The 110113-nt window shown below is 61.6% G+C and carries 111 protein-coding genes (2 of these 111 only partly in view); 56 read left to right on the forward strand and 55 right to left on the reverse strand.

Annotated elements, in window-relative coordinates:
• The 5 genes from moaB to ACTJJ6_RS06575 all read left to right on the forward strand — a co-directional run.
• Nucleotides 1–242: the final stretch of a molybdenum cofactor biosynthesis protein B gene (moaB, locus tag ACTJJ6_RS06555; protein ID WP_021503999.1), read on the forward strand. It extends 274 nt beyond the left edge of the window; only the last 242 of its 516 coding nucleotides appear in the window; the start codon falls outside the window, past its left edge; its stop codon occupies nucleotides 240–242.
• A gap of 3 nt (nucleotides 243–245) precedes the next feature.
• The gene (gene moaC, locus ACTJJ6_RS06560) at nucleotides 246–725 is read left to right on the forward strand and encodes a cyclic pyranopterin monophosphate synthase MoaC (RefSeq protein ID WP_048794855.1); all 480 of its coding nucleotides are present in this window, start codon (nucleotides 246–248) and stop codon (nucleotides 723–725) included.
• On the forward strand, nucleotides 722–967 hold the full coding sequence (moaD, locus tag ACTJJ6_RS06565) for a molybdopterin synthase sulfur carrier subunit (protein ID WP_049187156.1): 246 nt from the start codon (nucleotides 722–724) through the stop codon (nucleotides 965–967). The genes moaC and moaD overlap by 4 nt, the downstream gene beginning before the upstream one ends.
• A gap of 2 nt (nucleotides 968–969) precedes the next feature.
• Entirely contained in the window at nucleotides 970–1437 is a 468-nt protein-coding gene (gene moaE / locus ACTJJ6_RS06570; protein ID WP_049299450.1) for a molybdopterin synthase catalytic subunit MoaE, read from the forward strand.
• Nucleotides 1438–1567: 130 nt separating this feature from the next.
• A complete protein-coding gene (locus ACTJJ6_RS06575; RefSeq protein WP_004939761.1) occupies nucleotides 1568–2278 on the forward strand; it encodes a Bax inhibitor-1/YccA family protein in 711 nt (236 codons plus the stop codon).
• Between the two features lie 74 nt (nucleotides 2279–2352).
• Here ACTJJ6_RS06575 and ACTJJ6_RS06580 read toward each other — a convergent pair whose 3' ends face one another.
• The 5 genes from ACTJJ6_RS06580 to cecR are packed head-to-tail and all read right to left on the reverse strand — an operon-like array spanning nucleotide 2353 to nucleotide 8071.
• Entirely contained in the window at nucleotides 2353–3459 is a 1107-nt protein-coding gene (locus ACTJJ6_RS06580) for an ABC transporter permease (protein WP_033641042.1), read from the reverse strand.
• A 12-nt stretch (nucleotides 3460–3471) separates the two neighbouring features.
• The gene (locus ACTJJ6_RS06585; RefSeq protein ID WP_016928676.1) at nucleotides 3472–4626 is read right to left on the reverse strand and encodes an ABC transporter permease; all 1155 of its coding nucleotides are present in this window, start codon (nucleotides 4624–4626) and stop codon (nucleotides 3472–3474) included.
• Nucleotides 4623–6359, reverse strand: a complete 1737-nt coding sequence (locus tag ACTJJ6_RS06590; RefSeq protein WP_440801501.1) for an ATP-binding cassette domain-containing protein — start codon at nucleotides 6357–6359, stop codon at nucleotides 4623–4625. Before ACTJJ6_RS06590 ends, ACTJJ6_RS06585 begins: the two co-directional genes overlap by 4 nt.
• Nucleotides 6360–6367: 8 nt before the next feature.
• Nucleotides 6368–7354 (reverse strand): secretion protein HlyD, encoded by a 987-nt coding sequence (hlyD, locus tag ACTJJ6_RS06595; RefSeq protein ID WP_089184345.1) that lies wholly within the window; start codon nucleotides 7352–7354, stop codon nucleotides 6368–6370.
• Nucleotides 7355–7372: 18 nt separating this feature from the next.
• Complete coding sequence (gene cecR / locus ACTJJ6_RS06600; RefSeq protein ID WP_176063553.1) at nucleotides 7373–8071, reverse strand: transcriptional regulator CecR; 699 nt, start codon at nucleotides 8069–8071, stop codon at nucleotides 7373–7375.
• A 297-nt stretch (nucleotides 8072–8368) separates the two neighbouring features.
• On the opposite strand from cecR, the gene rhlE reads away from it, so the two are divergent.
• The 3 genes from rhlE (at nucleotide 8369) to dusC (ending at nucleotide 11838) form a co-directional block, all read left to right on the forward strand.
• Entirely contained in the window at nucleotides 8369–9748 is a 1380-nt protein-coding gene (gene rhlE, locus ACTJJ6_RS06605; protein WP_079449548.1) for an ATP-dependent RNA helicase RhlE, read from the forward strand.
• 113 nt (nucleotides 9749–9861) lie between these two features.
• Nucleotides 9862–10821 (forward strand): D-2-hydroxyacid dehydrogenase family protein, encoded by a 960-nt coding sequence (locus tag ACTJJ6_RS06610; RefSeq protein ID WP_420277063.1) that lies wholly within the window; start codon nucleotides 9862–9864, stop codon nucleotides 10819–10821.
• A gap of 84 nt (nucleotides 10822–10905) precedes the next feature.
• Nucleotides 10906–11838 (forward strand): tRNA dihydrouridine(16) synthase DusC, encoded by a 933-nt coding sequence (gene dusC / locus ACTJJ6_RS06615; protein ID WP_028127658.1) that lies wholly within the window; start codon nucleotides 10906–10908, stop codon nucleotides 11836–11838.
• A 41-nt stretch (nucleotides 11839–11879) separates the two neighbouring features.
• Here dusC and ACTJJ6_RS06620 read toward each other — a convergent pair whose 3' ends face one another.
• The 8 genes from ACTJJ6_RS06620 to ACTJJ6_RS06655 form a co-directional block, all read right to left on the reverse strand.
• Nucleotides 11880–12146 (reverse strand): hypothetical protein, encoded by a 267-nt coding sequence (locus ACTJJ6_RS06620; protein WP_004939738.1) that lies wholly within the window; start codon nucleotides 12144–12146, stop codon nucleotides 11880–11882.
• A gap of 247 nt (nucleotides 12147–12393) precedes the next feature.
• Complete coding sequence (gene fbpC / locus ACTJJ6_RS06625; protein ID WP_033641035.1) at nucleotides 12394–13440, reverse strand: ferric ABC transporter ATP-binding protein; 1047 nt, start codon at nucleotides 13438–13440, stop codon at nucleotides 12394–12396.
• An 11-nt stretch (nucleotides 13441–13451) separates the two neighbouring features.
• On the reverse strand, nucleotides 13452–15530 hold the full coding sequence (locus ACTJJ6_RS06630; protein ID WP_049299454.1) for an ABC transporter permease: 2079 nt from the start codon (nucleotides 15528–15530) through the stop codon (nucleotides 13452–13454).
• 67 nt (nucleotides 15531–15597) lie between these two features.
• Nucleotides 15598–16629 carry an ABC transporter substrate-binding protein gene (locus ACTJJ6_RS06635; RefSeq protein WP_440801508.1) on the reverse strand — a complete coding sequence of 344 codons (1032 nt, stop codon included), beginning with the start codon at nucleotides 16627–16629 and terminating at the stop codon, nucleotides 15598–15600.
• On the reverse strand, nucleotides 16626–17954 hold the full coding sequence (uhpC, locus tag ACTJJ6_RS06640) for an MFS transporter family glucose-6-phosphate receptor UhpC (protein WP_289527464.1): 1329 nt from the start codon (nucleotides 17952–17954) through the stop codon (nucleotides 16626–16628). Before uhpC ends, ACTJJ6_RS06635 begins: the two co-directional genes overlap by 4 nt.
• A gap of 60 nt (nucleotides 17955–18014) precedes the next feature.
• On the reverse strand, nucleotides 18015–19556 hold the full coding sequence (locus ACTJJ6_RS06645; RefSeq protein WP_016928665.1) for an MASE1 domain-containing sensor histidine kinase: 1542 nt from the start codon (nucleotides 19554–19556) through the stop codon (nucleotides 18015–18017).
• Entirely contained in the window at nucleotides 19556–20185 is a 630-nt protein-coding gene (locus ACTJJ6_RS06650) for a response regulator transcription factor (RefSeq protein ID WP_049299527.1), read from the reverse strand. The genes ACTJJ6_RS06645 and ACTJJ6_RS06650 overlap by 1 nt, the downstream gene beginning before the upstream one ends.
• A 372-nt stretch (nucleotides 20186–20557) precedes the next feature.
• A complete protein-coding gene (locus ACTJJ6_RS06655) occupies nucleotides 20558–21322 on the reverse strand; it encodes an arylamine N-acetyltransferase family protein (RefSeq protein WP_089195628.1) in 765 nt (254 codons plus the stop codon).
• Between the two features lie 151 nt (nucleotides 21323–21473).
• On the opposite strand from ACTJJ6_RS06655, the gene ACTJJ6_RS06660 reads away from it, so the two are divergent.
• Nucleotides 21474–22226 carry an SDR family NAD(P)-dependent oxidoreductase gene (locus tag ACTJJ6_RS06660; RefSeq protein ID WP_048794766.1) on the forward strand — a complete coding sequence of 251 codons (753 nt, stop codon included), beginning with the start codon at nucleotides 21474–21476 and terminating at the stop codon, nucleotides 22224–22226.
• Here ACTJJ6_RS06660 and ACTJJ6_RS06665 read toward each other — a convergent pair.
• On the reverse strand, nucleotides 22211–23107 hold the full coding sequence (locus ACTJJ6_RS06665; protein ID WP_049299457.1) for a LysR substrate-binding domain-containing protein: 897 nt from the start codon (nucleotides 23105–23107) through the stop codon (nucleotides 22211–22213). The two genes, ACTJJ6_RS06660 and ACTJJ6_RS06665, sit on opposite strands and share 16 nt — an antisense overlap.
• 117 nt (nucleotides 23108–23224) lie before the next feature.
• Here ACTJJ6_RS06665 and ACTJJ6_RS06670 point away from each other — a divergent pair, with 117 nt between their 5' ends.
• Nucleotides 23225–24004, forward strand: coding sequence for a HalD/BesD family halogenase (locus ACTJJ6_RS06670; protein ID WP_049299458.1), 780 nt, complete (start codon nucleotides 23225–23227; stop codon nucleotides 24002–24004).
• Nucleotides 24005–24041: 37 nt separating this feature from the next.
• Here ACTJJ6_RS06670 and ansP read toward each other — a convergent pair whose 3' ends face one another.
• Together ansP and ACTJJ6_RS06680 are read right to left on the reverse strand one after the other, a co-directional pair.
• Nucleotides 24042–25508, reverse strand: coding sequence for an L-asparagine permease (ansP, locus tag ACTJJ6_RS06675; RefSeq protein ID WP_028127655.1), 1467 nt, complete (start codon nucleotides 25506–25508; stop codon nucleotides 24042–24044).
• A gap of 432 nt (nucleotides 25509–25940) precedes the next feature.
• Complete coding sequence (locus ACTJJ6_RS06680) at nucleotides 25941–26378, reverse strand: PACE efflux transporter (protein WP_016928654.1); 438 nt, start codon at nucleotides 26376–26378, stop codon at nucleotides 25941–25943.
• Between the two features lie 112 nt (nucleotides 26379–26490).
• Here ACTJJ6_RS06680 and ACTJJ6_RS06685 point away from each other — a divergent pair, with 112 nt between their 5' ends.
• A complete protein-coding gene (locus ACTJJ6_RS06685) occupies nucleotides 26491–27384 on the forward strand; it encodes a LysR family transcriptional regulator (protein ID WP_016928653.1) in 894 nt (297 codons plus the stop codon).
• Between the two features lie 16 nt (nucleotides 27385–27400).
• On the opposite strand, the gene ACTJJ6_RS06690 is transcribed toward ACTJJ6_RS06685, so the two are convergent.
• The gene (locus ACTJJ6_RS06690; RefSeq protein ID WP_025301947.1) at nucleotides 27401–27964 is read right to left on the reverse strand and encodes a DedA family protein; all 564 of its coding nucleotides are present in this window, start codon (nucleotides 27962–27964) and stop codon (nucleotides 27401–27403) included.
• A 50-nt stretch (nucleotides 27965–28014) separates the two neighbouring features.
• Entirely contained in the window at nucleotides 28015–28692 is a 678-nt protein-coding gene (locus ACTJJ6_RS06695; protein WP_197758163.1) for a DJ-1/PfpI family protein, read from the reverse strand.
• Between the two features lie 91 nt (nucleotides 28693–28783).
• Here ACTJJ6_RS06695 and ACTJJ6_RS06700 point away from each other — a divergent pair, with 91 nt between their 5' ends.
• The 3 genes from ACTJJ6_RS06700 to pbpG all read left to right on the forward strand — a co-directional run bounded on the left by ACTJJ6_RS06700 (nucleotide 28784) and on the right by pbpG (nucleotide 31957).
• Complete coding sequence (locus tag ACTJJ6_RS06700; protein ID WP_016928650.1) at nucleotides 28784–29728, forward strand: GlxA family transcriptional regulator; 945 nt, start codon at nucleotides 28784–28786, stop codon at nucleotides 29726–29728.
• 44 nt (nucleotides 29729–29772) lie between these two features.
• A complete protein-coding gene (locus tag ACTJJ6_RS06705) occupies nucleotides 29773–30876 on the forward strand; it encodes an adenosylhomocysteinase (protein WP_440801515.1) in 1104 nt (367 codons plus the stop codon).
• 151 nt (nucleotides 30877–31027) lie between these two features.
• Nucleotides 31028–31957 carry a D-alanyl-D-alanine endopeptidase gene (gene pbpG / locus ACTJJ6_RS06710; protein WP_028127653.1) on the forward strand — a complete coding sequence of 310 codons (930 nt, stop codon included), beginning with the start codon at nucleotides 31028–31030 and terminating at the stop codon, nucleotides 31955–31957.
• A 34-nt stretch (nucleotides 31958–31991) separates the two neighbouring features.
• Here pbpG and ACTJJ6_RS06715 read toward each other — a convergent pair whose 3' ends face one another.
• Complete coding sequence (locus tag ACTJJ6_RS06715) at nucleotides 31992–32447, reverse strand: GNAT family N-acetyltransferase (RefSeq protein WP_016928647.1); 456 nt, start codon at nucleotides 32445–32447, stop codon at nucleotides 31992–31994.
• Between the two features lie 76 nt (nucleotides 32448–32523).
• On the opposite strand from ACTJJ6_RS06715, the gene ACTJJ6_RS06720 reads away from it, so the two are divergent.
• The 3 genes from ACTJJ6_RS06720 (at nucleotide 32524) to ACTJJ6_RS06730 (ending at nucleotide 35001) form a co-directional block, all read left to right on the forward strand.
• Complete coding sequence (locus tag ACTJJ6_RS06720; protein ID WP_115435718.1) at nucleotides 32524–32928, forward strand: VOC family protein; 405 nt, start codon at nucleotides 32524–32526, stop codon at nucleotides 32926–32928.
• A 120-nt stretch (nucleotides 32929–33048) separates the two neighbouring features.
• On the forward strand, nucleotides 33049–33978 hold the full coding sequence (locus tag ACTJJ6_RS06725; RefSeq protein ID WP_440801518.1) for an alpha/beta fold hydrolase: 930 nt from the start codon (nucleotides 33049–33051) through the stop codon (nucleotides 33976–33978).
• Nucleotides 33979–34080: 102 nt separating this feature from the next.
• Nucleotides 34081–35001 (forward strand): DUF808 domain-containing protein, encoded by a 921-nt coding sequence (locus ACTJJ6_RS06730; RefSeq protein ID WP_028127651.1) that lies wholly within the window; start codon nucleotides 34081–34083, stop codon nucleotides 34999–35001.
• Between the two features lie 229 nt (nucleotides 35002–35230).
• Here ACTJJ6_RS06730 and ACTJJ6_RS06735 read toward each other — a convergent pair whose 3' ends face one another.
• The 5 genes from ACTJJ6_RS06735 to ACTJJ6_RS06755 all read right to left on the reverse strand — a co-directional run bounded on the left by ACTJJ6_RS06735 (nucleotide 35231) and on the right by ACTJJ6_RS06755 (nucleotide 38814).
• Nucleotides 35231–35770: a GNAT family N-acetyltransferase gene (locus ACTJJ6_RS06735; RefSeq protein ID WP_048232997.1), complete on the reverse strand. Its 540-nt coding sequence runs from the start codon at nucleotides 35768–35770 to the stop codon at nucleotides 35231–35233.
• Between the two features lie 135 nt (nucleotides 35771–35905).
• A complete protein-coding gene (locus tag ACTJJ6_RS06740) occupies nucleotides 35906–36718 on the reverse strand; it encodes a MetQ/NlpA family lipoprotein (protein WP_079449537.1) in 813 nt (270 codons plus the stop codon).
• 130 nt (nucleotides 36719–36848) lie between these two features.
• Entirely contained in the window at nucleotides 36849–37700 is an 852-nt protein-coding gene (locus ACTJJ6_RS06745) for a DUF1460 domain-containing protein (protein WP_197783373.1), read from the reverse strand.
• A gap of 104 nt (nucleotides 37701–37804) precedes the next feature.
• On the reverse strand, nucleotides 37805–38347 hold the full coding sequence (locus ACTJJ6_RS06750; RefSeq protein WP_440801522.1) for a GNAT family N-acetyltransferase: 543 nt from the start codon (nucleotides 38345–38347) through the stop codon (nucleotides 37805–37807).
• Entirely contained in the window at nucleotides 38347–38814 is a 468-nt protein-coding gene (locus tag ACTJJ6_RS06755) for an acyltransferase (RefSeq protein ID WP_440801525.1), read from the reverse strand. The genes ACTJJ6_RS06750 and ACTJJ6_RS06755 overlap by 1 nt, the downstream gene beginning before the upstream one ends.
• A gap of 205 nt (nucleotides 38815–39019) precedes the next feature.
• On the opposite strand from ACTJJ6_RS06755, the gene ACTJJ6_RS06760 reads away from it, so the two are divergent.
• Nucleotides 39020–39610, forward strand: coding sequence for a Yip1 family protein (locus ACTJJ6_RS06760; protein WP_004939641.1), 591 nt, complete (start codon nucleotides 39020–39022; stop codon nucleotides 39608–39610).
• Between the two features lie 53 nt (nucleotides 39611–39663).
• Here the strand turns inward: ACTJJ6_RS06760 and ACTJJ6_RS06765 are convergent, their stop codons facing one another.
• Entirely contained in the window at nucleotides 39664–40515 is an 852-nt protein-coding gene (locus ACTJJ6_RS06765; RefSeq protein ID WP_049299468.1) for a DMT family transporter, read from the reverse strand.
• A 567-nt stretch (nucleotides 40516–41082) separates the two neighbouring features.
• Here ACTJJ6_RS06765 and ACTJJ6_RS06770 point away from each other — a divergent pair.
• From ACTJJ6_RS06770 to ACTJJ6_RS06780, 3 genes are read left to right on the forward strand one after another with little or no spacing between them, the layout of a single operon-like run.
• Nucleotides 41083–41799, forward strand: coding sequence for an ABC transporter ATP-binding protein (locus tag ACTJJ6_RS06770; protein WP_049299469.1), 717 nt, complete (start codon nucleotides 41083–41085; stop codon nucleotides 41797–41799).
• 16 nt (nucleotides 41800–41815) lie between these two features.
• Nucleotides 41816–42772, forward strand: a complete 957-nt coding sequence (locus ACTJJ6_RS06775; protein ID WP_049299470.1) for an ABC transporter substrate-binding protein — start codon at nucleotides 41816–41818, stop codon at nucleotides 42770–42772.
• On the forward strand, nucleotides 42769–43776 hold the full coding sequence (locus ACTJJ6_RS06780; protein WP_049299471.1) for a FecCD family ABC transporter permease: 1008 nt from the start codon (nucleotides 42769–42771) through the stop codon (nucleotides 43774–43776). Before ACTJJ6_RS06775 ends, ACTJJ6_RS06780 begins: the two co-directional genes overlap by 4 nt.
• Nucleotides 43777–43840: 64 nt before the next feature.
• On the opposite strand, the gene dld is transcribed toward ACTJJ6_RS06780, so the two are convergent.
• The 3 genes from dld to ACTJJ6_RS06795 all read right to left on the reverse strand — a co-directional run bounded on the left by dld (nucleotide 43841) and on the right by ACTJJ6_RS06795 (nucleotide 46668).
• The gene (gene dld, locus ACTJJ6_RS06785; RefSeq protein ID WP_440801531.1) at nucleotides 43841–45547 is read right to left on the reverse strand and encodes a D-lactate dehydrogenase; all 1707 of its coding nucleotides are present in this window, start codon (nucleotides 45545–45547) and stop codon (nucleotides 43841–43843) included.
• 126 nt (nucleotides 45548–45673) lie between these two features.
• A complete protein-coding gene (gene map, locus ACTJJ6_RS06790; RefSeq protein ID WP_049299472.1) occupies nucleotides 45674–46468 on the reverse strand; it encodes a type I methionyl aminopeptidase in 795 nt (264 codons plus the stop codon).
• Nucleotides 46465–46668: a ParD-like family protein gene (locus ACTJJ6_RS06795; protein WP_006324220.1), complete on the reverse strand. Its 204-nt coding sequence runs from the start codon at nucleotides 46666–46668 to the stop codon at nucleotides 46465–46467. Before ACTJJ6_RS06795 ends, map begins: the two co-directional genes overlap by 4 nt.
• A 168-nt stretch (nucleotides 46669–46836) precedes the next feature.
• Between ACTJJ6_RS06795 and ddlA the strand changes: the two genes are divergently transcribed.
• Nucleotides 46837–47940 carry a D-alanine--D-alanine ligase gene (ddlA, locus tag ACTJJ6_RS06800; RefSeq protein WP_015377061.1) on the forward strand — a complete coding sequence of 368 codons (1104 nt, stop codon included), beginning with the start codon at nucleotides 46837–46839 and terminating at the stop codon, nucleotides 47938–47940.
• A gap of 34 nt (nucleotides 47941–47974) precedes the next feature.
• Here the strand turns inward: ddlA and ACTJJ6_RS06805 are convergent, their stop codons facing one another.
• The gene (locus tag ACTJJ6_RS06805; RefSeq protein ID WP_079450936.1) at nucleotides 47975–48754 is read right to left on the reverse strand and encodes an ABC transporter substrate-binding protein; all 780 of its coding nucleotides are present in this window, start codon (nucleotides 48752–48754) and stop codon (nucleotides 47975–47977) included.
• Nucleotides 48755–48788: 34 nt separating this feature from the next.
• Complete coding sequence (locus tag ACTJJ6_RS06810; protein ID WP_440801534.1) at nucleotides 48789–49943, reverse strand: methionine aminotransferase; 1155 nt, start codon at nucleotides 49941–49943, stop codon at nucleotides 48789–48791.
• Nucleotides 49944–50061: 118 nt separating this feature from the next.
• On the opposite strand from ACTJJ6_RS06810, the gene ACTJJ6_RS06815 reads away from it, so the two are divergent.
• The 3 genes from ACTJJ6_RS06815 (at nucleotide 50062) to ACTJJ6_RS06825 (ending at nucleotide 54389) form a co-directional block, all read left to right on the forward strand.
• Nucleotides 50062–50982, forward strand: coding sequence for a LysR substrate-binding domain-containing protein (locus ACTJJ6_RS06815; RefSeq protein ID WP_440801536.1), 921 nt, complete (start codon nucleotides 50062–50064; stop codon nucleotides 50980–50982).
• A 112-nt stretch (nucleotides 50983–51094) separates the two neighbouring features.
• Nucleotides 51095–53392 (forward strand): beta-glucosidase BglX, encoded by a 2298-nt coding sequence (bglX, locus tag ACTJJ6_RS06820; RefSeq protein ID WP_049299476.1) that lies wholly within the window; start codon nucleotides 51095–51097, stop codon nucleotides 53390–53392.
• 73 nt (nucleotides 53393–53465) lie between these two features.
• Nucleotides 53466–54389: a DUF7916 family protein gene (locus ACTJJ6_RS06825; RefSeq protein WP_048795758.1), complete on the forward strand. Its 924-nt coding sequence runs from the start codon at nucleotides 53466–53468 to the stop codon at nucleotides 54387–54389.
• Here the strand turns inward: ACTJJ6_RS06825 and ACTJJ6_RS06830 are convergent.
• Entirely contained in the window at nucleotides 54386–55384 is a 999-nt protein-coding gene (locus ACTJJ6_RS06830; protein ID WP_440801538.1) for a methyltransferase, read from the reverse strand. The two genes, ACTJJ6_RS06825 and ACTJJ6_RS06830, sit on opposite strands and share 4 nt — an antisense overlap.
• 352 nt (nucleotides 55385–55736) lie before the next feature.
• Here ACTJJ6_RS06830 and ACTJJ6_RS06835 point away from each other — a divergent pair, with 352 nt between their 5' ends.
• The gene (locus tag ACTJJ6_RS06835) at nucleotides 55737–56129 is read left to right on the forward strand and encodes a hypothetical protein (protein WP_004939596.1); all 393 of its coding nucleotides are present in this window, start codon (nucleotides 55737–55739) and stop codon (nucleotides 56127–56129) included.
• A 73-nt stretch (nucleotides 56130–56202) separates the two neighbouring features.
• Here the strand turns inward: ACTJJ6_RS06835 and ACTJJ6_RS06840 are convergent, their stop codons facing one another.
• Nucleotides 56203–57003 (reverse strand): alpha/beta fold hydrolase, encoded by an 801-nt coding sequence (locus tag ACTJJ6_RS06840; RefSeq protein WP_206195445.1) that lies wholly within the window; start codon nucleotides 57001–57003, stop codon nucleotides 56203–56205.
• Nucleotides 57004–57240: 237 nt separating this feature from the next.
• Between ACTJJ6_RS06840 and ACTJJ6_RS06845 the strand changes: the two genes are divergently transcribed.
• The 5 genes from ACTJJ6_RS06845 to ACTJJ6_RS06865 all read left to right on the forward strand — a co-directional run bounded on the left by ACTJJ6_RS06845 (nucleotide 57241) and on the right by ACTJJ6_RS06865 (nucleotide 62732).
• Nucleotides 57241–57996, forward strand: coding sequence for a CDP-diacylglycerol diphosphatase (locus tag ACTJJ6_RS06845; protein WP_033633818.1), 756 nt, complete (start codon nucleotides 57241–57243; stop codon nucleotides 57994–57996).
• Nucleotides 57997–58164: 168 nt separating this feature from the next.
• Entirely contained in the window at nucleotides 58165–58689 is a 525-nt protein-coding gene (locus tag ACTJJ6_RS06850) for a MarR family winged helix-turn-helix transcriptional regulator (RefSeq protein WP_080350166.1), read from the forward strand.
• Complete coding sequence (locus ACTJJ6_RS06855; protein WP_240429731.1) at nucleotides 58686–60017, forward strand: c-type cytochrome; 1332 nt, start codon at nucleotides 58686–58688, stop codon at nucleotides 60015–60017. The genes ACTJJ6_RS06850 and ACTJJ6_RS06855 overlap by 4 nt, the downstream gene beginning before the upstream one ends.
• 16 nt (nucleotides 60018–60033) lie before the next feature.
• Nucleotides 60034–60486, forward strand: coding sequence for a (2Fe-2S)-binding protein (locus ACTJJ6_RS06860; protein ID WP_049299480.1), 453 nt, complete (start codon nucleotides 60034–60036; stop codon nucleotides 60484–60486).
• A 2-nt stretch (nucleotides 60487–60488) separates the two neighbouring features.
• The gene (locus tag ACTJJ6_RS06865; RefSeq protein WP_151254844.1) at nucleotides 60489–62732 is read left to right on the forward strand and encodes a xanthine dehydrogenase family protein molybdopterin-binding subunit; all 2244 of its coding nucleotides are present in this window, start codon (nucleotides 60489–60491) and stop codon (nucleotides 62730–62732) included.
• Between the two features lie 38 nt (nucleotides 62733–62770).
• Here ACTJJ6_RS06865 and ACTJJ6_RS06870 read toward each other — a convergent pair whose 3' ends face one another.
• The 7 genes from ACTJJ6_RS06870 to lsrK form a co-directional block, all read right to left on the reverse strand.
• The gene (locus ACTJJ6_RS06870) at nucleotides 62771–63073 is read right to left on the reverse strand and encodes a hypothetical protein (RefSeq protein ID WP_004939584.1); all 303 of its coding nucleotides are present in this window, start codon (nucleotides 63071–63073) and stop codon (nucleotides 62771–62773) included.
• Nucleotides 63070–63705, reverse strand: a complete 636-nt coding sequence (locus ACTJJ6_RS06875; RefSeq protein ID WP_015377071.1) for an AAA family ATPase — start codon at nucleotides 63703–63705, stop codon at nucleotides 63070–63072. Before ACTJJ6_RS06875 ends, ACTJJ6_RS06870 begins: the two co-directional genes overlap by 4 nt.
• Nucleotides 63706–63977: 272 nt before the next feature.
• A complete protein-coding gene (gene yajD, locus ACTJJ6_RS06880; RefSeq protein ID WP_004939576.1) occupies nucleotides 63978–64319 on the reverse strand; it encodes an HNH nuclease YajD in 342 nt (113 codons plus the stop codon).
• Nucleotides 64320–64373: 54 nt separating this feature from the next.
• Nucleotides 64374–64835, reverse strand: a complete 462-nt coding sequence (locus tag ACTJJ6_RS06885; protein WP_049299482.1) for a GNAT family N-acetyltransferase — start codon at nucleotides 64833–64835, stop codon at nucleotides 64374–64376.
• A gap of 54 nt (nucleotides 64836–64889) precedes the next feature.
• Complete coding sequence (locus ACTJJ6_RS06890; RefSeq protein ID WP_015377073.1) at nucleotides 64890–65783, reverse strand: LysR family transcriptional regulator; 894 nt, start codon at nucleotides 65781–65783, stop codon at nucleotides 64890–64892.
• Between the two features lie 59 nt (nucleotides 65784–65842).
• On the reverse strand, nucleotides 65843–67027 hold the full coding sequence (locus ACTJJ6_RS06895; RefSeq protein WP_033633813.1) for an MFS transporter: 1185 nt from the start codon (nucleotides 67025–67027) through the stop codon (nucleotides 65843–65845).
• 220 nt (nucleotides 67028–67247) lie between these two features.
• Nucleotides 67248–68813 carry an autoinducer-2 kinase gene (gene lsrK / locus ACTJJ6_RS06900; RefSeq protein ID WP_176063531.1) on the reverse strand — a complete coding sequence of 522 codons (1566 nt, stop codon included), beginning with the start codon at nucleotides 68811–68813 and terminating at the stop codon, nucleotides 67248–67250.
• A 193-nt stretch (nucleotides 68814–69006) separates the two neighbouring features.
• Here lsrK and lsrG point away from each other — a divergent pair, with 193 nt between their 5' ends.
• The 3 genes from lsrG to ACTJJ6_RS06915 all read left to right on the forward strand — a co-directional run bounded on the left by lsrG (nucleotide 69007) and on the right by ACTJJ6_RS06915 (nucleotide 70967).
• On the forward strand, nucleotides 69007–69300 hold the full coding sequence (lsrG, locus tag ACTJJ6_RS06905; protein WP_033640998.1) for a (4S)-4-hydroxy-5-phosphonooxypentane-2,3-dione isomerase: 294 nt from the start codon (nucleotides 69007–69009) through the stop codon (nucleotides 69298–69300).
• A gap of 87 nt (nucleotides 69301–69387) precedes the next feature.
• On the forward strand, nucleotides 69388–70293 hold the full coding sequence (locus tag ACTJJ6_RS06910; protein ID WP_004939557.1) for an O-acetylserine/cysteine exporter: 906 nt from the start codon (nucleotides 69388–69390) through the stop codon (nucleotides 70291–70293).
• An 83-nt stretch (nucleotides 70294–70376) separates the two neighbouring features.
• On the forward strand, nucleotides 70377–70967 hold the full coding sequence (locus ACTJJ6_RS06915; protein WP_176063529.1) for a LysE family translocator: 591 nt from the start codon (nucleotides 70377–70379) through the stop codon (nucleotides 70965–70967).
• Here the strand turns inward: ACTJJ6_RS06915 and ACTJJ6_RS06920 are convergent.
• The gene (locus ACTJJ6_RS06920; protein ID WP_176063527.1) at nucleotides 70943–71770 is read right to left on the reverse strand and encodes an AraC family transcriptional regulator; all 828 of its coding nucleotides are present in this window, start codon (nucleotides 71768–71770) and stop codon (nucleotides 70943–70945) included. The two genes, ACTJJ6_RS06915 and ACTJJ6_RS06920, sit on opposite strands and share 25 nt — an antisense overlap.
• Before the next feature lie 69 nt (nucleotides 71771–71839).
• Here ACTJJ6_RS06920 and ACTJJ6_RS06925 point away from each other — a divergent pair, with 69 nt between their 5' ends.
• A complete protein-coding gene (locus ACTJJ6_RS06925; protein WP_015377079.1) occupies nucleotides 71840–72058 on the forward strand; it encodes a DUF7661 family protein in 219 nt (72 codons plus the stop codon).
• Nucleotides 72059–72066: 8 nt separating this feature from the next.
• On the opposite strand, the gene ACTJJ6_RS06930 is transcribed toward ACTJJ6_RS06925, so the two are convergent.
• From ACTJJ6_RS06930 to ACTJJ6_RS06950, 5 genes are all read right to left on the reverse strand, one after another.
• Nucleotides 72067–72915, reverse strand: coding sequence for a PA4780 family RIO1-like protein kinase (locus ACTJJ6_RS06930; RefSeq protein ID WP_440801553.1), 849 nt, complete (start codon nucleotides 72913–72915; stop codon nucleotides 72067–72069).
• Between the two features lie 120 nt (nucleotides 72916–73035).
• On the reverse strand, nucleotides 73036–74526 hold the full coding sequence (gene amyA, locus ACTJJ6_RS06935) for an alpha-amylase (protein ID WP_440801555.1): 1491 nt from the start codon (nucleotides 74524–74526) through the stop codon (nucleotides 73036–73038).
• 112 nt (nucleotides 74527–74638) lie between these two features.
• Nucleotides 74639–75295: a DUF799 domain-containing protein gene (locus tag ACTJJ6_RS06940; RefSeq protein ID WP_016928607.1), complete on the reverse strand. Its 657-nt coding sequence runs from the start codon at nucleotides 75293–75295 to the stop codon at nucleotides 74639–74641.
• Nucleotides 75292–75648 carry a DUF4810 domain-containing protein gene (locus tag ACTJJ6_RS06945; protein WP_016928606.1) on the reverse strand — a complete coding sequence of 119 codons (357 nt, stop codon included), beginning with the start codon at nucleotides 75646–75648 and terminating at the stop codon, nucleotides 75292–75294. The genes ACTJJ6_RS06940 and ACTJJ6_RS06945 overlap by 4 nt, the downstream gene beginning before the upstream one ends.
• A 20-nt stretch (nucleotides 75649–75668) precedes the next feature.
• On the reverse strand, nucleotides 75669–76340 hold the full coding sequence (locus ACTJJ6_RS06950) for a CsgG/HfaB family protein (protein ID WP_440802055.1): 672 nt from the start codon (nucleotides 76338–76340) through the stop codon (nucleotides 75669–75671).
• A 481-nt stretch (nucleotides 76341–76821) separates the two neighbouring features.
• On the opposite strand from ACTJJ6_RS06950, the gene ACTJJ6_RS06955 reads away from it, so the two are divergent.
• Both ACTJJ6_RS06955 and ACTJJ6_RS06960 read left to right on the forward strand, forming a co-directional pair.
• Nucleotides 76822–77727: a bifunctional helix-turn-helix transcriptional regulator/GNAT family N-acetyltransferase gene (locus ACTJJ6_RS06955; RefSeq protein WP_016928604.1), complete on the forward strand. Its 906-nt coding sequence runs from the start codon at nucleotides 76822–76824 to the stop codon at nucleotides 77725–77727.
• Between the two features lie 84 nt (nucleotides 77728–77811).
• A complete protein-coding gene (locus tag ACTJJ6_RS06960) occupies nucleotides 77812–79110 on the forward strand; it encodes an SLC13 family permease (RefSeq protein WP_049299487.1) in 1299 nt (432 codons plus the stop codon).
• Here ACTJJ6_RS06960 and dapF read toward each other — a convergent pair.
• From dapF to bhsA (ACTJJ6_RS06975), 3 genes are all read right to left on the reverse strand, one after another.
• Nucleotides 79085–79960 (reverse strand): diaminopimelate epimerase, encoded by an 876-nt coding sequence (dapF, locus tag ACTJJ6_RS06965; RefSeq protein WP_016928602.1) that lies wholly within the window; start codon nucleotides 79958–79960, stop codon nucleotides 79085–79087. The two genes, ACTJJ6_RS06960 and dapF, sit on opposite strands and share 26 nt — an antisense overlap.
• A 113-nt stretch (nucleotides 79961–80073) precedes the next feature.
• The gene (gene bhsA, locus ACTJJ6_RS06970) at nucleotides 80074–80331 is read right to left on the reverse strand and encodes a multiple stress resistance protein BhsA (RefSeq protein WP_440801559.1); all 258 of its coding nucleotides are present in this window, start codon (nucleotides 80329–80331) and stop codon (nucleotides 80074–80076) included.
• 193 nt (nucleotides 80332–80524) lie between these two features.
• A complete protein-coding gene (gene bhsA / locus ACTJJ6_RS06975; protein ID WP_016928600.1) occupies nucleotides 80525–80782 on the reverse strand; it encodes a multiple stress resistance protein BhsA in 258 nt (85 codons plus the stop codon).
• Between the two features lie 176 nt (nucleotides 80783–80958).
• Between bhsA (ACTJJ6_RS06975) and ACTJJ6_RS06980 the strand changes: the two genes are divergently transcribed.
• The gene (locus ACTJJ6_RS06980) at nucleotides 80959–81603 is read left to right on the forward strand and encodes a TetR/AcrR family transcriptional regulator (protein WP_016928599.1); all 645 of its coding nucleotides are present in this window, start codon (nucleotides 80959–80961) and stop codon (nucleotides 81601–81603) included.
• 35 nt (nucleotides 81604–81638) lie between these two features.
• On the opposite strand, the gene ACTJJ6_RS06985 is transcribed toward ACTJJ6_RS06980, so the two are convergent.
• The 4 genes from ACTJJ6_RS06985 to ACTJJ6_RS07000 all read right to left on the reverse strand — a co-directional run bounded on the left by ACTJJ6_RS06985 (nucleotide 81639) and on the right by ACTJJ6_RS07000 (nucleotide 84843).
• Nucleotides 81639–82457, reverse strand: coding sequence for a MetQ/NlpA family ABC transporter substrate-binding protein (locus ACTJJ6_RS06985; protein ID WP_004939506.1), 819 nt, complete (start codon nucleotides 82455–82457; stop codon nucleotides 81639–81641).
• A gap of 19 nt (nucleotides 82458–82476) precedes the next feature.
• Complete coding sequence (locus ACTJJ6_RS06990) at nucleotides 82477–83145, reverse strand: methionine ABC transporter permease (RefSeq protein ID WP_004939505.1); 669 nt, start codon at nucleotides 83143–83145, stop codon at nucleotides 82477–82479.
• Nucleotides 83138–84163 (reverse strand): methionine ABC transporter ATP-binding protein, encoded by a 1026-nt coding sequence (locus tag ACTJJ6_RS06995; RefSeq protein WP_143778721.1) that lies wholly within the window; start codon nucleotides 84161–84163, stop codon nucleotides 83138–83140. The genes ACTJJ6_RS06990 and ACTJJ6_RS06995 overlap by 8 nt, the downstream gene beginning before the upstream one ends.
• A gap of 236 nt (nucleotides 84164–84399) precedes the next feature.
• Entirely contained in the window at nucleotides 84400–84843 is a 444-nt protein-coding gene (locus ACTJJ6_RS07000; protein WP_049299489.1) for an acetyltransferase, read from the reverse strand.
• A 242-nt stretch (nucleotides 84844–85085) separates the two neighbouring features.
• Between ACTJJ6_RS07000 and ACTJJ6_RS07005 the strand changes: the two genes are divergently transcribed.
• The 3 genes from ACTJJ6_RS07005 to ACTJJ6_RS07015 all read left to right on the forward strand — a co-directional run bounded on the left by ACTJJ6_RS07005 (nucleotide 85086) and on the right by ACTJJ6_RS07015 (nucleotide 87781).
• Nucleotides 85086–85958, forward strand: a complete 873-nt coding sequence (locus ACTJJ6_RS07005) for an oxygenase MpaB family protein (RefSeq protein ID WP_049299490.1) — start codon at nucleotides 85086–85088, stop codon at nucleotides 85956–85958.
• Between the two features lie 162 nt (nucleotides 85959–86120).
• A complete protein-coding gene (locus ACTJJ6_RS07010; RefSeq protein WP_016928594.1) occupies nucleotides 86121–87224 on the forward strand; it encodes a suppressor of fused domain protein in 1104 nt (367 codons plus the stop codon).
• Between the two features lie 29 nt (nucleotides 87225–87253).
• Nucleotides 87254–87781: a cysteine hydrolase family protein gene (locus ACTJJ6_RS07015; protein ID WP_049299491.1), complete on the forward strand. Its 528-nt coding sequence runs from the start codon at nucleotides 87254–87256 to the stop codon at nucleotides 87779–87781.
• Between the two features lie 32 nt (nucleotides 87782–87813).
• Here ACTJJ6_RS07015 and ACTJJ6_RS07020 read toward each other — a convergent pair whose 3' ends face one another.
• Complete coding sequence (locus ACTJJ6_RS07020; RefSeq protein ID WP_049299492.1) at nucleotides 87814–88689, reverse strand: NAD(P)-dependent oxidoreductase; 876 nt, start codon at nucleotides 88687–88689, stop codon at nucleotides 87814–87816.
• 290 nt (nucleotides 88690–88979) lie between these two features.
• Between ACTJJ6_RS07020 and trpS the strand changes: the two genes are divergently transcribed.
• The 15 genes from trpS (at nucleotide 88980) to urtE (ending at nucleotide 109732) form a co-directional block, all read left to right on the forward strand.
• Nucleotides 88980–89987 carry a tryptophan--tRNA ligase gene (trpS, locus tag ACTJJ6_RS07025; RefSeq protein WP_079450942.1) on the forward strand — a complete coding sequence of 336 codons (1008 nt, stop codon included), beginning with the start codon at nucleotides 88980–88982 and terminating at the stop codon, nucleotides 89985–89987.
• Nucleotides 89988–90106: 119 nt separating this feature from the next.
• Nucleotides 90107–90940, forward strand: coding sequence for a phosphonate ABC transporter ATP-binding protein (gene phnC / locus ACTJJ6_RS07030; RefSeq protein ID WP_004939485.1), 834 nt, complete (start codon nucleotides 90107–90109; stop codon nucleotides 90938–90940).
• Between the two features lie 41 nt (nucleotides 90941–90981).
• A complete protein-coding gene (phnD, locus tag ACTJJ6_RS07035) occupies nucleotides 90982–91914 on the forward strand; it encodes a phosphonate ABC transporter substrate-binding protein (RefSeq protein ID WP_004939482.1) in 933 nt (310 codons plus the stop codon).
• A 78-nt stretch (nucleotides 91915–91992) separates the two neighbouring features.
• Nucleotides 91993–92856 carry a phosphonate ABC transporter, permease protein PhnE gene (gene phnE, locus ACTJJ6_RS07040; RefSeq protein ID WP_016928590.1) on the forward strand — a complete coding sequence of 288 codons (864 nt, stop codon included), beginning with the start codon at nucleotides 91993–91995 and terminating at the stop codon, nucleotides 92854–92856.
• Nucleotides 92853–93752 (forward strand): phosphonate ABC transporter, permease protein PhnE, encoded by a 900-nt coding sequence (gene phnE / locus ACTJJ6_RS07045; RefSeq protein ID WP_033642327.1) that lies wholly within the window; start codon nucleotides 92853–92855, stop codon nucleotides 93750–93752. The genes phnE (ACTJJ6_RS07040) and phnE (ACTJJ6_RS07045) overlap by 4 nt, the downstream gene beginning before the upstream one ends.
• Before the next feature lie 229 nt (nucleotides 93753–93981).
• Nucleotides 93982–94446 carry a DUF1456 family protein gene (locus tag ACTJJ6_RS07050; RefSeq protein WP_004939471.1) on the forward strand — a complete coding sequence of 155 codons (465 nt, stop codon included), beginning with the start codon at nucleotides 93982–93984 and terminating at the stop codon, nucleotides 94444–94446.
• Between the two features lie 193 nt (nucleotides 94447–94639).
• The gene (locus ACTJJ6_RS07055; RefSeq protein WP_143778724.1) at nucleotides 94640–97771 is read left to right on the forward strand and encodes a right-handed parallel beta-helix repeat-containing protein; all 3132 of its coding nucleotides are present in this window, start codon (nucleotides 94640–94642) and stop codon (nucleotides 97769–97771) included.
• A 252-nt stretch (nucleotides 97772–98023) separates the two neighbouring features.
• Nucleotides 98024–99853 (forward strand): allophanate hydrolase, encoded by a 1830-nt coding sequence (gene atzF, locus ACTJJ6_RS07060; RefSeq protein ID WP_440801569.1) that lies wholly within the window; start codon nucleotides 98024–98026, stop codon nucleotides 99851–99853.
• A gap of 2 nt (nucleotides 99854–99855) precedes the next feature.
• Complete coding sequence (gene uca, locus ACTJJ6_RS07065; RefSeq protein WP_440801571.1) at nucleotides 99856–103476, forward strand: urea carboxylase; 3621 nt, start codon at nucleotides 99856–99858, stop codon at nucleotides 103474–103476.
• A gap of 14 nt (nucleotides 103477–103490) precedes the next feature.
• The gene (locus ACTJJ6_RS07070) at nucleotides 103491–104210 is read left to right on the forward strand and encodes a GntR family transcriptional regulator (RefSeq protein WP_028128266.1); all 720 of its coding nucleotides are present in this window, start codon (nucleotides 103491–103493) and stop codon (nucleotides 104208–104210) included.
• Nucleotides 104211–104236: 26 nt separating this feature from the next.
• A complete protein-coding gene (urtA, locus tag ACTJJ6_RS07075; RefSeq protein ID WP_033640971.1) occupies nucleotides 104237–105505 on the forward strand; it encodes an urea ABC transporter substrate-binding protein in 1269 nt (422 codons plus the stop codon).
• Nucleotides 105506–105561: 56 nt separating this feature from the next.
• Nucleotides 105562–107142, forward strand: a complete 1581-nt coding sequence (urtB, locus tag ACTJJ6_RS07080; protein ID WP_049299496.1) for an urea ABC transporter permease subunit UrtB — start codon at nucleotides 105562–105564, stop codon at nucleotides 107140–107142.
• The gene (urtC, locus tag ACTJJ6_RS07085; RefSeq protein WP_193842654.1) at nucleotides 107142–108218 is read left to right on the forward strand and encodes an urea ABC transporter permease subunit UrtC; all 1077 of its coding nucleotides are present in this window, start codon (nucleotides 107142–107144) and stop codon (nucleotides 108216–108218) included. Before urtB ends, urtC begins: the two co-directional genes overlap by 1 nt.
• Nucleotides 108215–109021, forward strand: a complete 807-nt coding sequence (gene urtD, locus ACTJJ6_RS07090) for an urea ABC transporter ATP-binding protein UrtD (RefSeq protein WP_019454685.1) — start codon at nucleotides 108215–108217, stop codon at nucleotides 109019–109021. Before urtC ends, urtD begins: the two co-directional genes overlap by 4 nt.
• Nucleotides 109022–109033: 12 nt before the next feature.
• Entirely contained in the window at nucleotides 109034–109732 is a 699-nt protein-coding gene (gene urtE, locus ACTJJ6_RS07095; protein WP_028127913.1) for an urea ABC transporter ATP-binding subunit UrtE, read from the forward strand.
• A 7-nt stretch (nucleotides 109733–109739) separates the two neighbouring features.
• On the opposite strand, the gene ACTJJ6_RS07100 is transcribed toward urtE, so the two are convergent.
• Complete coding sequence (locus tag ACTJJ6_RS07100; RefSeq protein WP_042783942.1) at nucleotides 109740–110039, reverse strand: type II toxin-antitoxin system RelE/ParE family toxin; 300 nt, start codon at nucleotides 110037–110039, stop codon at nucleotides 109740–109742.
• A protein-coding gene (locus tag ACTJJ6_RS07105) for a type II toxin-antitoxin system ParD family antitoxin (protein WP_049299497.1) crosses the window boundary here: on the reverse strand, nucleotides 110024–110113 show its final stretch. The gene runs 174 nt beyond the window's last position; only the last 90 of its 264 coding nucleotides appear in the window; the start codon falls outside the window, past its right edge; it ends in the stop codon at nucleotides 110024–110026. The genes ACTJJ6_RS07100 and ACTJJ6_RS07105 overlap by 16 nt, the downstream gene beginning before the upstream one ends.

The following is a 110113-nucleotide window of genomic DNA, read 5'->3' on the forward strand; positions in this document are numbered from 1 at the left end:
TGCCGCTGTTCGACAGAGAGGTGGAAGGGTTCGGCGAACTGTTCCGCATGGTGTCGTACGAAGAGATCGGCACCGCGACGATCCAGTCGCGCGCGCTGGCCGGCCTGGCCAACCGCACGGTGATTTTCGCCATGCCGGGCTCCACCCGCGCCTGCCGCACCGCCTGGGAGCGGATTATCGAAGAGCAGTTGGACGCGCGCCATCGCCCGTGCAACTTCCAGCCCCATTTGAAGAAGCCCTGAGTCATGACACAGCTAACCCACATTAACGCCGCCGGCGAAGCCCATATGGTTGACGTTTCCGCCAAGGCCGAAACGGTGCGCGAGGCGCGCGCCGAAGCCTTCGTCGAGATGCTGCCCGCCACGCTGGCGATGATCGTCGACGGCAGCCATCACAAGGGCGACGTGTTCGCCACGGCGCGCATCGCCGGCATTCAGGCGGCCAAACGCACCTGGGAACTGATCCCGCTGTGCCACCCGCTGATGTTGAGCAAAGTCGAAGTGCAGCTGGAGGCGCAGACGCAGCACAGCCGGGTGCGCATCGAAACCTGCTGCCGGCTGACCGGCAAAACCGGCGTCGAGATGGAGGCGCTGACCGCCGCCTCGGTGGCGGCATTGACCATCTATGACATGTGCAAAGCGGTACAGAAAGACATGGTGATCGGCCCGGTGCGCCTGCTGGCGAAAAGCGGCGGCAAATCCGGCGATTTTAAGGTGAACGCATGATCGATATTCTTTTCTTCGCGCAGGTGCGCGAACTGGTGGGCACCGGCACGCTGTCGATGCCGGCGGATTACCCGACCGTCGAGGCGCTGCGCCAGGCGCTGTGCGCGCGCGGCGATCGCTGGGCGCTGGCGCTGGAGTCCGGCAAGCTGTTGGCGGCGGTCAATCAGTCGCTGGTGGCGGCGGATCATCCGCTGCGCGCCGGCGATGAGGTGGCCTTCTTCCCGCCGGTCACCGGGGGGTAAGCATGGAAAACACCCGCATTCGCGTGGGCGAAGCGCCGTTCAACGTCGGCGACGAGTATCAGTGGCTGGCGCAGTGTGACGCCGACGGCGCGGTGGTGACCTTCACCGGCAAGGTGCGCAACCATAACCTCGGGGACGACGTCAGCGCGCTGACGCTGGAACACTACCCCGGCATGACCGAGAAGGCGCTGGCGGAGATCGTGGCCGAGGCGCGCAGCCGCTGGCCGCTGCAGCGCGTGACGGTGATCCACCGCGTCGGCGCGTTGTATCCCGGCGACGAGATCGTGTTCGTTGGCGTGACCGGCGCGCACCGCAGCATGGCGTTCGCCGCCAGCGAGTTCATCATGGACTACCTGAAGACCCGAGCGCCTTTCTGGAAGCGCGAAGCCACCGGCCAGGGCGATCGTTGGGTGGACGCCCGCGACAGCGATCGCGAGGCGGCGCAGCGCTGGCAAAAAGCGGCTAAATAGCGCGTCAACAGCGGAAACAAATCAAGACCTTTGCCGCTTTCGCGCGGCCTATTCTGTGGTACGCTTATAGCAGGCGAAGCCCCGTTCGCGGGGCTTCGGAATCTTGTTTACAACGCAAAAGGTAACCGTCATGGACCGATATCCACGCTCTAATGGTTCAATCGTCGAACGTGCCAACAGCGGCATTCAGGCCTACATGGCGCAGGTTTACGGCTGGATGACCTGCGGTCTGCTGCTGACGGCGTTCGTTTCCTGGTATGCGGCCAATACGCCCGCGATCCTCAACTTCATCTTCTCCAGCCAGATCACCTTCTTCGGTCTGATCATCGCCCAGTTGGCGCTGGTGTTCGTGATTTCCGGCATGGTCAACCGCCTGAGCGGCGCGGTGGCCACCTCGCTGTTCATGCTGTACTCGGCGCTGACCGGGCTGACGCTGTCGAGCATCTTCATCGCTTATACCTACAGCTCGATCGCCAGCACCTTCGTGGTCACCGCCGGCATGTTCGGCGCGATGAGCCTGTACGGCTACACCACCAAGCGCGATCTGAGCGGCTTCGGCAGCATGCTGTTCATGGCGCTGATCGGCATCGTGCTGGCCTCGTTGGTGAACATCTGGCTGAAAAGCACTGCGCTGATGTGGGCGATTACCTACATTGGGGTGGTGGTGTTCGTCGGTCTGACCGCGTACGACACGCAAAAACTCAAGGCGATGGGTGAGCAGCTGAACGCCGATGATAAAGACGGCTTCCGCAAGTACGCCATCGTCGGTGCGCTGACGCTGTATCTCGACTTCATCAACCTGTTCCTGATGTTGCTGCGTATCTTCGGCAACCGCCGCTAAATCCGTCGTCTTTCAAGCAGTCGCTTGAAATCCAAAGGACTTAACAGGCTCTGCATGTGACATGCAGAGCTTTTTTATGCGATTTTGCGGCGAAACAGCGCGTAGGCGGCGCTGCCGGTGGTGGCGGTGATCACCAGCAGCGGCCACAGGCTGCGCCAGATGATGCTGAAGCTGGCGTCTTTCAGGTAGATCTGCTTGGTGATGTCGGTGAAGTGGCGTATCGGGTTCACCCAGGTCAGATCCTGCAGCCACACCGGCATATTCTCCACCGGCGAGACGTAACCTGAGAGCAGGATCGCCGGCATCATGAACACGAACACGCCGATAAACGCCTGCTGCTGAGTGGCGCACAGCGACGAGATCAGCAGGCCGAAACCGACCAGCGACAGCCCGTAGATCAGCATGGTGGCATAGAACAGCAGCAGAGATCCGGCGAACGGGATCTGGTACAGGAAGATGCCGATCAACAGCACGATGCTGGACTGGAAACTGGCGACGATCAGCGCCGGCACCGCCTTGCCGATAAAGATCTGCCAGGTGGTGAGCGGTGAGACCAGCAGCTGTTCCAGCGTGCCCTGTTCGCGTTCGCGCGCCACCGACAGCGAGGTGACGATCAGCACGCCGATGGTGGTGATCATGGCGATCAGCGACGGCACCACGAACCATTTGTAGTCCAGATTCGGGTTATACCAGTTGCGCACCACCAGTTCGCTGTTGTTGGGTTTGGCACGGTTGCCGAGCAGCTCGTTCTGATATTCCTGCACGATCTGCTGCACGTAGTTGGCGGCGATCTGCGCGCTGTTGGAGTTGCGCCCGTCGAGCAGCAACTGCAGCGGCGCGGTATTGCCGGCGGCGATATCGCGCGAGAACTGTGCCGGGAAGCGGATCAGCAGCAGCGCCCGTTGGTTATCAATGGTGGTCTTTATCTCCTGCGGGTTGCGCAGCAGCAGCACATGGGAGAAAGCTTTAGCCTTGGCGAAGCGTTGGGTCAGCTCCACCGAAGCCTGGCCGCTGTCCTCGCTGTAGACCGCGATGGTGGCGTTGGTCACCTCCAGCGTCGCGGCGAACGGGAACAGCAGCACCTGCAGGATCACCGGCATGATCAGGATGGCGCGGGTTTGCGGATCGCGCAGCAGCGCCTGCATTTCCTTGATGATGAGCGTCAACAGACGGTGAAACATCGCTCTTTCTCCTTAATCCAGCCGACGCTGGGTTTTCCAGGCCGTCAGGCCGATGAACACCACGGCGGAAGCGATCAGGAACAGCAGATTGATCGCCAGCACGGTGCCGACGTTGCCCGCCAGGAACAGCGTTTGCAGCGTGCTGACGAAGTAACGCGCCGGAATGATGTAAGTCACCGCGCGCACGATCGCCGGCATGCTGTCGATCTGGAAAATGAAGCCGGACAGCATGATCGACGGCAGAAAGGCGGCGTTCAGCGCCACCATCGCCGCGTTGAACTGGTTGCGGGTGAGGGTGGAGATCAGCAGGCCCATGCCGAGGGTGCTGGCGAGGAACAGGCTGCTGATCAGCAGCAGGATCGGCAGCGAACCGCGATAGGGCACGCCGAGCACCCACACCGCCACCGCCATGCACAGCGCCATGGCGATCATGCCGAGGAAGTAATAAGGGATCAGTTTGGAGAGCAGCAGCTCGCTGCGCGTCACCTGGGTGGACAGCAGAGCCTCCATGGTGCCGCGCTCCCATTCGCGGGCGATCACCAGCGAGGTGAGAATGGCGCCGATCACCGTCATGATGATGGTGATGGCGCCGGGAATGATGTAGTGCCGGCTGATGGCCGCCGGGTTGAACCAGTAGCGCATCTGTACGTCAATCAGCGGTTTGTCGTTGTTCCCCCGATCGGCGGCGCGCTGCTGCTGCCAAATTTGCCATACGCCTTGGGCATAGCCCTGCACGAAGTTGGCGGTGTTCGGCTCGCTGCCGTCGGTGATCACCTGGATAGGGGCGCTGTCGTGCGGGCGCGCCATGCGCTGGTCGAAATCCACCGGGATCACCACCAGGCCGCGGATCGTGCCGGCCTGCATCTGCTGGATCAGCTGTTGGCGGTTGTCGCTGATGGTCGGTTCGATATAGGGCGAACCGGCGAAGGCGTGGGCCAGATCGCGCGCGTCTTCGCTCTGTTGCTCCATCAGAATGCCCAGATGCAACTTGCTGGAGTCCAGGTTGATGCCGTAGCCGAAGATGAAAAGCAGCATCAGCGGGATGACGAAGGCGATCAGGCCGCTGCTGGGATCGCGCAGTATCTGCCGCGTTTCCTTCAGGCACAGCGCGCGTAGCCGGCGCCAGGAGAAGCCGCTCTCGTCGATTGGGGTTCGGTTATCGCTCACCGCGTTTCCTCCTCGTCGTAGCCTTGCACCAACTCAATAAACGCCTGCTCCATCGAAGGGCTGGGATTGTCGTCGCGCGCCACCTGCTGTTTGAGATCGTCCGGCGTGCCGGCGGCGATGATCTTGCCGCGATACACCAGGCCGATGCGGTCGCAGTATTCCGCCTCGTCCATAAAGTGGGTGGTCACCATCACCGTCACGCCCTTGTCGACCATGCCGTTGATGTGCAGCCAGAACTCGCGCCGCGTCAGCGGATCGACGCCGGAAGTCGGTTCGTCGAGGAACAGAATATCCGGTTCGTGCATCAGCGCGCAGGCCAGCGCCAGGCGCTGTTTGAAGCCGAGCGGCAACGCGTCCGGCGTTTGATCGAGGATCGGCGCGAAGTTGAAGGCGCGCGACATCTCGTCGATTTTGTCGCGCTGCGCCTTGCCGCTCAGGCCGTAGACCCCGGAGAAGAATTTCAGGTTCTGCGCCACCGTCAGGTTGCCGTACAGCGAGAATTTTTGTGCCATGTAGCCGAGGCGTTGGCGCGCCTTGCCGGAACTGGTCTTCAGATCCATCCCCAGCACCAGCGCCTTGCCGCCGGACGGCACCAGCAGGCCGCACATCATTTTGAAGGTGGTGGACTTGCCGGCGCCGTTCGGGCCGAGCAGGCCGAAGATTTCGCCGCGCCGCACCTGAAAATCGACGTGATCGGTGGCGGCGAAATCGCCGAATTTCTTGGTCAACTGCACCGCTTCGATCACCGTTTCGCCACTTTCGACGTTGACGGTCGGCATGATCTCCGCCAGCGCCGAGCGATGGTTAGGGCCGCCGCCGAGCAGATCGATAAACGCATCCTCGAAGCGGGGATCCGCTTCGTTCAGTTCGGCGTCCGGCAGATCCAGCGCCTGAAGCAGCTGGCGGTGATCTTCGCCTTCTTTCAGGATCAGGCGCAGGTACTTGCCCTGGATCACGCCGTCGGTGACCGCCGACAGGCAGATCGCCCGCTGCAGCAACGATCGATGGCTGCCCGGCGGCGCGGCGATCAACACCGTGCGCCCGGCCATACGGCGAGTCAGATCCTGCGGCGCGCCGCTGAACAGCAGCTCGCCCTCGTTGAGCAGCAGCACTTCGCGGCACTGCTCGGCTTCGTCGAGATAAGAGGTGCTCCACAGGATCAACATGCCGTCGTTGGCCAGCTCGTGCACCATGCGCCACAGTTCGCGGCGCGAGATCGGATCGACGCCGACGCCCGGTTCATCCAGCAGCAGCACCTGGGGGGCGCCCACCAGCGTGCAGGCCAGTCCCAGTTTTTGCTTCATGCCGCCGGACAGCTTGCCCGCCAGGCGCTCAGTGAAGCGGGTCAGATCGGTGAATTTCAGCAGCCGTTCGAAGGTCTGGCGGCGAAGATCGCCGGTGACACCGCGCAGATCGGCGTACAGCGTCAGGTTCTCCATCACCGTCAGATCCTCATACAGCCCGAACTTCTGCGGCATGTAGCCGAGGATCGCGTGCAGTTGACGATCCTGGCCGATCGGATCCAGCCCGGCGACCCGCAGCTTGCCGCTGCTGGGCTGCAGCAGCCCGGCCAGCATGCGCAGCAGGGTGGTTTTGCCGGCGCCGTCCGGGCCGACCAGCCCGATCACCGCGCCGCTGCGCAGGGTGGTGGTCAGGCTGGCGACCGCCGGTTTCTCAAGCGACGGGAAGCGTTTTTCCAGCCCTTCCAGCTCGATGGTGTGCGCCTGTTCCATGGCCGGCCTCAGGGTTTGGCGAAGCGCAGGGTGACCGGCATGCCCTGGCGCAGCGCGTCGTCGGCGTCGGTGACGATCACCCGCAGGCGATACACCAGATCGGTGCGCAGATCCGGCGTTTCAACGCTTTTCGGCGTGAATTCCGCGGTCGGCGAGACAAAGCCGATCTTGCCGTGATAAGGCTTGCCGGGGCGGCCGTCGGTGTAAATTTCCAACTCGGTGCCGGGCACCGCCTGATTCAGGCTGGTCTCGTTGACGTAGGCGCGCACCCACACCGGCCGGGTCAGCGACAGGGTGAACACCGTGCCGCCGGCGCCGAGCATGGTGCCCGGCTCCACCGCGCGGGTCAGCACCGTGCCGGCGGAAGGGGAGATCAGCGTGGCGTCTTGCAGGTTCAACTGCGCCTGCGCCAACGCCGCTTCGCTTTGCGCCACGTCGGCCTTGGCCTGTTCAATTTCTTGCGGGCGATTGCCGCTGCGGTATTGCGACAGCTTGTCCTTCGCCGCCTGCAGATTGGCCTGCGCCTGATTGCGGGCGGTGCGCGCATCCTCCAGAGCGTCGGCGGAGGTGGCGTTTTTCGCCCACAGCCCCTGCTGGCGTTTCAGGAAGCTGTCGGCATAGGTGAAGGCGGACTGGCGCTGCGCCATTTCTGACTGCACCTGGGCTATCTCTTCGGTGCGATAGCCGGCCTGCAGCAGCGACAGTTTGGCGCGCGCGCTGCCGACGTTGGCTTCGGCCTGCTGCAGCGCGTTGCGGTAGGGGGCGTCGTCCAGCTTGCCGAGCAGCTGGCCTGGCTGAACGGCATCGCCTTCATCCACCGTCAGCGACGCCAGGCGGCCGTCGACGCGAAAGCCGAGGTTGACCGTGCGGATATCGACGTTGCCGTACAGCGTCAGCGGCTTATCCTGCTGCTGTTGGTAATGCCAGACCCCGTAAGCGGCGGCCGCGATCAGCAGAATTAACAACACGATCAAGGCACTGCGTTTTTTGTTCATAACACTCCCTGCCTGAATTTACGCGCCATGACGTTGGCGCAGCCCAGTAACCAGAATTTCAATATGTTCGCTCAGCACCGCCGCGATTTGCGCCGCTTCACTTTCACCAATCTCTTGCCAGCCGGCCTGACGGCGGATGGTTTCGCGCGCCACGCGGAACGACAGCACCTCGCCGATCAGCGCATGGGTATGCAATACGAGGCGGGGAGCGTGTTCGTCGATGCCGGTGGCGGCCGACAGCAGGCGGCACAGCCGCTCGTGCATCGGCGCGATTACCTGGCGGTGGATCAGCGGGTAGGCCTCGGTCGGGGCGAGCTGTTCGCGTGACATGATTTTGCTCAGGTTCAGCGTGTGCGGCTGGGTCATCAGCTCGCTGAAGGCCAGCAGGCCACGCTGCAGCAAGCGTAGCGCCGCGTCGGGTGAGCGTTGTTCGGGCGCTTCTTGCCCAAAGCGATCGACCTCTTCGGCCAACGGGGCGAACGCCTGCTGGATGAAATCGGCGAGCGATTGCGCCACGGCCAGATACAGCCCCTCTTTGGAGCTGAAGTAGTAGGTAATGGCGGCGATGTTCTGGCCGGCGCGCTGGGCGATATCGCGCGTGGTGGCGCCCTGCAGGCCGAATTCACCGAACAGTTCGGTCGCCGCGGCGAGCAGCTGCCTGCGCGTTTGCTCGCCGCGCGCCCGGCCGGCGGCCTGATGAGGGACGGAAGCTGGCATGGGTCACGCTCGAAGTTAATCAATCATATGATTAACTTTATGCCAGATTGTCTAAAACGCAACCGCTAACCACAATGAGTTATGTGATCGGCTTCAGACAATGCTGAATTTACGGCAGATTGTGCTCTAGGTGCGTAAAAGTGCTTTTTATTGCGCGACTTCTGTTACAATCGGCGCCTGGTGCACTGCAGTTTGTGCCAATCCCTCGTGGTCATGCTTAATGCCCCGTCTGATCATCCTCCCAGGAAACTGCACCGAACACCGTTAGGTTAGGGGGGATCTGGAGTTTTTCTCTTTATGTCATTTGAAACCCTCGGCTTAAGTGCTGAAATTGTGCGCGCTGTTGAAGAACAGGGCTATCGCGAACCGACGCCAATCCAGCGTCAGGCTATCCCTGTCGTGCTGGAAGGTCGTGACCTGATGGCCAGCGCCCAGACCGGCACCGGTAAAACCGCCGGTTTTACCCTGCCGCTGTTGCAGCTGCTGAGCAAGCATGACCATCCGGTCAAAGGCCGTCGCCCGGTGCGCGCGCTGATCCTGACGCCAACCCGTGAGCTGGCGGCGCAGATCGGCGAAAACGTCGAAGCCTACAGCAAACACCTGCGCCTGCGTTCGCTGGTGGTGTTTGGCGGCGTGAGCATCAACCCGCAGATGATGAAGCTGCGCGGCGGCGTCGATATCCTGGTGGCGACGCCGGGCCGTCTGCTGGATCTGGAACATCAGAACGCGGTTGACCTGTCCAAAATCGAAATTCTGGTGTTGGACGAAGCGGACCGCATGCTGGACATGGGCTTTATCCACGACATCCGCCGCGTGCTGGCCAAGCTGCCGGCCAAGCGCCAGAACCTGCTGTTCTCCGCGACCTTCTCCGACGACATCAAGGCGCTGGCCAACAAGCTGCTGCACAACCCGGCCTCGGTGGAAGTGGCGCGCCGCAACACTGCGTCCGAGCAGATCGAGCAGAGCGTGCACTTCGTCGACAAGAAGCGTAAGCGGGAACTGCTGTCGCAGATGATCGGCGAAGGCGACTGGAAACAGGTGCTGGTGTTTACCCGCACCAAGCACGGCGCCAACCACCTGGCGGAACAGTTGAACAAAGACGGCATCACCGCTGCGGCGATCCACGGCAACAAGAGCCAGGGCGCCCGTACCCGTGCGTTGGCCGATTTCAAAGATGGCCGCATCCGCGTGCTGGTGGCGACCGATATCGCGGCGCGCGGTCTGGATATCGACCAGCTGCCGCACGTGGTGAACTATGAGTTGCCTAACGTGCCGGAAGACTATGTGCACCGTATCGGCCGTACCGGCCGCGCGGAACGCACCGGTGAAGCTATCTCGCTGGTGTGCGTGGATGAACACAAGCTGCTGCGCGACATCGAGCGTCTGCTGAAGCGTGAAATTCCGCGCATTGCGCTGCCGGGCTACGAGCCGGATCCGACCATCAAGGCCGAGCCGATCATCAACGGCCGCCAGGGCGGCGGACGCGGCGCGCCGCGCGGCAACGGCGGTGGCCAGCGTTCCGGTAACGGCGGCGGTCAGCGCAGCGGTAACGCCAACGGCGGCCAGCGTGAAAACCGTGGCAACGGTAACGGCAACGCTCGCCCGCAGGGTGACGGCCAGCGCCGTTCCGGCGCGCCGTCTTCGCGCCGCCCGCGCAATCGCAAACCGGCTGAATAAGCCTGATTGCTCAAAGAGTAAGCCGCCGATACGGGCGGCTTTTTTTTTCCTGGCGGAACGCCATTTTCGTACTGGGCTGGACGGTGGCTACCCCTACATTCCAGGAGACGGAGATGAAATTGAAGTGCGCAATTCTCGATGATTACCAGCAGGTGGCGCTCAAGATGGCGGACTGGTCGGCGCTGGCCGATCGGGTGGAGGTGTCCGCCATCAGCGCGCACTTTACCGATGAAGCGGAACTGGCGGTGCATCTGCAGGAGTGCGACATTTTGGTCATCATGCGCGAGCGCACGCCGATGACCGCCTCGCTGCTGGCGCGGCTGCCGAAGCTGAAGCTGCTGATCACCTCCGGCATGCGCAACGCCGCTATCGATTTGGCCGCCGCCGCCGAGCGTGGCGTAGTCGTGTGCGGCACCCGCAGCGGGTCGGCGGCGCCGATGGAGTTGACCTGGGCGCTGCTGCTCGGGCTGGCGAAGCATATCGTACCGGAAAGCGTCGGGCTGCAAAACAATGGCCCGTGGCAGCTGGGCTTAGGCGTCACGCTGCAGGGGAAAACGCTGGGGCTGCTGGGGTTAGGCAAGATCGGCGGCCAGATGGCCCGGGTGGCGCAGGCGTTCGGCATGCGGGTGCTGGCCTGGAGCCAGAACCTGACGGCGGAACGGGCGGCGCAGGAGGGCGCTGAGCTGGCGTCATCCAAACGGGCGCTGTTTGAGCAGAGCGATTTTGTCTCCATTCACCTGGTGCTGAGCGACCGCAGCCGCGGGTTGGTGGGGCGTGATGAATTGGCGGCGATGAAGCCCACCGCTTACCTGATCAACACCTCGCGCGCGGGCATCGTCGATCGGGCGGCGTTGGTGGACATCCTGCAACAGCGGAAGATCGCCGGCGCCGGGCTGGACGTGTTCGAGACGGAGCCGCTGCCGGCCGACGATGTGTTTCGCCAACTGCCCAACGTGCTGGCGACGCCGCATGTGGGTTATGTGGCGGACGACAACTACCGCGCCTACTTCACCGAGGCGGTCGAGGACATTGCGGCGTTCCTTGCCGGCCAACCGATCCGCCGGCTGGGCTGACGGCATTTTTAATGCCCGCTGAGGCTTGTCTGGCGCGGGCATTCACCCGTATCATTGCGGGTCTTTTTTTAGCTGGGATTGGTCATGCGCGTATTATTGGCTCCGATGGAGGGCGTTCTCGATTCTTTGGTGCGTGAGTTACTCACCGAAGTGAACGACTACGATCTGTGCATCACCGAATTTTTGCGCGTGGTCGATCAGCTGCTGCCGGCCAAGTCGTTCTACCGGCTGTGCCCGGAGCTGCGTCACGCCAGCCGCACGCCGTCGGGCACGCTGGTGCGGGTACAGCTGCTGGGGCAGTATCCGCAGTGGCTGGCGGAAAACGCCGCGCGTGCGGTGGAATTGGGCTCTTACGGCGTCGATCTCAACTGCGGCTGCCCGTCCAAGCTGGTGAACGGCAGCGGTGGCGGGGCGACGCTGCTCAAAGATCCGGAATTGATCTACCAGGGCGCCAAGGCGATGCGCGCGGCGGTGCCGGCCCATCTGCCGGTCACGGTGAAGGTGCGTCTGGGCTGGGATTCCTCCAGCCGCAGCTTTGAAATCGCCGATGCGGTGCAGCAGGCCGGCGCCAGCGAGCTGACGGTGCACGGCCGCACCAAAGAGGACGGCTACAAGGCGGATCGCATCAATTGGGCGGCGATCGGCGAGATCCGTCAGCGGCTGAGCATCCCGGTGATCGCCAACGGCGAGATCTGGGATCACCAGAGCGCGCAGGATTGCCTGCAGGCGACCGGCTGCGACGCCGTCATGCTGGGGCGCGGCGCGCTCAACGTGCCGAACCTGAGCCGGGTGGTGAAGTATAACGAGCCGCGCATGCCCTGGCCGCAGGTGGTTGAGCTGCTGCAAAAATATGTCCATCTGGAAAAGCAGGGCGACACCGGCCTGTATCACGTGGCGCGCATCAAACAGTGGCTGGGTTATTTGCGTAAAGAATATGATGAAGCCACCGAACTGTTCAGCGAAATACGCGCGCTGACGACGTCTGGGGATATTGCGCGCGTCATCTGCCGCAGCTAAAAATAAACCCGCGCGCGGCGGGTTTATTTAAAATGGTATTATCAGGCGGCTTTGTCGAGACGGTTCAATTCTATCTCGATATCCTGAATGGTTTTTTCCAGTCCTTCCAGACAGGCGCCCTGTTTATTCAACAGGTCGTTAATGGCTTCGGCGAATGCCTTATTTTTGCATTCCCCCTGATCGAAGGCCAGCCAGTGTGCGGAGAGCGTCTCGGTATTCGCCTGCGCATAGTGGCGCATTTCCTTCAGCTGGGAAGCGACGTTGCGTAAATTATCCAGCTGCGCCTGTGCGTTTGCATTGTTGCTCATGAATTTCTCCTTGAGTTGGCCGTTAAATAATTTCGACTGCGGGATTAAGCTTACCCTATTTAAATAAAAATATCACCCTGAGTGAACTGGGTGGTTATTTTTTTAGTGGGTGTGGTTATGTTTATTTTTCGGCTGAACAAGGACTTGGGTGGAATTGTAAAAATAGATAAATACGGTGTTTTTGGCGATTATTTTCGGCCATCCCGTTCGGGATGGCCGTTATTCTAACGCTTAAGAGTGATGCTTATTATGCCGCATCCGCCAGCATAAACATGCCGTAGGGATGAATTTCCAGATAATACTGCTCGCCGACGTTCGGCTGCAGGCGGGTGGCGTTAACCTGCAGCAAAATCTGCTGTCCGTGCCATGCCACCGTCACCTCATACTGCGGCCCCATGTAGGCGACATGTTCGATCACGCAGCGCTGGCTTTCATCGCCATGCTCGCTCAGCGTGATCGCCTCCGGGCGCACGCCCACCGTGCCGGCGCCCTGGGCGGCAAAGTGCGCGGGGCGCGGCAGGCGATAGCCGCTGATATCGACATGTTCCGCGCTGAAACTGGCCGGGAACAGGTTGGCGTCCCCCATAAAGCTCGCCATAAAGCGCGAAGCGGGCTGCCGATAGAGATCCTGCGGCGAACCCATCTGCATGATATGCCCTTTGTTCATCACCAGCACGGTGTCTGAGACCGCAAAGGCCTCGCTCTGATCGTGGGTGACGTACAGCGACGTGATATCAAACTGCTTTTGCAGCTCGCGGATCTTTTCGCGCATGCTGCGGCGCAGGTTGGCGTCGAGATTGCTCAACGGCTCGTCGAACAGCAGCACTTTCGGCTTGAGGATCAGCGCGCGCGCCAGCGCCACGCGCTGCTGTTGGCCGCCGGAGATCTGATCGACATAGCGATCGTCGAACCCCGCCAGATCCACCATCGCCAGCGCTTCCTGCACGCGCGCTTTCACTTCGGCGCGCGGAATGCCGAGCATCTTCAGGCCATAGCCGACGTTCTCCCCCAGCGACATGTGCGGGAACAGGGCATAAGACTGGAATACCATGCAGATATCACGCTGCTGGATAGAACGATGGGTGACGTCTTCACCATCAATGAATATCTGCCCGTCGCTCGGTTTCTCCAGCCCGGCGACCAGGCGCAAAATGGTGGTCTTGCCGCAGCCGGAAGGGCCGAGCAGCGTCACCATTTGCCCCCGTGGGATGGTGAGCGTGATGTTATCGATTACCGTGTTGCTGCCGAACCGTTTGGAGACATTACGCAGTTCAACGAAATTTTTCTGGCTCATCATGGGCTCCATTACGCCTGGTTTTTGGCTTTTGAACGGGAGATGCGTGCCTCACCGATCAGCCAGTCAAAGAGGAAAATAATCGCCAGCATCACCACGATCAGAATTGAACCGTAGGCGATCGCCACGCCGTATTCGCCGTCTTCCACGCGGTTGAGGATGTAGGCGGTGGCCACGCGGGTATCGGGAGTGACCAGGAAGACGATGGCGCTGACGGTGGTGATGGCGCGCACGAAGCTGTAGATCAGCGCCGACAGGATCGCCGGGCGCAGCAGCGGCAGCAGAATGTGCGTGATGGTGCGCAGCGAGCCGGCGCGCAGGCTGAGCGAGGCTTCGTCCAGCGATTTGTCTATCTGGCCCAGCCCGGCGATCCCGGCGCGAATGCCCACCGGCACGTTGCGCATCACCATCGAGATAATCACGATGGCGGCCGTCCCGGTGAGGTACACCGGCGCGCTGTTGAAGGCGAGAATGTAAGAGACGCCCGCCACGGTGCCCGGCACCGCAAAGCACAGCATGGTGGTGAACTCGATGGTCTTTTTGCCCTTGAACTGCTGGCGCACCACGATCCAGGCGATCAGCAGACCGAACGCGGCGGTGATCGGCGCGGCGATCCCGGCGTACAGCAGCGTGTCGAGCAGCGAAGGCCACGCGCCGTCGCTCATGCCCTGGCCGAACAGCTTGATGAAGTTATCCAGCGTCAGCGTGTAATCCACCCCCCAGTTGACGGTGAAGCTGCCGTAGAAAATGCTGCCGTAGAGCAGGGCGTTAAAGGCGATCCACACCGCCAGCAGCGCGATCACGCTCCACACCAGCGTGACCGGCAGCGGCTGCACGTCGCCGCGGTAGGATTTGCCGGACACGGTGACGTAGGAACGCTTGCCGATCCACAGGTACTGGATGCAGAACACCAGCAGCGAGAACAGCAGCAGGAAGGCGCCGAGGGTGCTGGCGGCCTGATAGTCGAGCTGCGAGCCGGTGATGTAGAAATAGATTTGCGTCGCCAGCACGTCGAAGTTGCCGCCGAGCACCAGCGGGTTGCTGAAGTCGGCCAGCGATTGCACCACCACGATCAGAAACGCGTTGGCCAGCGCCGGTTTCAGCAGCGGCACGAACACGCCGTTAAAGGTTTGCCAACGGCTGGCGCGCAGGGTGTAGGAGGCCTCTTCCAGCGAAGGATGAATGGTCTTGATCGCGCCGTCGAGGATCATGAACGCCATCGGCGTGAACGCCAGCACCTGCGCCAGCCAGATGCCGGTAAAACCATACAGCCAGTTGGTGTTGGTCAGGCCGAACCAGGTCACCATCCACTCGGTGACGTAGCCGGAGCGCCCCATCATCAGCGTGACGCCCAGGCCGACGACGAACGGCGGCGTGACGATGGGCAGGATGGAGAAGATGCGGCCGATAATGGCGCTGCGTTTGGCGATGCGGGTGGTGTAAATCGCCAGCACCAGGCCGAAGAAGGTGCAGCCGGCGCCGACCGCGATCGACAGGGCGATGGAGTTGAGGATCACCTGAACGATATGCGCCTGCGACAGCACGTTCATAAAGGCCAGCGGCGCGAACGCGCCCGTCTGGTCGGTAAACATCGGAATGAAAATCGCGATGCTCGGCCAGACGATGAAGACGCCGATCAGCGCCACGATGGTGACCAGCGCGCCGATAACGAAACGGTCGCCGCCCAGCCATTCGAGGCGGGTCAGCGCCAGCGTCATGATGGCGCCCAGCGCGATCAATTGCACCAGGGTGGCGTAGCCTAAGCCGCGTCCCGCCACCGTGGCGCTGACGACGATAAAGGCCATGCACAGCAGCGCCCAGCCGGCGTCGAACGCGTGCCGCCGCCGCCGTTCACCGCCCGCCGCGGCGTAGGGGCGAAGCAGCAGCAGACTCGGCAACAGGCACCAAAGCCAGCTGATATTGCGGTGTGACCAGCCGTAGGCCGCGAGGATTTCATCGCCGGTGGACTCCAGCAGGCCGTAATCCAGGCTCCAGCTCGGCAGCAGGGCGAACGCCAGCCAGCCAAGCAAAACCCAAAGGAATATCGCATCTCGTTTTTTCACGAGATGGAGTGCATGTGTATGTGACATAAGTTTCCCGGATGTTCAGGCCGGGTAAGGCGTGAGGCTTACCCGGCAACAGGCGCAGAATGTGGGCTTATTTACCCATCTTGACTTCGCTGACCCATTTGTTGATCAGCGCCTTGCGGACCTCGGTCGAGCCGTACTTGTCCATGTCGTAGTTGATCAGCTTCAGGTCGTCGAGCTTCAGCGAGTTCGGCGAGGTGTCGGCGGTGGTATTGGTCAGGATCTGATAGGACTTGCCTTTCTTCCACGCCAGCTCCTGCGCCTCTTTCGACAACACCCAATCCACGAACAGCTTGGCGTTGTCGAGGTTGCGCGCGCCTTTGAGGATGCTGACGCCGCCGATTTCGTAGCCGGTGCCTTCACACGGCGAGATCAGCTCAAGCGGCGCGCCCTGTTCCGTTTCGAGCGAGTAGTCATGCAGGAAACCGATGCCGATCGCCGTTTCACCGCGGGCGGCGTTGCGCGCCGGGGCAATGCCGGACTTGGTGTACTGCGAAACGTTGGCGTTCAGCTGCTTGAGGTAATCGAACGCCTGATCGTCTCCCCACAGCTGGGCGAAGGTCGCCAGCGCGGTGTAGGCGGTGCCGGAACTTTGCGGATCGGCGATTTGAATCTCGCCCTTGTATTCCGGCTTGGTCAGGTCTTTCCAGCACTTGGGCACCGGCAGGTTTTTCTCTTTCAGGCGCTGGGTATTGACGCCAAAGCCGAGAATGCCGACGTAGACCGCCGAGGAGTAGTTGCCTTTCAGCTTGGCCGGATCGCGGAATTGCGTCATCACCTGTTCGAGGTTCGGCGATTTGTACGGCTGCAGCAGCCCCATTTCACCGGCCTGGGATTGCGGATCGAGCGTGCCGCCATACCAGACGTCTGCCTGCGGGTTCTTTTTCTCGGCGTCCACTTTTGCCAGCGTGCTGCCGGAACCGTTGCGGATGAACGAGGTTTTCACGTCATATTTCTCGCCGAAGGCTTTGGTTTCCGCTTCGCACATTTCATTGGTGGCGCTGCAGTAAACCACCAGGCGGCCCTTGGCGTGCGCGGCGCCGCTCAGCGTCGCCAGCGCGATGCCGGACGCTATCAGGGTAGTGACCCACGTTTTTTTCATTGTTTTATCCTTCTCTCGGTAGAGGTGGTAACGCTCGCCATCAGCAGCGGCATCAGCAATAAACCCATAAGAACGGCGGCGATCGACAGCAAACTGAACATGCCTGACCAGCCATAGCCTTCGATGACCCGCGACAGCGGCCAGCCCGCCAGCGCCGCCCCCAGATAGGCGAACAGGCCGAGAAAGCCGGTGATGGAGCCCGCGGCGCCTTTGTGCCCGCATTCCACGGCGGCGAGGCCAATCAGCATCTGTGGGCCGAAGACAAAGAAGCCCACCGCAAAGAAACAGCCCGCCAGCAGCGCGTAGTGATGCACCGGCGCCAGCCACAGCGCGGCGACGGACACCATCAGCCCAAGCGTGAACAGCAAAATCATCGGTGCGCGCTGCCCGCCGAACAGCACATCCGAGCCCCAGCCGGCGAACAGCGCGCCGAGCAGGCCGCCTATCTCGAACAGCATCACCGTCGCGTTGGCGCTGAGCAGGTTGACGCCGTGACTTTCCGTCAGCCACAGGTTGCCCCAATCGTTCAACGCAATGCGGATCAGGTAGACCAGCACGTAAGAGACGCCCAGCAGCCAGATCATCGGGTTCTTCAGCATCGTGGTGCGCAACATCCGCCACAGCCCCATCGGCGGGCTTTGCTGTTCCTGGCGCAGCTCCAGCGGATCGTGGCGCCACTGGCCGACCGACGGCAGGCCTTCTTCCTGCGGCGTGCCTGTCAGCTGCCGCGTGAGCCAGATGCCCAGCACCATGCTGACGGCCCCCGGGATCAACATCGCCGCCTGCCAGCCCCAGCGCTGGGCGGCGAAGGCGCTGATCAGCGGCACGATCGCGCCGCCGAGGTTGATCGACATATTCCAGCAGCCCCACCAGAAGCCGCGCTCGTTGCGCGAATACCAGTGGGTCAGCAGCCGCGCGCAGGGCGGCCAGCCCCAGCCCTGAAAGAAGCCGTTCAGCGCCCAGACCGCCAGCAGCAGCGTCAGCGATTCGCCGAAGGCGAACGCCACGTTCAGCACTCCGGTGGCGAACAGGCCGATCCCCATAAACCCGCGCTGCCCATGGCCGTCGTGCCACAACCCGGCGGCGAATTTCGACAGGCCGTAGCTCAGATAAAACAGCGAGCCAAGCAGGCCGATGTCCCCTTTATCCAGCCCCAAATCCGTTTGCAGCGCCGGCAGCACGTAATTCACGCTTTTGCGCGTCAGATAAAAGGCGGCGTACCCGATGACCATATACAGCAGCAGTCGCGGGCGCAGCGCGCGGTAACGATGATCGATTTCAGATGCCGAGCGTGCTTGCATAGCCGCCTCCCTGGTGCTGACTATAAGAAGGTGAAAGGGAAAGGGGATGAGAGAAAGTCCGGAGTGACTAAGACTTTTTCCTAGTTAGTCGGCGGTTTGTTGCAAATTTGTGGGCAGGTTAACAATTACTCGGGTGCCGCGCTGCGTTTCCAGCGTCAGTTCGCCGCCGAGCGCGCTGACCCGTTCGCGCATCCCCTGAATGCCGAAGCCGGGCACCTTGTCCGCACGGATGCCGATGCCGTTGTCCCGCACCTCGAGGTGCAAAAGCTCACCCTGTTGATGCAAGACGATGGCGACTTCGCTGGCTTCGGCGTGTTTGCACACGTTGTTGAGCAGCTCTTGCAGCAGCCGGTAGAGGGTGAAGCGCACCGTCTCGCCGGCGGGCGTGTCGATGAGTCGGTAGTCGAAACGGCAACGGATGCCTCGTTCGCTGAAGGCGAATTCATTCAGCAGGTGGTGAAGCGCGTCTTTGAACGCCAGCTCGTCCAGTGCGGGCGGGCGAAGCTGGCGCAGCAGCTGGCGCGTGGAGTGATGAATGCGCCGGGCGAGATCGGCTATCTGGTTCGCGGCGGCTTGGGTTTGCGCCGGATCGCGCGCCCGCTTGACCAGCTGCGACTGAATTTGAATCGCGGTGATGTTCTGGCCGATTTCATCGTGCAACTCGCGCGCCAGGTTTTTCCGCGTGTCTTCTTCGGTGTGGATCAGTTTTTCGGTCAGCGCCCGCCGCGCCGCCAGTTCTTCTTCCAGCCGTCGGCGATAATGGTGCAGGTTTTGCGCCAGATGTTGTTGGCGGCTGATGGCGATGCCCAGACCGATGCCGAGCAGCGCCTGCGTCGCCAGAAAGATTTCCAGCTCGACCAGATTGCCGAACCCCACGCCGACCTGCCGGGCGAGGGTGATCATCATGCTGCCGAGCAGGCCGGACAGCACGCCGCCCTGCCAACCGAACTTCCACGCCATCACCACGTTCGGCAGAAACACCACGATCAGCAGCAGGCGTTCGATTTCCGGCGACAGCACCATCTGGGTGCCGATGCCGATAACGAAAAACAGGCTGCACCAGATGATTAAGGAGGCGCGCAGCGGCGGGTTGGTGGTGTCCAGCCCCAGCAGGTGGTAACGGTGCTGCTGGCGCAGAAATTCAAAGATCAGGTAGACGAACGGGGTCAGCAAGACGCCGCCGGTAAACGACGCCAGGCCGAGCAGCATCGCCGGGCTGTGCGCGAAAGGCGCAAGCAGGGCGGTATTGAGCAACGAGGCGGCGGTCACGGCGGCCAGCAGCAGCGTCAGCCGCTGCCAGTAGAGCGGAAAACGGCGCCAGAACCGCTGCGCGAGCGCGGCCGGGAGCAGGGTGATGAACGGCGCGGCCAGCAGGCTGTAGCCGCTCAGCAGGCGTTCGCCGTGCAGCCAGAACAGCAGCAGTACCGGCGGTATCATCAGGGCGGGCCAATAGCGGCGCGCCAGCAGGATCAGCAGCGCGAGATAGACGCCGTGAGGCAGAAACAGCGCCGCCTGATTGCCGTTGTGGGTCAGGTAGAAACCGAGCGTCCACAGCATCAGCCAGCCGCTGCCCCAGGCCAACAGGATAAACAGCGAGATAACCCAGGGCCGGAAGCGGGGTGACATCAATGCCCCGCCAGCAGCTGATGGTCGAGGGCGAAATGCACCAGCTCGATGGTGCTGTTGCACTGCAGCTTGCCCAGGACGTTGGCGCGATGCACGTGCACCGTTTTATGGCTGAGATCGAGCTTGAACGCGATCTCCTTTACGCTGTCGCCTTTGACCAGCAGATCGAAGATCTCGCGCTCGCGCGGGGTCAACGCTTCCAGCGCCGTGGCCGGCTGCTCGCCGCCGCGCAGCGCCCGCAGCGCGTCGGCGCACAGGTAATGGCCGCCCATATCGACGGAGCGCACCGCCTGCACCAGTTCTTCCGGCCCGCAGCGTTTGGTCAGATAGCCGCTGGCGCCGGCATCCAGCGCGCTCTGCACGAAGGTCGGGGAGTCATAAATGCTGAGGATGATCGCGCGGAACTGCGGCTTCTGCGCCCGCAGGCGTTTCAACAGGCTCAGGCCGTTTTCATCCGGCATGGCGATGTCCATCACCGCGACGCTGACGTCGTCGCGCAGCAATGCCGGCCAGGCTGCCGCCGCGCTGCTGTATTGCCCCACCACGTTGAGATCGTCTTCGAGGCTGAGCAATTGCGCAAAGCCGGAGCGCACCACCACATGGTCATCCACCAGTATCACACGGATCATTTTCGCACTCTGTTGCCGAATCATGACCCTATGATGCCTGCCGTCGCGGTGCTGGCAATCAGCCAAGCGCGGTTATGCAATCGATGTAACAGAATCGTAATAAAAGGATACCGTTGTGCGTAATGCTGGTCACTTAAGCCTGACTGGCATTTTTTTATCCAGTCTCTGTACGTGGCGTGCAGGATGAATTGCCGTAAATGCCCAGAATTTCTCTGTTACTACAATGAACGGCAATTGGAGGGGCCGCGCCTTCGGCCCCTGGCTCGGTCGAAGCGTATGAGCCTCATGGCGCATCTCATCTTTATCGACCGAAAACTGCACAAAATACGTTCAGAAAAACGCTAACTGACCAGTATTACGCCGCCGGCGCCGTCAACGATCCAAATCGATGGCGAAATGCTGCCACAGCGCGGCGCGGCGTTCCTCTTCCGAATGCAACGTCGTTTCGTGGCGCTGGTGATCTTCGGTCACGATCAGCTTCATGTCGCTGAGGGTCACCCGGCCGTGTTCCGTCGGCCGTGAACACACCAGGCGTTGGGTGAAATGCGACTGCGGCGAGGTGCTGTGGAACCGGCACATCTCGTCGAACTCGTGTAACTCGCGCGGCTGAACGGTAAAGCGATACAGCGTTTTGGCATGCGAGCGTTGGTCGCCGTTGCGGCGCTCCAGCAGGTAATACTCGCCTTCCTGCTCCAGGTGGAAGGTGCCGCTGGCCTGCGGTTGCGGCTCGGCGGCGACGATCTTCAGCGGCGTCAGGAAGGAATCGCCGAAACCGACGTCCACCAGCCAGGCCTGCTCCGCCAGATCCACCCGCAGCGCCAGATGGTCGTAGGGCGGGCCGAAATGGCCGTCGCGCGCGCGGATCTCGCCGGAGATGAAGCTCACCTTGAAACCGATCTCCCGCAGCAGCAGGGCGAACAGCGTGTTCAGCTCATAACAGAAACCGCCGCGGTTACGCTCCACCACCTTGCTGAACAGCGCTTCGGGCGCCAACTGAATGCCCTGATGATAAATAATGCTCAGGTTCTCGAACGGTACGCTCAGCATGTGGCGATGGTGCAGCTGTTGCAACGTGGGGAGATCAGGGCGGGCGGCGCCGGCAAAGCCGATATGCTGCAGGTAGCGTTGGGTATCCACAGGGTGTCTCGCATGAGAAAAAGTAGGCATAAAATAGCGGGCTTTGCGGCGTTTGTGAGCGCATTACGTGCTGCGTTGTCACTGCTGCCGCAAACTGTCACTTGCCGGCGCTAGCCTGTTCCCCTGAGTTCAACGTTGCAGGAGAACGGCTATGCAAGATTTCAAACATCGGGTGGCGCTGGTGACCGGCGCGTCCACCGGCATTGGCGAAGCGATCGCCGCCGAGCTGTTTCGGCGCGGAGCCACGGTGGTGATGACCGGCCGCCACGCAGCGCCTCTCACCGCCGCCGCCGCGCGGCTCGATCCCGACGGCCGGCGGGTGATGACGTTGCGGATGGACGTGCGCGATGCGCAGTCGGTACAGCAGGGTATTGAAGAGACCGTGCGGCGCTGCGGCGCGCTGCATCTGCTGGTCAACAACGCCGGGATCACCGGCCCGCACGAGGTGGATATCGATCGGTACGCGGTCGACGATTGGCATGAGGTGATCGCCACTTGCCTGAGCGGCACGTTTTTCGGTATGAAGTATGGCCTGCCGGCGATCGTCGCCGGCGGCGGCGGGGCGGTGGTGAACCTCTCTTCCGCCAACGGCGTGGTGGGCATTGCCGGGATCGCACCTTATACCGCCGCCAAGCATGGCGTGCTGGGCCTGACGCGCTCGGCGGCGCTGGAATTCGCCACGCGCGGCGTGCGCGTCAATGCCGTCGGGCCGGGCTATGTGGATACGCCGGCGATGGGGGAACTGCCGGCGTCGGCGCGGGCGCAGATGGCCGCTTCGCACCCGATGGGGAGGATGGCGACGCGGGAAGAGGTGGCGAAAACGGTGGCTTTCCTGCTTTCGGACGACAGCAGTTTCACCACCGGCGCGTTTTACAGCATCGACGGCGGTTATACCGCGCGCTGAGCCAGCGCCTGCAACCAACGGAGAAACGCCGCTGCGCCGGGTTTTTCCAGCGTGCGCGGCGGGTAAACCACGTAGTAGGGTTTGCTGAGCGGCAGCGCCGGTTCGGCCAGCGTGACCAGTTGGCCCTCCGCCAGTTCACGGGCGATCAGCCGCCGCTGGCCGAGCAGCACCCCGTGCCCTTGCACGGCGGCGTCGATGGCCAGCGAGGTCAGGTTATAGGTCAGCCCGCGCCGCGGCGGCGGCGACCGATCGGCGGCGGTGAACCACTCGTGCCAGCCCGGCAAAAACTGGCTCTCCTTGCCCCAGTCGACGTGGATCAGCGGCAGCTGCGTCCAGTCGCCGCGATCGCGCAGCGCCGGGCTGCATACCGGCTGCACCCGATCCTGAAACAGCCGCGCCTTTTCCAGCAGCGGGTAATCCTGATCGCCGAAGCACAGGGCGAAATCCGCCGCCGAATGGGCGAAATCGACCGCCGCATGGGTCGCGTGCAGCCGCAGATCGCCGTCGGGGCACTGCGCCAGCCAGTCGCCCAGCGCCGGGTTCAGCCATTTGGAGGCCAATGCCGGCAGGGTGAACACCGTTAGCGTCTGCTTGCCGCGCTGGCGTTCCACGTGCTGCTGCGCCACGCGCAGCGTTTCAAACGCCTCCTGCACGTAGGCCAGGTAGTCCGCGCCCTGCTCGGTCAGCGTGACGCCGCTTTTGGCGCGAATGAACAGCGTGATGCCCAGATGTTGTTCGAGCTGGCGGATCTGCTGGCTGACGGCGGCGGCGGTCAGCGCCAGCGCATCCGCCGCGCGAGCCAGGCTGCCGGTGCGAGCGGCGGTTTCGAACGCCAGAATGGCGCTCAGCTTGGGCAAGCGCGCACGGGACGGTGAGTGCATGAGAAGGGCTTATCGCTAAGAATTCGTTAGCTTATCCATAACGTATTTTTGTTATGGCGGCAATGCGGCATTCGCTACAGTGAGAGGCATCCGGCTTTCGCACACGAGGGGAACGTCATGCCGTCACTTGCCGATATTATCGATCTGTCCGCCCATCCCATCGACGACGCCGCGTTCCGCGCCCGTTGCCAGCAAACGCTGGCGCGCGCCGGTGCGCTGGTGCTGCCGGGATTTCTGCGCGCCGCCGCGCTGGCAACGGTAAGGTTGGAGGGCGCCGAACAGCACCATGCGGCGTTTTATGCCACCAGCCAACACAACGTGTATCTGCGCCCGCAGGACGACGCGCTGCCGGCCGATCACGCGCGCAACCGGCTGGTGTCGTCGTCCAAGGGCTGCATTACCGACGAGGATATTCCGCTGCAGTCGCCGCTGCGCGCGCTGTACGACGCCCCGGCGTTTCGCGAGTTTCTCTGCGCGGTGTTGGATGAGGCGCAGCTGTATCCCTACGCCGATCGGCTGTCGTCGATCAACCTGCATTACGCCCACGCCGGTCAGGAGCTGGGCTGGCATTTTGACAACTCCTCGTTTGCCATCACGCTGCTGATCCAGAAACCGCAGGCGGGCGGCCGTTTCGAATACGTTGAGAACCTGCGCGACGCCGATCGCGGCGAGATGAACTATGCCGGGGTCACGCAGGTGCTGGACGGTGAGCGGGCGGTCAAACAGTTGGCGATCGAGGAGGGGGATCTGGTGCTGTTTCGCGGGCGCAACGCCATGCACCGGGTGACGCCGACCGAAGGAGACACCACACGCATGCTGGTGGTGCTGGCCTACAATGCGCAGCCGGATGTCATGCTGTCGGAAAGCGCCAGAATGACCTTTTACGGCCGGTTATAGCGGATAAAAAAACCGCCCCGGAGGGCGGTTTGTCGATTCAGCGCGGGTTCTGCTCTTCGTGAGCCTGCTGCTCCAGCTTCACTTCCTGCGCGCGCTTGCGCAGGCCGAACCAGCCCAGCGTCAGCAGCACCGCCAGCACCGGAATGGTGGCGATGGTCCAGGTGCCGTTCGGGTAGTCGAACGCCATCATCACCACCACGATCAGCAGGAACGCCAGCGTCAGCCAGGAGGTGAACGGCGCGCCCGGCATTCTGAACGATACCGGCTGCGCACGGCCTTCGCGCACGGCTTTGCGCAGGCGCATCTGGCAAACGATGATAAACGCCCAGGAGGCGATGATGCCCAGTGAGGCGATGTTCAGCACGATCTCGAATACCCGCGACGGCACCAGGTAGTTGAGCACCACGCCGATCACGTAGATGCCGCAGGTAACCAGGATGCCGGCGTAAGGCACCTGCTGGCTGCTCATTTTAGCCATCAGCTTCGGCGCGGAGCCGCCCATCGCCAGCGAACGCAGGATGCGGCCGGTGGAATAGAGGCCGGAGTTGAGGCTGGACAGCGCGGCGGTCAACACCACGATGTTCATGATGGTGCCGATGTAAGGCACGCCCAGCTTGCTGAAGAAGGTGACAAACGGGCTTTGGCCGGCCTGATAGGCGTTCCACGGCAGCAGCAGCACCAGCAGCACCACGGAGCCGACGTAGAACAGACCGATGCGCCAGATCACGCTGTTGATCGCTTTGGGCATCATTTTAGCCGGATCTTTACACTCGCCGGCGGCGGTGCCGATAAGCTCGATGCCGGCGAAGGCGAAGATCACCCCTTGCACCAGCACCAGCGCCGGCAGCAGGCCGTGCGGGAACATGCCGCCGTTTTCGGTGATCAGGTGCATGCCGGTGGTGTGGCCGGCGACCGGGGTGCCGGTGCCGAGGAAGACGACGCCGACAATCAGGAACAGCGCGATGGCGACGACCTTGATCAGCGCGAACCAGAACTCCATTTCGGCGAACCACTTCACGCCGATCATGTTCATGGTGGCGACGATGCCGAGCGCGCCGAGGGCAAACAGCCACTGCGGCACGTCGGCGAAGGTGCCCCAGTAGTGCATGTACAGCGCCACGGCAGTGATGTCGACGATGCCGGTCATCGCCCAGTTGAGGAAATACATCCAGCCGGCGACGTAAGAGGCTTTCTCACCGAGGAATTCGCGGGCGTAAGAAACGAAGCTGCCGCTGGAAGGGCGATGCAGCACCAGTTCGCCCAGCGCGCGCAGGATGAAGAAAGAGAAGATCCCGCACACCAGGTAGACCAGCGCCAGCGCCGGCCCGGCCAACTCGAGACGGCCGCCGGTACCGAGGAACAAGCCGGTACCGATGGAGCCGCCGATGGCGATCATTTGGATTTGCCGGTTGCCCATGCTTTTGTGATAACCGGATTCATGAGAGTCTAGCCAGCGTCTTCTGGCGGCGTGTTTGTCATCCGCCGACTTTTTTTGTGAGTGCATTATCCGTCCTGTTTACCTGTCTATGTTAACCCTGCTCTTAACGAGAGCAAACGATTGCTATGACCAATCGTCATGAGAATGAGGTCGTGGCATCATTCCGCTGTTTATTGTGTATACAGCCATCATTAAAATAACGGCGAAGCATGCTACCTTTTCTCCGTAATGGTGGCAAAAAATACTGCGCATAAAACGTGAACAATTGTGTTTATTTTTTAATCCAAATATAAAAGGATATATTATTCAAAAAGATGTGATGTTTTATCAAGACGGAAATATCGAAGAATAAAAAGTGATTAAAATCACAAAATAATAATTACCGTGCAAATTACAGGGTGTTGTTCTTATATTTCGCGGTGAGAATTAAGGGGGAAGGAAATGGCGACCCGCGCAGAAAATGGGATCAGCAGCGGGTCGGTGGGTGCGTAGCGAGTCTTAGGCCGATTCACCGGCCGGCAGGGCCGATGCGGGCAGGCCGAACAGCTTGTCGAACGCCCAGTTAAACAGGAAGGTGTAGCAAGGAATGATGACGATCAACGCCATATCCAGCAGCAGCGCCTGCCACAGCGTGATGCCCATCCACCAGGCGATCAGCGGGATCAGATACACCACCAGCGTCAGCTGAAAGCCGACGGCGTGCAAAATGCGGCGTTTGAGCGTGCGGGTGCGCGACGCCTGGCGGCTTTCCCACCACTCGAATAAATAGTTGTAAATAAAGTTCCAGCTGACCGCAATGGTGGTGATCACCACCGCCAGCGGCCCGGTGCTGCTTGGCGCATGGCCTGACAGCAGCGCCAGCCCCAGCGCCGAGATCGCCATGCCGATGATTTCATAAGCGGTGACATACACCAGTTTGCGTTTGACGCCTTGCATCGTTTTCTCCCGATCTGTTTTTAGTTGCCTCTGTGGCGACGGCGGCTAAGATAACGTCAATCACATTGATAGAAAAAGTCAGGAGCTGTCAGTTTTATTGACAAGTTAAACAATGAATTTCTCCAGCGACAATATCGAACTGTTTTTGGCGGTGCTCGATCGCGGCTCGTTTTCCGCGGCCGCCCGCGCGCTGCGGCGCGTGCCGTCCGCCGTCAGCATGGCTATCGCCAACATGGAGGCGGAGCTCGGTTTTGCCTTGTTCGACCGTTCTCACCGCGAACCGACGCCGACCGCGCTGGCGCTGGCTCTGGCGCCGCACGCCCGCCTGATCGCCGGGCAGCTCAAGCAACTGCAGGTGCACGCCATCGAACTGTCTCAGGGGCTGGAGAGCCGGCTCTCAATCGGCGTGGCGTCGGATATCAACGGCGCCGGCCTGCTGGCGGCGGTGAAAACGCTGTCGCAGCGTTATCCGCTGCTGAACATCGAAGTGCTCAGCGCGCCGCAGGACGACGTGCTGCATATGCTGCATCAGGAGCGCGTCGGCGTTTGTCTGGCGTTTGGCGGGCTGAACATCAACAGCGCAGAACAGTTCCACTTCGTCGGCGCGGAGTCGCTGGTGGCGATGCTGTCGCCGCAGCACCCGGCGCTGGACGGCGCGGCGGGCGAGCTGTTTCTCGAGGATCTGGTCAACGTGCGGCAGATCATGGTGGCCAGCCGCGATCTGCCGATCGGCGATCTGCGCCCGCAGGTGGCGGAGGCGTATTGGCGCACCGACAGCCTGCCGATGGCGCTGAACATGGTGGAGGCGGGCCTGGGCTGGGGCAACTTCCCGCTGTCGCTGGCCGAGCCGCTGCTGGCGCAGGGGAGGCTGGTGCGGCTGAAATTCAAAAACACCAAGAACGAGCTGCGCTTGCCGATGCATTTGATCTGGCTGAAGAACCGCCCGCTGGACAAGGCGGCGCGCGAGCTGGTCGAGCTGATGCGCGCGGCGCCGCAGGAAAGCTGACGCCCGCTGCGTTCGCTTACTCCGGGTGGCGTTTACGCCACCAGAAACGCACCAGCAGGATGGCGGCGATCGCCAGCGCGACAAACAGCAGGCCGGAGAGCTTTTTGTCGAAGCCGGTAACGAAGCGTTCGATCGCCTGGCCGCCAAAATAGCCGAGCATGACGAAGATCGTCGCCCAGAGAATGGCGCCGAGGATATTGAGCGGCACGAAGCGCGACGGCGGCAGGCGGCTGGCGCCGATCAGCACCGGGCCGATGATGCGGAAACCGTACATGAAACGCACCCCGATAACGAACAGCATCGGGTGGCGGGCGATCAGCCTTCTGGCGCGCGCGATGCGCTTTTCCTGCCCCTTGAGCCGCGAGATGACGCGGCCTTCGAACCGGCGGCCGGCGAAGTACAGCAACTGGTCTCCCATCATGCCGCCCAGCGCCACCACCGCGATCACCCACGGCCAGTGCAGCAAGCCTTCATGGGCGGCGATGCCGCCCAGCAGCGTGATGGTTTCCCCTTCCGCCAGGCAGCCGATAAACAACGCCCAGTAACCGTAGTCCGTAATGTAGTGGGCCAAATCGGTCATTCCTTGCTCCTTATGTGGCTGACGCATAAGGGCAAGTATACGCCCGATCGCTAGCCTTGGGCGATTTGGGCCACCAACGCTCTGCGCCGCGCCAGGCTTTCCGCCATCTGCGTCTGTACCCTGGCGTAAATGTGCGGCGGGGCCAGTTCCGGCGTGCCGCCCTCGAACGGCGGCGCCGGGGCGTATTCCAGATAAAGCTGGATCATTTGGGCGGTGTCTTCGCCGTGCAGTTCGGCGATCAGCGCCAGCGCAAAGTCGATGCCGGCGGTGACGCCGCCGCCGCTGATCACATTGCCGTCGCGTTCTACGCGAGCAGCGCTGGGTATGGCGCCGAACAGCTTCAGGCTGTCGCGCATCGACCAGTGGCAGGCGGCGCGTTTGCCCGCCAGCAGACCGGCGGCGGCCAGGATCAGCGAACCGGTGCATACCGAGGTCAGGTAGCGGGCATCGGCCCCCAGCCGCCGGATTTGCTGCATGAACGCTTTATCCTGCAGCGCCTGGGCGCAGCCGCTGCCGCCCGGCACGCACAGCACGTCGCAGCGCGGGATCTCCGGCAGCGGGCGCAACTGGGTGAAGTGCAAGCCTTCCGACTCGACATCCGCGCCGTCTACCGAGGCGACGATGATTTCCGCGCCCGGCATGCGGCGCAGGAACTGCAAGGGGCCAGTGAAGTCGAGTTGGGTGACGCCTTGATAGATGGGAAATACAATCACGAGTGGTTCAGACATGACATTCGCCTCATTTTTATCGTTGGACCTGGGCCATAATAGCCGCCCTGTATTTGGCTGATATGACAGATAACCCTCAAAAAGCGCCATCATGAAAACGATCGGTTTTGTGGTTTTTCCCGGTTTCAACCTGCTGGACTTTGCCGGCCCGCTGGCGGCGTTCGATAACGTCAGTCAGTTTACCGATCCGCCGGCCTATCGCTGCGTGGCGATCTCGCCGCAGGGCGGCATGGTCGCCAGCTCGGCCGGGGTGGAAATCGCCACGCAACCGTGCGGCGACGAGCGTTTCGATACGTTGGTGGTGGCCGGCGGCAGCGGCAACGTGATGGCGGCGCAGTCACCGGCGCTGGCGGCGTTCCTGGCCAACCAAAGCCGACGAGCGCGGCGTATCGCCAGCGTGTGCACCGGGGCGTTTATTCTGGCGGCCTGCGGACTGCTGGACGGCAAACGCGCCACCACCCACTGGTATCATGCGGCGCGGCTGCAGCAGAGTTATCCGCGCATTCGCGTCGACAGCAACCGCATTTTCATTCGCGATGGCGATATCTGGACGTCGGCCGGCATCAGCGCCGGCATCGATCTGGCGTTGGCGTTGATCGAGGACGATCTGGGCGCCACCCTGGCGGCGGCCGTGGCGCGGCAGCTGGTGGTCTATCACCGTCGTCCCGGCGGGCAGTCGCAGTATTCGCTGTTGCTGGCGTTGAACCCGTCGTCGGATCGCATGCGCGCCGCGCTGTCGTACGCGCGCGAACATTTGCACCTGCCGCTGTCGGTGGCGGATCTGGCCGACGCCGCCTGCCTGAGCGAGCGTCAGTTCGGCCGGCTGTTCCGCGCCGAAACCGGGCAGACGCCGGCCAAGGTGATCGAACAGCTGCGGGTGGAGGCGGCCAGGGTACGCATTGAAGAGAGCGCCGAGCCGCTGGAGGCGATCGCCCGTTCGGTGGGATTCAGCGATCCGGAGCGCATGAGGCGGGCGTTTATCCGCGTCTTTGGCCTGTCGCCGCAGGCGATCCGCCGGCTCGGCCGCGCGGGATAATTTTTTGCCACGCCTGGCGGCGGGGCACACCAGAGGAGCAACGGATGTATCAGGATTTTGAGAGCGAATTGAGCTGGGCGATGCGCCATATGCCGCGCACCCGAGCCGCGGTGGCGGCGTTGCCGGACCTGCACGGGGTGCGGCTGGCGTGCAACATGCACCTGGATCTGAAAATGGCGCCGCTGGTGGCCGGCCTGCTGGACAAGGGCGCGGCGATCTTCCTGACCACCTGCAATCCCACTACGGTGCAGGACGATGTGGTGAGCTGGCTGGAGCGGCGAGGCGCGCAGGCCTATGCCTGGCGTGACATGAGCGCCGGCGAATGGTCGGAATCCTTCGACCGCGCGCTGGCCTGGCGGCCGACTCATTTGTGCGAAATGGGAGCGGATTTGACCACCCGTTTGCACCAATCGCCGAACGGCCCGCAGATCGTCGCCGGGCTGGAGGCCACCGGCTCGGGCATCAACCGGTTGAACGGCGTGGCGCCGCGCTACCCGATCTTCAACTGGGACGATCTGCCGGTGAAAGAGGGGCTGCACAATCGGCATATGGTTGGGCTGACCGCCTGGCACACTTTCTTCCAGACCACCCACTTGACGCTGCATGAAAAGCGCGTGCTGGTGATCGGTTACGGCCTGGTCGGGCAGGGGACGGCGGCCGCGGCCAGAGCCTACGGCGGCCAGGTGATGGTGGCGGAAATCGATCCGGCGCGCGCGCTGCAGGCGCGTTATGACGGCTGGCAGGTGGTGGATCTGGCGAGCGGGGTCGCGCAGGCGGACGTGATCGCCACCGCGACCGGCGCGAAAAACGTGCTTTCGGCGCAGCATCTGCAACAGGCGCATGACGGCGTGTTTATCCTCAACGTCGGCCACGTGGCGGAAGAGATCGACGTCGGCTTCCTCAAGGGCTTGCCGCACCACGAGCCGATGCCTTATGTGAATGCTTACCAACTGAATGAAAAGACGGTCTATTTGCTGGCCAACGGGTCAATGTTCAACCTGACCGCCGGCTACGGCGACAGCCTCAACGCCTTCGACGTCACGCTGGCGGTGATGGCGGCCGGCATCGGCCATATCGTCGGCGCGGGAGCGCGGCAAACGCCGGGGCTGTACCTGCTGCCGCAGTCGGCCTGGCAGCCGGCGCTGTAACTTTTTCTACGCGGGCGTTCATCCCAGAGCGCCCGCGGGCTGCGTCGTTTTTCGGCCGACAGAATTTGTCACAAATCCGCCATACAATCCCAGTGCCAAGCGCTGAACCCTCACATATAATTCGCTGAGTTCAAGCCCCCATTTCAGAGTAATGCCTGTGAAAATACGTGTTTTGGTTCTGACCCTGCTCGCTTTGCAGGCGGGCGCAGGCTTTGCGCCGCGCGCGCTGGCCAGCGACAACGCCGCCGCCGTGCACGCCACCCAGCCTGAGCTGGCCTCCGGCAGCGCGATGGTCGTCGATATGCAAACCCATAAGGTGATGTATGCGCGCAACCCGGATGAAGTGGTGCCGATCGCCTCGATCACCAAGCTGATGACCGCCATGGTCACGTTGGACGCGCACCTGCCGCTCGATGAGATGCTGGCGGTGGACATCCGCCAGACGCCGGAGATGAAAGGGGTGTATTCGCGGGTGCGGCTGAACAGCGAAATCAGCCGCAAGGATATGCTGCTGCTGGCGCTGATGTCGTCGGAAAACCGCGCGGCCGCCAGCCTGGCGCACCACTATCCGGGGGGCTACAACGCCTTCATCAAAGCGATGAACGCCAAGGCCAGGGCGCTTGGCATGACCAACACCCATTACGTGGAACCGACCGGGCTCTCTATTCATAACGTATCGACGGCGCGCGATCTGACCAAGCTGCTGATCGCCACCAAGCAATACCCGTTGATCGGCCAGCTCAGCACCACCACCGAGCGCATGGCCAGCTTCAAGGATCCGAACTACACGCTGCCGTTCCGCAACACCAACCATCTGGTGTACAACCCGAAGTGGAACATTCAGCTGACCAAGACCGGCTTCACCAACCAGGCTGGCCACTGCCTGGCGATGCGCACCGTGATCGGTAACCGCTCGGTGTCGCTGGTGGTGCTGGACGCCTTCGGCAAATACACCCACTTCGCCGACGCCAACCGGCTGCGCAGCTGGATTGAAACCGGCAAGGTGACGCCGATCCCGGCCGCCGCCCGTGACTATCGCCGCCAAAAAGACGCCCGTCTGGCGAAAAACGACAGCGAATAACCCGCCTGGCGGCCTGCCCGTTTGCTGCAGGCCGCTATCGGCCTTCGGGCCGTCTGATGACAAATCCCCGCTCGCGATCGCCGTCGAAACCCGCTTTGAGATAAAGCTGGTGCGCGCCGGTGCGTTGCTGTCCCGACAGCAGCATCACCTTGTAACAGCCTTTACGCCAGGCCAGTTGCAGCGCGTATTCGATCATGGCGAGCGCTACGCCGTGGCCGCGGTAGGGCTCCGCCGTCACCACGTGTTCGATGACGCCGAACGGTTGTGCCTGATGCGCCAGCCCCGGGATCAGCGCCAGCATGCAGGTGGCGATCGGCTGTTCCTCGTCCGCCGCCACCACCAGGCGGATCGCCGGATCGTCCAGCAGGCGTTGCAGGGTGCGGCGCGCGTCGTCGGCGCGCAGCGGCGCGTCCTGCGGGCGCAGCTCGCGATACAAGGCTAACAGGCCGTTGAGATCGTCCGGCTGCGCCAGGCGATGAATGATGCTCATGGTTGCTCCTTTCCGCCGCTTCAACGGTAATCCGCTATCCTCCATTAATACCACAACGTTTGCCGGAGGGGATGTTATGAGTCAGGTTTCGACCTTTGTCATGTTCCAGGGAGAGGCGCAGCGGGCGATCGATCTCTACAGCCAGGTGTTCGAGCGTTTTCGGCTCATGCAGGTGCAGCATTACGACCCGACGCCGGACGGCCGGCGGTTGATCAAGCATGCTGCCATCGATTTTGATCGACAGAACCTGGTGTTTACCGATAGCCCGATCAGCCATGACTTCAGCTTTACCCCGGCGGTGTCGCTGTTCATCAATCTGCCTAACGAAGAAGCGTTGGAGCGGGCGTTCCACCGGCTGGCGGAGGGCGGCAAGGTGCTGATGCCGCTCGATGACTACGGCTTCAGCGCCCGTTTCGGTTGGCTCAACGATCGTTTCGGCCTCTCCTGGCAGCTCAATGTGCCGGCGGGGGATCTGCCCTGATACTAAGGGCTCAGCGTGTAAAAGACATGGTAGTTCCTGCTGTTATTTCATATGCTTATCATCGTGAGGGCGGGGAATTTTGCCGTAGGAAGTACCGACAACATCATGGAAAGGTGCGCTTTGATTGATTTTGACCGCTATGTTGAGCAAGCGAAGTCTTACGGCGAGTGGCCGGGCAGGCATGTGGACATGTCGTCCGCTTGCGTCGAGGGGTTGAGCTATCGCCTGTATCGGCACGCTGCCGAGAGCGAAGACGTGATGGTGGTGTATCACGGCGGCGGGGTTAACAGCGCCGCCGGGTATGACGTTCTTGCGCGCCAGTTGGCGGCCGAGCCAACGCTCGCGGTGTGCCTGGTGGATATCCGCGGACATGGCGATTCCACGGGAGAGCGGGGGACGGTTGAGCGGCCTGAGCGTATTTGGCGCGATGTCGATGTCATCCTGGCGGAAATGCGCCGCCGGTTTCCGTTGGCGCGCAGGCACCTGCTGGGCCATTCGAGCGGCGCCGGGATGTTGCTCAACTACCTGACCCGTTACCCTGGTGAACAGCAGGCGGACAGCCTGATCCTGCTGGCACCCGAGCTGGGGCCATTTTCCGGCATAGCCCGCGATCTGGCGGAGACGGCTCGTTTTGCCCAGGTGCGTCAATGGCCTTTTGTGGCCAATGCGCTTAGCGGTGGGCGATGGTTTGGGCAATCTCGGGCGGTCAGCCTGAATTTTCCCCCGGCGGTGCTGGCCGCCGCCCCCGATTTTGTCTGCCAATACAGCGTCAATATGGCTAATGCATTGACGCCGCGCACCCCGGCCAAGCAACTGGCGGCGCTGCGATTGCCGACCTTGCTGCTGGCGGCAGCGCAGGACGAGTTGTTCAGCGCGCAATCCTTGCAGCGCTTCGTCGAACAGCATGGCAACGCCCAAACCGCCTTTGGCTTGCTTGAGGGCAGTACGCATTTATCGTGCGTCTTTGCGGCCCATCGTTTTGTCCTTCAACATATCTCGCGTGCGGCCGCTACCGAATCCGATGAGGGGCTGGCGGGCGAGGGGGCTTAACGCCCGCCCGGCATTTTCCGAGATCCTCCCATATCCTTTTATGACGCTTTACCGCTATGCTAAACATAGAATGGCCCGTGAATATGAAAAGGATGAATCATTTTGGCAGGAAGTAGTTTACTTACCCTCATCGACGACATCGCCTCGTTGCTGGACGACGTCTCTTTAATGAGCAAGATGGCGGCGAAAAAAACCGCCGGGGTGCTGGGGGACGATTTGGCGCTTAACGCGCAGCAGGTCACCGGCGTTAAAGCCGATCGCGAACTGCCGGTGGTGTGGAGCGTCGCCAAAGGCTCGCTGATCAACAAGGCGATCCTGGTGCCGCTGGCGCTGCTGATCAGCGCCTTCGCGCCCTGGGCGATTACGCCGCTGCTGATGGTGGGCGGCGCCTACCTGTGTTACGAAGGGTTCGAAAAGGTGTTTCACAGCCTGAGCCACGGCAAGGCGGCGCAGGAGGAAAAATCGGACGGGCCCGGCGCCAATGAGGACGCCGCGGCCTATGAGAAGCGCAAGGTGAAAGGGGCGATACGCACCGATTTCGTGCTCTCCGCCGAGATTATCGCCATCACGCTGGGCACGGTCGCCGGCGCCACCTTCAGCCAGCAGGTGATCGTCTTGTGCGGCATCGCCGTCGTGATGACGCTCGGCGTGTACGGCATTGTCGCCGGCATCGTCAGGCTGGACGATCTGGGGCTGTATCTGAGCCGCAAAGGCAGCGCGTTGGCGCGCGCCATCGGCAGCGGCATCGTGCGCGCCGCGCCTTATCTGATGAAAACGCTGTCGATCGTCGGCACTGTCGCCATGTTTATGGTCGGCGGCGGTATTCTGACCCACGGTTTGCCGCCGGTGCATCACCTGTTCGAAGACTGGGCCTCGTACACCACCGTGGTGCCGACGTTTGGCCATCTTTTGCAGGGTGTGGTTCCGGCCCTGCTGAACGTGGCGTTCGGGCTGGTGGCCGGCGGCGTGGTGCTGGCGGCGGTGTCGGCGCTGGGCGCGGTACGCGCGCGTTTCAAGGCATGATGAAAAGTCTCGCCCCGGAAGGGGCGGGACGTATGAGATGAATTAAAAGATCAGTTTGAGAACGCCGGTAATCGTCAACAAACCCACGATAAAGATGATGGCGACTATCCACAGAATAATTTTCATTTGATTCTCCCTTACCGGTTACAGGTGGCGCGCGGTTGGCGCTAACTCAATGAAATCACTCTTCACTATAGACGCTAACTCCCTATCGTGCGTCGCCATGCCTTCAAGGATGCCGATTGTCGCCCGCGCCCAGCGCGCGCTGCATAATCTGCGTGTCGCGCCATTCCCCCAGCTTGAACCCTACCGCTTTTAACGTCCCTGCGCTGGTGAAGCCGAGTGACTGGTGCAGTGCCAGCGAGCCGCGGTTGGCGGCGGAATCGCCGACGATCGCCAGCATCTGGCGCCAGGGACCTTGCTCGCAGCGGGCGATCAGCGCGCTCAGCAGCGCCTTTCCGACGCCTTTGCCCTGTTGCCCTTCGGCGATATATACCGAGTCTTCCACGGTAAAGCGATAGGCCGGCCGGGGGCGATACGGCGTGGCATAGCAGTAGCCGACAATACGGCCTTCGCTTTTCGCCACCAGCCAGGGCAGCCCGGCTTCCCGCACTTTGCTCAGGCGCAACTGCATTTCCGTCAGCGTCGGCGGCTGTTCTTCAAACGAGGCCGCGCCGTACAGCACGTGGTGGGTGTAAATGCGCAGCACGGCGGACATATCGTCCGGTGTGGCGTCAAGGAGGCTAAGTACGGGAGCGGAGAGCGTCATGATAATGCCTGTTTACCTTGGAAATCAGCGGATAAACGCCATTATGCGCGCCGCTCGCCGCCGGGGTAAATCGGGTTTTCTTATGGTGAGATAAGAAAACCCGATGATGAGCGGGAAGGGGCTCTTTGCCTGTGATTACCAGCCTTTCACCGCGCCGCCGTTGAAGATTTTCTCGGCGGCCTTGGCCACTTCGTCCGACTCATAGGCCTTGATGAAGTTCTGCACGTTTGGCGCGTCCTTGTTGTCTTCGCGGGTGACGATGATGTTGGTGTACGGCGAGTCTTTATCCTCGATGAAGATGCCGTCTTTGGTCGGCGACAGGCCGGTCTGGTTGATGTAGGTGGTGCTGATGACGGCGACGGTGACTTTCGGATCGTCCAGCACGTGCGGCAACTGCGCGCCTTCTAGCTCCATGATCTGATAACGATGCGGGTTGGCGCTGATGTCCAGGGCGGTAGGCAGCAACCCTTTGCCAGGCTTCAGGCTAATCAGCCCGGTTTTTTCCAGCAGCAGCAGGGCGCGCCCCAGGTTGGTCGGATCGAGCGGGATGGCGATCACCGCGCCGTCCGGCAGCTCTTTCAGCGATTTTATCTTTTTGGAGTAGCCGGCCATCGGGAAGACGAAGGTATTGCCGACCGCCACCAGCTTATAGCCGTGATCTTTGTTTTGCTGTTCGAGGAACGGGCGGTGCTGGAACACATTGGCGTCCAGTTCGCCCTTGTCGGTGGCGTCGTTCGGCAGCAGCGAGCCGCTGAAACCGACCAGCTCGACCTCCAGCCCATATTTCTCTTTCGCCACCTGTCTGGCGATTTCCGCCACGTCCTGTTCCGCGCCGTTGATGACGCCGACTTTGATATGGTTTTGGTCGGTTTTTTGATCGCAGCCCTGCAGCGCCAATACGGCGGCGAAGGCCGCCGCCAGAGGGGTGATACGCCAGCGTAAGGTCATCGAAGTCTCCCTGAAAAGAACAATAAAATCAGTTGTTTTTTGTTCTTACAGCTAAGCCTGAACCGCCGATGAAGTCAAACGCTCGCTCAGCATAAACGGCTATAGCTTATAGCCGTTATGCGATGGGGGATTATCGGCTGAGTGAACGCAGCACCACGATGCCCGGCGTGGCCATCACGTAATCCATAAAGGGCGAATCGACCACCCGCATGTTGGCCTTGCGCGATGAGGCGTTGCGCAGCACCGGGCCGTTGTCGGTCATCACGAAGATGCCGGTATGGGTCACGTCCAGCCCGGCGAGGTTGGTGTAAATGCCGATGTAATCGCCGGTGCGCAGTTGGGCCAGCACCTTGTCGTCGACGCTGTCGCTGGGGATATAGGTCACGCTGCGTTGTACGTTGGGCAAACCGGGCAGGTAGCTGCCGCCGTCCGCCTTTTGATTGAGGGTTTTCACGAGGGTGACGGCGTGCGGGCTGAGCTGCGCGGTGATGTCTTCGGCCACCTTGTGCGGCCGCTGCGCCCAGTCGGTGAAGAAGTGTTTGCGCTGCGGGAAGGCGATTTTGCCGTCGACGTAGCGAATGTCCACCAGACGCTGAACGAACTCGGCCTCGCTGCGGGCGGTGCTGAGCGCTTCCACATAATCGATGTAGGTGAAGCAATCCAGCCCGCGGAAGTCGATCACCAACTGCTCGGGCGTGCTCTGCGCACCGATCAGGCGGTTGGCGAGATAGGGCGTGCCGAGGAATTCGCGCGAAATCAAATCGACGCTGCGGCCATGCGGCTGCGCGGCGGGCCAACCGGCGCGCAGTGCGAGGATCTCACGCAGCTTGCTGCGGGTGCTGGCGTCCATCTCCGGCTGCACGCCCGGCGGCGAAACGGTGACGCCGGTCGGCGGCGTTGCGGGGGCGACGGCGGCGGGGCGCTCGGCGCATCCGCTCATGGCGATAGCTAACATCAGTAAAACAGCCTTGTTCTGGTTCATACGGCCCTCCCTGGGTGTCGCTGGCTTATCAGAGTAAGTGATAACAGTTCTCATCCGATGGTAGGGGTTAAAAAGTAAACATAGCCTCAATGACGTTCGATAAATCAGTAACCGATTTCGCTATTGAACGGCAAATACCAGAACAGCGCGATTTCGTGATCGGCGATCTCCGGCTCGGCGCGGTACAGCAAACGATCGATGCCGCCGAGAATAAACCCGTAATGCTGGTAGCAGCGGCAGGCCGCCAGATTGTTGTTCTGCGTTTCGAGCATCATACCTGAGGTTTCCTGTTGCCGCGCCCACTGTTTGGCGCAGTCCAGCAGCGCCCCGGCGATACCCTGACGACGCGCGTGAGCGCTGACGGCGATCTCGTCGATCAGGGTGTAACCGTTCCAGTTTTTGCTCAGCGTAATATGGCCAACGGCGTCATTCTGGCGATACGCCAGGAAGGTCACGCTGTCTTCGTTGGCGAACGGCGCCAGCGGATACCGCTTGCGAAACGGCGCCACCGGGCGGGTTGGCCAGCTGTCGACCGGGCTGTCAAACTGCGGCAGAGCGTAACAGGCGATGGTGAAGCTGAAATCGCCGCGCGTCAGATAATCATCGGGCAGCGCCTCAATGGCCGCGATGCGGATGGCCGGGATCATTACGGCAGCTCCCGCAGCAGGCGCGCCGGATTGCCGGCATAAATCCCCTTGCGGGTGATGTCGCGGGTCACGACCGCCCCGGCGCCGATTACCGTGTCGCTGCAGATCTCCACCGCCAGGATCGTGGCGCCGGAGCCGATGGACACCCGATCGCCGATGCAGGTGCGCCCCCAGCTGGCCGGATCGGCATTGGGCGCGCCGTCTTTGAACAGATCGTTGGCGAAGGTGACGCCGTGGCCGACAAAGCACGCTTCGCCGAGGGTGACGTATTCGCAGATAAAGCTGTGCGATTGAATTTTACTGCGCGCGCCGATGCTGACGTGGCGCTGGATCTCGACGAACGGGCCGACGAAGACATCGTCACCGAGCCGGCAACCGTACAGATTGCAGGGTTCGATCACGGTAACGTTGCGCCCGGCGTCGACGTCGACGATCCCCGCCTGGCGGGTGGTGATAACGGATGACATGACCTTCCTCACAGCCTGGTTTTCATGGTGGGAGTATAAGACAAAGCGCCGCGGCGTTGCGCTTTCCGCACGTTTTTTCGCCGAAAGACTATAATGAGTACAGGGGAGAGAGCCCCGTGGCCGCAATCCTCGCGCGGGTAGCAGTCCGTCAGAGGTGTGAAATTCGTTCGCCGATCGCGGCCTACGGCGAGATTGGAGGTGTCTCATGGTCAGTCATGTTTGGGGACTTCTGGCGCATCCCAGCGCCGAGTTCGAACAGATCAAAAGCGAGAATGAAAGCGTCTCGCACCTATACACCCATCACGTGTTGCTCTTGGCAGCCATCCCGGTGGTCTGCGCCTTTATCGGCACCACCCAGTTGGGCTGGCTCTCCGGCGAGGGACATGCCATCAGGCTCGACATGTTTACCGCGCTTTATACCGCCGTGGCGTTCTACCTGCTGATGCTGGCGGGCGTAGCGGCCATGGGGAAAGTCATTCACTGGATGGCGCGGCGTTATGAATCGCGCCCCAGCCTGCACCGCTGCATGGTGTTCGCCGGCTATGTGGCGACCCCGATGTTCCTCAGCGGGATTGTGGCGCTCTATCCGGTCGTCTGGCTGTGTCTGTTTGTCGGCATTATCGGCCTGTGCTATTCGGGCTATCTGCTGAATCTGGGGATCCCGCACTTCCTGAATATCGACAGTAAGGAAGGGTTCATCTTCTCCAGCTCGACCTTCGCTATCGGTATCCTGTTGCTCGAGCTGCTGCTTGGGGTGACGGTGCTGCTGTGGGGGTACGGTTCCTGGTTGTTCTGAGTTAACGGCTGTTGTTGCCCCCGCGCCGGTGGAACGGCGCGGGGGCTTTTGCTTTATACGCGGCGGAAAACCAGCATCACGCCGAGCACGATGCCCGCCATGCCCAGCAGGCTCAGCGCCGCCAGCGCGTGGCCGAGCAGCAGGTAATCCAGCAGGGCGGTCACCGCCGGGATCAGGTAGAACAGGCTGGTGACCTGCACCAGATTGCCGCGCTGGATCAGCCGATACAACAAGAAGGTCGCCAGCACTGAGATCACCACCGCCATCCACAGCAGCGGCAGCACGAACTCAGGCCGCCAGTCGACCCGCAGCGGCTCAAACGGCAGCGCCAGCGTACACATCAACAACCCGATGGCATACTGCAGCGGCAAGACCGCCAGCGGCGGCTGCGTCATGCCCTTTTGCAGCAGGGTGCCGGCAGTCATGCTCCCCAATGCGATAAAGGCGAACAGCATGCCGCTCGGCGAGAAATGAGCCACCATCAGGCTTTGGTACACCACCAGCGTCAGCCCGGCCATCGCCAGCGCCAGCCCGAATGCGCGCAGCCCGGTGCAGCGCCGCTCGGTGATGAACTGGGTGAGGATCGGCTGTACGCCGAGCAACGTGGCCAGCACGCCGGGCGTAATGCCCTGTTCCAACGCCAGCAGATAGCAGATCTGATAGCTGCCGATCATCAGCACGCCGATCAACGCGACGCGCCGACGGGTGCCGGCTGCGGGCAGGCACTGGCGCCGCCACAGGCCGATGGCCAACAGCACCGCCAGCGCGATGGCGCAGCGGAAGAACAGAAAAGCGAAGGCGGAGGCGTGCTCCAACCCCCAACGGGAGAAGATCGCGCCGCTGCTCCAGAGCAGGACGAACAGCGTAGCCAGGCCGGCATTGGCCCAGAGAGAAGGGAATCGCATATCAATTTCACCTGTCGTGAAAATTACAGGCTCCGGCGCGCGCGGCGGTCCACGCCTGAACGCAATAAATCAACATAAGCCGGAGGTAAAAAGTCGGTGTGGCTTAGCGCACGACCACAATGCGTGGCGGGTAAGCGGCAACCGCGGAAACGACAGAGAAAACGGCGGGTGGAGCGGAGGAAGCACACAGCAAAACGACGGCCGGAACGGTCGCGTTTGTCGGATCTGTGCTGTGCGCCAACGGAGTCATATGGGTTCCTGCAAACCGGGAATGAGACGAATCGCTTCAAACATAGCCAAGTTCAGCGGGGCGTGCAATCGGAAATCACAATGGATTAAATGATAATGAAAATCATTATCATTAATTAAAAGGTGTGCTATGTTGCTTTTGCCACGTAGTGTTGACGCAGCGCGTGCGGCAGAAGACGTTGCGATTCGCTTTTGCAGAAGGCGAGCAATCGTGGTAAAAATATTGGTATGTTATAATATAACAATTAATGCATGATGAATTCAGTTCACGACATCCTCCATGTTGATGGAATTAGCCTGACCGGCCACGGCGGGGCATTGATACTCGACACCATCCATTTCGCGCTCCGCGCCGGTGAGAAGCTGGCGGTGATCGGCCCCAACGGCAGCGGCAAGTCCAGCCTGTTGCGCACCCTGATCGGCGAAACGCGGCCGGACAGCGGCGGCATTTACTGGCGGGGGCGTGCCTTGTCCGCGTGGCCGGCGGCGGAGCGCGCCAGAAGCATCGCCTTTCTGGCGCAAAACGATCTGCCGGATTTGCGGCTGTCGGTCGAGGATTACGTGGCGTTGGGCCGTTTACCGCATGGCGAACGCTCTGCGACGGGAAAGTGCATCGTTGACGAGGCCATCGGGGAAACCGGGCTGGCGCAGCTCAGACACCATCCGTTGGGGCGGCTCTCGGGCGGCCAGCGTCAGCGCGCCGCGCTGGCTCGGGCGTTGGCGCAGTCTCCCGACCTGTTGTTGCTGGATGAACCGACTAATCACCTCGATCCGCCCGGGCGCTCGGCGCTGCTGTCGCTAGTGAAGAATAAAGATATCGCCGTGATTGCGGTGCTGCACGATCTGCCCGTGGCGGAGGCGTTTGCCGATCGGATCCTGGTGCTCAACGAAAGCCGCCAGGTGGCCTGTGGCACGCCCGAGGCGGTGTTGCAGACCCCGGTGATTTTGCCGGTGTTCGGCATGAACAGCTTCAAGGTGGCGCACCCCGTCAGCGGGAAAACGCTGCGTATTTTTGACGTTCCCCATTGCGCTTGATAAACCAGAGAGAAACATGAACACACGCGTATTCCCCCTGCTCCTGCTGCTGGCCGGCGGGGCGGCGGCGGCCGAAAAATTTCCCGTCACCGTAGAAAGCTGCGGTACGCCGGTCACCTTCAACCAGGCGCCGCAACGCGCCGTCATCAACGACATCAACATGGCCGAGATGGCCTTTGCGCTCCATCTGCAGGATCGCATTGTCGGGCTGACCGGCATTACCGGCTGGTACAAACTGACGCCCGATTTCAAGGCCTCGATGGGCGCCATTCCCGAACTGGCGCCGAAATATCCCGCTCTGGAAACGCTGCTGGCGGCACAGCCGGACTTCTTCTTCGCCGGCTGGAATTACGGCATGAAGATCGGCGGCGACGTCACGCCGGAGAAGCTCGCCCCGTTCGGCATCAAAACGCTGGTACTGAGCGAGAGCTGCATACAGGCCGGCGGGCGGCCGCAGAAGGCCGATATGAACCTGCTGTATGACGATGAGCTGAAGCTCGGCAAGATTTTCGGCAAGCCGCAAGAGGCCGCCGCGCTGGTTGAGGGCTGGCGGCGCCGGTTGGCTGCGCTTCCCGCCAGGCCGGCGGGCCAGCCGCCGCTTAAAGTGTTCGTCTATGACTCGGGGGAGGAGAAGCCTTTCACCAGCGGCAAATACGCCATGCCGACGGCGATCATCGAAGCGGCGGGCGGCCGCAACGTGATGGACGGTTTGCCGGCGAGCTGGACGACGGCGTCCTGGGAGGCGGTGGCGGCGGCCGAGCCCGACTTCATTATTCTGCTGGATTACCAGACCGGGTCAGGCGCCGATGCGCTGCGGCGCTTCCTCGAGTCTCACCCGTTGATGAAGTTGACGCCCGCGGTACGGCACCATCGTTATCTGAAACTGCAGTATGCGGAGTTGACGCCGGGGCCGGCCAACATCGGCGCGGTGGAAAAGCTGGCGCGGGCGCTGTACGCGCCGGAGGCTGAATGAACTCGCCGATCCGGCGGTTTATGCTGCTCGCGCCGCTGGCGCTGTCAGTGTTGTGCGGGCTAATGATCTGGAGCCTGCAGCTGGGCAGTGTCGCGCTGTCATGGCGGCAGGCGTTGGCGGCGTTAGGGCTCGGTTCGGCGCCCCTCTCCGGCATGCTGGATACCATCGTCGTGCAACTGCGAATGCCCAGAGCCCTGTTGGCGGCGTTGACCGGCGCCGGGCTGGCGATGACCGGCGCGTTACTGCAGACTACCACCCGCAATGAGCTGGCCGATCCTTTTCTGTTTGGGCTCTCCTCCGGCGCCTCCGCCGGCGCGGTGCTGGTCATCACGCGCTTCGGCGATGCGCTGGGCGCGCTGACGTTGCCGCTGTCCGCTTTCGCCGGCGGCATTTTGTCCGCGATGGCGGTGATGATCCTGTTTCGCGTCAGCCGGGTCAGGCGCGCCGAGCAGCTGATCGTCTGCGGCCTGGCGGTCTCGTTTTTGTTCAGCGCGCTCACCAGCTACCTGGTGTTTTCCGGCGATCAGCGGGCGGCCGGCTCGGTGTTGTTCTGGTCGCTGGGCGGGCTGGGGCTGGCGCGTTGGGATAATCTGTTCATTCCGTTGGCGAGTTTCGTGCTGCTGGCCGGGTTTACGGCGCTGCGTTGGCGGGCGCTGGACGCGCTGCTGGCGGGCGAGCACACCGCCCATTCGATGGGGGTCAACGTCGCGCGCCTGCGCACCGAGACCTTTCTGTGCTGCGCACTGTCCACGGCGTTTCTCGTTTCGCTGACGGGCGTGATCGGTTTTGTCGGGCTGATGGTGCCTTATCTGGCCCGGCGCCTGGTGGGCGTGCGCCACCGCTTGGCCGTGCCGATGTGCGGCCTGCTGGGGGCGATGCTGCTGACCGGCGGCGACATGCTCAGCCGCAGTCTGATCCCCAATCAGGAGCTGCCCATCGGCATCATTACGGCCGGGCTGGGGGGCGCGTTCATCGTCTCCTTGCTGCTGCGCGCGGAACGCTGAATGGGCCATTGAAGGCCAAAGGGGAAGGTGAGGCGGCCCGCGTCGGCGGGCCGATCGTGCGGTCTTAGCGGAGGTCTTCGGCCCAGCCCTTGCGTTTGCTGGTTTTGCCGATGCCGGGGTTGAAGCTGTTGGTCGGATCGGCGGTGCGGTAGAACGCTTGCAGATCCGGTTTGGCGTGGTACAGGTGGCCGACGTTATGCTCCGCCGGGTACTCGGCGCCGCGCCGGTTGAGGATCTCGAGCATCTTTTCTTTCAGCGCATGGCTGTCCACGCCTTTTTTCACCACGTAGTCCTGGTGGAAGACGTGGCACATAAAGTGGCCGTAATACAGCTTATGCACCAACTGACTGTCGATTTCCGGCGGCAGCGTTTCGAACCAGTCGGTGTCGTTGCGGCGCAGGGCGATGTCCAGCGCCAGAATATCTTCCACCTTGTCGGCGTGCACCGCGTGGTAGCGCACGGCGGCGCCGGCGGCGGCGAAGCGGTGCAGGAAAGCCTTTTTGCCCTCGTCAGGCGTGCAGGCGAAGAAGGCGCCTTCGGCCTGGGCGAAATAGTCGGTCAGGTAGCGCTGGGCCTCTTCCACGCCGGGGCCGGCCATCTTCAGCAGCAGATGGTGTTCGAAACGTTCGCGGTATTCCTTCATGCGTTTCGGCAGGTGGCTCGGCGCCAGATGGCTCAGGCCCTGCATCAGCCGATCGGTCAGGTTGTGCGGCAGCAGCGGCAGCTTGTTGAGGCTGGCGTCCATGCGGCCCTTCAGAGTGAAGAAGCGCGGCATCTGATCGGTGCCGAGCTTGTCGATCATCATGAAGGTGTCTTTGCCGTACACCTCGGCGATGTCGAAGATATCGCGGTGCATGTATTCACCGGCCACCGGCAGGTTTTCGAATTTGCTCAGCATGTGGCGGCGCAGTTCGGTCAGCACCGCGGTGTCGTTGGTGCCGATATAGAACACCTGCTCTTTGCCCTCTTTCTCGAAGGTGTCGAGCCGCACCGCGAACACCGCCAGTTTGCCGGCGCAGCCGGAGGCTTCGTACAGGCGGCGTTTGTCGGCGTTGAAGCGGGAAGGGGTGTCGGCATCGACGTCGCGCACCCGGCTGGCGTATTCGTTATCCGAGGCGCGCAGCTCACCGTATTCGACGTCCTCCGGGCGATAGTCGCCTTTTTCCAGCCGGGTGAGGATCTCTTCCGGCGTGTCGCCGAGGCGGATGCCCAGATGGTTCACCAGGCGCAGCTGGCCGTCTTCCCCTAACTGGGCGTACAGCGCCATTTCGGTATAGGCCGGGCCGCGTTTCACCAGCGAGCCGCCGGAGTTGTTGCATACGCCGCCGATCACCGAGGCGCCGATGCAGGAGGAGCCGATCACCGAATGCGGTTCGCGGCCGTAGGGTTTGAGCAATTTCTCGAGGTGGTGCAGGGTGCTGCCGGGGAAGCCGACCACCTGCTTGCCGTTGTCCAGCACCTGAATATGATCGAGGCGCAGGGTGCTGACGATGACGATATCGCGATCATAGTCGTTGCCGCTGGGGGTTGAGCCTTCGGTCAGGCCGGTATTGGCGGCCTGCATGATGACGATTTTGTCGGCGGCCACGCAGGCCTGCAGAATGCGCCACAGCTGCAGCAGGCTGGTGGGAAACACCACCGCCAGCGCCTGGCCTTCGCCGGAGCGGAAGCCCTTGCGATAACGCTCGGTGTTGCGATTGCCGGTCAACAGCTGCGGGCCGCCGACGATGTCCTTGAGCTGATTGATAAACGTCTGATTGCCTGACTGCATGCTGCCTGTCTCCCTGTCATCCCCGTCGCCTTAACCGCGGCGCCGGGGTGCCGCGCAATAAGCTAAGAGGTTATCAATTAAATAACTTATTAAGCTATTAGCTTGGTGGGCTAATGGCTTGCGGGTTTAGTAGCGCTCGGCGTAGCCGGCCTGGCGCTCTTCGTCGCGCAGCGTCAGGATTTCCACGCCGTCGGCGGTGACCGCCACGGTGTGCTCCCACTGCGCCGACAGTTTTTTGTCGCGCGTCACCACCGTCCAGCCGTCTTTCTTCTGCTTGATGCGGCGGTCGCCCTGATTGATCATCGGCTCGATGGTGAACACCATGCCTTCCTGCAGCGCCATGCCGCTGCCGGGTTGACCGTAGTGCAATACCGCCGGCTCTTCGTGCATGTCGCGGCCGATGCCGTGGCCGCAATACTCCCGCACGATGCTGTAGCCGGCCTGCTCGGCGTGCCGCTGGATGGCGTGGCCGATATCCCCCAGGGTGGCGCCCGGTTTGACCGCGCGAATGCCCTGCCACATCGATTCATAGACGTTGTTCACCAGCCGTTTGGCCAGCGGCGTCACCTGGCCGATGCAGTACATCTTGCTGGAGTCGGCGATATAGCCGCCGTTTTCCAGCGTGATATCCACGTTGACGATCATGCCGGAACGCAGGATTTTGCTGGCCGACGGCACCCCGTGGCATACCACGTCGTCCACGGAGGTGTTGAGCACATAGGGGAAATCATACTGCCCCTTGCTGGCCGGGCGCGACTTCAGCTCTTCGACGATAAACGCCTCGGCGCGGTCGTTGATCTCCATGGTGGAGATGCCTTCGACGATGACCTCATCGAGCATAGCAAACACTTTGGCCAGCAGGGCGCCGGAATGGCGCATTTTGGCAATCTCTTCCGGCGTTTTAATCACAATCTGTTTCACCCGACAATCTCCTTCAGCGTCAGCGCGTTATCTTTCATCATTTTTTTTACCAGTTGCGGGTAAGTCAGTTCCGGATGGAACTCCGCCAGCATGCCGATCTTGATCCAGTACTCGGCCTGCGCATTGATCGAACGCGTCATGGTCAGGCTGGCGAGGCGCAGATCGTCATGCAGCGCGTCCGAAATTTTTACGATGCCCATCGGCGTCTCCATAAATGAACAATATACGAAGTGTATACGTTTGGGATGGTCGCGATGTGGCATTCTGTGGCGTAAGAAGATTCTGGCAACAACGATTGCCGCCGCCAGGCAATGCGTTTATTGTGATGAACGACTTTTTTGCCATGATTTTTCAGAAGGATTTAAGGCGTGACTAAACTACGTGTTGGGGTGATTTTTGGCGGTAAATCGGCGGAGCATGAGGTGTCGCTGCAGTCGGCCAAAAACATTGTGGATGCAATCGACAAAGAGAAGTTTGACGTCACGCTGCTGGGGATCGACAAACAGGGGCAGTGGCACATCAACGACGCCTCCAATTACCTGCTCAACGCCGAGAATCCGGCGTTGATCGCGCTGAACCGCTCGAACAAGAACGTGGCGCTGATCCCGGGCCAGGAAAAACAGCAGCTGATCGAAGCGGGCAGCGCCGGCGCGCTGGGCCAGCTCGACGTCATTTTCCCGATCGTGCACGGCACGCTGGGGGAGGACGGCTCGCTGCAGGGGCTGCTGCGCATGGCCAATATGCCGTTCGTCGGCGCCGGCGTGCTCGGCTCGGCGGTCAGCATGGATAAAGACGTGACCAAGCGCCTGCTGCGCGACGCCGGGCTGGCGGTGGCGCCGTTCGTCACCCTGACGCGCGCCAACCGCGCCGGCTTCACGTTTGAGCAACTGAGCGAGCGCCTCGGCCTGCCGCTGTTCGTCAAGCCGGCTAACCAGGGCTCGTCGGTCGGGGTCAGCAAGGTGGAAAACCGCGCCGAGTTTGACGCGGCGGTGGCACTGGCCTTCAGTTTCGATCACAAGGTGCTGGTGGAGTCGGCGATCGTCGGCCGCGAGATCGAGTGCGCGGTGCTGGGGAACGACGATCCGCAGGCCAGCGTGTGCGGCGAGATCGTGCTGAGCGACGCCTTCTACTCCTACGACACCAAATACATCAATGAGCAGGGCGCTCAGGTGGTGGTGCCGGCGGCGATCGCGCCGGAAGTGAGCGACCACATCCGCGAGGTGGCGCTGAAGGCGTTCCGCGCGCTGGAGTGCTTCGGGTTGGCGCGGGTGGATGTGTTCCTGACGCCGGACAACCAGGTGGTGATCAACGAGATCAACACGCTGCCGGGCTTCACCAACATCAGCATGTATCCCAAGCTGTGGGCCGCCAGCGGCGTCAGCTACCAGGCGCTGATCACGCGCCTGATCGAATTGGCGCTGGAGCGCCACCAGCAGGATCGCGCGCTGAACAGTTCGGTGTTCGATCGCTAAACGCGGCAGGGGGCGGCGGTGCCGCCCCCGTCCATCACTTCACCGTCACATCGATATCGCCGAAATACTTCTTCGACAGCGCCGCCACCGTGCCTTGCTGCTTCACTTTGGCGATGGCGACATCCAGTTTCTTCTTCAGCGCCTCATCCCCTTTACGCAGGCCGAAGGCGATGCCTTCACCGAGGATTTTGTCGTCGCGCACCGCCTCGCCGACGAAGGCGAAGCCTTTGCCGTCCGGCTGTGACAGGAAGCCGCTTTGCCCCGAGGGCGCCATCACCAGCGTGGCGTCGAGCCGACCGGCCGCCAGATCGAGATACACCTGATTCTGATCCTGGTAAGACACCACATCCACGCCCGCCGGCGCCCAATGGGTTTTGGCGTAAATCTCCTGAATCGAGCCTTGCAGCACGCCCACGTGTTTGCCCGCCAGCGCGTTGGCGTCCGGCAGCAGGCCGCTGCCGGCTTTGGCGATCAGGCGGTTCGGCACCTGATAGATGGCGTCGGTAAAGGCGATCGCCTGGCGCCGCTGTTCGGTCACGTTCATCGCCGAGTTGATGGCGTCGAACTTGCGCGCCTGCAGCGCTGGGATCAGGCTGTCGAACGAGGTTTCCACCCAGCTGCATTGCAACTGCGCGGCGGCGCACACCGCGTCGCCCAACTCGATGTCGAACCCTTCCAGTTTGCCGCTGGCGGATTTGGATTCGAACGGCGGATACAGCGCTTCCAGACCGAAGCGCAGGCTGTTTTCCGCCGCCAGAGAAGAGCCGGCGGCCAGCAGGCATCCGGCGGCGAACAGCGTTTTCAAAGCTTTCATAGGCAGTGCCCCTTTCCCATGGTCGGACAAAAAATTACACCTGGCTCAGGCGACGCGCGCCTTCCAGCAGGGTCTCGTTATCTTTGGAAAAACTCAGCCGAATAAGGCCGGTATCGGTGCCGTCGCTGTAGAACGCCGACAGCGGGATCGTCGCCACCTTCGCTTCGCGGATCAAGCGCACGGCGAAATCATTGTCGCTTTCGTGACTGAAGCCGCTAAAGCGGGCCAGCATGAAGAAGCTGCCGCGGCTGGGCAGCAGCTCAAAGCGCGAATCCTGCAGGGCGCTGGCCAGCAGATCGCGCTTTTGTTGGTAAAACGCCGCCAGCCTCAGGTAGCTCTGCGGGTTGGCGAGCGCGGCGGCGAAGGCGTGCTGCATCGGCGTATCGGCGGAGAACACCATGAACTGGTGCACCTTGCGGATTTCGTCCATCAACGCCGCCGGCGCCAGGCAATAGCCGACGCGCCAGCCGGTGACGTGGTAGGTTTTGCCGAACGACGACACGATCACGCTGCGTTCCGCCAACTGCGGATAGCGCGCCATGCTGTGGTGAATATCGCCGTCGAACACCACGTGCTCGTAGACCTCGTCGGACAGGATCACGATGTCGGTGTCGCGGGTCAGGGCGGTCAGGCGGTCGATATCCTGCGCGTCGAACACCGCGCCGGTCGGGTTGTGCGGCGTGTTGACGATAATCATGCGCGTTTTGCCGTTGATGGCGGCGGCCACTTCGTCCCAGTCGACGCGAAAATCCTGCAGCGACAGTTTGATCGCCACCGGCGTGGCGCCCTGCAGGCGCACGATCGGCGCATAGCTGTCGAACGCCGGTTCGAAATAGATCACCTCGTCGCCGGGATGCACCAGCGCGCTGATCGCCGAGTACAGCCCTTCGCTGGCGCTGGCGATCACCGTGATTTCTTCGTCGGCGTCATAGCGCGCGCCATACAATCGTTCAGCTTTTTCCGCCAGAGCAGCACGTAACGCCGCCACGCCGCTCATCGGCGCGTATTGGTTATGACCTGCGCGCATGGCTTGCGCCGTTGCCTCGATCAACTGCGGATCGCCGGCGAAATTGGGCGCGCCCTGCGACAGATTGAGGGCCTGATGTTCGGCGCTGAGTTGGCCAATGACGGTGAAGATAGTGGTGCCGACGTCCGGCAGCTTCGAGCGGGATGAGCAAGCGCTCTGCATGATGGGCTCCAGGCAAACAGGGAAGTGTTGAGCGATTAAGCATCAGCCGGCGTAGGCGGACAAGGGAAAGTTTGTCATACTTGCCATGCACTACGATCATACCTAATCGAGGCACGCTATGCCGATATCCCTGCCGTCGCTCGACGTGTTGAAAACCTTCGTGGTGGTGGCGCAACGCCTTAACTTTACCCATGCCGCCCGGCAGCTGCACCTGACGCAGGGGGCGGTCAGCCGGCAAATCCTTGGGCTGGAACAGCGCCTGGGGTATCCGCTGTTCAGCCGCCAGGCGCGCGGTCTGACGCTGACGCCGCAGGGCGCGCAGCTGCTGGCGCCGGTGCAGCAGGCGCTGGGGCAGTTGGATGAAGCCCTGACGCGGGCCGCAGCCCCGCCGGGGGCGCTGCGCATCAAATGCCCGACCTGCGCCATGCGCTGGGTGCTGCCGCGCATCATTCGCCTGCAGAATGAACGGCCGGATATGCACATCGAACTGACCGCCTCGGTGTCACACGGCCTGGATTTCAGCGCCGAGCAGTTTGACGCCGCGGTGCTATTCGGCCGGCCGCCGGGCAAAAAGCTGACCGCGCACCTGCTGTTCGACGAAATCCTCACGCCGGTCTGCACGCCGACGTTTCTGCCGCCGGCGCCTCGGCTGGCGGACTTGACGGACAAAACTCTGCTGCACCCGACGCGCGATCGGCGCGACTGGCTGCGCTGGCTGAAGGCGGCGGGCGCCGATGCGTTGCCGTCCGGCAAGGCCCAGCATTTCGATACCCTCGATCTGGCGATGAGCGCGGCGCTGCAAGGGTTTGGCATCGCCATCGGCGATCTGTGCCTGTTGGAGGAGGATATTCAGGCGCGGCGCGTCGTGACGCCGTTCCCGCTCTGCGTCAGCAGCGGCGCGGCCTATTATTTGGTCTATCCTGAACGCACGGTGGCGCCGCCGACGTTAACCGCGCTGGTCGATTTTCTGTCGGCGGAGGCCGCCGACAGCCGCGCCCGGCTGCAGAATTACCTGCCGATAACCTGTAATGCTTTGTAAACATTAGCGATGCGAATTCCCTTGGCGATGAAACAGAGTGTGGCAAACTGTTTCTTCACTCCGATTAAACCCCGCGGCTTTGGCGGCGGAAACACGCCTGAGATAAAACAAGATGAAATGGCTTTGTGTGGTGAGTATGTTGTCCGGTCTGGCCCTCAGTCCGGCTTTTGCGCAGGAAACGCCGATAACGCAGGGCATTCACGCCCAGCAGCGCGACGCCTTCGTGTCCAATTTGATGAAGCAGATGACGCTGGAAGAGAAGATCGGCCAGCTGCGGCTGATCAGCGTCGGGCCGGATAACCCGAAAGAAGCGATCCGCGAGGGGATCCGCAAAGGGCAGATCGGCGCCATCTTCAATACCGTTACCCGGCCGGATATCCGGGTGATGCAGGATCAGGCGATGCAGCTCAGCCGCCTCAAAATCCCGTTGTTCTTCGCCTATGACGTGGTGCATGGCCAGCGCACCGTGTTCCCGATCAGCCTGGGGCTGGCGGCCAGCTTCGATCTGGAGGCCATTGCGCTCAGCGCCCGCGTGGCGGCGCAGGAGGCCAGCGACGACGGCCTGAACATGACCTTCGCGCCGATGGTCGATATCACTCGCGATCCGCGCTGGGGCCGGGTGTCCGAAGGCTTCGGCGAAGACACCTGGCTGGTATCGAAAATCGCCAAGGTGATGGTCGACGGTTTCCAGAACGGCGATCCGGCCAAACCCGGTTCGGTGATGGCCAGCGTCAAGCACTTTGCATTGTACGGCGCCGTCGAAGGCGGCCGCGACTACAACACTGTCGACATGAGCCCGCTGCGCATGCATCAGGACTATCTGCCGCCTTACAAAGCGGCGGTGGACGCCGGCAGCGGCGGGGTGATGGTGTCGCTCAACGCGATCAACGGCGTGCCGGCCACCGCCAACCCGTGGCTGCTGAAAGATCTGCTGCGCGAGCAGTGGGGCTTTAAAGGCATCACCATCAGCGACCACGGCGCGATCAAAGAGCTGATTAAACACGGCGTGGCCGCCGACGCGCGCGACGCGGTGCGGCTGGCGATCACCTCCGGCGTCGACATGAGCATGAGCGACGAGTTCTACGACAAGTACCTGCCGGGTCTGGTGAAGGACGGGCTGGTGCCTGAAAGCGATATCGACCGCGCCTGCCGCGACGTGCTGAACACCAAGTATGACATGGGGTTGTTCACCGATCCGTATGTGCATCTGGGCCCGGCGGGTTCCGATCCGCAGGACACCAACGCCGAAAGCCGTCTGCATCGCGCCGAAGCGCGGGTGGTGGCGCGCAAGACGATGGTGCTGCTGAAGAACGATAAGCAGACGCTGCCGCTGAGCAAGCAGGCGACCATCGCGCTGGTCGGGCCGATGGCCGACAGCCAGCGCGACGTGATGGGCAGTTGGTCCGCCGCCGGGGTGGTCAAACAGTCGGTCACCCTGCGCGAAGGGCTGGAGCGGGCGGTGGGCGACAAGGCGCGCATTCTGTACGCCAAGGGCGCCAACGTCACGCAGGATAAAGGCATCATCGACTATCTGAACGAGTATGAGCCGGCGGTGGCGTTCGATACCCGCTCGCCGCAGCAGATGATCGACGAAGCGGTGCAGGCGGCGAACAAGGCCGACGTGGTGGTGGCGGTGGTGGGGGAATCGCAGGGCATGGCGCATGAGGCCTCCAGTCGAGCCGACATCACGATCCCGCAGAGCCAACGCGATTTGATCGCCGCGCTGAAAGCCACCGGCAAGCCGCTGGTGCTGGTGCTGATGAACGGCCGGCCGCTGGCGCTGAGCTGGGAGAGCGAGCAGGCGGACGCGATGCTGGAAACCTGGTACAGCGGCACCGAGGGCGGCAACGCGGTGGCGGACGTGCTGTTCGGCGACTATAACCCGTCGGGCAAGCTGCCGATGACCTTCCCGCGCTCGGTCGGCCAGATCCCGATGTACTACAACCACCTGAACACCGGCCGTCCGTTCGGCAAGGAGAATCCGGGCAAGTACACCTCACGCTACTTCGATTCGCCGAACGGCCCGCTGTATCCGTTCGGTTACGGCCTGAGCTACACCACCTTCAGCCTGTCGGATCTGAAATTATCCAGCCCGACGATGGCGCGCAACGGCAAGCTAACCGCCAGCGTCACGCTGAAGAATACCGGCAAGTACGACGGCGCCACGGTGGTGCAGCTGTATCTGCAGGACGTGACAGCCTCGGTCAGCCGGCCGGTGAAGGAGCTGCGCAACTTCAAGAAAGTGATGCTGAAGGCCGGTCAGTCGCAGCAGGTCGAACTGCCGATTAGCGAAGACGATCTGAAGTTCTACAACGCCAGCCTGAAATGGGGGGCGGAGCCGGGCAAATTCAACGTGTTCGTCGGCCTGGATTCCGACAACGTGCAGGCGCAAAGCTTTACGCTGAAGTAACCTTTTCCCCCTCTTTCACTGCGGTGGGAGAGGGGGATCCATCCTTTCCGCTAATGTCACCGGAGCTTGCCTCATGAAACGGTATCTGGACTGCAGCGCCAGCGATCTGGCCGATATCGGCAAAGCCGATCTGCTCTACGCCATACGCGCCAGCGAAGGGCGCATTTTGGTCAGCGAAACCATCGCGGTCACTCAGCCGCTGCTCAATAACGTCACCAATGCCGAACTGGCGGCCAGTCAGGGCGCCGATCTGTTGCTGTTGAACCTGTTTGACGTCGATCGTCCGCATATCGCGGGCCTGCCCGCCGACGTGCCGCCGCAGGAGGCGCTGCGCACGCTGCAGCGCCTGACCGGGCGGGTGATCGGGGTGAACCTGGAGGCTGTCGATCCGGCTTTCGCCACCGAACATAACGACTTCTGGCAGATGACGGCGGGCCGCGCCGCCACCGCCGAAAATGCCCGTAAACTGTATCAACTCGGCGCGCGCATGCTGGTGCTGACCGGCAACCCGAACAACGGCGTCAGCAATCAGGCGATCGCCGCCGCGCTGAAAGCGATCCGCGATGAAGTGGGCGACGAGATGGTGCTGGTGACCGGCAAAATGCACGGCGCGGGCATTGTGCGCGAAAGCGGCAGCCAGCTGATCGGCGAGCGGGACATCGCGCTGTTCGTGGAAAACGGCGCGGACATCGTGCTGTTGCCGGCGCCGGGCACCATTCCCGGCATGTCGCAGGAGAAAGTGGCGGCGTTGATCGCCTTTGCCCAGCGGCAGGGCGCGCTGGCGATGACGGCGATCGGCACCTCGCAAGAGGGGGCCGACGTGCAGACCGTGCGGCAGATTGCGCTGATGAGCAAAATGGCCGGCGCCGATCTGCATCATATCGGCGATACCGGCTATTTGGGGTTGGCGCTGCCAGAAAACATCTTCGCCTACAGCGTGGCAATTCGCGGCGTGCGCCATACCTACAGCCGCATGGCGCGATCGGTTAACCGTTAAGTCAGGGGTTTTTGCGCCGTGACGATGCTGAAATAGCCGAGCGACGGCAGCACCTGAGCGGGCCCGAAGCCGATGTCGCGCAGCAGGCCGCCGATTTCCTTGCCGGAGTATTGGCGGCCCTGCGTCCATCCCATCATCATCAGGCTGTACCCCGCGGCGGCAGGCGGGCCGTCGCCGTCATCGTTGTACAGCACTTCGTGGATCACGATCCTGCCTCCGGGTGGGAGGGCCGCATAGCTCTTTTGCGCCAGGAAGCGGTTCTTGTCCATCGGCCAGTCGTGGAAAATATTGGAGTACAGGTGCAGGTCCGCCGCCGGGTAGGGATCGCGCCACATATCGCCGCTGTGGGTGCCGATGCGGTGGCTGAGGCCGTAATGGCGTGCGTAGTCGGCGGCGAGCGGGCACACCTCCGGCAGATCGAACACGGTGCACGTGAGCGCCGGCCAGTGGGCCGCCAGGCTGATGGCATGGGCGCCGGAGGCGCCGAGGGGCAGCAACGTAGGCCAAACGCTGGCCGATCCCATGCTCAGGCTGTGCATGGCGTGGGTAAAACGCCGCATTCTGTCGGCGTCGAGCGTATGCGTTTCAAACAGCTCCTGCTCGCCATACACCTGCGAAGTATTCTTTCTGATGGCGCTTTCCAGGTTTTGCAGCGTGAAAATCTCGCTGTTTTCAATCATCAAATCCCAAAAATAGCCGAAGTAATGCGGGTTGTTTTTTAACAAAAAGATTTCCGCTTCCGGCGTCAGAGAGAATGTTTCTCCGTCTCTGGCGATCAATTTCAATGCCACTAACGCCATGACCAGCGTCTCCGCCGGGCGTTTTTCCACATTGGCCTGAGCGCATATATCGGTCAGATTGCGGGGGTGCAGAGCAATAAACTCAAAGATGCCCAGGCGGTGCGCAATAAGCGCCGCCGGATAGAGATATAAATTCATCGTGATATCGAGAATGGTTTTGTCGTCGCATTGCGGCGGCCGGACGGAATGGTTCATGCGGCTCTCCTTCCCCTAAGGCGTGGCGCGTCTTAACAGGCTATGCCACGCCTGTGGTTTTAGCAAAGGGCGAGGGCGCGATTGACCGCAGATCAACGCTTCCGTTGTAAATAATTCCCTGTGAGACTATTTTAAATTGAATTGGGTGCGGTTAATGTCGCGCGTAAAAAACTGACGCCGGGCGGAATAATAACCCCATCATGCATTTTTATTTTGTTGGAGGTTAACTTAATCACAGTTATTAACGCATCAGGGTTGTGTTAATCTGAGTCGCCGTTATACCGTACCGACATTCACATTATTTTTGTGAATAATTCAAAGCTAAATAATTCATTATTAAAACGAGATAACAATGAAAAAGAGCATTCTGACCGGCATGATTGCCGCGACTCTGGGCCTGTTCAATACCGCTAATGCCGAAGGGATGGATCCTGCTGCATTGAAAAACGTCTATGACATTACGCGTAATACCAGCGGGCTAATGTCTTACTGCGTCGATAAAGGTTTCCTGAAAGCGGACAGCATCGACAACGCCAAGAAAATGGTGGCCTACGTGGCGGCGATCCCCGGCGGTGTCGACACCCGCGACGGTGACAAGCGTGAAGCGATGGGCCGTGAAGGCAATGTGCTGAACGACGACGGCAAAGTGGTTGCGTTGGAAAAGGAAGCGCCACAGGGTCTGCAGACATGGTGCCAGCAGGCTGACGAAGGGATCCGCCAGGGTCTGACGTCTATTGGTCAATAAACGCCGGATGTAGCCTCCCCCTCCCTAAGGCTTCGTCTGAAGGGAATCTCCGGGCCTGACGGCCCGGAGAATCTCACCAAAACAGCGGAGTGGTGTTTTCAGCCAAAAACGCCAGCAGCGTTTCGTTGACCGCCGTCGGGTTTTCTTTGTTGCTGATATGGCCGGCATTGGGGATCAGCACATGCCGACAGCCGAGAAGATCCGCCATGCGCTGGCCCTCCGTCGGCGGACGCGGTTTATCCTGCGCGCCGGTGATGACGATGCTGGCGGCGGTGATGTTTTCCAGCAGCGCCAGCTTGTCGGGGCGGCCGAAGATCATCCGGCCCAGCGGCACGATGCTCTCGCGCAGGCGCTCGGCGGGCAGGCTCTGCAGATGGGCCAGCAATGGCTGCGACAACGCATCGGGTACTTCGTCGGAATAAAACTGCGCGGCGATGTACTCCAGCAGCGGTGACGTGATGGCGCCGGCCTGTTCCACGGCGGCCAGCATGCCCATATAGCGCTGCCGAGCCTCCGGCGTTTCGTCGCCCAGGTAGCTGTCCAGCAGCGCCAACACTTTCACCCGCTCCGGCGCCAGCGCCGCCAGTTCCGCGCCCCACATGCCGCCGACGGACAGGCCGACGATGCCGAACTCTGCAATATCCAAATGATCCATCAGCGCCAAATGATCGGCGGCGATATCCGACAGGCTGCTTCGCCCAGGCGGCAGCGCCGGGGAGTCGCCGTGTCCCCAGAGATCAGGCACGATCAGGCGGTAGCGTTTGGCCAACGCCTCGAACTGCGGTGCCCACATGTTCAGATCGAACAGATAGCTGTGGCCCAGCAGCAACGGAAAGCCTGAGCCCACGTCGAGATAATGCAGGGATTTGCCCATCGTTGGCATCTTATCGGTTCCTTATATAAAGAGAGTCCGGCTGCTTATATCACACTCATATTCAACCTGCGGTATTAATTTACCTTAAATTACTCAGGTGGGCGTGGTTTTTTTAATTTGCATTGCTAACAAGACGTCAATAAAAGGTGACGTTAAGGCTAATATTTTGGTGGTGGGCGGAGCCTTGGTTTATGCTGTCGCTTCTTTCAAGATGGAATAGGTAAACAGGGAGTCGCGATGAAAAGACTTTTCAGACTATTAATTATTTTGCTTGTCATTTTGCTGCTGGCGGCGGTGCTGTGGTGGTTCTTCGGGCGCGGTAATCCGAATGCGCTGTGGCAAATCGTCAGCCAACAGTGCGTGCCCAATCAGCAGCAGAACAACGATCCGGCGCCCTGTTTAAAGGTTGATTTAACCGAGGGTTATGTGCTGTTTAAGGACAGCAAAGGCCCCTATCACGATCTGGTGATGCCGACCGAAAAGGTCAGCGGCATCGAGAGTCCGATATTGCAAGCGGAGCGAACGCCACCTTATTTCGCCCAGGCCTGGAATAACCGCGAACATATATCCAGCGAGCTGGGTAAACCGTTAAAAGACGCATGGGTTTCTCTGGCGGTCAATTCAAAATATGGTCGCTCTCAGAATCAGCTGCATATTCACGTTGCCTGCTTGCGGCAGGATGTCTATAACGCGCTGGGGCAGCAGGCGGAACAATTAGATCAACAGTGGCGGCCGCTGGCGGTGAAATTGGTCGGCCACCAATATCTGGCCAGAAAATTGGCGGGCACCGATTTAACCCAGGAAGATCCTTTCCGTTTACTGCAGAACTATGTGGTCGAGCAGGGCGACAGCATCGGCAATTACGGCCTGGCGCTGGCGGTCAGCCCACAGGGCGAGATGCTGCTGTTGGCGAACCGTTTGAAGCTGACCGATCTGAACCTGGGCTCGGCCGGCGAAATTCAGGACTACCGGTGCGAGGTCGCGGGGAACTGAGTTTTTCTTATCGCTCCCCGTCGTTGGGGAGCGTATGTCGTGCGATACGAACTAACCAAATGTATTAACTCCTTTTTATTTTATTCTCCCTCATCTGCTTGATCCTGTCATAACGTCCGATCTATTATTTGTTTGCACAAGCAAATAAATAATCGAGAGCCATCTGATATGTCTCAACCACGCAAACTTCCTGCTGCACTGGGCATCCATCTGGATGTCACCAACCGTCTATGGCGCACGGCGATGGACCAGTCGGTGAAAATGACCAATCTGACGCGCCCGCATTGGCTGGCGCTGAGTGCGATTGCCGATCTGGGGGATGGCTGCACGTTGAAAGACGTTTCGCAGCATTTGAACGCCGAAGTCTCGACGATGTCGCGCGCGCTGCTATTTCTGGAAAAAAACCGGCTGATCGCTCGCGATGCTCTGTCCGAAGATAAGCGCGCCAAAGGGGTGAGAATGACCGAGGCCGGGCAGGAGATGCTGGCGCAGTTGGATCATTCCAGCCAGCAAGCGAGGGAAAAACTGCTCAACGGCATTTCGGCCAACGATCTGGAGGCTTTTTACCGCGTATTGTTTGGCATCAAGCATAACGCGATAGCGATGCTCGAACAGGAAAATCTGTTGCCGGACGAGTTTGCGCTGCTGGCGGAGGAGCGAGCGGGTGCGATGAAGCCGGAAGGTGAAGCGTGAACGGCCGCTGGCGGAGAGCACAACAGCTGTGCGTTATCGCGTTGGGGATCTTCTCCTGCCCGGTCTTCGCCAGCCAGAATGACCAACAGGTCATCGCACGCGGAAAATATCTGGCTACCGCCGCAGATTGCGCGGCTTGTCACCGCGGCAGCAGCCAACAGGACGCCCCCTACGTCGGCGGTTATGCCATCGCTTCGCCGATGGGCGACATCATCGCCAGCAATATCACGCCCGCCAAGGGGACCGGCATTGGCGACTACAGTGAGCAAGAGTTTCGCCGCGCGTTGACGCAAGGTATCCGGCGGGACGGCCAACCCTTGTATCCCGCCATGCCCTATACCGCTTATCGGGGGTTGAGCGATGACGATCTGCACGCGCTGTATCGTTATTTTATGACCGGGGTCGCACCGGTCGATCGTGCGGTGCCTGAGACCCAACTGACGTTCCCTTTTTCCTGGCGTTATGCGATCCACGGCTGGAACTGGCTGTTTCTGGAAAAAGCGCCCATCGATGAAGATGAGAAAAAAGCGCGGGGTCGCTATCTGGTAGATGTTTTGGGGCATTGCTCGGCGTGTCACAGCCCGCGTAACGGGCTGATGGCGGAACGCCGCGATCGCTATCTGGCGGGAGGGGAGGCCGGCGGTTGGATCGCGCCGAATATCACCTCGGATCCCGTCAGCGGCATCGGCGGCTGGAGCCGGAAAGAGTTGGTGCAGTATCTGCGTACCGGGCGCAATGACAAAGCCCAGGCGGCCGGCGGCATGGCGGAGGCGGTGGAGCATAGCCTGCGTTTCCTGAGTGACGACGATCTCAACGCCATCGCCGACTGGCTTAAACAGACTCCGCCGATCGTCACCGTGCAAGGAACGAAAGCAGCCTATCAATACCAAGGGGGCGGTGAAGGCCGTGCAGCCGGGCAGGTGCTGTATGCCGCTGCCTGCGCTAGCTGCCATCGCCTGGGCGGCGAAGGCGCCTATGACGGCCATTTCCCTGCTTTGACTCACAATTCCACCGTAGGCAGCGAGCGGGTCAATAACCTGATCATGGTGATGCTGCATGGCGTGCAGCGCCAGGGAGAGACGCTGCAAACCTGGATGCCGGGATTCGCCGATAGCCTGGATGACCGACAACTGGCCGAGTTGGGCAACTATGTATTGCAGCAATTCGGCAATCCGGCAGTCAGGATAACGCCGGAGCAAGTGGCTCGGCAGCGGGCGGGCGGTGAAAAACCGCTGTTGATCGCGTCATTGCCTTATGTGTTCTGGGGCGGTGTATTGCTGGCATTGATCGTCATCGGGGCGTGGGTGAAACGTCGGATGAAGCATTGATCTAAGAGAGGATGGCATGAAGTTCAATCTGAACGGCCAGGCGGTCGAATTTAACGGCGAGCCGGATACGCCGCTGCTATGGGCGATCCGAGAACATTTTAAGTTGACCGGCACCAAGTTCGGCTGCGGTATCGGCGCCTGTGGCGCCTGTACGGTACATGTCGACGGTAAGGCAGTGCGTTCATGTTGCTATCCGCTGCAATTGGTGCGCGATCGGCAGGTGACCACCATCGAAGGGTTGTCCACCGATCGCAGTCATCCGGTGCAGCAGGCCTGGATTGCGGAGGATGTGCCGCAGTGCGGCTACTGCCAATCGGGCATGATCATGGCGGTCAGCGCACTGCTGGCGGAACATCCGAGGCCGGACGATCGGCAGATAGATACGGGCCTGACCAATCTGTGCCGCTGCGCCACTTACCACCGTATCCGTGCGGCGGTGCACCGCGCCGCCGACAAGGGAGAACCCTGAGTATGGCGATCACCCGCAGAACCTTGTTAAAAGGCAGCGCGTTGGCGGTGGCCGCCATGCTGCTGCCGATATCGACGCGCAGCCTGGCGGCCGTGGTTTCACAGGACACGGTGCCTCCGGACAACCAGTATGAATTGAACGATTGGATCTGGATCGATCGTGAAGGGCGCATCGTCATCGGCGTGTCGCAATGCGAGGTCGGGCAGGGGATTTATACCGGCCTGGCCGAAGTGGTGGCGGCGGAGATGGATGCCGATTGGGCGCAGGTGACGGTGAAATTCGTCACCGGGCGTGATGCTTACCGTCAGGTTGCCGGGGGCGAGGCTTTCGCGCAGTTTGTCGCCGCTTCAACCTCAATGACCAAATTTTATCAGCGCACCCGGCTGGCCGGCGCACAGGCGAGAGATTTCTTTCTGCGCGCCGGCGCAAAACATTTCGCGCTTTCACCGCAGCAGTGCCGCACGGAGAAAGGCTGGGTGCTTGAGGAGGGCGGGCAGCGCAAGATCGCCTATGGCGATCTGGTGCGCTATGCCGCCGAGCTGCCGTTGGATCCGCAGCCTGCTTTAAAGAGCGAAGCGCAAGAGCAAGAGAGTCTCATCGGCAAGCCGCTGTTGCGGGTCGATACGCCGGAGAAAGTGGACGGCAGTGCGATTTACGGTATCGATATCGATCTGCCGGAGATGCTGATCGGCGTACCCTGGATGGTGCCCGACCTCAGCGGAAAGCTGGTCGCCGTGCGTAATGAACGGCAGATTCGGGCCATGCCGGGCGTGGTGGATCTGGTGCTGACCCGGCAGTGGTCGATGAACAACATGGTCGGATTGGATCACGATATGTCACTCAATACGGTGATCGTGGTGGCGGCGAGCTACTGGCAGGCCAAAAAGGCGGCGGATTTGCTGGAGGTCGACTGGCTGCCGGGCGCAGGGCAAGCGCTGACCGGCAGCGCGATTGCGGCGGAGAATCTGGCGATGCTGGACGGCGATACCTTGGTGCCGGCGGTCGATCGCGGCGAGGCGTCGGCGTTGATTCATAACGCTGAGCAGGATTCGCGCCTGCATGAGGCGCGTTACAGCGCGCCTTATGTGGCGCATGCCACCCTGGAGCCTTGCAACGCCACCAGCCATTATGAAGAGGGCCGTATCGAAACCTGGGGCCCTTTCCAGGGGCAGGACATGGTGCGCAACGTTCTGGCGAAAATGTTCGGGCTGAAGCCGACGGATGTGGTGGTGAATACGACCTACCTGGGGGGCAGCTTTGGGCGCAAATATCTGCCGGATGCCGTGATGCATGCTACCGCCGCCTCCCGGGCGGTGGGGAAACCGGTCAAAGTGATCTATCCGCGCGAGATCGACATGCGGCATGAATACTATCGTCCGGCCTGCATCAGCCATTATCGGGCGCTGTTGGATGAAAACGGCTACCCGCAGGCACTGTGGGCGCGCTATGCCGGGCAGTCGCTCTTCTGGCAGATGCGGCGCGAAACGGTACACGAGGCCGGGGGATGGGATGAAAGTATGGTGGAGTGCGTTTACAGCACGCCGTATTGCATCCCTCATCTGAAAGTGGAGGCCGGCATCGTCGAACAGCCGATTTCCCTGAGCTATCTGCGCGGCGTCGGCAGCGTCGCCAGCCTGTTCTTTTTGGAAAGCTTTATCAGCGAACTCAGCCATAAGGCCAACCTGGACGAGTACCAGTATCGGCGGCATCTGTTGCAGGACACCCCGGAAGCGTTGCGCGTACTGGACGCCACCGCGGCGGCGTCTGGTTGGCAGCATGAACCGCCGCCGGGCGTTTATCGCGGGATGTCGTGCAATATTTGGGTTGGCCGCAATAACGCTTTCACCACTTACGTCGGTTTGGTGGTTGAAATCGCCATTCAGGAGGGGCGACTGCGGGTGCTCCGCGCGATATGCGCGATTGACTGCGGCAAGGTGATAAACCCGAATCTGGTGCGCGCCAACGTAGAGGGCGGCATCGGCTTTGCGCTGACCACCTGCCTGCACAGCGAACTGCATTTTGAACGGGGCGGCGTGGTGGAAGGGAATTTCGATCGTTATCCGCTGCTCGCGATCGCCGAAATGCCCAAGGTGGAAGTGGTGGTGCTCGACAGCGCGCGTGCGCCGCAGGGATGCGGGGAAGTGTCGACTGCGGTGGTCGCTCCGGCGGTGGCCAGCGCGCTGCATAAGGCCACAGGCAAAACCTATCGTACTATGCCGTTCCCGCGCCAGTTTTCATCCGTTTAACGGCCCGCCGGCGTGGTCAGCCGGCGGCTGCCGTGCGGTCAGAGTTTTTTCAGCAATGCCAGCAGCTGCGTTTCGCTTTTCTCCGCCAGCCCGTCGATGGCGAGCTTGATGATGTCGGAGCGGGTGATGCGCACGATGCCGTTGCGCGCCGCCTGCACGATCACCTCATCGATGGCTTCGATGTGGTTGTCCGTCAGGCTGACGGAAATCGCCTTATAGGTGCGCTTGCGGCCGGCCGGCTTGGCTTCCGGCGCGGGCGCCGCAACAGGCAACGTATGCGAGGTGGCGCTGTTGATGAATTCGTCTTCCGACATGCGGTGGGTGGGGGTGCGCTTCTTCACAGGATCACCTCTTTCACCAGGCATTCGATCTCGGCCTGCGCCTTTTCGTTGTTCGCCTCATGCACGGTGATGGCTTCGCCCCAGGCGTCGCGGTAAATTTTGCGATCGCACAGGCGGTGGCTCACCAGGGTGAATTCCGGGTATTCGCTCAGCACCTGCGCCGCTTCGTTGGCTTCATTAATGAAGATATTGGTCGGGCACATGTTCAGCACAATGTAACCTTTGACCTTCTCGTTGTATTCCTGCGCGGTGGAGAACATCTCCGACAGGTAGCCGATGGTGTCGAGATCCATCTGCGAAGGGCGCAGCGGCGAGAGGAACAGATCGGCGGCCAGCAGGCCGGAGCGCAGTTCGGCGCTGTCGCGGCCGGCGGTGTCGACGATCACGTAGTCGTAATGGCGATCGAGCTCCAGCAGCGTTTCCTTGATTTTGCCCGACGCGGCCACCACCGGAATGTGCGGCAGCCCCTCGACGTTCTGACGGTCGTTGTACCAGGTCATGATCGATTTCTGGTCGTCGGCATCGACGATGATCGCCGTCTTGCCTTGCTTAAGAATCAGATACCCGGCGATATTCACCGCTTTCGTCGACTTGCCGACACCGCCTTTTTGCGAGCCAATCAGAACAATCATGCTGCCATCTCTCAAGTTATTAAGCAGGTAACTTATTAAGTTAATGTGCTTATTAGGTTGATAATCAAACAGGTTAACAAGAACAACTCGCGAACAATATGCACCAACTGCGGCGGCTTGCCAAGCCAGTATGTCGTTAACTGTGCAGCTTATTTTGCTCTGGATGGCCCGGATGGGTAAGTAGGAATTCTCTGGGAAGTGGCGATGCGGAGGGGGGGGGTTATTAATTTAACAGCTTAATAAGTTAGTGACTCATTAAGCTGTTGTCGACATTATTTCTTCATCATCGCCTTCAGGTTGGCGAACGGGTTGTGAGTGGCGACGCCGATATCTTTTTGCGCATCTTCACCGGCCACCACCGTCGAACCGTATTGATCGGCCTCGGTGTATTTCGAGTGTTCGTGGTCGTGGCAATACAGGCACAGCATTTCCCAGTTGCTGCCGTCTTCCGGGTTGTTGCTGTGATCGTGATCGATATGGTGCACCGTCAGCTCGCGCAGGTTGGAATAAACGAATTCGCGTGAGCAGCGCCCACATACCCAGGGGAACAGTTTCAGCGCTTTTTCGCGGTAGCCGGTTTCCAGCTTCGCATAGTTTTTGGGGATATAGGCCATGGTGGTTGTCCGTCGGGAATCAATATGCGGCCAATAATACCACAGTGCGTGCGGCTACAACGTGCGGCTCATCACCGTGACGGTTTCACCGGCGACCTGGCGTTGCTCCAGAGGGCGCCAGCCGAGTTTCTGATACAGCGTCTGCTGGTCGGGCGTATACAGATACAGTTCGCTGATGCCCTGGGTTAGGCCGTGCTCGATGCAGCGCGCGATCAGGTTGCGGGCAATGCCTTGGCCGCGGTGCTGCGGGTGGGTAAAGACTTCGCTCAGCCAGTATTGGCGCTCCGGTTTATCTGTCAATTCATACCGCGTCAAACTGGCGGTGCCGACGATCTGTTGCTGCGGCGACAGCGCCAGCAACACGACGCCTTGGCTCTCGGGCGCACAGCGTTCAGCCAGCCGCCGGCTGATGGCGTCGCGGTTGCTCCACTGCGCAAAGGCGCCCCATTCCTGATGCAGTAATTCGGCCAGTTCGTCAATGCGCTGACGATGTGCAAGCAGCGGTTCGATATGCATGGTTTGCCCGTTTTTATTGTCCGTAAGAGAAGCCACTATAGCCGGGGCGATCGGTTAATGAAACGTCTCCACCGCCCAGTCGATGAACGCCCGCAGCTTGCCGCTGAGGTGGCGATTGGACGGGTAGACCACGTACATCTGCTCCGGCGGCGGCTGCCAGTCGTGCAGCAGGCTGACCAGTTCGCCGCGCTCGAGGTGCGGCTGCGCCATAAACCGATAAATCTGGATGATGCCTAATCCGGCCAGGCTCGCCGCCAGCAGCGCGTTGCCTTCATTGATGCTGACCGGGTAGCGCTGCTGGATGGCGATCTCTTTGCCGCGCTCGACATAGCGTTGCGGATGGATGCGGTCGTTGACCGGATGGCGGTAGTGCACCATCGGAAAGCCCTGTTCCAGATCGCACGGGTGGCGCGGGGTGCCGTGGCGCGCCAGATAGGCCGGGGTGGCGCAACTGACCCAGTCCAGATCGAACAGACGCCGGGCGATCAGGCTGGAGTCGGCCAATGGGCCGCTGCGGATCACGCAGTCGGCGCTGTCGCTGATCAGATCGATAACACGATCGCCGATGCTGAGATCGATTTGGATTTGCGGGTAGCGTTCCAAAAAGCCGGGCAGCGCCGGCAACAGCAGTTGGCGAGCGGTGCCGCTGCCGGTGTCGATGCGCAGCACGCCCTGCGGAGAACTTTGCGACTCGGTCAGGCAGCCCTCCATCTGCTCCAAATCCGCCAGCCATTTCACCGTATTTTGGTAATAGCATTCGCCTTCGCGGGTGACCGACACGCTGCGAGTGGTGCGCTGAAACAGCTTGGTCTGCAGGTGATCCTCCAGATTTTGGATCAGCTTGGTGACCGTCGCTTTCGGCATGCCCAGCGAATCGGCGGCGCGGGTAAAGCCGCCGGTTTCCACCACGCGGTTAAATACCCGGATAGCGAGCAAATGATGGTCCATAGGTTCTCAACGCCATGCCCCGGCGGTGGCCGGGGCATGTTTCTGCAGATAGATAATGATTAACACTGTTTAGCGCCAATCGCGCCGGAGCGCAAGCTGAGGCCGAACACCAGCGTGGCGGAGAGGATCAGCGCGCCGCCGAACAGCATGGCGCTGCTGACGCCCTGCCAGTCCACCACCTCGCCGCCCAGCAGCGCGCCGGAGGCCAGCGCGATTTGGATGACGCACACCAACAGCGCCTGGCCGGCTTCCGGCGCCTGCGGCACCGCGGCGAACATCCAGTTGGTGGCGCACACCGGGACGGCGCCAAAGGCCAGCCCCCACACCAGCACCATCAGCGTGGCGCCGGCGAGGCCGCTGAGCAGCGGCGAAACGATCAAAATGCCCGCCAGCATGGCGGCGATCAGAATAAAGGTGGCGCGCAGGCTGTATTCCCCCAGACGCTCGCCGAGGAAAGTGCCCAGCAGGCCGATGGCGCCATAGGCCAACAGCTGCAGCGAGATCGCCGACGGGCTGAGCACGAACACCTGCTGCAGCAGGGGCCGCAGATAGGTGTAGGCGGCGAAGTGGCCGATGAACAACAGCACGATGGCGATCAGGCCGATGCGCGCCATCGGCAGGCGCAGCGGCAGTACCAGATCGCGCGGTGTGACCGGCCGGGACGGTGGCACCGAGGTCAGCAAACGCAGCTGCGCCAACAGTACGCCGACCGCCAGCGCCGCACCGCCGAAGAAGGCGGCGCGCCAGCCAAACAGATCGCCGATCAGCGCCCCGGCCGGCACGCCGCACACCGCGCCGACCGAGATGCCGCTGAGGATCAGCGCGGTGGCGCGGCCCTGGCTGGCTTCCGGCACCAGATGGCGGCCGTAGTTGGCGGCGAACGACCAGAAGCCGCCGACGCAGATGCCCAGCAGCACGCGGCCCAGCAGCATCATCGGGAAGTTGACGGCCAGCGCTGCCACCAGGTTGGACACCATCAGCAGCAGCGACAACCCCAGCATCAGCAGGCGTCTGTCCAGCCGGCCGGAAGCCAGGCTCAATACCGGTGCGGCCACCGCCGCCACGATGCCGGGCATGGTGACCATCAACCCGGCGGTGCCGGTGCTGACACCGAGCGAAGGGGCGATGTTGGTCAGCAGGCCGATCGGCAGAAACTCGGTGGTGACCATGACAAAACAGGCGACCGTCAGCGAGAAGATCGCCGGCCACGGGGATGATGCAGGGTTATCTTTATTATTCAGCATAATGCCGCTCGTCTCAGGTGAATGCGCAGGCCGTGCGCGGGGCACGGTGTGACCGAAGTCACAATCTACGGCAGGTGCAAGTCGCGGATAAATCCATCTGCGGTGGTTACACTGTTTCTGAGGGGGAACAATCGCGGCGGCGAGTGAAAACGCGGCTTGCGCCGCGCCGAGAGGAAAGGAATAAAACGGCATAAGGTTATGACCGAATGCCGCGTGGCGCTTATAGCCCCGGCGCTTTCCACAGCGAGGTGGTCAGGCCGTTGTCCACCAGCGTCAACTGATCGGCGTAGACCCGCCGCCAGGTTTCTTTCTGTTCCTGATACAGCGCGTGGTGGGTCATGTCCGGCTGATGCTCGCGCTCCCAGCGCACCAGGCGCTCACCGGTTTCGGCCAGCGATGCGTACAGCCCGGCGCCGACGCCGGCGGCGATCGCGCAGCCCAGCGCGGTGGCCTCTTTCACCACCGGCACCCGCACCGTCAGCCCTGTGACGTCGCTGAGGATCTGGCTCCACAGCTTGCCCTTGGCCCCGCCGCCGGCGAACACCAGCGAACGGGCCTGCACGCCGGAGAAGGCGGCGATCTGTTCCAGATTGCAGGCGGAGACGATGGCGGCATTCTCCTCCAGCGCACGGAACAGCGTCTGTTTGTTGCAGCGCTCCGGGTCGATCGACATGTTGATGAACGACGGCGCTGCGTGATACCAGGTTTTGAAATGCATGGCGTCGGAGAAAATCGGCATCACGCCGTAGGCGCCCGGCGGTACTCTGGCCGCCATCTCTTCCAGCAGGCTGTAGGCGTCGACCCCCAGCCGCTCCGCCAGCAGTTTTTCTTCCGCGCAGAAGGCGTCGCGGAACCAGCGCATGGTCAGGCCGGTAAAGAAGCTGATGGATTCCGCCTGCGCCATGCCGGGAATGACGTGGGGGTTGATGCGGATGTTCATCTCCGGATCGATGGCCGGTTCCGGCAGGTTGACGATTTGCTGCCAGAAGGTGCCGCCGAGCACCGCCGTCTGCCCGGCGCGCACGATGCCGAGCCCCAGGCTGCCGAGCTGCACGTCGCCGCCGCCCATCACCACCGGGGTGCCGCGCAGCAGCCCGCTCTCCTGCGCCGCCTGTTCGGTGACGCGCCCCAGCACGCTGCCGGTCTCTTTCACCGGCGACAGAATATCGGCGCGCAGGCCGGCCAAGTCGAGCAACGCCGGCCGCCAGTCGCGGCTGGTCAGATCCAGCATGCCGGTGGTGCCGGCGTTGGAAGGATCGACCGCCAGTTCGCCGCTCAGCATGTTGGCCAGCCAGTCGCTGATCATGGTCAGCGTCGCCGCCTGGCGGTAGATGTCCGGCCGATGGTGCGCCAGCCACAACAGGCGCGGCATGGCGCTCAGTGCCAGCGTCTGGCCGGAGTGCTGGTACACCTCGCGTTCGAAGCCGTGGTTGTGCAGCTCTTTCAGCTCGCTGACTTCGTGGCTGGCGCGTGCGTCGACGTTGGCGCAGGCCCAGATCGGCACGCCGTTGCGGTCGTACAGCACGATGCCTTCACGCATCGAGCAGCAGGCCACCGCGCGGATCGCCTGAGCGCTCAATCCTGCACGTTGCATCGCCTGGCGGATGCACTGGCAGGCCAGCTGCCAATTGCGGCTGAGGTCAAACTCCATCGAGCCGGGCACGCCCGGCACCGCGAGGTGTTGCCACTCCGCCTGGCCGTGCGCGATCTGGTTACCCGCCAGATCGAAGATCACCGCGCGAATGCTGCCCGTTCCTGCGTCCAGCGCCATCAAGTAGTTATCCATAGCCTATGCTCTCAGGGGGAGGAGTGTTAACTATAGATGCCGCCGCCTTACCCCGCCGGGGGAGGAGTGGGCGTCGCCGACGCGATTTGTGAGCCAGGCGGCAAAATTGCCGTTGCGGCAGGGCAATCGACGGGAATAAACCTATGGTTGGAAAGCGCCATGTTACGGCGCGCCGTTTAAACAAGGAGTTGCCATGCACGTCACATTGGTTGAGATCAACGTTAAACAAGACAAAATTGACGAATTTATCGATGTTTTCCGCGCCAATCACCTGGGCGCGATCGAAGAGCCGGGCAACCTGCGCTTCGACGTGCTGCAGGATGAACAGATCCCGACGCGGTTTTACATCTACGAAGCCTATCGCGACGAGCAGGCGGTGGCGGCGCACAAGCAGACCCCGCACTACCTGCAGTGCGTGGCGAAGCTGGAAGCGCTGATGACCGGCCCGCGCAAGAAGACCACCTTTATCGGCCTGATGCCTGAATAATCGCCGGCGTGTGCCGGTGTCCATACGCCCGGTTTGGTTGTAACCTGCAAGGCAAAGCGAATTTTCAATGGGATAAGCGGGGCGAGGATGACATTGCGCGATCGGCTGTTGGCGCTGTTGGTGGTGGTGATCTGGGGCGTGAATTTCGTGGTAATCAAGTTCGGCCTGCAGGGGATGCCGCCGTTCCTGTTGGCCGGGATGCGTTTTTTACTGGTGGCGTTGCCGGCGATCTTCTTTATCCCGCGCCCGACCATCCCGTGGAAATGGCTGTTGCTGTACGGCATGACCATGAGCTTCGCGCAGTTCGCGTTTTTGTTCGTCGCCATCAAGGTGGGCATGCCGGCGGGGCTGGCCTCGCTGGTGTTGCAGGCGCAGGTGTTCTTCACCCTGCTGTTGGGCGTCGTGCTGATGGGAGAAAAGCTGCGGGTCAACCATTTCGTCGGCATCGCTATCGCCAGCGGCGGCATGCTGGTGCTGGCGCAGGCCAGCCTGCATAAGCCGGGCAGCGGCGCGGTCCCCCTGGCGGGCCTGCTGCTGACGCTGGCGGCGGCGTTTTCCTGGGCGCTGGGTAACCTGACCAACAAGAAGATCCTGGCCGGTTTCCCGCAGCGTAATATTTTATCGCTGGTGGTGTGGAGCGCGCCGATCCCGGTCGTGCCGTTCCTGGCCTGCAGCTGGCTGTTCGACGGCCCTGAGGTGGTGCTGAGCAGCCTGAGTCATGTGCAGGTTGGCACCTGGCTGGCGGTTGCCTATCTGGCGTTTGCCGCCACGCTGTTCGGTTATTCGGTGTGGGGCAGCTTGCTGGGGCGCTATGAAACCTGGCGCGTTGCGCCGCTGACGCTGCTGGTGCCGCTGGTCGGGCTGTTCGCCGCCTGGCTGCTGCTGGACGAAGCGTTGTCGCCGGCGCAGTTCGGCGGCGCATTGCTGGTGCTGGCCGGCATGGCGGTCAACACCTTCGGGCTGCCGCGCCGCCGGGCCGTCGCCGTGCGCTGAACCGAACAGGGTAATTCTGTTCAATACGGTGTCGGCGGCGGTCGGCATTCTGGCGCCTGTGAATATTTTCTCAGGTGTCCATCATGAATATCTACCTTTCCATGGCCGCGTTTGCGCTGGCGGCTTCCATCACCCCTGGCCCGGTCAACATCGTCGCATTAAGCGCCGGGGCGCAATTCGGTTTTGGGGCGACCCAACGCCATGTGTTCGGCGCCACGCTGGGGTTTACCCTGTTGCTGGTGCTGCTGGGATTGGGCATGCACCAGCTGCTGCTCCTGTGGCCGGGGCTGACCCGCTTGATCCAGTGGGCCGGCGTGGCTTTTCTGCTGTTTATGGCCTATCGGCTGGCGTTTGACGACGGCAGGCTGGGCAACGGCGCGGCGCAGGCGCCTTCCTGCTGGTACGGCGCGCTGATGCAATGGCTGAATCCCAAGGCATGGCTGGCGTCGGTGGCCAGCCTCGGCGCCTTTGTCGGCGATGGCGACATGCTGTTGCTATGGCAGTTCGCCGGGCTCTACTTCGTGATTTGCTATGCCTCGGTAGCCTGCTGGGCCTATGTCGGCGCGATACTGCGCGGCCTGCTCAGGCAGGCGCGCAACGTACAACGCTTTAATCGCGCGATGGCGGCGTTGCTGGCGGCCAGCGCTTGTTATCTGTTGGCGGAGGGTTTTTGATACTGGCCGGGCGTGGCGGCCAACAGCTGTTTGAAGGTGCGCTGAAAGTGCGCCTGATCGGCAAAGCCGCTTTCGCTGGCGGCCGCGGCGATCGGCAGGCCGCTTTTCAATAGCCGATGGCCGTGCTGCACGCGGCGGTTGATCAGATAGGCGTGCGGCGTCATGCCGTAACGCTGGCGGAAGGCGCGGATCAGGTAAGAAGGGGAGAGCGCGGCGGCGCGACAAATGTCGTCCAGCGTCAGCGGCTGGGTGCAGTGCGCGTCGATAAACGCCGCCGCCGCTTCCAGTCGGCTATGCGGCGGCGTCTCCGGCTGGCGGACATCGCCCAGCCCGAGCTGCAGGGCGCTGAAATACTCCACCATGGCGATCTGTTTTTCCAGCGCGCTGCACAGCGGATCCGTCAGCAGCGCATAAAGGCGATTCAGGCCGTGGAACAGCGCCGGATCGCGACTGAGCGGCTGGCTGAACGGAACAAAACGCTCGCCTTCGCCGCCGAGCAGCTCCTGCTGCAGCGCGCCGATCCAGGCGAGATCGAGATAGAACATGATGTACGACCAACGGCGATCGGCGATCGGATTACAGGCGTGCGCCTGCTGCGGGTTGATGATCACCAGATCGCCGGCGCTAACCTGCATGCGCCGCTCGCCGTTGACATAGGTGCTGACGCCGCCGGTGATGGCGCCGATGGAAAAGAATTCGTGGCTGTGCAGGCTGTAACACGCCTGGCGGCCATCCGCGATGGCGCGGGCTTCGACGAATGGCAACTGCGGATCGCGCCAGAACTGCGGCGTTTTTTCACTCATACGCTTTCCTTTTCACTGCGGCGGCATCACAGTGTTATAGCCTGAAAGCGACGAGTGGGGGAATGGCGGATGATGATTTTTAACGTGTTCGGCCGTCTGCTGGGCGTGAAGCGCATCGGGGACGAATGGCGGCTGTTCCGCGTGACGCTGCCGGAGCGCAAATATGCTCCCAGCTACGATATCGTGCTGCCGGCGGATCTGCGCGAAGAGGAGATCGCCGGCTATCTGGGGGATATTTATCACGAGGCGGCGACGCCGCAGCGGCCGGAGGTGTTTCGCGTCGAATAGCGCGGCCGTTACTCCTCCGTATTGCGCGCCATGAGGCGGCGCTGGTGTTCCTCGCTGGCGGCCTGGATTTCTTCCAGCACCGAGCCGACATCGGCGCGCTTCTGGATTTCGCTGAACCGGCCGCTGAGGGCGCTGTCCGGCGTCAGATTGCCTTCCTGATACAGCGCCCAAATCTCTTTGGCGTATTGGCTGTCGCGCAGTTCCGGCGCGAACTGGCCGTAATATTCGGCCAGATTGCCGATATCGCGCTCGAACATGCTTTTGGCGTGGTTGTTGGCGGCGGCGTCCACCACCTGCGGCAGATCGATGATCACCGGTCCGTCTTTATCCATCAGCACGTTGAATTCCGACAGGTCGCCGTGCACCAGCCCGGCGCACAGCATGCGCACCGCGTAGTTCATCATCAAGGCGTGATCGGCGCGCGCCTGTTCCGGCGTCAGGATGACATCGCTCAGGCGCGGCGCCACCAGGCCTTCTTCGTCGGTGATCAGCTCCATCAGCAGCACGCCGTCCAGGCAGATATCCGGCTGCGGCACCCGCACCCCGGCCTTGGCCAGCAGATACAGCGCGTCCACTTCGGCGTTTTGCCAGGCTTCTTCCTGCTGCTGGCGGCCGAATTTGGAGCCTTTGCTCATGGCGCGTGCGTCGCGGCTGTTGCGCACCTTGCGCCCTTCCTGATAGTGGACGGCCTGCTTGAAGTTGCGCTTCTCGGCCTCTTTGTACACTTTGGCGCAGCGGATCTCATCGCCGCAGCGCACGATAAACACGTCGGCTTCTTTGCCGCTTTTCAACCGGCGGATGACGTCGTCGATTAACCCGTCATCCACCAGCGGCTGGAGTCGTTTTGGAATTTTCATGCAGCCTTGTACCCTATTTAGGCTCCGGTGTGAATGGCTTGCGCAGTTGATAGCGTAAGTTAGACCCGAAAGGCAAACATTAGTTTTGCCGCCGCGGCATCATTGCGCGGCGGCGGGCGTTCACAGGCTGCCTGTCGGCACCCAGACGCTGACGCTACCGGCGTTAACCGGGAAATGGGCGCTGCCCTGGTCGTCGGTGGTGATTTCCTCCTGGCGGTTACCGAGGAAATCGCGCCAGGCGGTGTGCGCCAAATCGGCGCCCAGCGCGACCGTCTTGCCGCTCTCGCCGCCGTTGGTCAGCACCACCACGCAGCCGGGGGCCTCGGCGGTGCCGGCGCGGCTGAAGGCCACGCAGTGGCTGTCGTCGAAGTAGTCGGTTTGCGGGCCGTTGGCGAAGCGCTGGCGGGCGGCGATCAGTTTCTCCAGCTCCGGGATCGCCGGCATGTCGATCTGGTATTCGCCGCCGTCGCGCCCCTTGTCGCGGTAGCTGGCGCCATACAGGTCGGGGTAAAACACGCAGGGTACGCCCTGTTCGCGCAGCAGGATCAGCGCATAGGCCAGCGGTTTGAACCAGGGTTCCACCGGCGCTTCCAGCGATTGCAGCGGCTGGGTATCGTGGTTGGCGACCAGCGTCACCGCGTGGGCCGGATCGGCGGCGGTCAGGGTATCGGTGAAGATCTGCGCCATGTCGAAGCCGTCGCCTTGCTTCGACGCCTGATGAAACTTCAGGTGCAGCGCCACGTCGAACAGCATCACCTTGCCGTCCACCAACTCGATATATTGTTGCAGCGCGCCGAGATCGTGCGACCAGTATTCGGCAACGATAAACAGGTCGCGTTGCGCGCTGTCGCGCACGTGATCCGCCCACTCTTTGAAGAACCAGGCGGGAATGTGTTTGGCGGCGTCCAGGCGGAAGCCGTCGCACGGCAGCGTGTCCAGCAGCCAGCGCGCCCAGTATTTGAGCTCCTCCGTCACCGCGGCGTTGCGGAACTCCACGTCGGCGCCCATCAGGTAGTCGTAGTTGCCTTTCTCGTCGTCGACCTGATCGTTCCAGCCGTCGTCGCCGTAGTCGTTGGCGATTTTAAACACCCCTTTGTCGTCTGGCTGCTCAACATAGTCGACGCCGCTGAAGCATTTGTAATCCCAGATAAACTCGGAATGCACGCCCTGGCGACCGGGAAAGGTAAAGCGGGTGTAGGCCAGTGCGTCGAAGCCCTGGTCGTCGATATCGTTGCGGTTGTTGGCGTCCACCTTGAACACGTGTACCCGTTCTTTTTCGTCCGCGCCGAGCTTGTGGTTGAACACCACGTCGTAGATCACCCCCACGCCGTGTTCGCGCAGCGTAGTGGCGGCATGTTCCAGCGCCGCCTTGTCGCCGTATTTGGTGGCCACGCTGCCTTTCTGGTCAAATTCGCCCAGATCGAACAGATCGTAGGTGTCGTAGCCGACGGAGTAGCCGCCGGAAGCGCCCTTGCAGGCGGGGGGTAGCCACAGATCGGTGATGCCCAGTTCGGCCAGGTGCGGGGCGCGCTCGGCGGCCTCCTGCCACAGTTTGCCGCCGTCGGGGTAGTACCAGTGGAAGAATTGCAGCAGGGTGGTTTTTTTCGTCATGAGCCAGCGTCCCGGTTAGCCAGAAGGAAAGGAGCAGTTAAAGCATGGGCTACTTTTGGCAAAAGGGACAAGTTTGGCATAGGCGGCCCGAGAAGGCCGCCCGAGAGACTGCTTAACGCTGGCTGGCGTAATGAGGCGAGCGCGGGCCATAAAGAATGGCGCCGTTCTGACCTGTTGCCGACAGGAGGCGAGTGTTGGCGATGGCACCAATGTCGAACCCTTTATCGCTGATGGTATCCGCGATTTGTGAAATCGCGGCGCTGATCACCATGCCCAGCAGGCCACCGGAATTGTTGTTGCCTTCGTTGCTGGATGCGGTGGCGGTGCCGGCCCACAGCTGTTTGCCGTTGCGCAGGTCAACCAGGCGAGCGGCTACGGTAACGCGAGTTTCGCTGCTGATCACCATGTAGCTGGTACCGTATTGCGTGACATCCAGGTACAGCACGGTGTCGGCGCCGAAAATCTGGTGCAGTTTTTTCGGACTGACAGCGCGGATGTCGTTGGCGTTGGTTAGACCGTTTTGCAGGAAGGTTTCCTCCACTACAGCGACCGGCATCACATAGTAACCGGCCTCGGCCAGCGGTAAGGTTGCACTGGCGAGCACGCTGTGGCTGGCTTTGACATCCGGCGACTGATTCATCGGCGGCAAGACCAGGATCGACTTCGGCTTGCTCTCATGGAATGCCGCATAGTCATAAGGCGTTTGCTTGGCACAGCCGCTCAGCAACAGGATGGCGGTAACGCTGAGGAAAGTGAGTACACGCTTCATTTAAAGCTCCCCTTATCCTTGGCCATCAGGAAATTCATAAACGGTGCCGATTCCGGGAACAGCGTTTTTTCCGTGTTGAATTCACTCATGGCTTGTCCGTCGTTGCCGGTTTTGCTGTACAGCAGCCCCAGTTGCGCATGCAGCCCCGGCGGTACGGCTTTATCCTTGGCGCGGGATTTCTCGACGATCTCTTTCAGCGTAGCGATCTGCTGCTCAGGGCTTTGCCCATCCTGCTGGTAGTATTGATAAAGAGAAGTTTGGTAGCCATCCCAATTGTAAAGCGTTTTCGGCGCGGCGCAGCCGGCCAACAGGGTCGCTGCAAACAGCGCCCCGCCCATTTTTTTAGTTATCATCTTTCTCTGCTTCTAGTCCGTTAGTTAGCAGGGCGCCATGCGCCGTTTTCGATACCGGTAACCAGGTTATTGACGGCTTCACGCACGGCCAGATCCAGCACCTTGCCGTTAAGGGTGGAGTCGTAGCTGGCGGTGCCCCCGAAACCGATGATTTCGCGATTGGACAGTTCGTATTCACCGGCGCCCTGAGAGGAATAGACGACTTCTGAAGTCTGTACGTTCACGACGTTCAGATTGACTTTGGCGTAAGCGACCTGTGATTTACCACGGCCCAAAATGCCCCACAGCTGATGATCGCCGACTTCTTTGCGGCCGAATTCGGTGACATCGCCGGTAATCACATAGTTGGCGCCTTTCAGCGTTTGTGCTTTCCCTTTAATGCCGGCTTCAGTTTTCAACTCTTCCATGTTGGCGCGGTCCAGCACGTTGAAACGGCCAGTCTGCTGCAAATGCGTGATCAGGATAGTCTTGGACTGATTGCCCAGCCGATCGACGCCATCGGAGAAGATGCCATTCATGTAGCTGGAGCGGTTGTCGAATTTACCGACGGCGATAGGGCTGCGTGGGCCCTGATAAGTGGTGTTGTAGGAAGTCACTTTCGGCACTTCCAAAGAGCGGGAGGATTCGGTCGCACAGCCCGCCAGCAAAGTGACGGAAAGGGCGACGGAACAGACGGCGAGTGATTTTTTCATTGGCATGCGATCTCTCCATGAGCATAAAACAGCGCGGGAGCAACCCGCGCCCGATGTTTCCATAACGAGCGTTGTCGCCGTTATGGAAGCGTCGCGATCCTGCCATGAATATGTAACAAATTACAACAAGATATCGGCATTAATGCCGCTATTAACATTGTTGTAACCTATTGTAATGCAATGGATTGATATCGATTTCTTCTCTTAACCGCAGATTTTTTCACGATTGTATGTTTTTTAACTGGTTTATTGTTTTATAAACATTAAATTAATGAATTTTTATTCTGATTTTTTTGAATTAATCAGTTTACTGTATTGGGTAATGTAACGTTTTGCATCAGCTCCTCTGTTATACCGGGGTTCATGGCGGCTTGATGATCCGTTAAGGTAGTGAGAATTAGGTAACACTATCAACTAAATCTCATTTTTTATCGGTAGTTAATTGGGGATATCAATTGTGAACATCAGGGATTTCAGAGCATTGGCGCGCAGTTTGGTCAGAGAATTCGGCATGTTGAACAAGCAGAGCAACGGCTCGCGCTTTTCGCCACTGCAGATCCATCTGATGATCGAAGTCAGCGAGCAGCCGCTGGGCGTCACCGAGCTGGCGGCCCGGCTTTGCATCGACAAGGCCAGCGCCAGCCGGGCGCTGCGCAGCCTGGTGGCCGCCGGCGTGATAGAAACGGTGGATCATCCTGATGACAAGCGGCACAACCTGCATCGGTTGAGTAAACAGGGCGGCAAGACGCTGGCCGGCATCGAGAGCGACGCCGACGGTTTTATGCAGGCGGCGCTGGCGCAGTTGGACGACGATGAGCTGGCGAGCACTACCGCGGCGATGAAAAAGATGACCGCGGCGCTGCGCAGCGCGCGCAAACAGCGCGACGCCAACCTGCGGGTGCGGCCGATCGTCGAGCGCGACGATGCGGCGATGGCGGCGATCATTCGCGACGTGTTTCGCGAGTACGGCATGGACAAAATGGAAGGGGTCAGCCTGCACGATCCGGATCTCGATCGGCTGACCGGTCTGTATCGCGACAACGGCGGCCACTACTGGGTGCTGGAGCGCGGCGGGCAGGTGGTGGGGGGCGTCGGCATGGCGCCGCTGGCCGGCGAAGAGCCCGGCTATTGCGAGTTGCAAAAACTGTTTTTCAAACCCGGCGCGCGCGGGCTGGGCATGGCGCGCCATATGGTGGTGCAGGCGCTGAAGGCGGCGCGGGCGGCGGGGTATCGCTACTGCTACCTGGAAACCACCGAACAGTTGAAAGAGGCGATCGGGTTGTACTACGCGCTGGGGTTCACGCTGTTGACGGAACGGCGCGGCAATACCGGCCACCACGGCTGCAATGTGTGCATGCTGAAAAATCTGCAGAACGACGATATGTGAGCGGTTTCAAGGTTAACGCCCGCGCCTTGTGTCACCCTGTTAACCGTTTGATAACAATCACAACGTTTTATCAGGGAGGAAACTATGTTGGGGGATCCGATGGCGCTGTCCGCGCTGGTCACGCTGGTGGTCATCGCGCTATGGGCCAGCGCCCGCCTGCCGGAGTATTTGGTCGCGCTGCTGTTCTTTGCGGCGGTGATGGTATTGCAGCTGGCGCCCGCCGCGGTGACCTTTTCCGGTTTCGCGTCCTCCGCATTTTGGCTGGTGCTCAGCGGCTTCGTGTTGGGCACCGCCATCCGCAGCACCGGTTTGGCGGATCGCCTGGCCAACCGACTCTTGCCGCATCTGGCCGGTTCCTGGCCCCGCCTGGTGGGCGGCGTGGTGGCGATAAGCTACGCGTTGGCGTTTGTCATGCCCTCCAACATGGGGCGAATTACGCTGCTGATGCCGATCGTCATGGCGTTGGCCAATCGCGCCGGCCTGGCGGAAGGCTCGCGCGGCCGCTTCGGTTTGGCGCTGGCGGTGGGGTTCGGCACCTTCCAGCTCTCCGCCAGCATCCTGCCGGCCAACGTGCCCAATCTGGTGATGAGCGGCGCGGCGGAAAGCGCCTACGGCAGCCACTTCGCTTATCTTTCTTACCTGTTGTTGCACGCCCCGGTGCTCGGGATCGCCAAAGGCGCGCTGCTGACGCTGTGCATCTGCGGCCTGTTCCGCGCGCGGCCGCAGCCGGTGGCGGCCGAGGCGGCACAAACCCCGCTCAGCACCGCCGAGTGGCGGCTGATCGCACTGTTGGGCATTACGGTGCTGCTGTGGATGACCGACAGCTGGCACGGCATCGCCCCCGCCTGGATCGGGTTGGCGGCGGCCTGCTTCTGCCTGTTGCCGCGCATCGGTTTTCTCAACGGCGAGCAGTTCGCCGCCGGGGTTAACGTGCGCACCTGTATCTACGTGGCGGGGATCCTGGGGCTGACCGCGCTGGTCAGCCACTCCGGTCTCGGCGATCGGCTGGGCGGTGCGCTGCTGGCGATGATGCCGGATCTGCATGGCAAACCGTTCGCTGCGTTCGGTTCGCTGGTGGGGATCACCGCGTTGCTGAATTTCGTGGTGACCGCCAACGGCGTGCCGGCGCTGTTTACTCCGCTGGCGCAGGCGTTGTCCGCGGGCAGCGGCCTGCCGCTGCTGACGGTGCTGATGACCCAGGTGATCGGCTATGCCACGCCGCTGCTGCCGTATCAGGCTTCGCCGATCGTGGTGGCGATGGGGATGGGCAAAGTGCCCGCGCGTGAAGGGTTGAAGCTGTGCCTGCTGTTGGCTGCACTCAGCTTTGCGCTGCTGGTGCCGTTGGATTATCTGTGGTTCAGGCTGCTGGGGTGGATCCCGTAAACAGCTCCGCGCCGCCGGCAAAACAATCTTCGTCCAGCGTCAGGGTGGCGATTTTATGCACCGGTCCGCGCATGCTGACCTGAAAATCGCCGCTGAAGGCGATCTGCAGTTCGCCGCCCGGCATCCGCACGCTAACCCGATCGTCGACTCGTCCCAACTTGCGCATCACGCTGGCGGCGGCGCAGCTGCTGCTGCCGGAGGCGAGGGTAAAGCCGGCGCCGCGCTCCCAGATGCCGATGCGCAGCGTCTGGCGATCGACCACTTCCACCAGTTGTACATTGGTGCGTTTCGGGAACAGCGGATGGCGTTCAATCTGCGGTCCGAGCCGATGCACCTGCGCCAGATCCAGTTTTTCCACCGGCACCACGCAGTGCGGATTGCCCATCGACACCAGCGAAACGCTTAACGTCGCCTCCCTCAGGGGCAGCGGATAGTTCAGCGCCTCCGGCAGATCGATCAACGCCGGCAGCGCCGCCGGGCTGAAATTGGCGCGCCCCATCTCCACGGTTATCTGATGCGCGTCTTCCGCCACCTGGCAACGCACGTCGCCGCCGGCAGTGTGCACCAGAAACGGCTGATGCGCCACGCGCTTGCTGTCGAACAGATAGCGCGCGTAGATACGCAGACCGTTGCCGCTTTTCTCCGCTTCGGAGCCGTCCGGGTTGATGATGCGCAGGGTGGGATTGACGGCGTCGCCGCTGTCGATCAGCAGGCCGTCGGAACCGATGCCGTAATGCGGGTGGCACAGCAGGCGGATCTGTTCCTGGCTCAGACGTTCGGCGACCGAACGGTGGCAGACCAGGTAGTCGTTGCCCAGACCGTGATATTTGTGGAACAGCAGGGGAGTCATGGCGTTGCTCGGCTCAGCGGGAAAAGGTCGCTACAGCTTACAACAGAACGTTGGCGTTAAAGCAAACAAAAGGCGGCCTGAGCCGCCCTTTTGCACGATTGCCGATCCGGCGATTAATTGTAGATGATCGCGGTGCCGTGCAGTTTGTTGTCACCGGTGGTGGCGATGATCTGGAAAGATTTGGCGCCCGCCGCGTCGGCTTTGGCCGCCAGTTTGTTTTCCAGGCTGCTCAGGTCGGACGCGCCGCTGACGGTGACGACGCCGGCTTTTTGCAGGTCGGCGGGTTGCGCGTTAACCAGATCGGCGGCGAAGCCGCCGAAAGAGACGGAGGCCAGTGCGATGGCTGCGATGGTCATTTTCAGGTTTTTCATGGTCTTATTTCCTATCTTTGTTCTTTACGATGTTTGTTTTGTAAGGTCGTTAAATTAATTAACGATCGATAATTTAATGTTAGATGCCGGTTTGACGGATTGCAAGTATTTTTTTAATGCTCATTAATTAATTTTTTTTTATACCCTGGCGTCGGGAGCCGAAATTATCGCGATCCGCTGGTTTAATACCTTGTTATTGATAGATTTCTGCGGTTCCGTGCAGCTGGTTGTTACCGCCGGCGCCGATGATGCGGAAGGATTTTGCACCGGCCTGATCGGCTTTGGCGGCCAGGCTGTTTTCCAGCGAGGTCAGATCGGATGCGCCGCTGACGGTAATGACGCCCACTTTCTGCTGGTCAGCCGGTTGGTTCTGAACCAAATCAGCGGCGAAGCTGCCGAAGGAAACGCTGGCCAGAGTGAGGGCTGCTAAGGTTAATTTTAAGTTTTTCATAATGTTAATTCCTTTCCGATAACGGTGAATAGAGGGGTTGAATCCGCTTCGCTAAATTATCTTAACGATCGATAACTAAATGCTAATCGGTTCTCGACGAGCGCGCAATATTTTTTTATAATGATCGTTAAGTTATTTGTGCTAACCCTGCCGTGGAGCGGGATAGGAGAGGAACGATGAGCATCAATGAAGCGGTCTGCGGCAAGAAAAGCCGCGGCAGACCGAAACAATTTGATCGCGATCGGGCGCTGGAAAGCGCGCTCGATCTGTTCTGGCGGCACGGTTATGAAGCCACCTCGCTGGCCGATCTGGTGGAAGTGACCGGCGCCAAGGCGCCGACGCTGTATGCGGAATTCGGCAACAAGGAAGGGATGTTCCGCGCGGCGGTGGAACGCTATTTGCAAAAATACACCACCTGCACCAACCAACTGTTGGAACAGGCGTTGCCGGTGGCCGAGATCGTCGAGGCCTACGTGCGTTCTTCCGTCGAAGTGTTTACCGACCCCGATACGCCGTCAGGTTGTTTTATGGTGTGCGCCTCCGCCGCGCTGTCGTCCGCGTCCGACGACGTCGCCCAGATGCTGCGCAAAAAACATCATGCCCAGGAAGCGGCGCTGAAAGCCTGCTTCGATCGCAAGGTGCAGCAGGGTGAACTGCTGGCGAAGACTGACACCGCGCTGCTGGCGAAGTACGTCATTTGCACCATTGAAGGCATGTCGGTGCAGGCGCGCGAAGGGGCAAGCCGCGGCGATCTGCTGCGGTTACTGGAGGCGTTGATGCTGGTGTGGCCGCGGCTCAGCCAGATTGGCAATAAGGTGTGACAACCGGCCCGGCTTTTACCGGGCCGTCTAACCCATTACTGATTGACCGGGATCACCGCGCCCTGGTACTTCTCGCGGATAAAGTCCTGAATCGGTTTGGAGTGCAGCACTTTGACCAGCGCCACGATCTCCGGCTTGTTCACGTCGGCTTTGTGCACGGTGATGATGTTGGCGTACGGGTTGTTTTCGCCGCTTTCGACCGCGATCGGATCCTTGGTCGGATTCAGCCCGGCGTCGATGGCGTAGTTGGCGTTGATCACCACCGCGTCGCCTTCGTTGTTGTTATACATCTGCGGCAGCAGCGCGCCTTCAACGTTGGCCTGGAACTTCAGGTGTTTCGGGTTTTCCACCACGTCGGTGATGCGCGCGTCCACTTTGCTCACCCCCGGCTTCAGCTTGATCACGCCTTCCCGTTCAAAAATAGACAGGATGCGGCCTTCTTCCGCCACCGCGTCGCGCATGATGATTTTGCCGTTTTCCGGCAGATCTTTCAGGCTCTTGTACTTCTTCGAGTAGATACCGATAGGCTCAATATGGATCGCGCCGGCGCTGACGAAGTCGTAGCTCTTGTCGTCGGCGTGGTCTTTCAGCACCGAGTTCAGGTAAGGCACGTGCTGGAAATAGTTGGCGTCAATGTCATGGCTGGCCAGCGCAGTGTTCGGCAGGATGTAGTCCTGGAAGCGCTTGATTTGCAGATCGATGCCTTCCTTCGCCAGTATCGGTTTAGCCTGTTCGAGGATCTCGGCGTGCGGCACGTTGGAGGCGCCGACCACCAGCTTGGTCGCCGCGGCGGCGCCAAAAGAAGCCAGAGTGGCGACGGAGGCGAAAGCCAGCATCAGTAGGTGCTTTTTCATCATCGTTTTCCTTGGTTAATTAACGTTTATCGAGCGTTCTTGTCAGGGTGTCGCCAATGAACTGAATGACGAAAACGATCAGCAGGATCGTCAGCGTCGCCACCAGCGTCACGTCACTGTGGTTGCGTTGGAAGCCTTCCAGATAGGCCAGGTTGCCCAGTCCGCCGGCGCCGATCACCCCGGCCATCGCGGTGTAGCTCACCAGCGCGATCAGGGTGACGGTGATGCCGGAAACCAGCGCCGGCGAGCTTTCCGGCAGCAATACGCGGAAAATCAGGGTGCGGTTTTTGGCGCCCATCGAGCGCGCCGCTTCGATCACTCCTTTGTCGACCTCGCGCAGCGCGATCTCCACCAGCCGGGCATAGAACGGCGCCGCGCCGACGATCAGCGCCGGCAGGGCCGCATCTGCGCCGAGAATGGTGCCGATAAGCGACTTGGTGAACGGGATCAGCAGCACGATCAGAATGATGAACGGAATGGAGCGGAAGACGTTGACCAACACGGAGATCAGCGAGTAGACCGCCCGGTTCTGCAACAGCTGGCCCTTCGAGGTTAAAAACAGCAGCACGCCGAGCACGATGCCCAGCACCAGCGTGGCCAAACCGGCGATGCCGGTCATGTACAGCGTTTCCCAGGTGGCGTCCCACAGTTGGTCCAGACGCAGGTGGGGGAACAGGGATTCAATCATGTTGGATAACCTCGACGGCGATGTTTCTTTCGTTCAGCAGGTTGAGCATGTCGGCGACTTGTTGTTCGTTGCCTTCGGCGTGGATGTACAGTTCGCCGAACGAACCGTTGAGGGTGTGGCTGATCTTGCCGTGCAGAATGTTGATGGTCAGGGCGTAGCGCCGGATCACTTCAGAGATCACCGCCTGATGGGTTTGCACGCCGACGAAGGTCAGCTTGAAAATCGCCCCCGGCAGGTGGGCGGTGAGCTGCGGGTTGAAGCTCTCTTCGGTGTCCGCATACTGCGACACCTGTTTGACGAACTGTCGGGTGATCGGCTGCTGCGGCCGGGTGAACACGTCAAGCACCGGGCCTTCTTCGACGATGCGGCCGTTTTCCATCACCGCCACGCGGTGGCAGATTTTGCGCACCACGTGCATCTCGTGGGTGATTAGCACGATGGTCAATTTCAGCTGACGGTTGATGTCCAACAGCAGGTCGAGAATGGCGTCGGTGGTCTGCGGATCGAGCGCCGAGGTGGCCTCGTCGCACAGCAGCACGCTCGGGTTATTGGCCAGCGCGCGGGCGATGCCGACGCGCTGCTTTTGACCGCCGCTGAGCTGCGACGGGTAGGCGTTTTCGCGCCCCTGCAGGCCGACCAGCGCGATCAGTTCCGCCACGCGCGGCGCAATCTGCGCCTTGGGCACGCCGGCGATCTGCATGGAAAACGCGATGTTCTGGCTGACGGTGCGCGACCACAGCAGGTTGAAGTGCTGAAACACCATGCTGATTTTCAGGCGCGCCTGGCGCAGATGGCTGCCTTTGGCGCGGGCGATATCAAAACCGCCCACGTCAATGCGGCCGCTGGTGGGCGTTTCCAGGCCGTTGAGCAGGCGGATGAGGGTGCTTTTGCCGGCGCCGCTGTAGCCGATGATGCCGTAAATTTGCCCGGCCTCTACCGCCAGGCTGACGTTGTCTACCGCCACGACGCGGCCCTGTGTGCTGTCAAAAGTTTTGCAAACGTTCGAAAGAACGATCATAGCGAAGCGGATCCTTATCGATACATCACAGCATTCCGTCCAGAGCGCGGTGCGCCGGACAGAGATCGTTCGGCTTTTCGGCTGACGGAACCTCTGTTGCGGGTGAATACCGGGCAATCCTACCGAGGGTTTATAGTGACAGGAAGAATGTAAAATCTATTACTTATTCTGATTTGATATATAAAGCAGCGGGGGAGGCGGGGGAAGAAACCGGCCGCAGGGCGGCCGGCGGAGGGCTAGCGTTTTTCCAGCTTCATGTGCAGCAGCGGGAACGGGTTGCCCTGGCCGTCGAGCGGCGAGCGGCCGGTGATGACAAACCCGTAGTGGCGGTAGAAGCCGCTGGCCTGCGGATTTTGCTCGTTCACGTCCAGCTGCAGCTCATCGTGCAGCGTTTCCGCGTGGGTCAGCAGCGCTTTGCCCACCCCTTTGCCGCGCTGATCCGCGTCGATAAACAACATCTCCACCTTGTTGCCGTTCAGGCCGATAAAGCCGCAGGGATGCCCCGGGCGTTCTTCGGCCACCCAAACGTTGACCGCCGGCAGGTAGTCGTTCAGCACCAACGGGAACAGCTGCGTGATGTTGTCTTCGGTTAAAAAATGGTGGGTGGCGCGCACCGAACGCAGCCAGATATCTGCCAATTGCGCGTTGTCTTCCGCCGCGCGTGCTCTGATGGTAATCATCGAACTCTCTGCTATCTAAGTTGAAGGAAAAGAAACTAGATAGAGGTTTTGTGGGGTTAGTGCCGAATTAACGTGGGTTAACGCCCTGCAAAGCGCCTCTGCAGTGGATCGAATAGGCCCGCTTTGTTGCAAGCGGTATAACAACTGTAATTCAGTAAGTTAATGCTTTCAACCGCCGCAGGGCGCAATGAGGCGCTCGCCGCGTGTTACACTGGCCGCTGAATGAGCAAGAGGGCGGCAGGATGGAAGCGGTACGCGCAGCGATAGAGAAACAGGTGCTCAGCCTGACCGGGCTGGCGCTCGGCGGCGTCGATTTTGAGAATCCGCCCGGCGATCCGGGGCTGTTCGGCCCGCAGTCTGTCATCTGGCAGGTACATCGCGATTTCACGCCGATGCTGTGCGGCGGCGTCAGCGCCTTGCTGCTGCAAATGCTGCACCCGCTGGCGCTGGCCGGCGTATGGGATCACTCCAATTTTCGCGACGATATGATCGGCCGCCTGCGCCGCACCAGCCAGTTCGTGTCGGTCACCACCTTCGGCCCGACCGCCGAGGCGGAGCGGCTGATCGCCAAAGTCAAAGCCATCCATCTGCGGGTAACCGGCGTCGGCGGCGACGGCACGCCTTATGCCGCCAGCGATCCGGCGCTGCTGACCTGGGTGCACGTGGCGGAGAGCAGCCGCTTTCTGGCCAGCCACCTGCGCTACCGTAACCCCCATCTTTCCCGCGATTTGCAGGATCAATACTATCGTGAAGCGGCGCGCGTGGCCGCCGCGCTGGGAGCCACTGAAATACCTCAGTCCTGCGCGGAGGTCGAAGAATACCTGCAGGCGATGCGGCCGCAGCTGGTGTGCGATGAACGCACCCAAGAGGTGGCGCGCATTCTGCTGAAGGCGCCGGCGCCGAGCGCGTTGGCGCGCCCGCTCGGCGGGGTGGTGATGCAGGCGGGCATCGATCTGTTGCCCGACTGGGCGCAGCGGCAGTTCGGTTTTCATCCGGGCGCGCTGCGGCGGCGGCTGGTGCGAACGGGCGCCGCCGGTTTGGGCAAGGTGCTGGGCGCGTCGATGCGCAACGGTTCCTATCAGCGCGCGGTGCGGCGCATCACTCGGCCGTCATGAGCCGCAGCCGCTATAATTAGCCTTTGTTTATCTTCGTTTACGGCCGTTTTTGAGACTTTTACGGGTGATCCGGCCAGTAATGCGTTTTACACTTGGGGCAAAGCCACATTCCATTTTTGGCGCGCAGCCGATTCTGCCGCGCCCTGACCCTATTGAGGTGATATGAACGAGTCATACGTACTTGCTGAAGTCAGCAATGAGAACCAGACGCTGGTCGCGGTGGTTCAGCAAGATCACCGGGCAGCCTATTTTTACATCTATCCCGCCGAAGCCTACAGCGATCGCTATCAGGTGCGCGCCTGCTGGCTGCGCAACCTGGCCGCCGCGCCGCTGCAGGAGGATCGCGCCGCGTTGGAACAAGGGCAGCCGCCGATGCTGGCGGCGGAGTTTTGCCGCAACCTGGAAGGGGAAGCGCCGCTGAACCCGGAAGGGCTGATGGTGGTGTGGAGCGAAAGCGACGACGGCGCGGCCCTGTGGTATTACGGCCAACTGCTGGCGGTGATCCCCGGCTGGAGCCTGTATATCGACCATTCGGTGTGCTATTCGGCCAGCTGCATCAAGGAGAGCCCACTGGCCTATCCGCTCGGTTCGGCCTCGACCAACACGCAATATGCGCAGGCGGAAAGCACCCGGCAGTTTTGGCGCAGCTGGCAGCGTGAAGAGGGCAATCCGTGGCCGAAGATGCAGCGCGATTTTCAGGCGCGCTATGAGCAGCATTTCGGCCCTTCGGTAAAATATTACGCCATCGATCAGGGCAAGTGGCCGCCGATGGCCATCACTCAGCACGAGCGCGACGGCATCTATTACTTCCTCACCATGGGGGTCAGCATCCGGCCGATGCCGTGGGTGGAGATCCTGTTCAACGACGAGGCTTCGCGCTATCGCCGCATGGAGATGGCGATCGCCATCGACAGCCAATACATGACCGAAGACAACGCGGTGCAGATGGCCAGCGCGCTGGCCGGTTTCGCGCACGCGCCGTGGGCGCGGTTGACCTGGATCGGCGAAGGGCACACGCTGGAGTCCGACGTGGCGCCGTTGGGCTACGAAGGCTATATTTTATCGTCGTCCTTCTATCCGCATCACGCGCACCTGGCGTTGCCGCAGCAGTACGGCGACCCGGTGAACCTGTTTTGGGCCAGCCCGGTGTTTACCGCCGAGCGTCAGCTGGCGCACGCCACGCCGAACGGCGGGCACGATCTGGTGAACCGGCTGCGCGAGCAGGGCGTTGACCACATTTTCCGCCCGCGCCAGCCGGTGTGCTGACGCCATTTATCTTCTCTTCGGGAGCCGCCATGACCACCGCGCTGTTGATTATCGATTTGCAGGAAGGGTTGTTTACGCCGCCGCCGGCGGATGCCGCGGGCACCGTTGCGCGCATCAATCAGTTGAGCGAGCGCGCCCGCCGGGCGGGCGTGCCGGTGATCGTGATTCAGCACCACACGCCGGACGACGAACTGCCGCACGGCAGCACCGCCTGGCAAGTGCTCGCGGCGCTGAAGGTGGCGCCGGGCGACCATCGGGTGGATAAAACCACGCCGGACTCGTTCCTGCGCACCTCGCTCGGCGCGTTGCTGATCGCCAACGGCGTATCGCAGCTGGTGGTTTGCGGCTACTCCACGCCGTTTTGCATCGATACCACGGTGCGCAGCGCCGCGGCGCGCGGCTATCCGGTGACGCTGGCGGCGGATGCGCACACCTGCCACGACAAATCCTATGCCGACGGTTTGCTGATCCGCACCCACCATAACGAGACGTTATCGAATATCGACAGCTTCGGCGTGCCGATCCGCGCCGTGCCCGCGGCGGACATCGTGTTCTGAGTACGGAAAACGGGGGCTAACGCCCCCGTTCGTTATTTCAGGCCCGCCCGCCGCGCCGCCACCTTGGCCAGCGCCGCCCAGTCCAGATCCGCATCCCCCTGCGCCATCGCGTCGAGGAAATTGTCTTTCAGCACCCCGGCGAACGGCATCGGCGTATGGCTGTCGGCGCCGGCGGCCAGCGCCAGCCCGACGTCCTTCAGCCCCAGCGCCAGGCGGAATCCGGCGGGTGAATACTTCTCGGCGGCGATCAGCGCGCCATAGCCCTGATAGGCCGGGGCGGCGAAGACGGTGCCGCTCAGCATCTGCAGGTAGTCGGCGCCGGACACGCCATAGTTGCGCACCAGCGCGCTGCCTTCCGCCATTGCTTCAATGGCGCTGGCCAGCGTAAAGTTGGTGGCGATTTTGACCACGTTGGCCTGCGCCGGATCGGCGCCGAAGTGCCAGGTTTTCTGGCCGAGGGCATCGAACAGCGGCTGCGCTTGCTTCAGCCGCTCGCTATCGCCGGCCGCCAGAATATTCAGTTTGCCGGCGGCGGCCACATCGACCCGTCCCAGCACCGGCGCGGCGAGATAACCGATGCCGTGCTCCTCATGCAGCGTCGTCAAACGTTTGGCGAGTTCGACCGAGATAGTCGCCATATTGATATGCAGCGCGCCCGGTTTCATCCGTTGCAGCAATCCGCTGTCCACCACCACCTGCTGCGTGGCGGCATCGTCGGCCAGCATGGTGATCAGCACGTCGGCATCGGCCAACTGTTCCGGCCGTTCGACCTGCCGCGCGCCGGCGCTCACCAGCGGCTGCGCCGCCTGCGGCGAGCGGTTCCATACCGTTAAGGCGAAGCCCGCCTGCAACAGGTTGGCCGCCATGGCGCTGCCCATCCCACCCAGTCCGGCAAATCCGATCTTCATCATGCGCTCCTTTTTCAGGTTGAAGGTTTTACCCTAGCGCGCCAGGCCAGGAACGCAAATGCCGGAGTGTAACGCCGTCTTACGCGCCGGCGGTGGGCTATTGACGCGCTGCCGCGGCGGGTATACCTTGATGGCATGAATATATTGATGCACTCCACCCACAATCAGTCATGGTGGCGCCTCTTCTGAGGCGGCACGAGTATTCACATCTCTTTTTAATGCCGCCGGTTTGGCGGCATTATTTTTTGTGGCGTTGATCCGGCGGTCTACAGACCTTCAGGAGCACTGCCATGAGCTACACCATTCTTACCGGCGATCGCGCCACCGGCCCACTGCATTTAGGCCACTTCGTCGGCTCGCTGCGCCAGCGCGTCGCACTGCAGCACCAGCATAACCAAACGGTGATGGTGGCGGATCTGCAGGGCCTGACCGACAACGGCAACAACCCGCAAAAAATCAGCGCCAACGTGCTCAACGTCGTGGCCGACTATCTGGCGGTTGGCATCGATCCGCACAAGACCACGATCTGCCTGCAGTCGGCGCTGCCGGCGTTGGCCGAGCTGACGATGTACTACCTCAACCTGGTCAGCGTGGCGCGGCTGGAACGCAACCCGACGGTGAAAAGCGAAATCGCCGAGAAGGATTTCGCCCGCAGCCTGCCGGCCGGTTTTCTGATCTATCCGGTCAGCCAGGCGGCGGACATCACCGCCTTCGGCGCCACCCACGTGCCGGTCGGCGAGGATCAACTGCCGATGCTGGAGCAAACCAACGAGATCGTGCGGCGCTTCAACCACATCGTCGGCCAACCGATATTAACGGAGTGCCAGCCGCTGTTAAGCAACGTCGGGCGTCTGCCGGGGCTGGACGGGCAGGGCAAAATGTCGAAATCGCGCGGCAACGCCATCCCGCTTGGCGCCGGCGCCGACGAGGTGCACAAGGCGGTGATGAGCATGTTCACCGATCCCGGCCATCTCAACGTCAGCGATCCCGGCCGGGTGGAGGGCAACATGGTGTTCACCTATCTGGACGCCTTTTGCGAAGACGCCGCGCTGGTGGCGGAACTGAAGGCGCACTACCGCCGCGGCGGGTTGGGGGACGTGAAGATCAAACGGCTGCTGGAGGATTGTCTGCAGAGCCTGCTCGAACCGATCCGCACCCGCCGCGCCGAATTCATCGCCGATAAAGGCGAGCTGACGCGCATCCTGCAGCACGGCACCCGCCGCGCGCATCAGGTCAGCCAGCGGACGCTGCAGCAGGTCAAGGCGGCGCTGGGGCTGGACTTCTTCACCCTGGCGTGAGGCGTACACCGGGGGGCGGCACGCGTCACGCCCCGGCCATAAAACCATCATCCCACTGTCATAAACTTATCCGTTAATAGGTGCCCATAATGATTAGCCACTGAAACCAGAGAAATCATATGGCTCAGGCACTGTTAAAATTGGCGCAGCACGAGTTCCCAGGGCAGCACGCCGCCGCATCCCGCAAAGTGTTATCGGTAAAGGGGCTCGGCAAAGCTTACAAAGCGCAGCAGCGCGTGCTGGATGACATCAATTTCGATCTGCACGCCGGCGAATTCGTGGCGGTGATCGGCCGCTCCGGCGCGGGCAAGTCCACGCTGTTGCATACCCTCAACGGCACCATTCCTTCCAGCTGCGGTGAGATGCTGCACTTCGAAGACGATGGCGTGGCGCAGGATATCGCCCAGCTTGCCGGCCGCCAGATGCGCCAGTGGCGCGCGCGCTGCGGCATGATCTTCCAGGACTTCTGCCTGGTGCCGCGGCTGGACGTGATGACCAACGTGTTGCTGGGCCGCCTGAGCCACACCTCCACCCTGAAATCCTTCTTCAAACTGTTCGATGACGCCGACCGCGCTCGCGCCATCGAGCTGTTGCAGTGGCTCAACATGCTGCCGCACGCGCTGCAGCGCGCCGAGCACCTTTCCGGCGGTCAGATGCAGCGCGTCGCTATCTGCCGCGCGCTGATGCAAAACCCGCAAATCCTGCTGGCCGATGAGCCGGTGGCGTCGCTCGATCCGAAAAACACCCGCCGCATCATGGACGCGCTGCAGAAAATCAGCGAAGACGGCATCGCGGTGATGGTGAACCTGCACTCGGTCGAACTGGTGAAAGAGTATTGCTCGCGGGTGATCGGCATCGCCCACGGGAAGATCGTGTTTGACGGGCATCCTTCGCAACTGAACGAACGGATCCTGCACCAGCTGTATGGCGAAGAAGCCAATCAGATCCATTGAAGCACTTTTGACCTTTACCCTTTACACACAAGGCACACCTGATGAAAAAAGTATTGAGTCTGACCACCCTGATGGCCGGCGCGATGATGGTATTTAATGCTGCCGCAGCGGATGCGCCGAAAGAGCTGAACCTGGGCATTCTCGGCGGCCAGAACGCCACCCAGCAGATCGGCGATAACCAGTGCGTGAAGCAGTTCCTGGATAAAGAGCTGAACGTCGATACCAAGCTGCGCAACTCGTCCGACTATTCCGGCGTGATCCAGGGCCTGCTGGGCGGCAAGATTGACCTGGTGCTGAGCATGTCGCCGTCGTCGTTCGCCTCGGTCTACATCAAGGATCCGAAAGCGGTGGACATCGTCGGCATCGCGGTCGACGACGTTGACCAGTCGCGCGGCTACCACTCGGTGGTGGTGGTGAAGGCCGGCAGCCCGTACCAGAAACTGGAAGACTTGAAAGGCAAGGCCATCGGCTTCGCCGATCCGGATTCGACCTCCGGCTTCCTGATCCCGAACCAGGCGTTTAAAAAGCTGTTCGGCGGCACGGTCGACAATAAATACAACAACACCTTCTCCAGCGTCACCTTCTCCGGCGGCCACGAGCAGGACATCCTCGGCGTGCTGAACGGCCAGTTCGAAGGCGCGGTGACCTGGGCGTCGATGATTGGCGACTACAACACCGGCTACACCAGCGGCGCGTTCACCCGCATGATCCGCATGGATCACCCGGACCTGATGAAGCAGATCCGCATCATTTGGCAGTCGCCGCTGATCCCGAACGGCCCGATCCTGGTGAGCAACTCGCTGCCGGCCGACTTCAAGGCCAAAGTGGTCACCGCCATCAAGAAGCTGGATAAAGACGATCACGCGTGCTTTATCAAAGCGATGGGCGGCAAACAGCACATCGGCGACACTACCCTGGCGGAATACCAGACCATCATCGATATGAAGCGCGAGCTGACCAAAGGCGACCGTTAATTCCCGGCTGCCTCGGCCGTCCGAATGAAGGGGTTCAGCGTGCTGAACCCCTTGTTCCATCAAGATGGAAGACCTGCTTTGAATACCGATTTCGCACACTATTACCAACGGATCCGCAGCAAGCAAAAACGCGAAGCGCTGCTGTGGTCGCTCGGGCTGGTGGTGCTGTACCTGGGCGCCGGCAACCTCGCCGAGTTCAACCTGCACACCGTCTGGGTGTCTATTCCGCACTTCTTCGACTATCTGGCCGAAACCGTTCCAACGTTGCACTGGAACCTGCTGTTCGCCGACGGGCGCACCGAAGGCTCGCTGGCCTACTGGGGCTATCGCCTGAATATCCAGCTGCCGCTGATCTGGGAGACCCTGCAGCTGGCGCTGGCGGCGACCATTTTCTCGGTGCTGGTGGCGACCGTGCTGGCGTTTCTGGCCGCCGGCAATACCTATACCCCCGCCTCGGTGCGGCTGGCGATCCGCACGCTGGTGGCGTTCTTGCGCACCATGCCGGAGCTGGCGTGGGCGGTGATGTTCGTGATGGCGTTCGGCATCGGCGCCATTCCCGGCTTCCTGGCGCTGGCGCTGCACACCATCGGCAGCCTGACCAAGCTGTTCTACGAATCGATCGAAACCGCCTCCAACAAACCGGTGCGTGGGCTGGCGGCCTGCGGCGCTACGCCGCTGCAGCGCATGCGCTTTGGCCTGTGGCCGCAGGTGAAGCCGGTGTTTCTCTCCTACAGCTTCATGCGGCTGGAGATCAACTTCCGTCAGTCGACCATTTTGGGGCTGGTGGGGGCGGGCGGCATCGGCCAGGAGCTGATGACCAACATTAAACTCGACCGTTACGATCAGGTCAGCATGACGCTGCTGCTGATCATCGTGGTGGTTTCCGTGCTCGACTACGTGTCGGGCGAGCTGCGCAAGCGCGTGGTGGAGGGGGCAAAATGACAGCGGGCACTCCGGCGTCGGCGGAAACGCTGCGCCAGCTAAAACAGCAGCATCCGGCGATCTTCGCGCAGCAGGGGCGCTACCTGCGCACCGTCGGCCTGATCGCCTTGGCGATCGTGCTGTACTACGTGTTCTTCTTCCTGGTCTTCGGCATTAGCTGGCCGCAGTTTATCAACGGCTGCCAGCAGCTGGGGCGCTATTTCCTGCGCATGTTCGTCTGGCACGACTTCGCCAACTGGCCGTTCATGTACTACTTCCAGCAGATCGGCATCACCATCGCCATCGTGTTCGCCGGCACCATCACCGCGTCGCTGATCGCGCTGCCGCTGTCGTTCTTCGCCGCGCGCAACGTGATGTCGACGCCGCTGCTGCGGCCGATTTCGGTGCTGGTGCGCCGCTTGCTGGACGTGCTGCGCGGCATCGACATGGCGATCTGGGGGCTGATCTTCGTGCGCGCCGTCGGCATGGGGCCGCTCGCCGGGGTGTTGGCTATCGTGATGCAGGACGTCGGGCTGTTGGGCAAACTGTACGCCGAAGGCCATGAGGCGGTGGACAAGTCCCCCAGCCGCGGCCTGACGGCGGTGGGCGCCAACGGGTTGCAGAAGCACCGCTACGGCATTTTCACCCAGTCGTTCCCCACCTTCCTGGCGCTCAGCCTGTATCAGATCGAGTCCAACACCCGCTCTGCGGCGGTGCTGGGCTTCGTCGGCGCCGGCGGCATCGGCCTGGTGTACGCGGAGAACATGCGGCTGTGGAACTGGGACGTGGTGATGTTCATCACTCTGATCCTGGTGGTGGTGGTGATGATCATGGACAAGGTCTCGTCAATGCTGCGCAACAAGTACATCATCGGCGAAGACATCCCGCTATATCAGCAAAAAAGCCAAATCGATTGAGAAACCCCTTGCCGATCCCTATACTGCCGCACATTCAAGGTGTGCGGCCATACCCGTCATACTTGGAGCTGCCTCTTTGTTGGCTGCATTTGCGCGCCCCGGTCACATAGTTAACTATGCTCCGGGGCTTACAAATTTGCCGCCGCGATGCAACTCCAATTATTTTGGGTATGGGGCATTTTTTTACAATGCGCACGTCCCCGTTAGACAAATAAGGCAATGCAATCCCATGATGAACAACGACGTGCTGCGCAGCGTGCGCTATATGCTGAGCATTAACAACGCCAAAATGGTCGAGATTATCAAACTGGACGATTTCGAGGTGGCGGTGTCGGCGATGGACGCTTACGTGATCAAAGAAGGCGAGCCGGGCTACGAGAAGTGCCCGGACGAAGTGATGGCGCACTTCCTCAACGGCCTGGTGTTCTTCAAACGCGGCAAGGACGACAAGTTCCCGGCGCCGGCGGTTGAGCTGCCAATCACCAACAACCTGGTGCTGAAAAAGCTGCGCGTGGCGTTCGAGCTGAAAGACACCGACATGCACCAGATCTTCACCGCGGTGGACTTCCGCATCTCCAAGCCGGAGCTGAGCGCGCTGTTCCGCAAAGAGGGCACCAAGAACTACCGCCCGTGCGGCGATCAGATGCTGCGCTACTTCCTCAAAGGGCTGGCGCAGCGCGTTCGCGGCGAGTAACGCGTAGCGTTCACCGAACATCAGGCGCAATCGCAAGGTTGCGCCTTTTTTATTGCCCCTCTCCCGCCCGCCGTTGTTGTACTGGCCCTCAGCCATCCGCCATTGATGGTGGGCGTGCCGCCCGTCCGGTTACTTTCTCATGGTTCGTTCAATTCAATGTCGATTGAAACGTAAAATCCAGAGGAGTAGTTCAATGGCTCAAATGTCAAAAGAAGATCCGCAGTTTAACGCCGCTCAGGTCAATGACGGCGGCGAATTCGCTGAATATACCCCTGAACAGTTCGGCGCCGTAGGCGATGGCCTGGCTGACGATCGAGATGCCGTCAGCGCCATGTTCGCTAAAGTGGCGATTGACGCCGCTAACTCGATGAAAAAACGCCAGGTCAGAATGGCGAATGTCTATCGGTTGACGTTGGGTTCGGCTTGGCAGCCTCTGCAGATCCCTAGCAACTGCCATATTTATGGCGGTGGTGAAATTCACTTGGATGACGATACGCCTCAAATCAACATTTTTAATACCGTTGAACAGTCGAATTTCATCGTGGAAGATCTGAGGATCACGAGAAAGGTGACTCAGAAAGATGCAGATCCTATTTGGTGGTATGCCACTCGCGCGTGTACCGGCATGGCTTTCACCCGTTGTGAACACTTCACCGTGAGAAATTGTGTCATCAGTATGCATACTGATGCTTTGGGCCTTTCTGACTGTACGTCAGTTACCCTTGAGAACAATTTACTTAAAGATTTGGGAGAGGAACCTATCGCAGTTCGTGGCGGCCGCCATATTACGATCCAGAATAACGAGCTGACGAATCACCAGGGTGACGGGATCTTGCTGAAAACGGGCGTGAACCGAGATGCTTATGACATCTTGATTGTGAACAATCATATTCATGATGGACATAAACCCGCTAAACCCGCTGGGGCCGGGCATACGCAAAGAGGGGGTGGGGTGACATTGAATAATGAAGTGACCGGCACGCCTCATTCATTCACTAACCTGACCGTTGCCAATAACCATATTGTTAATACCAGCTATGGCATCTCGCTGGGTGGAATCAGTGACATTAATATCTCTAATAACTATATCAAAACGATTGAAAGGTTCGGCATTCAGATCGACTATTCCTTAGTAAATAACCCCACCAAAATCCCTACGAATAATTCACGAATTATTGGGAATCACGTTGAAGATACCGTTGAGAATGGCATCGACTATCACGGCAATAACGATATTTCTGTCGCGGAGTCCGTTATCGCAGATAACTTTTTAAATTACTGTGGTAACTCCACGACGTCGGCCTTCAATGGCATTGCCGCAACGGAGGCGACCCTCTCAGGCAATATTATCAATAACTGTAAGGTCGCTCTGTTCGCCAATAGCTGCGTGATGACCGGCAACAAGATAACCAACTCCGGATGGACCAGCAGCCAGGTATGGATCAAGCTCTATGGCGACCGTACGGTGTTTTCCGGCAACCGGGTAACGGACTCTGATTTTGGCTATATCCGCTTTTTGAATGGGAAAAACGCCATTATTGAAGGGAATGTGATTAAGCTTGCTGCGCCTGCTCGGGCGCTGGAGTTAGGCGGGGCATTTGACGAAACGACCCTCATTGGCAAGAACGCCTGGGATTGCGCTTTTAAACCGATTCTCTCTACGATTGCAGGGGTAACGGGCAATCAACTCATTCAGTATTCCTTCCCGAATGAAGGCGTGCCCCACATTACCCCTCAGATGTTCGGCGCGAAGGGCGATTGGAATGATACAGCTGGCGTTGGTACGGATGATACGCAGGCGTTTAAACAGGCTATAGCTTATGCGATTAGCCAAGGCTGCAAGAAGCTCTATGTTCCTGCCGGCAACTATTACATTACAGATACCTTAAATTTAGGGGGAGAAAACTACACCGGAGATAAAGGCATTGCGATAGAGGGTGAAAATTGGATTAGTACGAAATTCTTCTTTAAGCCGACGTCTAATGATCATGCATGTTTTGAGTCGAAAGGCGGTTCCGGGATCCATACCAACAGATATATCAGCGATGTGACGATTACGCCGGCCAAGGGCGCGTTATATACGGGCACCGGCTATCGGATCAATGGTTCCTGTTTCATGCGGCATGAAAGATTGCTGATTATGAAGTTTTTTGTGAACTTACACCTGTTGAACGGCTATGCCGGCGCGTTTACCGAGTTCGTCAGTTTTCACTCTTGCCGGTTCCACCGTGGCTTGTCGAACATCTTGATGGAAAGCAATGGCGGGGATAGCTCCTTCCACGGCGTGGGGTTCCATGAAATTCAATGTCAGATCAAGGTCTCCGGCAACCCGGGCGATGGTGGCACAAATACGGATGCCGGCGTGGGGCTGGAGTTGAGAGGAAACGCCAACAGCGTAACGTGGTACAACGGTTTCTGCTATATCCACCTGTTCGGCGGCGTCGGCGCTACGGCGATCAAACTCACCCGAACCAACACCGATAACATCCTGGGGCAGTTTACTTGCGAAGGTGAAACCATTCTTCAGAGTGATGGAAGCACCTTTGAATGTCGGGGCGGTTTCTATAACGTGGGTAATACCACTTACAATGTGGCTGCAGAACCGGTAAACGGCATCGCGGCGGCATTTGTGTTTGATAACATGCTGAGCAATACGACAAGATTCGCCAACGCGGCAATCGCCGATATGGCTCCTAGGCAACTTCCGTGGTCCTTGGCGGACAGGGCCAGCCATGGCGCTTATCCGGCCATTTTCCATGGTATCAAGGACGGCTCCGATAACCTGTTCTATGCCGCCAAAGGAGGGAGTATCAGCTACCATTATTTTGGCGGCATTTCTCCAGGCAATAACCTTCAGGGGTTTGAACCGGGCGTCAGGTTGGCTCAGGACGGGGCTTCTTTAATTAGTTTTTCACCTAAGTTTACGCTTGGCGCTAATAACAATACGACCAGCAGCGGCGTATCCATCTCCCCGGCGGATTTTTCGCCGCAGAAGGATATCGCGACCGCCTTAGGACAACCCTCATTTAAATGGAGCGGGTTGTACACCAAGCAGTTAACGGTTGCGGATAATGGCATCTATCCGGCCGGTAACGGCGCTTATCCTATTGGTGGGCCGAATAACCAATTCTCCTCCGGCCACATAAAAGTGTTGAATATTTATGATTCAGCGAACGTGAACGGAGATCCTGTAGGTGTCAGAGTTGCTGTCCCCGCTTCGGCCGTTGCGCCCGGTAAAATAGGCCAATGGTCGGCAGACTCCACGTTCTTTTATATTTGCACGGCGGCCAATACCTGGAGAAGGGTAGCGCTCACCACATGGTAGGTACTGAGCTTGCGGCTGACGGTTGACCTATCCCCATCGACCTCCGGGGCGGCGAGTGTCGTCGCCCCGGTTTTTTCTCTGCGCCATCCCGCCATTGCACTCTTTTTGTTCCCCGCTGCGCGCCGCTGGTGCAGCCCGTTCGCCGCCGTCGTCATAAGTTTTAATTATAATTTATTGAAATCATGAGATTAAAAACTGGCACGCCGGTTGCTCTGTTGAATCCCATCTTGTGTACCAGATGGAATTCAGTCGATGAGCGAACCTGTTGAAGCGTGCGGTTTTACCCTCAGTGAATGGCAGCACCATTATCAAACCCGTCCGGCGGGCGAGCGCCTCGCCTGCGTCAGTGCGACGATCGAAACGTTGGTCGCCGGCCTGAACCCGGACGATAACGCCTGGCTGTATCTCGCCACGCCGGCGCAGCGCGAGCAGCAGTATCAACAGCTGGCGCAACGGCTGGCGGCGGTCGCCGGCGATCTCAGCCGCCTGCCGCTGTTCGGCGTGCCCTTCGCCATCAAAGACAATATCGACGTCGGCGGCTGGCCAACCAGCGCCGCCTGCCCGGCGTTCACCTACCAGGCCGCGGCGGACGCTACCGTGGTCGCCCACCTGCGCGCCGCCGGGGCGATCGCCCTCGGTAAAACCAACCTCGACCAGTTCGCTACCGGGTTGGTGGGCACCCGCTCACCTTATGGCGCGGTGGTCAACAGCTTCGACAGCCGCTACGTCAGCGGCGGTTCCAGTTCCGGCTCCGCCTCGGTGGTGGCGCGCGGCCTGGTGCCGTTTGCGCTGGGCACCGACACCGCCGGTTCGGGACGCGTGCCTGCCGGGTTCAACAACATCGTCGGGCTGAAGCCGACCAAGGGGCGGTTATCCAACTGCGGCGTGGTGCCGGCCTGCCGGTTGAACGATACGGTGTCGGTCTTCGCGCTGACGGTGGCCGACGCCGCGCAGGTGGCGGAACTGGCGAGCGGCTTTGACGCGGCAGACCCGTATTCCCGCCCCGATCCGCATACCGCGCCGGCGGATATCCCCGCCGCGCCGCGTTTCGCCGTTCCCGCCCAGCTGGAGTTTTTCGGCGACGTGCAGGCCGAGCGGGCGTTTCACCAGGCGCTGGCGCAGCTGCAGGCGGGCGGCGCCACGCTGGAACCCCTCGATTTCGCGCCGTTTCGCACTCTGGCGGAACAGCTGTATTACGGCCCCTGGGTGGCGGAGCGCACGGTAGCCATTGAGCAGGTGCTGGAAGCGAACCCGCAGGCCATCGATCCGGTGGTGCGCGGCATCGTCGGCAACGGCCTCGGCTACAGCGCCTGCGACGCCTACAAGGCGGAATACCTGCGCGCCGAGCTGGCGCGGCAAATCGCCCAGCGGCTGGCGCCGTTCGACGCGCTGGTGGTGCCGACCGCGCCCACTATCCGCACCCTGGCGGAGATGGCGCAGGAGCCGGTGCTGTTCAATTCGCAGTTCGGCACTTACACCAATTTCACCAACCTGGCCGATCTGAGCGCGCTGGCGCTGCCGGGGCCGCTGCGCGAAGACGGTCTGCCGGCGGGCATCACTCTGATTGCGCCCGCCTGGCATGACCGGGCGCTGGCGGCGTTTGGCCTGCGCTGGCAACGGCAAAGCGCCTTGCCGCTCGGGGCCATCGGCCGGGCATTGCCGCCGCAGCCTGTGCCTGCGCCGTCCACAGGGCATGTGCGTCTGGCGGTAGTGGGCGCTCACCTCAGCGGCATGCCGCTCAACGTCCAACTGACGCAGCGCGATGCGGTGCGGGTGGAACAAACCGTCACCGCTCCCTGTTACCGCCTGTACGCGTTGGCCGATACCGAGCCGCCGAAGCCGGGGCTGGCGCGCGCGGCGCAGGGGGCGGCGATCCGCGTTGAGCTGTGGGACATCCCGCTGGCCCGTTTCGGCGAGTTTGTGGCGGAAATTCCGGCGCCATTGGGCATCGGCACGCTGCTGCTGGCGGACGGCCGACGGGTGAAGGGGTTTATCTGCGAAGCCTGGGCGCTGGAAGGCGCCACGGATATCACTGAGTTTGGCGGCTGGCGTGATTATCTCGCCAGCGTTGAGGGGGCATGAACATGTTTACTACCGTACTGATCGCTAACCGCGGCGAAATCGCCTGCCGCGCCATTCGCACCCTGAAACGCCTGGGCGTAACCAGCGTGGCGGTCTACTCCGACGCCGACCGCAATGCGCCGCACGTCGCCGAAGCCGACAGGGCGGTGGCGCTCGGCGGCGACAAGGCCGCCGACAGCTACCTGCGCATCGACAAGATCCTCGCGGCGGCCGCCGCCACCGGCGCGCAGGCGATCTACCCCGGCTACGGCTTTTTGTCCGAGAGCGCCGAGTTTGCCGATGCCTGCGAAGCGGCGGGCATCGCCTTTATCGGCCCGACGGCGGTGCAGATGCGCGAGTTCGGCCTCAAGCACCGGGCGCGCGAGCTGGCGGCGTTGGCCGGGGTACCGATGACGCCGGGCACCGGCTTGCTGGAGAGCGTTGAGCAGGCGGTCTCGGCCGCCGCGCGCATCGGCTACCCGGTGATGCTGAAAAGCACCGCCGGCGGCGGCGGCATCGGTCTGACGCGCTGTGACGACGAGGCGGCGCTGCGCGACGCGTACGACAGCGTCAAACGGCTGGGAGAGCAGTTCTTCCGCGACGCCGGCGCCTTTATCGAACGCTTCGTCGATCGGGCGCGCCACGTCGAGGTGCAGATTTTCGGCGACGGCCAGGGGCGGGTGGCGGCGCTCGGCGAGCGCGACTGTTCGCTGCAGCGGCGCAACCAAAAGGTGGTGGAGGAAACCCCGGCGCCGCACCTGCCGGCGGCGACTCGCCAGGCGCTGCATCGGGCGGCGGTGGCGCTGGGCGAGTCGGTGAATTACCGCAGCGCCGGCACCGTAGAGTTTATCTATGACGCCGCGCGCGACGAGTTTTACTTTCTGGAAGTGAACACCCGCTTACAGGTCGAGCACCCGGTCACCGAAATGGTCACCGGCCTGGATCTGATCGCATGCATGCTGCAGGTGGCGGCGGGCGACGCGCTGGATTGGGCGGCGCTGCAACGCGCGCCGCAGGGCGCGGCGATCGAAGTGCGTCTCTACGCCGAAGATCCGCTGAAAAACTTCCAGCCCAGCCCTGGCGTGCTGACCGAGGTGCATTTCCCTGACGACGTGCGCCTCGACGGTTGGGTGGCGACCGGCAGCGAAGTGTCGGCGTTTTACGACCCGATGATCGCCAAGCTGATCGTGCACGGCGCCGATCGGGCACAGGCGCTGGAAAAATTGCGTGTGGCGCTGGCGGCGACCCGTTTGCACGGCATCGCCACCAACCTCGACTATCTGCGGCAGGTGATCGCCACGCCGCAATTTCAGCGCGGCGACGTCTGGACGCGCCTGCTGGACGATGTGCGTTTCCAGCCGCACTGCCTCGAAGTGCTGCAACCCGGCACCTACAGCAGCGTGCAGGATTATCCCGGCCGCCTCGGCTATTGGGACATCGGCGTGCCGCCGTCCGGCCCGATGGACGACTTCGCGTTTCGACTGGCCAACCGCATCGTCGGCAACCACCCGGCGGCGGCCGGGCTGGAGTTTACCCTGCAGGGGCCGACGCTGCGCTTTCACTGCGACGCCACCATCGCGCTGACGGGCGCGAGCTGCCCGGCCGAACTGGATGGCGAGGCGGTTGCGTATTGGCGGCCGATCGCGGTGCGGGCCGGGCAGGTATTGACGCTGGGGCGCGCCACACACGGCTGCCGCACCTATCTGGCGGTACGCAACGGCTTGGACGTGCCGGTGTATCTCGGCAGCCGCTCCACCTTCGCGCTGGGCCAGTTCGGCGGCCACGCCGGGCGCACCTTGCGCGTGGCGGACATGCTGGCGATCGCCCAACCGGCGCTGGCGGCCAGCACCACGCCGGCGCCGATCGCCGCGCCGCAGGCGATGGACGACAGCCTGATCCCGCACTACGGCGACCAGTGGCACATCGGCGTGCTGTACGGGCCGCACGGCGCGCCGGACTTTTTCACCGCTGAATCGATAGAGGCCTTCTTCGCCACCGACTGGCAGGTGCATTACAACTCCAACCGCCTCGGCGTGCGCCTGGCGGGGCCGAAGCCCGAGTGGGCGCGGGAGGACGGCGGCGAGGCCGGTTTGCATCCTTCCAACGTGCACGACTGCGAGTACGCCATCGGCGCCATCAACTTCACCGGCGACTTCCCGGTGATCCTGACCCGCGACGGGCCGAGCCTTGGCGGCTTCGTCTGCCCGGTGACCATCGCCAAGGCCGAACTGTGGAAAGTGGGGCAGGTGAAGCCGGGCGACCGCATCCGGTTCCATCCGATCGGCTTCCGGCAGGCGCAGTCGCTGGAGCAGGCGCAGCTCGGCAGCATCGAAGCGCTGGCGGCGGTGAAGGCCATCACCCTGCCGCCGCCGGATCTCGCCCCGGCGGATAGCATTTCCGCCGCGGTGCTGGCGGCGCTGCCGGCGGCGGACGGGCGCCCGGCGGTGGCGTATCGCCAGGCGGGGGACGGCTACATCCTGATGGAGTACGGCGACAACGTGCTCGATCTGGCGCTGCGGCTGCGCATACATCTGCTGATGCAGTCGCTGCGGCAGGAGGCGATCCCGGGTGTAGCGGAGCTGGCGCCGGGCGTGCGTTCGCTGCAGATCCGCTACGACAGCCGGCTGATAAGCCAGGCCGACCTGCTGCAGCGCCTGCTGGCGCGCGAACGGGCGCTGGGGGACGTCAGCCGCCTGAAGGTGCCGACGCGCACCGTCTGGCTGCCGATGGCGTTCGAGGATTCGGCCACGCTGGGGGCGGTGGATCGCTATCAGCAGACGGTGCGCGCCTCGGCGCCCTGGCTGCCGAACAATGTCGATTTCATTCAGCGTATCAACGGTCTGAGCCAACGCGAGCAGGTGCGCGACATTCTGTTCGACGCCAGCTACCTGATCCTCGGGCTGGGAGACGTCTACCTCGGCGCGCCCTGCGCGGTGCCGCTCGATCCGCGCCATCGCCTGCTGAGCTCCAAATATAACCCGGCGCGCACCCACACCGCCGAAGGGACGGTCGGCATCGGCGGCATGTACATGTGCATCTACGGCATGGACTCGCCGGGCGGTTACCAGCTGGTCGGGCGCACGCTGCCGATCTGGAACAAGTTTCTCAAAAACCCGCAGTTCACCGCCGGTGAACCCTGGCTGCTGCGCTTCTTCGATCAGGTGCGCTTCTATCCGGTCAGCGAGCAAGAGTTGGACGAGCAGCGCGAAGCGTTCCGTGAAGGGCGCATGCAGGTGCGCATCGAAGAGAGCGAGTTCGACTTCGCCGCCTACACCCGTTTCCTGGCCGACAACGCCGAGGCGATCGCCGACTTCCAGCATCGCCAGCAACAGGCGTTCAGCGCCGAAGTGGCGCGCTGGCGCAGCGATGACGACGAGGCCGAGGCGCAGCTGTTGCCGCCGGAGGAAGAAGACGCCATCGACGGCGATCTGGTCAGCGCCGATCTGAACGGCAGCGTGTGGAAGATCCTGGTGGAACCGGGGCAGGCGGTGGCGGCCGGGCAGCCGCTGATCGTGGTCGAGGCGATGAAAATGGAGCTGGCGGTCACCGCGCCGCGCGCCGGGATCGTTAAACGCATCAGCTGTCGGCAGGGGCGGCCGGTCGGGCCGGGCGACGCCCTGCTGTGGCTGGAAAAGGCGGTCTGAACGGAGGAGCGATGATGCAAATCACCAACGGAGAGCACAAGGCGCGCCCGGAGGGGCTGGCGGAGCGCATTTATCTGCAGCTCAAGGCCGACATCTTCGAGTTTCGCCTGCTGCCGGGCGATCGCTTCAGCGAAAGCGACGTGGCGCAGCGCATGGCGGCCAGCCGCACGCCGGTGCGTCAGGCGCTGTTTCGGCTGGAGCGCGAAGGCTATGTCGAGGTGCTGTTTCGCAGCGGCTGGCAGGTGCGGCCGTTCGACTTCGCCTACTTCGAAGAGCTGTACGACCTGCGCATCGTGCTGGAACAAGAGGCGGTGAAACGGCTGTGCGAACGCCCGGCCGGGGAAACGCCGGACGCGCTGGCGGCGCTGAGCCATTTTTGGACCGCAGCGCCGCGCCTGGCGGACGGCAAGGCGGTGTCGCAGCACGATGAGCAGTTTCATCAGGCGTTGGTGGCCGCGGCGGGCAACGGCGAAATGGCGCGCATTCACCGCGAACTGACCGAAAAGATCCGCATCATTCGCCGGCTGGATTTCACCCAGCAGGCGCGGGTGGACGCCACCTACCGCGAGCACGCCGCCATTTTGCAGGCGATCCTGCGGCGGCAAAGCGGGGCGGCGCAAACGCTGCTCGGCGAGCACATCGCCGTCAGCAAGGCAGAGGTACGAAAAATAACGCTGCACATGTTGCACCAGGCGCGGGCTCAGCAGCCTGCGCGCTCGGCGCAACAATTTTGATTTCACACACATCGGGAGTTTGAACTATGCAACGTCGTCGTTTTATCAAAGCTTTTGCGCTGTCCGCCGCCGCGATCGGTATGGGCCTGGCCTGGAGCGCGCAGGCCGCCGACACCATCAAGGTCGGCATTCTGAGTTCGCTCTCCGGCACCATGGCGATTTCCGAGACGCCGCTGAAGGATGTGGCGCTGATGACCATCGACGAGATCAACGCCAAAGGCGGGGTGCTCGGCAAAAAGCTGGAGCCGGTGGTGGTGGATCCGGCCTCCAACTGGCCGCTGTTCGCCGAAAAGGCGCGCCAGCTGCTGAGCCAGGACAAGGTGGCGGCGGTGTTTGGCTGCTGGACCTCGGTGTCGCGCAAGTCGGTGCTGCCGGTGTTTGAGGAGCTGAACGGACTGCTGTTCTACCCGGTGCAATACGAAGGCGAAGAGATGTCGCCGAACGTGTTCTACACCGGCGCGGCGCCGAACCAGCAGGCGATCCCGGCGGTGGAATACCTGCTGAGCGAGGACGGCGGCGGCGCCAAGCGCTTCTTCCTGCTGGGCACCGATTACGTCTATCCGCGCACCACCAACAAGATCCTGCGCGCCTTCCTGCACAGCAAAGGCGTGCAGGACAAGGATATCGAAGAGGTCTATACGCCGTTCGGCTACAGCGATTACCAGACCATCGTCGCCAACATCAAGAAATTCGCCGCCGGCGGCAACACCGCGGTGATCTCCACCATCAACGGCGATTCCAACGTGCCGTTCTACAAAGAACTCGCCAACCAGGGCGTCAAGGCCACCGACGTGCCGGTGATCGCCTTCTCGGTCGGCGAGGAAGAGCTGCGCGGCATCGACACCAAACCGCTGGTGGGCAACCTGGCGGCCTGGAACTACTTCGAATCGCTGGATAACCCGACCAACAAACAGTTTGTCAGCCAGTGGAAAGCCTACGCCAAGGCGCACAATCTGCCGAATTACGCCACCGCGGTGACCAACGATCCGATGGAAGCCACCTACGTCGGCCTCCACATGTGGGCGCAGGCGGTGGAAAAGGCCGGCACTACCGACGTCGATAAGGTGCGCGCCGCGATGGCCGGGCAAACCTTCGCCGCGCCGTCGGGCTTCACGCTGACCATGGACAAGACCAATCACCACCTGCACAAACCGGTGATGATTGGCGAGATCGAGGGCAACGGGCAGTTCAACGTGGTGTGGCAGACCGAAGCGCCGGTGCGCGCGCAGCCGTGGAGTCCCTATATCGCCGGCAACGACAAAAAACCGGATTACCCGGTGAAAGGCGGCAAGTAACGTCACTCAGCGCCGGCGCGGCTCGACGCGCGCCGGCCCAACAGAAGAGGCAGCTGATGCAATCTCCGTTTTTATCCTCTCTGCGCGCCGGGCTGTGGCTGTTGTGCGCCTGGCCCCTGCTGGCGCAGGCCGGGCCGGCCGATGAGTTCGCGGCGGCCAATCGCGCGCAGCAGGCCAAACTGCTGCAGGCGTGGGCGGCCGAGCCGGACGCCGCGCGCCTGCCGTTGCTGCAGGGGCTGCAGCAGGAAACCGTGGCGATCGACGAGGCGAAGCGCGCCTTTATCCGCCAGGGCGATCGCTATCTGCCGCTTGAAGGTGAGGCGGCCCCGGTTGGCGAGCCGAAGAAGGTGTGGCTGAACAACCGGCTGCGCATTCTGATCGCCAATGCGTTGTCGGCGCAGCGGCTGGTCAGCGCGGACGCGGCGGTGCGGCTGCAGGCGGCGACCGCGCTGCAGCGCGAAGCGCAGGGCGAGCAGCTGCCGCTGTTGACCCGGCGGCTGGCGCAGGAGAAAGACCCGCAGGTGCGCGACGCGCTGAGCATTGCGCTGGCGAACCTGCAATTGGCCGACGCCAGCCCGCAGGTGCGTTTCAATGCGGTGCGGCTGCTGGGGGAATCGGGCGAGCCGGAAACCCGCGCGCGGCTGCAGGCGTTGACCGACGCGGCCAATGAGCCGGACGCCGCGGTGCGCGCCGAGGCGCAACGCAGCCTGCAGCGCGTGCAGCACCGCCTGATGATCGGCGATCTGCTCGGCCAGGCGTTCAGCGGCCTGTCGCTCGGTTCGATCCTGCTGCTGGCGGCGCTCGGCCTGGCGATCACCTACGGCCTGCTCGGCGTCATCAATATGGCGCACGGCGAAATGCTGATGCTCGGCGCCTATTCGGCCTATCTGGTGCAGGGGGTGTTTCAGCAATTTGCGCCGCAGTGGCTGGCGCTCTATCCGCTGGCGGCGCTGCCGGTGGCGTTCGCCATCACCGCCGGGATCGGCATGGCGCTTGAGCGTACGGTGATCCGCCACCTGTACGGCCGGCCGCTGGAAACCCTGCTGGCCACCTGGGGCATCAGCCTGGTGCTGATCCAACTGGTGCGGGTGCTGTTCGGCGCGCAGAACGTCGAGGTCGCCAACCCGGCGTGGCTGTCGGGCGGCGTGCAGCTGTTGCCGAACCTGGTGTTGCCGTGGAACCGCATCGCGGTGATCGCGTTCGTGCTGCTGGTGCTGGCGTTGACCTGGCTGCTGCTGAACAAGACCCGGCTCGGCATGAACGTGCGCGCGGTGACGCAAAACCGCGCGATGGCGGCCTGCTGCGGCGTGCCCACCGGGCGGGTGGACATGCTGGCCTTCGGGTTGGGATCCGGCATCGCCGGGCTCGGCGGGGTGGCGCTGTCGCAGTTGGGTAACGTCGGGCCGGAGCTGGGGCAAGGTTACATCATCGATTCGTTCCTGGTGGTGGTGCTCGGCGGCGTCGGCCAGCTGGCGGGGACGGTGGCGGCGGCCTTCGGTCTCGGCATCGTCAACAAGATCCTCGAACCGCAGATCGGCGCCGTGCTGGGCAAGATCCTGATCCTGGTGCTGATCGTTCTGTTTATTCAAAAGCGTCCGCAGGGGCTGTTCGCCCTTAAGGGCAGGGTGATTGACTGATGAGCCAACCATTGACCGTAACCGGCGTGCAGAAAGCGCCCCGGCTGGCGTTGAGCATCGGCGGGTTGGCGTTGCTGGCGCTGCTGGTGATGCCGTTCATGACGCTGTTGCCGGCGGATCATCCGCTGGCGGTGTCCACCTATACCCTGACGCTGGCGGGCAAGATCCTGTGCTACGCGGTGGTGGCGGTGGCGCTCGATCTGGTGTGGGGCTATGCCGGGCTGCTGTCGCTCGGCCACGGGCTATTCTTCGCGCTCGGCGGCTACGCCATGGGCATGTACCTGATGCGGCAGGCGGCGGGCGACGGGCTGCCGGCGTTTATGGCGTTCCTCTCCTGGAATGAGCTGCCGTGGTTCTGGAGCGGCACCCAGCATTTCGCCTGGGCGCTGTGCCTGATCGTGCTGGTGCCGGGCCTGTTGGCTTTCCTGTTCGGCTACTTCGCCTTTCGCTCGAAAATCAAAGGGGTGTATTTCTCGATCATGACCCAGGCGCTGACCTATGCCGGCATGCTGCTGTTCTTTCGCAACGAGACCGGTTTCGGCGGCAATAACGGCTTTACCGGTTTCACCACGCTGCTCGGCTTTCCCATCACCGCCGCCGGCACGCGGGTGGCGCTGTTCCTGGCGACGGTGCTGCTGCTGGCCGCCAGCCTGGCCATCGGCTTTGTGCTGGCGCGCAGCAAGTTCGGCCGGGTGCTGACCGCGGTGCGCGATGCGGAAAACCGCCTGACCTTCTGCGGCTACGATCCGAAGGGCTTCAAGCTGTTCGTCTGGACGCTGTCGGCGGTGCTGTGCGGGCTGGCCGGCGCGCTCTATGTGCCGCAGGTCGGCATCATCAACCCCGGCGAAATGTCGCCGACCAACTCGATCGAGGCCGCCATTTGGGTCGCCCTCGGCGGGCGCGGCACCCTGGTGGGGCCGCTGCTCGGCGCCGGCATCGTCAACGGCGCCAAGAGCTGGTTCACCATGGCCATTCCCGAATACTGGCAGTTTTTCCTCGGCCTGATGTTTATCGTCGTCACGCTGTTTCTCCCGAAAGGAGTGATTGGCCTGCTGCGTCGGAGGAAAAGCTCATGAAGGCGATGCAAGTGACCGACGAACTGTTTACCCACCCGCTGCCGGCGGATAAATACCGGCAGCAAACCGATCCGGTGCTGCAGCTCGACAATATCAACGTCAGCTTCGACGGTTTTCGCGCGCTGACCGATCTGTCGCTGCGCATTGGCGTCGGTGAACTGCGCTGCGTGATCGGCCCCAACGGCGCCGGCAAGACCACGCTGATGGATGTGATCACCGGTAAGACCCGGCCGGACAGCGGCAGGGTGTTTTACGATCAGACCGTCGATCTGACCCGGCTGGCGCCGATGCAGATCGCCCACGCCGGCATCGGCCGCAAGTTTCAAAAACCGACGGTGTTCGAGGCGCTGACGGTGTTCGAAAATCTGGAGATCGCCCAGAAAACCCGTAAGTCGGTGTGGGCCTGCCTGCGCGCCCGCCTGAGCAGCGAACAGCGCGACCGCATCGACGAGATGCTGAAGACCCTGCGGCTGGGGCATGAACGCCACCGGCCCGCCGGGCTGCTGTCCCACGGGCAGAAACAGTTTCTCGAGATCGGCATGCTGCTGGTGCAGGAGCCGCACCTGCTGCTGCTCGACGAGCCGGCGGCCGGCATGACCGACGCCGAAACCGACTACACCGCCGAACTGTTCCGCGAGCTGGCGGGCAAGCATTCGCTGATGGTGGTGGAGCACGATATGGGGTTTGTGGAGACCATCGCCGATCGCGTGACGGTGCTGCATCAGGGGCAGGTGCTGGCGGAAGGATCGCTGGCGCAGGTGCAGGCCGATGAGCGAGTTATTGAGGTATATCTGGGGCGCTGAGGAGGCGTAATGATGCTGCAGGTAGAGGAATTGAATCAATATTACGGCGGCAGCCACATTCTGCGCGGCCTGTCGTTCGAGGCGCGCATCGGCGAGGTGACCTGCCTGCTGGGGCGCAACGGCGTGGGCAAGACCACGCTGCTGAAATGCCTGATGGGGCTGGTCCCGGCGCGCAGCGGCAGCGTCCGTTGGCGGGGCGAAGCCATCACCGGTAAAAAGCCGCATCAGCGGGTGCAGGCGGGCATCGCCTATGTGCCGCAGGGGCGGGAAATTTTCCCGCGCCTGACGGTGGAGGAAAATCTGCTGATGGGGCTGGCGCGTTTTTCCGGCGCCGACGCGCGCGCGGTGCCGGATCCGATCTATGAACTGTTTCCGGTGCTGCGGCAAATGAAGGATCGGCGCGGCGGCGATCTCTCTGGCGGGCAGCAACAGCAGCTGGCGATCGGCCGGGCGCTGGCCTGCCGGCCGCAGCTGTTGATCCTCGACGAACCGACGGAAGGGATCCAGCCTTCGGTGATCAAGGAGATCGGCGCGGTGATCAAACAGCTGGCGGCGCGGGGCGATATGGCGATCCTGCTGGTGGAGCAGTTCTATGACTTCGCCGCCGATCTGGCGGACAGCTATCTGGTGATGTCGCGCGGCAGCATCGTGCAGCGCGGCGCCGGCAGCAATATGGAACAGGACGGCGTCCGCGGGCTGGTGGCGATTTAACGTTGGGTCAGCTGAAAAAGGATTGGCTGAGCGGATCGCGGGAATGATGCAGCACTCTGATGATATTCACCTCCCGCCTGTGCTGTCGAAAATAAATCAGGTGGTTGGCGACGGGCAATACCCATAGGCCGGGGCCGATTGCATCGATGTTTTTGCCGAGTTGGTGGTGGCTAAGGTTATCGAAAGCCTGATGCAGGCGGCGCAGATAATCTTCGGCCACCTGCAAGCCAAAGTGCGCCAACCCGTAAAAATAGATCTCTTCCATATCGTCCAACGCTTTTGGACGAACGGTTACTCTCCTGCGCATCCTTTTGCTTTGCCCCGTATTCTTTCCATGAACACATCACGATCCCATTCGACGGCTTCGCCGCTGTTCTCTCC

It is taken from the genome of Serratia sp. 22278 (assembly GCF_052045405.1).
In the GTDB taxonomy this organism is placed as follows: Bacteria; Pseudomonadota; Gammaproteobacteria; order Enterobacterales; family Enterobacteriaceae; genus Serratia; species Serratia marcescens.

What these genes read in the sequence shown, in the direction of transcription:
- phnC (WP_004939485.1), top strand. Translation starts at nt 90,107, where the DNA reads ATGGCTCAGGCACTGTTAAAATTGGCGCAGCACGAGTTCCCAGGGCAG.
- ACTJJ6_RS06635 (WP_440801508.1), bottom strand. Translation starts at nt 16,629, where the DNA reads ATGAAAAAAACGTGGGTCACTACCCTGATAGCGTCCGGCATCGCGCTG.
- lsrK (WP_176063531.1), bottom strand. Translation starts at nt 68,813, where the DNA reads ATGGATAACTACTTGATGGCGCTGGACGCAGGAACGGGCAGCATTCGC.
- ACTJJ6_RS06580 (WP_033641042.1), bottom strand. Translation starts at nt 3,459, where the DNA reads ATGTTTCACCGTCTGTTGACGCTCATCATCAAGGAAATGCAGGCGCTG.
- lsrG (WP_033640998.1), top strand. Translation starts at nt 69,007, where the DNA reads ATGCACGTCACATTGGTTGAGATCAACGTTAAACAAGACAAAATTGAC.
- ACTJJ6_RS06885 (WP_049299482.1), bottom strand. Translation starts at nt 64,835, where the DNA reads ATGCATATCGAACCGCTGCTTGCACATCGTCAGCGCATTGACGAACTG.
- ACTJJ6_RS06930 (WP_440801553.1), bottom strand. Translation starts at nt 72,915, where the DNA reads ATGAAAATTCCAAAACGACTCCAGCCGCTGGTGGATGACGGGTTAATC.
- ACTJJ6_RS07020 (WP_049299492.1), bottom strand. Translation starts at nt 88,689, where the DNA reads ATGAAGATCGGATTTGCCGGACTGGGTGGGATGGGCAGCGCCATGGCG.
- ACTJJ6_RS06845 (WP_033633818.1), top strand. Translation starts at nt 57,241, where the DNA reads ATGAAAAGACTTTTCAGACTATTAATTATTTTGCTTGTCATTTTGCTG.
- moaE (WP_049299450.1), top strand. Translation starts at nt 970, where the DNA reads ATGGAAAACACCCGCATTCGCGTGGGCGAAGCGCCGTTCAACGTCGGC.
- dapF (WP_016928602.1), bottom strand. Translation starts at nt 79,960, where the DNA reads ATGACTCCCCTGCTGTTCCACAAATATCACGGTCTGGGCAACGACTAC.
- urtC (WP_193842654.1), top strand. Translation starts at nt 107,142, where the DNA reads ATGAGCCAACCATTGACCGTAACCGGCGTGCAGAAAGCGCCCCGGCTG.
- moaC (WP_048794855.1), top strand. Translation starts at nt 246, where the DNA reads ATGACACAGCTAACCCACATTAACGCCGCCGGCGAAGCCCATATGGTT.
- phnE (WP_033642327.1), top strand. Translation starts at nt 92,853, where the DNA reads ATGACAGCGGGCACTCCGGCGTCGGCGGAAACGCTGCGCCAGCTAAAA.
- ACTJJ6_RS06670 (WP_049299458.1), top strand. Translation starts at nt 23,225, where the DNA reads ATGCCGTCACTTGCCGATATTATCGATCTGTCCGCCCATCCCATCGAC.
- ACTJJ6_RS06985 (WP_004939506.1), bottom strand. Translation starts at nt 82,457, where the DNA reads ATGAAAAAGCACCTACTGATGCTGGCTTTCGCCTCCGTCGCCACTCTG.
- ACTJJ6_RS06830 (WP_440801538.1), bottom strand. Translation starts at nt 55,384, where the DNA reads ATGAACCATTCCGTCCGGCCGCCGCAATGCGACGACAAAACCATTCTC.
- ACTJJ6_RS06680 (WP_016928654.1), bottom strand. Translation starts at nt 26,378, where the DNA reads ATGCAAGGCGTCAAACGCAAACTGGTGTATGTCACCGCTTATGAAATC.
- ACTJJ6_RS06685 (WP_016928653.1), top strand. Translation starts at nt 26,491, where the DNA reads ATGAATTTCTCCAGCGACAATATCGAACTGTTTTTGGCGGTGCTCGAT.
- atzF (WP_440801569.1), top strand. Translation starts at nt 98,024, where the DNA reads ATGAGCGAACCTGTTGAAGCGTGCGGTTTTACCCTCAGTGAATGGCAG.
- ACTJJ6_RS07015 (WP_049299491.1), top strand. Translation starts at nt 87,254, where the DNA reads ATGACCACCGCGCTGTTGATTATCGATTTGCAGGAAGGGTTGTTTACG.
- ACTJJ6_RS06695 (WP_197758163.1), bottom strand. Translation starts at nt 28,692, where the DNA reads ATGTCTGAACCACTCGTGATTGTATTTCCCATCTATCAAGGCGTCACC.
- ACTJJ6_RS06705 (WP_440801515.1), top strand. Translation starts at nt 29,773, where the DNA reads ATGTATCAGGATTTTGAGAGCGAATTGAGCTGGGCGATGCGCCATATG.
- ACTJJ6_RS06620 (WP_004939738.1), bottom strand. Translation starts at nt 12,146, where the DNA reads ATGAGCAACAATGCAAACGCACAGGCGCAGCTGGATAATTTACGCAAC.
- ACTJJ6_RS06825 (WP_048795758.1), top strand. Translation starts at nt 53,466, where the DNA reads ATGAAACGGTATCTGGACTGCAGCGCCAGCGATCTGGCCGATATCGGC.
- ACTJJ6_RS06745 (WP_197783373.1), bottom strand. Translation starts at nt 37,700, where the DNA reads ATGAACCAGAACAAGGCTGTTTTACTGATGTTAGCTATCGCCATGAGC.
- ACTJJ6_RS06865 (WP_151254844.1), top strand. Translation starts at nt 60,489, where the DNA reads ATGGCGATCACCCGCAGAACCTTGTTAAAAGGCAGCGCGTTGGCGGTG.
- ACTJJ6_RS06840 (WP_206195445.1), bottom strand. Translation starts at nt 57,003, where the DNA reads ATGGGCAAATCCCTGCATTATCTCGACGTGGGCTCAGGCTTTCCGTTG.
- phnD (WP_004939482.1), top strand. Translation starts at nt 90,982, where the DNA reads ATGAAAAAAGTATTGAGTCTGACCACCCTGATGGCCGGCGCGATGATG.
- ansP (WP_028127655.1), bottom strand. Translation starts at nt 25,508, where the DNA reads ATGCACTCACAAAAAAAGTCGGCGGATGACAAACACGCCGCCAGAAGA.
- ACTJJ6_RS06690 (WP_025301947.1), bottom strand. Translation starts at nt 27,964, where the DNA reads ATGACCGATTTGGCCCACTACATTACGGACTACGGTTACTGGGCGTTG.
- ACTJJ6_RS06805 (WP_079450936.1), bottom strand. Translation starts at nt 48,754, where the DNA reads ATGAAAGCTTTGAAAACGCTGTTCGCCGCCGGATGCCTGCTGGCCGCC.
- ACTJJ6_RS06815 (WP_440801536.1), top strand. Translation starts at nt 50,062, where the DNA reads ATGCCGATATCCCTGCCGTCGCTCGACGTGTTGAAAACCTTCGTGGTG.
- yajD (WP_004939576.1), bottom strand. Translation starts at nt 64,319, where the DNA reads ATGGCCTATATCCCCAAAAACTATGCGAAGCTGGAAACCGGCTACCGC.
- urtE (WP_028127913.1), top strand. Translation starts at nt 109,034, where the DNA reads ATGCTGCAGGTAGAGGAATTGAATCAATATTACGGCGGCAGCCACATT.
- ACTJJ6_RS06610 (WP_420277063.1), top strand. Translation starts at nt 9,862, where the DNA reads ATGAAATTGAAGTGCGCAATTCTCGATGATTACCAGCAGGTGGCGCTC.
- rhlE (WP_079449548.1), top strand. Translation starts at nt 8,369, where the DNA reads ATGTCATTTGAAACCCTCGGCTTAAGTGCTGAAATTGTGCGCGCTGTT.
- cecR (WP_176063553.1), bottom strand. Translation starts at nt 8,071, where the DNA reads ATGCCAGCTTCCGTCCCTCATCAGGCCGCCGGCCGGGCGCGCGGCGAG.
- ACTJJ6_RS06850 (WP_080350166.1), top strand. Translation starts at nt 58,165, where the DNA reads ATGTCTCAACCACGCAAACTTCCTGCTGCACTGGGCATCCATCTGGAT.
- ACTJJ6_RS06940 (WP_016928607.1), bottom strand. Translation starts at nt 75,295, where the DNA reads ATGAAGCGTGTACTCACTTTCCTCAGCGTTACCGCCATCCTGTTGCTG.
- ACTJJ6_RS06925 (WP_015377079.1), top strand. Translation starts at nt 71,840, where the DNA reads ATGATGATTTTTAACGTGTTCGGCCGTCTGCTGGGCGTGAAGCGCATC.
- ACTJJ6_RS06980 (WP_016928599.1), top strand. Translation starts at nt 80,959, where the DNA reads ATGAGCATCAATGAAGCGGTCTGCGGCAAGAAAAGCCGCGGCAGACCG.
- ACTJJ6_RS06715 (WP_016928647.1), bottom strand. Translation starts at nt 32,447, where the DNA reads ATGAGCATCATTCATCGCCTGGCGCAGCCGGACGATCTCAACGGCCTG.
- ACTJJ6_RS06765 (WP_049299468.1), bottom strand. Translation starts at nt 40,515, where the DNA reads ATGCGATTCCCTTCTCTCTGGGCCAATGCCGGCCTGGCTACGCTGTTC.
- moaD (WP_049187156.1), top strand. Translation starts at nt 722, where the DNA reads ATGATCGATATTCTTTTCTTCGCGCAGGTGCGCGAACTGGTGGGCACC.
- ACTJJ6_RS06875 (WP_015377071.1), bottom strand. Translation starts at nt 63,705, where the DNA reads ATGATTGTTCTGATTGGCTCGCAAAAAGGCGGTGTCGGCAAGTCGACG.
- ACTJJ6_RS06860 (WP_049299480.1), top strand. Translation starts at nt 60,034, where the DNA reads ATGAAGTTCAATCTGAACGGCCAGGCGGTCGAATTTAACGGCGAGCCG.
- ACTJJ6_RS06915 (WP_176063529.1), top strand. Translation starts at nt 70,377, where the DNA reads ATGAATATCTACCTTTCCATGGCCGCGTTTGCGCTGGCGGCTTCCATC.
- ACTJJ6_RS07050 (WP_004939471.1), top strand. Translation starts at nt 93,982, where the DNA reads ATGATGAACAACGACGTGCTGCGCAGCGTGCGCTATATGCTGAGCATT.
- ACTJJ6_RS06575 (WP_004939761.1), top strand. Translation starts at nt 1,568, where the DNA reads ATGGACCGATATCCACGCTCTAATGGTTCAATCGTCGAACGTGCCAAC.
- ACTJJ6_RS06835 (WP_004939596.1), top strand. Translation starts at nt 55,737, where the DNA reads ATGAAAAAGAGCATTCTGACCGGCATGATTGCCGCGACTCTGGGCCTG.
- ACTJJ6_RS06995 (WP_143778721.1), bottom strand. Translation starts at nt 84,163, where the DNA reads ATGATCGTTCTTTCGAACGTTTGCAAAACTTTTGACAGCACACAGGGC.
- ACTJJ6_RS06960 (WP_049299487.1), top strand. Translation starts at nt 77,812, where the DNA reads ATGTTGGGGGATCCGATGGCGCTGTCCGCGCTGGTCACGCTGGTGGTC.
- trpS (WP_079450942.1), top strand. Translation starts at nt 88,980, where the DNA reads ATGAGCTACACCATTCTTACCGGCGATCGCGCCACCGGCCCACTGCAT.
- ACTJJ6_RS06590 (WP_440801501.1), bottom strand. Translation starts at nt 6,359, where the DNA reads ATGGAACAGGCGCACACCATCGAGCTGGAAGGGCTGGAAAAACGCTTC.
- ACTJJ6_RS06910 (WP_004939557.1), top strand. Translation starts at nt 69,388, where the DNA reads ATGACATTGCGCGATCGGCTGTTGGCGCTGTTGGTGGTGGTGATCTGG.
- amyA (WP_440801555.1), bottom strand. Translation starts at nt 74,526, where the DNA reads ATGACGAAAAAAACCACCCTGCTGCAATTCTTCCACTGGTACTACCCC.
- ACTJJ6_RS06780 (WP_049299471.1), top strand. Translation starts at nt 42,769, where the DNA reads ATGAACTCGCCGATCCGGCGGTTTATGCTGCTCGCGCCGCTGGCGCTG.
- bglX (WP_049299476.1), top strand. Translation starts at nt 51,095, where the DNA reads ATGAAATGGCTTTGTGTGGTGAGTATGTTGTCCGGTCTGGCCCTCAGT.
- ACTJJ6_RS06660 (WP_048794766.1), top strand. Translation starts at nt 21,474, where the DNA reads ATGCAAGATTTCAAACATCGGGTGGCGCTGGTGACCGGCGCGTCCACC.
- ACTJJ6_RS06650 (WP_049299527.1), bottom strand. Translation starts at nt 20,185, where the DNA reads ATGATCCGTGTGATACTGGTGGATGACCATGTGGTGGTGCGCTCCGGC.
- ACTJJ6_RS06740 (WP_079449537.1), bottom strand. Translation starts at nt 36,718, where the DNA reads ATGACCTTACGCTGGCGTATCACCCCTCTGGCGGCGGCCTTCGCCGCC.
- urtA (WP_033640971.1), top strand. Translation starts at nt 104,237, where the DNA reads ATGCAACGTCGTCGTTTTATCAAAGCTTTTGCGCTGTCCGCCGCCGCG.
- ACTJJ6_RS06990 (WP_004939505.1), bottom strand. Translation starts at nt 83,145, where the DNA reads ATGATTGAATCCCTGTTCCCCCACCTGCGTCTGGACCAACTGTGGGAC.
- bhsA (WP_016928600.1), bottom strand. Translation starts at nt 80,782, where the DNA reads ATGAAAAACTTAAAATTAACCTTAGCAGCCCTCACTCTGGCCAGCGTT.
- ACTJJ6_RS06795 (WP_006324220.1), bottom strand. Translation starts at nt 46,668, where the DNA reads ATGGGCATCGTAAAAATTTCGGACGCGCTGCATGACGATCTGCGCCTC.
- ACTJJ6_RS06735 (WP_048232997.1), bottom strand. Translation starts at nt 35,770, where the DNA reads ATGACGCTCTCCGCTCCCGTACTTAGCCTCCTTGACGCCACACCGGAC.
- ACTJJ6_RS06950 (WP_440802055.1), bottom strand. Translation starts at nt 76,340, where the DNA reads ATGAAAAAATCACTCGCCGTCTGTTCCGTCGCCCTTTCCGTCACTTTG.
- ACTJJ6_RS06755 (WP_440801525.1), bottom strand. Translation starts at nt 38,814, where the DNA reads ATGTCATCCGTTATCACCACCCGCCAGGCGGGGATCGTCGACGTCGAC.
- hlyD (WP_089184345.1), bottom strand. Translation starts at nt 7,354, where the DNA reads ATGAACAAAAAACGCAGTGCCTTGATCGTGTTGTTAATTCTGCTGATC.
- dld (WP_440801531.1), bottom strand. Translation starts at nt 45,547, where the DNA reads ATGCAGTCAGGCAATCAGACGTTTATCAATCAGCTCAAGGACATCGTC.
- ACTJJ6_RS06895 (WP_033633813.1), bottom strand. Translation starts at nt 67,027, where the DNA reads ATGCTGAATAATAAAGATAACCCTGCATCATCCCCGTGGCCGGCGATC.
- bhsA (WP_440801559.1), bottom strand. Translation starts at nt 80,331, where the DNA reads ATGAAAAACCTGAAAATGACCATCGCAGCCATCGCACTGGCCTCCGTC.
- ACTJJ6_RS06750 (WP_440801522.1), bottom strand. Translation starts at nt 38,347, where the DNA reads ATGATCCCGGCCATCCGCATCGCGGCCATTGAGGCGCTGCCCGATGAT.
- ACTJJ6_RS06630 (WP_049299454.1), bottom strand. Translation starts at nt 15,530, where the DNA reads ATGTCACATACACATGCACTCCATCTCGTGAAAAAACGAGATGCGATA.
- ACTJJ6_RS07010 (WP_016928594.1), top strand. Translation starts at nt 86,121, where the DNA reads ATGAACGAGTCATACGTACTTGCTGAAGTCAGCAATGAGAACCAGACG.
- ACTJJ6_RS06760 (WP_004939641.1), top strand. Translation starts at nt 39,020, where the DNA reads ATGGTCAGTCATGTTTGGGGACTTCTGGCGCATCCCAGCGCCGAGTTC.
- ACTJJ6_RS06720 (WP_115435718.1), top strand. Translation starts at nt 32,524, where the DNA reads ATGAGTCAGGTTTCGACCTTTGTCATGTTCCAGGGAGAGGCGCAGCGG.
- ACTJJ6_RS07055 (WP_143778724.1), top strand. Translation starts at nt 94,640, where the DNA reads ATGGCTCAAATGTCAAAAGAAGATCCGCAGTTTAACGCCGCTCAGGTC.
- ACTJJ6_RS07000 (WP_049299489.1), bottom strand. Translation starts at nt 84,843, where the DNA reads ATGATTACCATCAGAGCACGCGCGGCGGAAGACAACGCGCAATTGGCA.
- uca (WP_440801571.1), top strand. Translation starts at nt 99,856, where the DNA reads ATGTTTACTACCGTACTGATCGCTAACCGCGGCGAAATCGCCTGCCGC.
- urtD (WP_019454685.1), top strand. Translation starts at nt 108,215, where the DNA reads ATGAAGGCGATGCAAGTGACCGACGAACTGTTTACCCACCCGCTGCCG.
- ACTJJ6_RS06700 (WP_016928650.1), top strand. Translation starts at nt 28,784, where the DNA reads ATGAAAACGATCGGTTTTGTGGTTTTTCCCGGTTTCAACCTGCTGGAC.
- urtB (WP_049299496.1), top strand. Translation starts at nt 105,562, where the DNA reads ATGCAATCTCCGTTTTTATCCTCTCTGCGCGCCGGGCTGTGGCTGTTG.
- fbpC (WP_033641035.1), bottom strand. Translation starts at nt 13,440, where the DNA reads ATGAGCCAGAAAAATTTCGTTGAACTGCGTAATGTCTCCAAACGGTTC.
- ACTJJ6_RS06890 (WP_015377073.1), bottom strand. Translation starts at nt 65,783, where the DNA reads ATGGACCATCATTTGCTCGCTATCCGGGTATTTAACCGCGTGGTGGAA.
- ACTJJ6_RS07005 (WP_049299490.1), top strand. Translation starts at nt 85,086, where the DNA reads ATGGAAGCGGTACGCGCAGCGATAGAGAAACAGGTGCTCAGCCTGACC.
- ACTJJ6_RS06920 (WP_176063527.1), bottom strand. Translation starts at nt 71,770, where the DNA reads ATGAGTGAAAAAACGCCGCAGTTCTGGCGCGATCCGCAGTTGCCATTC.
- pbpG (WP_028127653.1), top strand. Translation starts at nt 31,028, where the DNA reads ATGCCTGTGAAAATACGTGTTTTGGTTCTGACCCTGCTCGCTTTGCAG.
- ACTJJ6_RS06775 (WP_049299470.1), top strand. Translation starts at nt 41,816, where the DNA reads ATGAACACACGCGTATTCCCCCTGCTCCTGCTGCTGGCCGGCGGGGCG.
- ACTJJ6_RS06665 (WP_049299457.1), bottom strand. Translation starts at nt 23,107, where the DNA reads ATGCACTCACCGTCCCGTGCGCGCTTGCCCAAGCTGAGCGCCATTCTG.
- ACTJJ6_RS06810 (WP_440801534.1), bottom strand. Translation starts at nt 49,943, where the DNA reads ATGCAGAGCGCTTGCTCATCCCGCTCGAAGCTGCCGGACGTCGGCACC.
- dusC (WP_028127658.1), top strand. Translation starts at nt 10,906, where the DNA reads ATGCGCGTATTATTGGCTCCGATGGAGGGCGTTCTCGATTCTTTGGTG.
- ACTJJ6_RS07070 (WP_028128266.1), top strand. Translation starts at nt 103,491, where the DNA reads ATGCAAATCACCAACGGAGAGCACAAGGCGCGCCCGGAGGGGCTGGCG.
- ACTJJ6_RS06945 (WP_016928606.1), bottom strand. Translation starts at nt 75,648, where the DNA reads ATGATAACTAAAAAAATGGGCGGGGCGCTGTTTGCAGCGACCCTGTTG.
- ACTJJ6_RS07100 (WP_042783942.1), bottom strand. Translation starts at nt 110,039, where the DNA reads ATGCGCAGGAGAGTAACCGTTCGTCCAAAAGCGTTGGACGATATGGAA.
- ACTJJ6_RS06645 (WP_016928665.1), bottom strand. Translation starts at nt 19,556, where the DNA reads ATGTCACCCCGCTTCCGGCCCTGGGTTATCTCGCTGTTTATCCTGTTG.